The organism is Clostridium minihomine (genome assembly GCF_900240385.1).
GTDB lineage: Bacteria > Bacillota > Clostridia > Oscillospirales > Acutalibacteraceae > Faecalispora > Faecalispora minihomine.
The window spans coordinates 1-115,343 of record NZ_OEQH01000003.1 but is presented as its reverse complement, the minus strand read 5'-3'; the positions used below and the strand labels follow the sequence as shown (position 1 = coordinate 115,343).

At 45.0% G+C, this 115,343-nt stretch carries 96 protein-coding genes, 3 tRNA genes and 2 pseudogenes (1 of these 101 running past the window's edge); 42 read left to right on the top strand and 59 right to left on the bottom strand.

What is annotated here, in order from left to right; translation table 11 throughout:
* The 3 genes from C1A02_RS07500 to C1A02_RS07490 form a co-directional block, all read right to left on the bottom strand.
* Positions 1-586, bottom strand: the beginning of a protein-coding gene (locus C1A02_RS07500; RefSeq protein WP_101697602.1) for a valine--tRNA ligase. 2,048 nt of this gene lie to the left of the window's left edge; 586 of the gene's 2,634 nt are visible here — the first part of the coding sequence; its start codon is at positions 584-586; its stop codon lies off the left edge, out of view.
* Between the two features lie 119 nt (positions 587-705).
* Positions 706-1,197 carry an LURP-one-related family protein gene (locus tag C1A02_RS07495; RefSeq protein ID WP_101697601.1) on the bottom strand — a complete coding sequence of 164 codons (492 nt, stop codon included), beginning with the start codon at positions 1,195-1,197 and terminating at the stop codon, positions 706-708.
* A 43-nt stretch (positions 1,198-1,240) separates the two neighbouring features.
* Positions 1,241-3,025 carry a hypothetical protein gene (locus C1A02_RS07490; protein WP_101697600.1) on the bottom strand — a complete coding sequence of 595 codons (1,785 nt, stop codon included), beginning with the start codon at positions 3,023-3,025 and terminating at the stop codon, positions 1,241-1,243.
* Between the two features lie 354 nt (positions 3,026-3,379).
* On the opposite strand from C1A02_RS07490, the gene C1A02_RS07485 reads away from it, so the two are divergent.
* A complete protein-coding gene (locus tag C1A02_RS07485) occupies positions 3,380-4,480 on the top strand; it encodes a DUF3810 domain-containing protein (protein ID WP_101697599.1) in 1,101 nt (366 codons plus the stop codon).
* A gap of 168 nt (positions 4,481-4,648) precedes the next feature.
* Here the strand turns inward: C1A02_RS07485 and C1A02_RS07480 are convergent, their stop codons facing one another.
* From C1A02_RS07480 to C1A02_RS07470, 3 genes are all read right to left on the bottom strand, one after another.
* Positions 4,649-5,650 carry a polysaccharide deacetylase family protein gene (locus C1A02_RS07480; protein ID WP_243577956.1) on the bottom strand — a complete coding sequence of 334 codons (1,002 nt, stop codon included), beginning with the start codon at positions 5,648-5,650 and terminating at the stop codon, positions 4,649-4,651.
* 217 nt (positions 5,651-5,867) lie between these two features.
* Entirely contained in the window at positions 5,868-6,800 is a 933-nt protein-coding gene (cysK, locus tag C1A02_RS07475; protein WP_101697598.1) for a cysteine synthase A, read from the bottom strand.
* Positions 6,801-7,186: 386 nt separating this feature from the next.
* Positions 7,187-7,366, bottom strand: a complete 180-nt coding sequence (locus tag C1A02_RS07470) for a hypothetical protein (RefSeq protein ID WP_101697597.1) — start codon at positions 7,364-7,366, stop codon at positions 7,187-7,189.
* A gap of 632 nt (positions 7,367-7,998) precedes the next feature.
* Here C1A02_RS07470 and C1A02_RS13480 point away from each other — a divergent pair.
* Positions 7,999-8,160 (top strand): hypothetical protein, encoded by a 162-nt coding sequence (locus tag C1A02_RS13480; RefSeq protein WP_164997165.1) that lies wholly within the window; start codon positions 7,999-8,001, stop codon positions 8,158-8,160.
* A 257-nt stretch (positions 8,161-8,417) separates the two neighbouring features.
* Positions 8,418-9,488 (top strand): hypothetical protein, encoded by a 1,071-nt coding sequence (locus C1A02_RS07465; protein WP_101697596.1) that lies wholly within the window; start codon positions 8,418-8,420, stop codon positions 9,486-9,488.
* Between the two features lie 132 nt (positions 9,489-9,620).
* Here the strand turns inward: C1A02_RS07465 and C1A02_RS07460 are convergent, their stop codons facing one another.
* From C1A02_RS07460 to C1A02_RS07430, 6 genes are all read right to left on the bottom strand, one after another.
* The gene (locus C1A02_RS07460) at positions 9,621-9,830 is read right to left on the bottom strand and encodes a heavy-metal-associated domain-containing protein (RefSeq protein ID WP_101697595.1); all 210 of its coding nucleotides are present in this window, start codon (positions 9,828-9,830) and stop codon (positions 9,621-9,623) included.
* Between the two features lie 291 nt (positions 9,831-10,121).
* Entirely contained in the window at positions 10,122-11,132 is a 1,011-nt protein-coding gene (locus C1A02_RS07455) for a zinc-ribbon domain-containing protein (RefSeq protein WP_101697594.1), read from the bottom strand.
* 621 nt (positions 11,133-11,753) lie between these two features.
* Positions 11,754-11,957, bottom strand: coding sequence for a hypothetical protein (locus tag C1A02_RS07450; RefSeq protein ID WP_101697593.1), 204 nt, complete (start codon positions 11,955-11,957; stop codon positions 11,754-11,756).
* Positions 11,958-12,677: 720 nt separating this feature from the next.
* On the bottom strand, positions 12,678-13,496 hold the full coding sequence (locus C1A02_RS07445) for a hypothetical protein (RefSeq protein WP_243577955.1): 819 nt from the start codon (positions 13,494-13,496) through the stop codon (positions 12,678-12,680).
* Positions 13,497-13,699: 203 nt separating this feature from the next.
* Positions 13,700-15,934, bottom strand: coding sequence for an ATP-dependent helicase (locus C1A02_RS07440; RefSeq protein WP_243577979.1), 2,235 nt, complete (start codon positions 15,932-15,934; stop codon positions 13,700-13,702).
* A 287-nt stretch (positions 15,935-16,221) separates the two neighbouring features.
* Positions 16,222-16,746 carry a hypothetical protein gene (locus C1A02_RS07430; protein WP_101697590.1) on the bottom strand — a complete coding sequence of 175 codons (525 nt, stop codon included), beginning with the start codon at positions 16,744-16,746 and terminating at the stop codon, positions 16,222-16,224.
* A gap of 417 nt (positions 16,747-17,163) precedes the next feature.
* Between C1A02_RS07430 and C1A02_RS07425 the strand changes: the two genes are divergently transcribed.
* From C1A02_RS07425 to C1A02_RS07400, 6 genes are all read left to right on the top strand, one after another.
* On the top strand, positions 17,164-18,012 hold the full coding sequence (locus C1A02_RS07425) for an AraC family transcriptional regulator (protein WP_101697589.1): 849 nt from the start codon (positions 17,164-17,166) through the stop codon (positions 18,010-18,012).
* A 4-nt stretch (positions 18,013-18,016) separates the two neighbouring features.
* Positions 18,017-18,571, top strand: coding sequence for a DUF1836 domain-containing protein (locus C1A02_RS07420; protein WP_101697588.1), 555 nt, complete (start codon positions 18,017-18,019; stop codon positions 18,569-18,571).
* Positions 18,568-18,864, top strand: a complete 297-nt coding sequence (locus tag C1A02_RS07415) for a hypothetical protein (protein ID WP_101697587.1) — start codon at positions 18,568-18,570, stop codon at positions 18,862-18,864. Before C1A02_RS07420 ends, C1A02_RS07415 begins: the two co-directional genes overlap by 4 nt.
* A gap of 167 nt (positions 18,865-19,031) precedes the next feature.
* Complete coding sequence (gene asnB, locus C1A02_RS07410; protein ID WP_101697586.1) at positions 19,032-20,885, top strand: asparagine synthase (glutamine-hydrolyzing); 1,854 nt, start codon at positions 19,032-19,034, stop codon at positions 20,883-20,885.
* A 170-nt stretch (positions 20,886-21,055) separates the two neighbouring features.
* Positions 21,056-21,673, top strand: a complete 618-nt coding sequence (locus tag C1A02_RS07405) for a DUF421 domain-containing protein (protein ID WP_243577954.1) — start codon at positions 21,056-21,058, stop codon at positions 21,671-21,673.
* Entirely contained in the window at positions 21,670-22,050 is a 381-nt protein-coding gene (locus C1A02_RS07400; protein ID WP_101697584.1) for a DUF4363 family protein, read from the top strand. Before C1A02_RS07405 ends, C1A02_RS07400 begins: the two co-directional genes overlap by 4 nt.
* Positions 22,051-22,253: 203 nt before the next feature.
* Here C1A02_RS07400 and nrdR read toward each other — a convergent pair whose 3' ends face one another.
* Entirely contained in the window at positions 22,254-22,712 is a 459-nt protein-coding gene (nrdR, locus tag C1A02_RS07395; RefSeq protein WP_101697583.1) for a transcriptional regulator NrdR, read from the bottom strand.
* An 82-nt stretch (positions 22,713-22,794) separates the two neighbouring features.
* Positions 22,795-23,658, bottom strand: a complete 864-nt coding sequence (locus C1A02_RS07390; protein ID WP_243577953.1) for a sugar phosphate isomerase/epimerase family protein — start codon at positions 23,656-23,658, stop codon at positions 22,795-22,797.
* Positions 23,659-24,044: 386 nt separating this feature from the next.
* Here C1A02_RS07390 and C1A02_RS07385 point away from each other — a divergent pair, with 386 nt between their 5' ends.
* Positions 24,045-25,955: an ABC-F family ATP-binding cassette domain-containing protein gene (locus C1A02_RS07385; RefSeq protein WP_101697582.1), complete on the top strand. Its 1,911-nt coding sequence runs from the start codon at positions 24,045-24,047 to the stop codon at positions 25,953-25,955.
* A gap of 62 nt (positions 25,956-26,017) precedes the next feature.
* Here the strand turns inward: C1A02_RS07385 and C1A02_RS07380 are convergent, their stop codons facing one another.
* Entirely contained in the window at positions 26,018-26,254 is a 237-nt protein-coding gene (locus C1A02_RS07380; RefSeq protein WP_101697581.1) for an HPr family phosphocarrier protein, read from the bottom strand.
* A gap of 176 nt (positions 26,255-26,430) precedes the next feature.
* Here C1A02_RS07380 and mtaB point away from each other — a divergent pair, with 176 nt between their 5' ends.
* Complete coding sequence (gene mtaB, locus C1A02_RS07375; RefSeq protein WP_101697580.1) at positions 26,431-27,738, top strand: tRNA (N(6)-L-threonylcarbamoyladenosine(37)-C(2))-methylthiotransferase MtaB; 1,308 nt, start codon at positions 26,431-26,433, stop codon at positions 27,736-27,738.
* Positions 27,739-27,817: 79 nt separating this feature from the next.
* On the opposite strand, the gene C1A02_RS07370 is transcribed toward mtaB, so the two are convergent.
* Positions 27,818-29,101, bottom strand: a complete 1,284-nt coding sequence (locus C1A02_RS07370) for a glycoside hydrolase family 10-like protein (protein ID WP_101697579.1) — start codon at positions 29,099-29,101, stop codon at positions 27,818-27,820.
* 119 nt (positions 29,102-29,220) lie between these two features.
* On the opposite strand from C1A02_RS07370, the gene C1A02_RS07365 reads away from it, so the two are divergent.
* On the top strand, positions 29,221-29,505 hold the full coding sequence (locus C1A02_RS07365) for a DUF1294 domain-containing protein (RefSeq protein ID WP_101697578.1): 285 nt from the start codon (positions 29,221-29,223) through the stop codon (positions 29,503-29,505).
* A gap of 230 nt (positions 29,506-29,735) precedes the next feature.
* Entirely contained in the window at positions 29,736-30,494 is a 759-nt protein-coding gene (locus C1A02_RS07360) for a tRNA threonylcarbamoyladenosine dehydratase (RefSeq protein ID WP_101697577.1), read from the top strand.
* A gap of 239 nt (positions 30,495-30,733) precedes the next feature.
* On the opposite strand, the gene C1A02_RS07355 is transcribed toward C1A02_RS07360, so the two are convergent.
* The 3 genes from C1A02_RS07355 to C1A02_RS07345 form a co-directional block, all read right to left on the bottom strand.
* The gene (locus C1A02_RS07355; RefSeq protein ID WP_101697576.1) at positions 30,734-31,339 is read right to left on the bottom strand and encodes a YgaN family protein; all 606 of its coding nucleotides are present in this window, start codon (positions 31,337-31,339) and stop codon (positions 30,734-30,736) included.
* 172 nt (positions 31,340-31,511) lie between these two features.
* Positions 31,512-32,111, bottom strand: coding sequence for a YgaN family protein (locus tag C1A02_RS07350; protein ID WP_503089923.1), 600 nt, complete (start codon positions 32,109-32,111; stop codon positions 31,512-31,514).
* A gap of 416 nt (positions 32,112-32,527) precedes the next feature.
* A complete protein-coding gene (locus C1A02_RS07345; protein WP_101697574.1) occupies positions 32,528-33,619 on the bottom strand; it encodes an LCP family protein in 1,092 nt (363 codons plus the stop codon).
* 189 nt (positions 33,620-33,808) lie between these two features.
* Here C1A02_RS07345 and C1A02_RS13850 point away from each other — a divergent pair, with 189 nt between their 5' ends.
* Both C1A02_RS13850 and C1A02_RS07340 read left to right on the top strand, forming a co-directional pair.
* Complete coding sequence (locus C1A02_RS13850; protein WP_279385504.1) at positions 33,809-33,931, top strand: hypothetical protein; 123 nt, start codon at positions 33,809-33,811, stop codon at positions 33,929-33,931.
* 111 nt (positions 33,932-34,042) lie between these two features.
* Positions 34,043-35,482, top strand: a complete 1,440-nt coding sequence (locus C1A02_RS07340; protein ID WP_101697573.1) for an NAD(P)/FAD-dependent oxidoreductase — start codon at positions 34,043-34,045, stop codon at positions 35,480-35,482.
* A gap of 229 nt (positions 35,483-35,711) precedes the next feature.
* Here the strand turns inward: C1A02_RS07340 and C1A02_RS07335 are convergent, their stop codons facing one another.
* The gene (locus C1A02_RS07335) at positions 35,712-36,134 is read right to left on the bottom strand and encodes a metal-dependent transcriptional regulator (RefSeq protein WP_164997164.1); all 423 of its coding nucleotides are present in this window, start codon (positions 36,132-36,134) and stop codon (positions 35,712-35,714) included.
* A gap of 883 nt (positions 36,135-37,017) precedes the next feature.
* On the opposite strand from C1A02_RS07335, the gene C1A02_RS07325 reads away from it, so the two are divergent.
* Together C1A02_RS07325 and C1A02_RS07320 are read left to right on the top strand one after the other, a co-directional pair.
* On the top strand, positions 37,018-37,953 hold the full coding sequence (locus tag C1A02_RS07325) for a LysR family transcriptional regulator (protein ID WP_101697570.1): 936 nt from the start codon (positions 37,018-37,020) through the stop codon (positions 37,951-37,953).
* A gap of 94 nt (positions 37,954-38,047) precedes the next feature.
* Positions 38,048-39,187 carry a 5-methyltetrahydropteroyltriglutamate--homocysteine S-methyltransferase gene (locus tag C1A02_RS07320; RefSeq protein ID WP_101697569.1) on the top strand — a complete coding sequence of 380 codons (1,140 nt, stop codon included), beginning with the start codon at positions 38,048-38,050 and terminating at the stop codon, positions 39,185-39,187.
* Between the two features lie 166 nt (positions 39,188-39,353).
* On the opposite strand, the gene C1A02_RS07315 is transcribed toward C1A02_RS07320, so the two are convergent.
* The 9 genes from C1A02_RS07315 to C1A02_RS07275 all read right to left on the bottom strand — a co-directional run bounded on the left by C1A02_RS07315 (position 39,354) and on the right by C1A02_RS07275 (position 48,753).
* Positions 39,354-40,379, bottom strand: a complete 1,026-nt coding sequence (locus C1A02_RS07315; protein WP_101697568.1) for a LacI family DNA-binding transcriptional regulator — start codon at positions 40,377-40,379, stop codon at positions 39,354-39,356.
* Positions 40,380-41,111: 732 nt separating this feature from the next.
* Entirely contained in the window at positions 41,112-42,254 is a 1,143-nt protein-coding gene (locus C1A02_RS07310; protein WP_101697567.1) for a glycerate kinase family protein, read from the bottom strand.
* A gap of 88 nt (positions 42,255-42,342) precedes the next feature.
* Positions 42,343-43,224 carry a 2-hydroxy-3-oxopropionate reductase gene (gene garR / locus C1A02_RS07305; protein ID WP_101697566.1) on the bottom strand — a complete coding sequence of 294 codons (882 nt, stop codon included), beginning with the start codon at positions 43,222-43,224 and terminating at the stop codon, positions 42,343-42,345.
* A 59-nt stretch (positions 43,225-43,283) separates the two neighbouring features.
* Positions 43,284-44,225 carry a transketolase family protein gene (locus C1A02_RS07300; protein WP_101697565.1) on the bottom strand — a complete coding sequence of 314 codons (942 nt, stop codon included), beginning with the start codon at positions 44,223-44,225 and terminating at the stop codon, positions 43,284-43,286.
* A 5-nt stretch (positions 44,226-44,230) separates the two neighbouring features.
* Positions 44,231-45,097 carry a transketolase gene (locus C1A02_RS07295; protein ID WP_101697564.1) on the bottom strand — a complete coding sequence of 289 codons (867 nt, stop codon included), beginning with the start codon at positions 45,095-45,097 and terminating at the stop codon, positions 44,231-44,233.
* A 23-nt stretch (positions 45,098-45,120) separates the two neighbouring features.
* Entirely contained in the window at positions 45,121-45,927 is an 807-nt protein-coding gene (locus C1A02_RS07290; RefSeq protein WP_101697563.1) for a sugar phosphate isomerase/epimerase family protein, read from the bottom strand.
* Complete coding sequence (locus tag C1A02_RS07285) at positions 45,924-46,988, bottom strand: zinc-dependent alcohol dehydrogenase (protein WP_101697562.1); 1,065 nt, start codon at positions 46,986-46,988, stop codon at positions 45,924-45,926. The genes C1A02_RS07290 and C1A02_RS07285 overlap by 4 nt, the downstream gene beginning before the upstream one ends.
* Before the next feature lie 103 nt (positions 46,989-47,091).
* Entirely contained in the window at positions 47,092-47,793 is a 702-nt protein-coding gene (locus C1A02_RS07280) for a FadR/GntR family transcriptional regulator (protein WP_101697561.1), read from the bottom strand.
* A 144-nt stretch (positions 47,794-47,937) separates the two neighbouring features.
* On the bottom strand, positions 47,938-48,753 hold the full coding sequence (locus tag C1A02_RS07275) for an SDR family NAD(P)-dependent oxidoreductase (protein WP_101697560.1): 816 nt from the start codon (positions 48,751-48,753) through the stop codon (positions 47,938-47,940).
* A gap of 416 nt (positions 48,754-49,169) precedes the next feature.
* Between C1A02_RS07275 and C1A02_RS07270 the strand changes: the two genes are divergently transcribed.
* From C1A02_RS07270 to C1A02_RS07230, 9 genes are all read left to right on the top strand, one after another.
* Positions 49,170-50,708, top strand: coding sequence for a sugar ABC transporter ATP-binding protein (locus C1A02_RS07270; RefSeq protein WP_101697559.1), 1,539 nt, complete (start codon positions 49,170-49,172; stop codon positions 50,706-50,708).
* Positions 50,709-51,716, top strand: a complete 1,008-nt coding sequence (locus C1A02_RS07265; RefSeq protein WP_101697558.1) for an ABC transporter permease — start codon at positions 50,709-50,711, stop codon at positions 51,714-51,716.
* Between the two features lie 124 nt (positions 51,717-51,840).
* Entirely contained in the window at positions 51,841-52,830 is a 990-nt protein-coding gene (locus C1A02_RS07260) for a substrate-binding domain-containing protein (protein WP_207204885.1), read from the top strand.
* 48 nt (positions 52,831-52,878) lie between these two features.
* Entirely contained in the window at positions 52,879-53,577 is a 699-nt protein-coding gene (locus C1A02_RS07255) for a cyclase family protein (protein ID WP_243577952.1), read from the top strand.
* Positions 53,578-54,030: 453 nt separating this feature from the next.
* Positions 54,031-55,407, top strand: a complete 1,377-nt coding sequence (locus C1A02_RS07250) for a sigma-54 interaction domain-containing protein (protein WP_101697556.1) — start codon at positions 54,031-54,033, stop codon at positions 55,405-55,407.
* Between the two features lie 245 nt (positions 55,408-55,652).
* Positions 55,653-56,411 carry a CoA transferase subunit A gene (locus C1A02_RS07245; RefSeq protein WP_207204884.1) on the top strand — a complete coding sequence of 253 codons (759 nt, stop codon included), beginning with the start codon at positions 55,653-55,655 and terminating at the stop codon, positions 56,409-56,411.
* Positions 56,412-56,452: 41 nt separating this feature from the next.
* The gene (locus C1A02_RS07240) at positions 56,453-57,112 is read left to right on the top strand and encodes a 3-oxoacid CoA-transferase subunit B (RefSeq protein ID WP_101697554.1); all 660 of its coding nucleotides are present in this window, start codon (positions 56,453-56,455) and stop codon (positions 57,110-57,112) included.
* A gap of 10 nt (positions 57,113-57,122) precedes the next feature.
* The gene (locus C1A02_RS07235) at positions 57,123-58,265 is read left to right on the top strand and encodes an acyl-CoA dehydrogenase family protein (RefSeq protein ID WP_101697553.1); all 1,143 of its coding nucleotides are present in this window, start codon (positions 57,123-57,125) and stop codon (positions 58,263-58,265) included.
* Positions 58,266-58,397: 132 nt separating this feature from the next.
* Positions 58,398-59,642 carry a hypothetical protein gene (locus C1A02_RS07230; RefSeq protein WP_101697552.1) on the top strand — a complete coding sequence of 415 codons (1,245 nt, stop codon included), beginning with the start codon at positions 58,398-58,400 and terminating at the stop codon, positions 59,640-59,642.
* A gap of 184 nt (positions 59,643-59,826) precedes the next feature.
* Here the strand turns inward: C1A02_RS07230 and C1A02_RS07225 are convergent, their stop codons facing one another.
* From C1A02_RS07225 to C1A02_RS13845, 9 genes are all read right to left on the bottom strand, one after another.
* Positions 59,827-60,525: a D-lyxose/D-mannose family sugar isomerase gene (locus C1A02_RS07225; RefSeq protein WP_101697551.1), complete on the bottom strand. Its 699-nt coding sequence runs from the start codon at positions 60,523-60,525 to the stop codon at positions 59,827-59,829.
* Positions 60,526-60,539: 14 nt separating this feature from the next.
* Entirely contained in the window at positions 60,540-61,490 is a 951-nt protein-coding gene (locus C1A02_RS07220) for a carbohydrate kinase family protein (protein WP_101697550.1), read from the bottom strand.
* 436 nt (positions 61,491-61,926) lie between these two features.
* Positions 61,927-63,033: a substrate-binding domain-containing protein gene (locus tag C1A02_RS07215; RefSeq protein WP_243577951.1), complete on the bottom strand. Its 1,107-nt coding sequence runs from the start codon at positions 63,031-63,033 to the stop codon at positions 61,927-61,929.
* Between the two features lie 62 nt (positions 63,034-63,095).
* Complete coding sequence (locus tag C1A02_RS07210; protein ID WP_101697548.1) at positions 63,096-64,343, bottom strand: sugar ABC transporter permease; 1,248 nt, start codon at positions 64,341-64,343, stop codon at positions 63,096-63,098.
* Positions 64,340-65,908: an ATP-binding cassette domain-containing protein gene (locus C1A02_RS07205; protein WP_101697547.1), complete on the bottom strand. Its 1,569-nt coding sequence runs from the start codon at positions 65,906-65,908 to the stop codon at positions 64,340-64,342. The genes C1A02_RS07210 and C1A02_RS07205 overlap by 4 nt, the downstream gene beginning before the upstream one ends.
* Before the next feature lie 265 nt (positions 65,909-66,173).
* The gene (locus C1A02_RS07200) at positions 66,174-67,400 is read right to left on the bottom strand and encodes an ROK family transcriptional regulator (protein WP_101697546.1); all 1,227 of its coding nucleotides are present in this window, start codon (positions 67,398-67,400) and stop codon (positions 66,174-66,176) included.
* A gap of 330 nt (positions 67,401-67,730) precedes the next feature.
* Entirely contained in the window at positions 67,731-70,430 is a 2,700-nt protein-coding gene (locus C1A02_RS07195; protein ID WP_101697545.1) for a cation-translocating P-type ATPase, read from the bottom strand.
* Between the two features lie 67 nt (positions 70,431-70,497).
* Positions 70,498-71,064 (bottom strand): HdeD family acid-resistance protein, encoded by a 567-nt coding sequence (locus C1A02_RS07190; RefSeq protein WP_101697544.1) that lies wholly within the window; start codon positions 71,062-71,064, stop codon positions 70,498-70,500.
* 372 nt (positions 71,065-71,436) lie between these two features.
* Positions 71,437-71,571, bottom strand: a complete 135-nt coding sequence (locus C1A02_RS13845) for a hypothetical protein (protein WP_279385503.1) — start codon at positions 71,569-71,571, stop codon at positions 71,437-71,439.
* Between the two features lie 155 nt (positions 71,572-71,726).
* Between C1A02_RS13845 and C1A02_RS07185 the strand changes: the two genes are divergently transcribed.
* Entirely contained in the window at positions 71,727-72,407 is a 681-nt protein-coding gene (locus tag C1A02_RS07185; RefSeq protein ID WP_101697543.1) for a response regulator transcription factor, read from the top strand.
* Positions 72,397-73,461 (top strand): HAMP domain-containing sensor histidine kinase, encoded by a 1,065-nt coding sequence (locus C1A02_RS07180; RefSeq protein ID WP_101697542.1) that lies wholly within the window; start codon positions 72,397-72,399, stop codon positions 73,459-73,461. Before C1A02_RS07185 ends, C1A02_RS07180 begins: the two co-directional genes overlap by 11 nt.
* Positions 73,462-73,795: 334 nt before the next feature.
* On the opposite strand, the pseudogene C1A02_RS07175 reads toward C1A02_RS07180, so the two are convergent.
* The 5 genes and pseudogenes from C1A02_RS07175 to C1A02_RS07155 form a co-directional block, all read right to left on the bottom strand.
* A pseudogene (locus C1A02_RS07175) lies at positions 73,796-75,156 on the bottom strand (8-oxoguanine deaminase).
* A 535-nt stretch (positions 75,157-75,691) separates the two neighbouring features.
* Positions 75,692-76,046 (bottom strand): annotated as a pseudogene (locus C1A02_RS07170) (response regulator); the annotation flags it as partial.
* Between the two features lie 413 nt (positions 76,047-76,459).
* Positions 76,460-76,891 carry a PaaI family thioesterase gene (locus tag C1A02_RS07165; RefSeq protein ID WP_101697541.1) on the bottom strand — a complete coding sequence of 144 codons (432 nt, stop codon included), beginning with the start codon at positions 76,889-76,891 and terminating at the stop codon, positions 76,460-76,462.
* Between the two features lie 83 nt (positions 76,892-76,974).
* Positions 76,975-77,050, bottom strand: a tRNA-Ala gene (locus C1A02_RS07160).
* 164 nt (positions 77,051-77,214) lie between these two features.
* Positions 77,215-78,045 carry an EFR1 family ferrodoxin gene (locus tag C1A02_RS07155; protein ID WP_101697540.1) on the bottom strand — a complete coding sequence of 277 codons (831 nt, stop codon included), beginning with the start codon at positions 78,043-78,045 and terminating at the stop codon, positions 77,215-77,217.
* A 249-nt stretch (positions 78,046-78,294) separates the two neighbouring features.
* On the opposite strand from C1A02_RS07155, the gene C1A02_RS07150 reads away from it, so the two are divergent.
* The gene (locus C1A02_RS07150; RefSeq protein WP_101697539.1) at positions 78,295-78,546 is read left to right on the top strand and encodes a GlsB/YeaQ/YmgE family stress response membrane protein; all 252 of its coding nucleotides are present in this window, start codon (positions 78,295-78,297) and stop codon (positions 78,544-78,546) included.
* A gap of 88 nt (positions 78,547-78,634) precedes the next feature.
* On the opposite strand, the gene C1A02_RS07145 is transcribed toward C1A02_RS07150, so the two are convergent.
* From C1A02_RS07145 to C1A02_RS07130, 4 genes are all read right to left on the bottom strand, one after another.
* Complete coding sequence (locus C1A02_RS07145) at positions 78,635-79,519, bottom strand: SseB family protein (RefSeq protein WP_101697538.1); 885 nt, start codon at positions 79,517-79,519, stop codon at positions 78,635-78,637.
* 654 nt (positions 79,520-80,173) lie between these two features.
* Entirely contained in the window at positions 80,174-81,175 is a 1,002-nt protein-coding gene (locus C1A02_RS07140; RefSeq protein ID WP_370737794.1) for a DUF5692 family protein, read from the bottom strand.
* Positions 81,176-81,375: 200 nt separating this feature from the next.
* On the bottom strand, positions 81,376-82,026 hold the full coding sequence (locus C1A02_RS07135) for a TetR/AcrR family transcriptional regulator (RefSeq protein ID WP_243577950.1): 651 nt from the start codon (positions 82,024-82,026) through the stop codon (positions 81,376-81,378).
* 1,120 nt (positions 82,027-83,146) lie between these two features.
* Positions 83,147-84,547: an MFS transporter gene (locus tag C1A02_RS07130; protein WP_101697536.1), complete on the bottom strand. Its 1,401-nt coding sequence runs from the start codon at positions 84,545-84,547 to the stop codon at positions 83,147-83,149.
* A gap of 809 nt (positions 84,548-85,356) precedes the next feature.
* Between C1A02_RS07130 and C1A02_RS07125 the strand changes: the two genes are divergently transcribed.
* The 10 genes from C1A02_RS07125 (at position 85,357) to C1A02_RS07080 (ending at position 96,627) form a co-directional block, all read left to right on the top strand.
* Complete coding sequence (locus tag C1A02_RS07125) at positions 85,357-86,775, top strand: sigma-54 interaction domain-containing protein (protein WP_101697535.1); 1,419 nt, start codon at positions 85,357-85,359, stop codon at positions 86,773-86,775.
* Between the two features lie 751 nt (positions 86,776-87,526).
* The gene (locus tag C1A02_RS07120) at positions 87,527-88,789 is read left to right on the top strand and encodes a solute carrier family 23 protein (RefSeq protein WP_243577949.1); all 1,263 of its coding nucleotides are present in this window, start codon (positions 87,527-87,529) and stop codon (positions 88,787-88,789) included.
* A gap of 220 nt (positions 88,790-89,009) precedes the next feature.
* Positions 89,010-90,461 carry a 4-hydroxyphenylacetate 3-hydroxylase family protein gene (locus tag C1A02_RS07115; protein ID WP_101697533.1) on the top strand — a complete coding sequence of 484 codons (1,452 nt, stop codon included), beginning with the start codon at positions 89,010-89,012 and terminating at the stop codon, positions 90,459-90,461.
* A gap of 74 nt (positions 90,462-90,535) precedes the next feature.
* Positions 90,536-90,817, top strand: a complete 282-nt coding sequence (locus tag C1A02_RS07110) for a NifU family protein (RefSeq protein WP_101697532.1) — start codon at positions 90,536-90,538, stop codon at positions 90,815-90,817.
* Positions 90,818-90,874: 57 nt separating this feature from the next.
* Complete coding sequence (locus C1A02_RS07105) at positions 90,875-92,176, top strand: acetyl-CoA hydrolase/transferase family protein (protein ID WP_101697531.1); 1,302 nt, start codon at positions 90,875-90,877, stop codon at positions 92,174-92,176.
* A gap of 93 nt (positions 92,177-92,269) precedes the next feature.
* Positions 92,270-92,503, top strand: coding sequence for an acyl carrier protein (locus tag C1A02_RS07100; RefSeq protein ID WP_101697530.1), 234 nt, complete (start codon positions 92,270-92,272; stop codon positions 92,501-92,503).
* Between the two features lies 1 nt (position 92,504).
* Complete coding sequence (locus C1A02_RS07095; RefSeq protein WP_101697529.1) at positions 92,505-93,917, top strand: AMP-binding protein; 1,413 nt, start codon at positions 92,505-92,507, stop codon at positions 93,915-93,917.
* A 2-nt stretch (positions 93,918-93,919) separates the two neighbouring features.
* On the top strand, positions 93,920-94,996 hold the full coding sequence (locus C1A02_RS07090; protein ID WP_243577948.1) for a LuxE/PaaK family acyltransferase: 1,077 nt from the start codon (positions 93,920-93,922) through the stop codon (positions 94,994-94,996).
* A complete protein-coding gene (locus C1A02_RS07085; RefSeq protein ID WP_101697527.1) occupies positions 94,980-96,179 on the top strand; it encodes an acyl-CoA reductase in 1,200 nt (399 codons plus the stop codon). The genes C1A02_RS07090 and C1A02_RS07085 overlap by 17 nt, the downstream gene beginning before the upstream one ends.
* A 58-nt stretch (positions 96,180-96,237) precedes the next feature.
* Positions 96,238-96,627: a MaoC family dehydratase gene (locus tag C1A02_RS07080; RefSeq protein ID WP_101697526.1), complete on the top strand. Its 390-nt coding sequence runs from the start codon at positions 96,238-96,240 to the stop codon at positions 96,625-96,627.
* Positions 96,628-96,948: 321 nt separating this feature from the next.
* On the opposite strand, the gene C1A02_RS07070 is transcribed toward C1A02_RS07080, so the two are convergent.
* Entirely contained in the window at positions 96,949-98,151 is a 1,203-nt protein-coding gene (locus C1A02_RS07070) for an iron-containing alcohol dehydrogenase (protein ID WP_101697524.1), read from the bottom strand.
* 344 nt (positions 98,152-98,495) lie between these two features.
* Here C1A02_RS07070 and C1A02_RS07065 point away from each other — a divergent pair, with 344 nt between their 5' ends.
* Positions 98,496-99,491: an SPL family radical SAM protein gene (locus C1A02_RS07065; RefSeq protein ID WP_101697990.1), complete on the top strand. Its 996-nt coding sequence runs from the start codon at positions 98,496-98,498 to the stop codon at positions 99,489-99,491.
* A 67-nt stretch (positions 99,492-99,558) separates the two neighbouring features.
* Here C1A02_RS07065 and C1A02_RS13475 read toward each other — a convergent pair whose 3' ends face one another.
* From C1A02_RS13475 to C1A02_RS07020, 8 genes are all read right to left on the bottom strand, one after another.
* Entirely contained in the window at positions 99,559-99,726 is a 168-nt protein-coding gene (locus C1A02_RS13475) for a hypothetical protein (RefSeq protein ID WP_164997163.1), read from the bottom strand.
* A 41-nt stretch (positions 99,727-99,767) separates the two neighbouring features.
* Positions 99,768-99,986: a GNAT family N-acetyltransferase gene (locus C1A02_RS07060; RefSeq protein ID WP_207204883.1), complete on the bottom strand. Its 219-nt coding sequence runs from the start codon at positions 99,984-99,986 to the stop codon at positions 99,768-99,770.
* 103 nt (positions 99,987-100,089) lie between these two features.
* Complete coding sequence (locus C1A02_RS13315) at positions 100,090-100,404, bottom strand: hypothetical protein (RefSeq protein ID WP_129588150.1); 315 nt, start codon at positions 100,402-100,404, stop codon at positions 100,090-100,092.
* Positions 100,405-100,971: 567 nt separating this feature from the next.
* A complete protein-coding gene (locus C1A02_RS07045) occupies positions 100,972-105,774 on the bottom strand; it encodes a P-loop NTPase (protein ID WP_101697521.1) in 4,803 nt (1,600 codons plus the stop codon).
* 110 nt (positions 105,775-105,884) lie between these two features.
* Complete coding sequence (locus C1A02_RS07040) at positions 105,885-107,450, bottom strand: recombinase family protein (RefSeq protein ID WP_101697520.1); 1,566 nt, start codon at positions 107,448-107,450, stop codon at positions 105,885-105,887.
* A gap of 457 nt (positions 107,451-107,907) precedes the next feature.
* Complete coding sequence (locus tag C1A02_RS07030; protein WP_101697518.1) at positions 107,908-108,270, bottom strand: recombinase family protein; 363 nt, start codon at positions 108,268-108,270, stop codon at positions 107,908-107,910.
* Positions 108,271-108,527: 257 nt separating this feature from the next.
* Positions 108,528-108,614 (bottom strand) — tRNA-Leu (locus tag C1A02_RS07025).
* A 114-nt stretch (positions 108,615-108,728) separates the two neighbouring features.
* Complete coding sequence (locus tag C1A02_RS07020) at positions 108,729-109,409, bottom strand: sugar transferase (RefSeq protein ID WP_442338926.1); 681 nt, start codon at positions 109,407-109,409, stop codon at positions 108,729-108,731.
* Positions 109,410-109,638: 229 nt separating this feature from the next.
* On the opposite strand from C1A02_RS07020, the gene C1A02_RS07015 reads away from it, so the two are divergent.
* Positions 109,639-110,610 carry an ROK family protein gene (locus tag C1A02_RS07015; protein WP_101697516.1) on the top strand — a complete coding sequence of 324 codons (972 nt, stop codon included), beginning with the start codon at positions 109,639-109,641 and terminating at the stop codon, positions 110,608-110,610.
* Positions 110,611-110,724: 114 nt separating this feature from the next.
* Here the strand turns inward: C1A02_RS07015 and C1A02_RS07010 are convergent, their stop codons facing one another.
* Both C1A02_RS07010 and C1A02_RS07005 read right to left on the bottom strand, forming a co-directional pair.
* Positions 110,725-112,470, bottom strand: coding sequence for an ABC transporter ATP-binding protein (locus C1A02_RS07010; RefSeq protein WP_101697515.1), 1,746 nt, complete (start codon positions 112,468-112,470; stop codon positions 110,725-110,727).
* Positions 112,467-114,239, bottom strand: coding sequence for an ABC transporter ATP-binding protein (locus tag C1A02_RS07005; RefSeq protein ID WP_370737793.1), 1,773 nt, complete (start codon positions 114,237-114,239; stop codon positions 112,467-112,469). Before C1A02_RS07005 ends, C1A02_RS07010 begins: the two co-directional genes overlap by 4 nt.
* Positions 114,240-114,532: 293 nt before the next feature.
* Between C1A02_RS07005 and C1A02_RS07000 the strand changes: the two genes are divergently transcribed.
* Positions 114,533-114,832: a DUF3892 domain-containing protein gene (locus tag C1A02_RS07000; RefSeq protein WP_101697514.1), complete on the top strand. Its 300-nt coding sequence runs from the start codon at positions 114,533-114,535 to the stop codon at positions 114,830-114,832.
* Between the two features lie 387 nt (positions 114,833-115,219).
* On the opposite strand, the gene C1A02_RS06995 is transcribed toward C1A02_RS07000, so the two are convergent.
* Positions 115,220-115,295: transfer RNA gene (locus C1A02_RS06995), tRNA-Asn, on the bottom strand.
* Positions 115,296-115,343 lie beyond the last annotated feature (48 nt).

Here is a 115,343-nt window from a genome sequence, read left to right as displayed (position 1 = left end):
GCTCGCTGAATTCCACCTCTGCGTCCGAAATGGAGGTGCGGCAGTAAGGGCACCAGTTGATAATGCGCTCTCCCCGGTAAATCAATCCTTTTTCATACAGGCGGACAAACACTTCATTCACAGCTTTGGAACAGCCTTCGTCCAGCGTAAAGCGTTCCCGCTCCCAATCGCAAGAGCAGCCCAGCTTTTTCAGCTGGCCGATAATCGTGCCACCGTATTTTTCTTTCCATTCCCAGGCACGCTCTAAGAATCCTTCGCGCCCAATCTCTTCTTTGGTCACGCCTTCTTTACGCATTGCTTCTACAATTTTCGCCTCTGTGGCGATGGAAGCATGGTCGGTTCCCGGCAGCCACAGCGCGGAATAACCCTGCATTCTGCGCCAACGGATCAAAATATCCTGAAGGGTTTCATCCAGCGCATGTCCCATGTGAAGCTGGCCTGTAATATTCGGCGGCGGAATCACAATTGTATAAGGCTTTTTCTCCGGATCTACCTCCGCGTGAAAATAGCCGCCGGAAAGCCAGAACTGATAAATTCTGTCTTCAACCTCCTGCGGCTCATAGGTCTTTGCAAGCTCCTTGCCCATTCTCTTTCCTCCTGTATCTCCAAAACCAAATTGCCGCCTGATGCAGATAACTGCCCAGGCAGCGCGTTTGGATTTTATCTTCCTAATATTATCCCATTGAGCTTTGCCTTTGTCAATCCTTAATTGGCCGGTACAACGCACCCCGGGCCGCACAAAGCAGCGCTGTCCACAATCACAGAAAGGCTCAGGCAAACCGGCACATCTTCCGGCCGTTCCACTTGAATTCCATAGCTGTCACCCCGGGCTGTCCAACAAGGCGCATGGGTCATGCGCACCTGCTCTTCCCCATCCACCACATCAAAGCAGCGGGTTAATAAATCCCCCCGCAAGCTCCATTCGGTTTTGCTCAGGCGGATGCTGTGCTCAGATGCCATGTTCTGAGTCACGCGCAAGCACTCTTTTTCTTCGATATGCACACTGTATTTACAAAGCCCGTGAATTCCCACACAAGTAATTTTGGCACATTCTGTTCCGGAGCTGTCGCGCAGATACAGCTTGCCCCCAAAAGAGCCCCATTCGCCCTCTACTGTATAGAGCAGCGTTCCAGCCGTATCAAACACATCAAACAAGATTTCGCCAGCTCCGGTATGCCTGTTCAGATAAAAGTCCATCCGGATTTCTCCTCTGATTCTCCATCGATGTCCTGTTTCTTCTTTATTTTCTGGTAAATTGGTAAGAATATTCCGTTTCTTTCAGAACAACCGGCCCGCCCAGAATTCGCTCGGCAGTTCGCTGAGTCACCGGCTGGGTTCCGTTGTTCAGTCCATAGGGTGCTTTTACCACATATAAAAGCGCCGGGCGGTTTTGCGGATTTTTTTCAAAATAGTCGTCGATCCGCCGGGACGGCAGTTCCGAACGCCAAAGAGAAGGCGGCGCCGGCCTTTGCTGCCCGCACAAATAGCCAAAAGGCAGCAGTTCGTTAAACATCACCCGTTCTTCACCCCGAGGCATGGCCTGCTCAATATCTGCCACAATTCCCGCATACCGCGCCGCAGCAGCCGGCGTGGTATAAAGGCCTTTGGCCGGGCCGCTGGTCAGCTGTGTGCGCAAATAGACAATGGGCTCATCCCGATACACCGCCTGAGCCCGCATGGCTGTGTTGCACAAAACCAACAGCACCAAAGAACTGGCAAAAGAAGCCCAAAGGGTTTTGAGCACTTTTTGCCTCATGACGGGCGCATCCGGTTCTGCCGTATAAAAATCATAGGCGGTCAAAACCAAAGACAGCACGGAAAGATTCAAAATAAACGAAGCCCCGGTGATTCCGTTATTGCTGGCGGTATAAATCGCCCAACTCATCAGCAAAGACGGAAGATACAACACCATAATCACAATCCGGCTGCGCCGGCTGGGTCGGTAAGCCGTCAGAATCAACGGCCAAAGCCCTGCACAGGCCTGAATATAATTCACCTTGGATGTAAAAGGCAAATCGGCCTCTGATTGAATCAGCACCATCCCCACATTGATAATCACACTCAGCGGCATACAGATCCAAATCATAACCTCTAACACCGGGGCCAGATCCAATCCTGTTTTCAGCTGCCGGGAAAGGACAATCAAAATCAAAAGCGTAATTTCCAAAAGAGAAAGAAGCGCCATCATTTGATAGTCTTGAAGGAATAGGGATGTTTTTACCCATACACTTTGATAGGGATGTTCCGGATCTTGAAATAGATAGAAGATATTATCCACCACACCCCAAAAACCCGATGTAGCTAACACATATCCGGCGGCCAAAATGAGGGTGGCCGCTCCTCCGCAAAAAAGCCCCAATAAAGGAACCCGCGACTCCTCTTCCTGTTCCGCCTTCTTCACACAGGGGCGAAGCACAAACAGCGTCATTAAAAAAAGCGGTGCGATAATGATGAAAAACGGATAGGCAATGCAGGAAAAAGCCAAAAGCACCCCAGCTGCTATGCTCAGGCAAAAAGCACCCCGCACGGAAAAGGTGGTACCGTACAGGAAAAGGAGCAGCATGGCAGCCGCGGCAGTAAATAAATATGCCATACTATTATAAGAAAGATTGTTGATTCCAAAGGGCGTAAAGGAAAAAAACAATCCGGCACACAAAAGCGCCGGCATCCTGCGCTGAAAAAGCCGAAGCAAAGCCCGATAGATTAAAAGAGAAATCAAGGCATCCACGCAGATATATAAGATCCGCATAAACAGAATGATGCCGGTCATATCCCCCGCCACAAGGCGGTACATCCACAAAACAGGGGCAATTAAAAGCGCCCCGGTCTGATGAATATCCCACGAATCGGCAAACAGATGATCCCCCAAAGAGAAGCGATAGGGCAAAGCAAGATAATAGGTTTCATCGGACCAATCGAACCCAAACACGGAACGCACCAAAAACAAAACGGTCATTCCCGCAATGACCAGATAAGGCAACACGCTCAGAAATTTAAAACGAGGTTTAAAAAAAGATTTTAGCATAGCCGGCTCCCGTATTTTTTTATCCCAGATCAATGAAAAAATTTAGTTTTATTGTATCACAAACATCCAGCATTTGCCAAGCACAGAACGCACAGATTAAAGATAGGGCAAAAGAGTGATTTCCCCTGATTGTCTGTTTGTGGTGCAGGACAAAAAACGATGAAAATTTATATAACCAAGAAGAATTCTGTGTTATAATTACGAAATCAGGATAATTATCTGCTGAGAGAGCACCGAATCATTGCACAAGCGTACATAAAAACACTCAGGCAATGTTGGTGCAATTTGCGTTTCTCAAAACCAAGGACAGTATGGCATTTGTTTATGATATTTTTAGGAAGGAGGAAATCTTGATTGAAACAGCTGATTCACCAAAAGCGAGCCTGGCTTTTTCTTTTGCTGCCCATTTCCCTTTTCGTATCTTCTGTGGCCTCACAAAACTCCGGATGGGCAGAATGGTATGCCATGACCATTTACCCCGTCCTTTCTAAAATAATCAACCGCATTTCTTCCCTTTTCCCTTTTTCGCTCATGGAGATCATTTTGATTGCCGGTATTGTTGGAGTGTTGTTCTTTATTATTCGGCTGGCGGTACGTCTGAAACAAAAACCACAGGAACGAAAAACAAATTTAGTGCGGGCTGCGGCCAGCCTGCTTTGTGCCCTTGGACTAATTTCTTTTCTGTTCACCTTAACCTGCGGAATCAATTATTCCCGCCACACCTTTGCACAGGTTTCCGGCCTGCCGATACAACCTTCTTCCCGGGAGGAACTGAAGGACCTTTGTACAGAACTGGTGCAGCAGGCGAATCGCCTGCGCCCAAAGGTTACAACAGACCATCAGGGAATTACCCATTTGGAAGATTGGACGCAGGCTGCACAAACCGCACAAACTACAATGAACGCGATGGAGCAGAAATACCCCACTTTGAAAAGCGGCTATGGAACACCAAAGCCCGTTGCACTTTCCCGCCTGATGTCTTACTGCAACATTACCGGCGTTTATTTCCCCTTTACGATGGAAGCCAACGTAAACAAAGATGCGCCGGATTACGGTATTCCGGCCACCATGCTGCATGAGCTGAGCCATTTGCGCGGATATATGCGCGAAGACGAAGCCAATTTTATTGCTTATTTGGCTTGCCGCAGCAGTGACAGTCCCTTATTTCAATATTCGGGAACTGTACTGGCTTTTTCGTATGCAAATAACGCACTGTATTCTGTCGACGCTGACTCCAGCCGTGAAATTTACTCTTTACTGAGTGAGGATGTACAGCGTGATTTTGCCGCCGAAAAAGCCTATTGGAAGCAATTCGAAGGCCCTGTGGCAAACACCGCCAGCAAGGTAAATGACAGCTATTTAAAATCCAACCGGCAAGAGGACGGGGTGAAAAGTTACGGCAGGATGGTCGATTTACTGCTGGCAGAATTTCGTCAGCAGCACACAGAACCCTAAAAGACTCTTAGCTCTTTTATTTTTCACTGCAATCATCCTTTCCCCTGTTTTATAAAAAAGAAGCGTTGCCTGGGCAACGCTTCTTTTATTCTACTGAAACTTTCCGGTTTTAAAATCATTGTTTTATTTCAGTTCCAAGTGCCACCACAAGAATCGGAGAAAACCCGATTATTGTGCAGGCAATTTAAACTGAATCGGCTTGACAGAGCTATCCAGCTTATCAAAACGGTAGCCCTTGCTTTTTAACTCCTGAATGATTTTCGGCAATTCTTCTACGGTATCATGTTTTTTACCGGAATCATGGAATAAAATAACCGCCTTTTCAAACTGCACCGTTTGATTGATGGTGTCCTGATAAATGGACTGCTTGGTTGCTCCCCGCTCTGCGTCACCTGCACTGACATTCCAGTCATAATAGGTATATCCGCGCCGGGTCAAATCATTCGCCAGCTGACGAGCAATCGCTTTGTTATAGCTGTTTACACTTCCGCCGGCAAACCGCAGAAGTTCCGGCTTTACCCCGGTAGCTTCCTCAATTAGATCACTGACCTTCGACATATCGTCTAGAAACGCAGTGGGGGATGCATAAATTTTTTCGTAATCATGGGTATAGGTATGCATGGCAATCGTGTGCCCTTGATCCACAATATCCTTCATGATATTTTTGGACTGCGGGTCGCTGCGCCCCACCACAAAAAAAGTAGCCTTGATATCGTTTTGTTTTAAGATATCCAATACCTTGGGCGTCAAAACCGATGGGCCGTCGTCAAAGGTAAGATAGGCAACCTTATCCCCCTTTTGATGCTCGATGATTTCCTTCGGCTGCACATACAGATCCGGATACAGCTTACTCAGATCAGTTAAAGGATGAGAAGAAGTTCCTTTAGAAGACGAAGCAGAAGAGGAAACCGGCGGCTTGTTTGAGGATGCAGGATTAGACGAAACCGGTGGGACAGAAGAAATAGCTATCGTGGAAGATTCCTTCTCTTCAGAAGAAACCTGTGAAAGGTTCCAATCAGAAGGCAGCGTACTGCTCATCGATTCAGAAACAGTTTTGGGAGCAGAACGAAGCGAAAGATATCCGGCAAGAGAGCCGATTAAAACGCCGATGCCGATCGCAATGGCAATTAGAACGGATACAATAATGATACGATTTTTTCTGGTTGACAACTTGAGCACTTCCCTTTTTCTTTGGCTTTTGCTATTATAGCACACCCCCCAAAATAAAAAACGGGGATAACAGGATTGTAACCTTACAGTATTGTAACCTATATTTTGTTCTAAATTAAAACAAAACCACAACATTATGCGTCGCCATTCCAATTAAAGAAAAATAAAAATGAGCGGAACATCAAAAGATGCCCGCCCATTTTTATTTAGGAGGAATTTATTCACTGAACAAAGCGGTGGACAAATACCGCTCGCCGGTATCTGGCAAAAGAACCACAATGGTTTTCCCTTGATTTTCGGGGCGGCGGGCAATTTGCTCGGCTGCCCAAATGGCCGCACCAGAAGAAATTCCCACCAAAAGGCCTTCGGTTTTGGCAATCTCTTTGCCTTTGGCAAAAGCATCTTCATTTTCTACCGGAATAATCTCGTCATAAACCTTAGTATTTAAAACATCGGGAACAAAACCCGCACCAATTCCCTGAATTTTATGGGGACCGGGTACGCCCTTGGAAAGCACCGGAGAATCCGCCGGTTCCACCGCAACAATCTTTACATTTGGATTCTGGCTTCTTAAATATTCACCCACACCGGTAATCGTGCCACCGGTGCCGATTCCCGCAACAAAGAAATCCACTTTTCCATCTGTGTCCTGCCAAATTTCAGGGCCGGTGGTTTCTCTGTGAACCGCCGGGTTTGCGGGATTGATAAACTGACCCGGAATAAAGGAATCCGGAATCTCTTTTGCCAGCTCATCGGCCTTGGCAATTGCCCCTTTCATTCCCTTGGCCCCTTCGGTAAGCACCACTTCTGCCCCGTATGCCTTTAACAGGTTTCTTCTTTCCACGCTCATGGTTTCCGGCATTGTGAGAATCACGCGGTAACCCCTGGCAGAAGCTACAGACGCCAAACCAATTCCGGTATTCCCGCTGGTGGGCTCGATGAGAACAGAACCTTTCTTCAAAAGCCCCTTTTGTTCCGCGTCATCCACCATTGCTTTGGCAATGCGGTCTTTAACGCTGCCGGCGGGGTTAAAATATTCCAGTTTTGCTAAAAGGGTTGCCTTCAGGTTATGCTTTTCTTCAAAGTTTGTCAGCTCTAATAAAGGGGTTTTTCCTATCAAATCGGTTAAATTCTTCGCTATCTTTGCCATGATAACAATCTCCTTTTCGTCATTTCAGTCATTTATTCAGAGAATAGAATCATCCGCAGGAACAGCCTTTAAACCCTTTTTGTTCTGCGCCTTTTGATGCGAAGAAACCGTTCAGCCGTTCTTAAAAATAATTCATATCTATTTTCTATGGTTTCATTATATCATCGATTTTTGTTCTGTCAATAGGTTTTCTTAAATAAATTTATATTATATATATGTTAAGTATGATATATGTGTTACTCGGTAAAAAAACATGATGTTAGCAACCGGAAAATCTGCTTTGTTTTCCGTTAAAGCTACCAAAAAAACGACAGCCCCCGCAACAGGAGTTTTTCTGTGTTTCTCCTTTTGCCAGTGCTGCCGAAACTAGAACAAGCTTTTTAAAATTATTGCTTCATTTTATGCCTTGCAATACATTCATATAGATCCTGAGCCGAGTGCATCTCTTCCCGCAGCAGAGCCTGTTGATCCTCTTCGGGAAGACCCAAAAAATAATCCTTTAAAACTCTGTCACTTTCAAAGAACTGTAAAAATCCAACGGGAAAAGCGGATAAACCATCTTCCATACCAAATCACCTCAGCTCTAGTTTATCCAAAACCGGGCAATTTAAAAGAAGCCTGATTTTCTAAATAATCGAAGGAATCCGCCCCGATTGGGACGGATTCCTTTTAGCATTTTGGTATTTTTTGCACAACCCTATCGTAAAATTCTCCATAGGATGTGCATCCTTGCAAAAGATGCAGCTGGTCCTGCTCCGGCAGAGAATCAAAAAAAGCTTTCAGCTTTTGATCCTCTTCTAATGATTGCGCAAAAGGAAAATCGGTAAAATCCATTTCATCACCTCACGCTTAGTGTGTGAAGATTCCTTTCGTTCATACCAGCCAAAGCAAAGCCATAACTGCGTTTTTTAATCAGCTTAGAAAGCAATATCAATTCATTTACCTGCACCAGGGAATGCAGTGTCCATTATAGCAAAACCACCAGCGACAACGATGCCAACACCACATAATCGAACCCTCCTTTCTGAATCTTTTACATAATATGTAAAAAGGACAAGGCGGGTCAATACGGGAACAAGGAATTCCTTATGGGATTTCTTTGCTGGATTTTGTATGACTGGTTCCCGAATATGGATCGAATTTGAAGAGATATGGTGGGAAAACTAAAAAATACATTGAATTTACAGGAGGAAAATTTATGGCAAAAGCAGGCATGAAACGGCCCGATCCCAAAGAGCCCCACGGAACCGAAAGCAACCACAAACTGCACCAAAAGAAAAACGATGTGGAGCCCGTGCCCGAATTACAGGGAAAGGCCAAGCACACCAAACAAAAAGCAAATCCTATTATACGGCCATAGCCAAAAGCCCCTCGGGGCTTTTTACATAAACGAATCCGAAAGAATATAGGATTCGTTTTTCTTGTTTGCATTAATTCTTATAGATTGTTGATAAAAACAAAAAAACGGAGTAATATTGAGGTACAAATGGTAAAATTTGATTGTTTTTGCTGCATTTTAATAAAGACAGATTAGAGGAGGATATTGGCTTGTATTGTAAACACTGCGGACAACAAGTTCCTGAAAAAAGCAAGTTTTGTTGGAGGTGCGGTCAAACAGTGCCAACCCAACCGGCCCCCAGTCAAAATGATCCCGGCACTCCACAAGCACCCCCTGTGCAGACAGAACCTGTAAAGGCAGAACCTGTAAAAACAGAACCCTTGCAAACAACAAACCCGATTTATAACAGTGATCCCCCTGCCAGAGCCCGCTGCACAGACTGCGGAATCATTTTAGAAGACGGAGAACAGGGATGCTGCGCAAACTGTCTGGCAAGGCGTAGTTCCCCGGCACAAACCCCCGCCCCTGCGGTTTCTGCCAGCAGAGAAATCACTGAAAGTTCGTCAGATGACGAAACAGACCGGGGCGGATCCAAAAAAGCTGCTATCATTATGATCAGTATTTTTGCTTTGATTGTCATCGCTTGCTTTGCCTGCAATGGGAATAAGGATTCTAATACATATGACGATGTTGCTGTAGCAGATTCCGTAGCGTATTCTATGCCCAAAGAATATCAAAAAGTTTTTACAGAAGATATTTGCTGGAGCATAGAGCATGCAGTTAAGAAAAAAATTGCCAACCCGGACACTGCTACTTTTAAACATGATTACGCCGCATTTACCGGAAAAAACGCAAAATTTACCGGCAGCGGAATTGTCTCTTATCAGGAAGAATCCGGCAGACAAACCGAAAAAACATTTGCCTTAACAGTCATGTCAGCAGAGAAGTGTTATTATATTTTATCTCTCCAGCTGGGAGATACTGTTTTGTTTGATCATTCAAATGGTGTCAATAGCTTGGGTATCATTACAGCGGAAGGCGAAGCGATTTATGAAAAGCCGGAAGGAACCTCTTTGTTTGAGATCGACGATGGAAATTTAGTTACAATAGCGGATTCTAAAAGCGAACAGGTGACGCTGGATGAGTATAGAAGAATCCAAATGGGAACGAAATATTCCGACGTGACAGAACTCATCGGCTCCTTGGGCGAAGAAATCAGCCAAACCTCTGTATTAGGGGTTGAAACCGCCATTATCAAGTGGAAAGGCAACGGCGATTCCGATTCTAACGCAACCATCACTTTTAGTGATGGAAAAGTGATTGCAAAAGTACAATTGGGATTAAAATAACAAAAAGTCCGGTCCTGTGGGATCGGACTTTTTTATGGTATCACAGCAACAAAACACAGCCCCAAATTCACTTAAAACGTTCGATGTGACTTATTGTGTTTTCAAATAGAAATACGATAGGCGGGCAATCGATTAAGCGTAATCAATTTTAAATCCGGAACGTTCAATGCAGCTTTTAATTTCCAGATCAGTTGCGGGGGAATTGTACTCCACCAAAATATCTCCGGTTTGCAGATTAACCCCCACCTGTGAAACACCGTCTATCTTTTTCAGCGCATTTTTAATCTGTGTTTTTCCTTCTTTGTTTTGCAGTCCCGACACATTACAAGTTAACGATTCCATGGTTTTTCCTCCTTTTCTTTACAGGGCGGCTGTGGTGTTCCCAACAGTAAATTCACTTTGATGATTTGTCAGAAAACTGCCGCCATTTTTTACCCATAGGATGCCCAATTTTCTTCCCTATCATCAATAAAAAATTAACACCTGGGAAGCATTTCCCGTACAGACTAAAACAGAAAAGGACTGTAACAAATGAAAGACCCGCAAAATAGCAAAACAAAACAGAGACTAAACCCCATTGGTCTGCACAAAAACCGCCCTCCCCCTGACAACGCAGGGAAAGGGCGGTTTTGTTTATTCTAAGCCAATCTGTGATTTTGCAAATACTTTTCCGTTGCTGAACGTAATCGTTGCACCAGAGGCTATGCCGCCATTTCCATCCCAAAAAATCATAGCGGTCTCATAACCGGCCACAGTACTGCGCCCCAATTCAGTTCCATACGAACCAATAATTTCACTGACTTGCGCATATTCCATGCCGTCTTTGATCTGATTGTATTCTTCCATCGTAACCACTTCACTATCCGGATCCCTTAATAAGACGGCATATCCATCTTCTGAAGTATCAAAAATGAATAAACCGGACCCTTTTCCAAACATGTCTTCGCCGGCCTTTGTAATGATACCCAAACTGTTTACTCCATTCAAACAATTCACAGAAACGGTATCTCCCAGCTTTAAATACAAAACATAATAACTTTTTTCACCCAGAAGAATACTCACGCTAAAAGGAGACTGAGCTGCGCCCCCATTTGCAGAGGTATAATTTACCGTACCGCTTCCGGTATAAATAGCATTCTTCCCTTTCCAGCTGGTTTGATCATGAGTGAATTTTGCCGTATCGGGATTCTTCAATTGCTCTTTCACACTTTGCTCAATATTTGCTAATGCCATCTCTTCAAAAATCTGTTTGATTTGTTTCTGCATGGGAGTCAGCGCAGGAGCAGAAGACACCGCCGGAGCACTGGATGCAGGTGATGCGGAAGATACAACGGTTCCAGCGGTAATCGTCTCTGGAGAGTCACCGTTTCTACCTGTTAGAGAAAACACAACGCAAAAAAACAGAAGTGCGCCCATCAACCACATGAATATTTGGCCAGCACAGCCCTCTTTTTCTTCCTCCTCTTCTTCTGGTGGGGTTATCGGCGCTGCCGGCTCTGGGGTGAAATTTGTTGCCGGCGGCACATATGCTTCCGGTGGCGCATCCGCAAATCCCGCCGAAGGATTGCTTTCTACCTTTTGCCCGCAATGAAAACAAAATTTGCTATCATCTGAAATTTGGTTCCCACACTTATTACAAAACACTCAATACACTCCTTTTACAAAATATAGCCCTATCCCTCATTTTGAATATAGTATCATAAAAATGGCAATCCATTTTTACTTCATCTTGGTTTTCGCTTACGCCGTGAGGTGATTCAATCATAAAGAGAACAGCAAACTGTTCTCTCAGGCATCGAAAGCTTCGCTTTCGCCTATGCCGTGAGGTTATTATACCATATTAACAATATCTGGTAAAACAATTAAGCAATTAGAATACAAATAAGACAAAAATCCCACATTTTGATTTCACAATGTGGATTGTGCTGCTGATTTCACGACCTTTCCTGCAATACAGCTGAAAAACCCTTCTGGCAATGCATGTGAATAGATAAAAAAAGAAGATTATCCTTTCAATAACCGCCAAAACAGAAGATGTTTTGGTATTATGTTAATCTTCTTTATTTGCCAAACTATTCTTTTTCCGCTAATCTGCTTCACTTCTTAAAATAGAATCAAACAAAGAAATGCGAATAAAAAATTACCGCCCTTGAGCTTTCACTCAAAGACGGCAATTTCAAAGCATTTTTATTCCAGTAGAAATCTTTTGATTTTAGGGAGTTCCATTCCCTATAACAAAAATGATAGAGCAGGCAGCACAACATATTATTGCAGCGATGCAATGTCACCACCGCGAGCAATGAAGTCATTTTTCACTTTCTCCATCAAAGGCTGAAGTGCCCTAATTTCCCCTTCGATTTGATTAATTTCCTCTGCACTCCTTGGCTTTTTTAAGTACCCAATGCATTGGTTTTTATATGCTTGTAACGCTGAATATAAAACAGCAGTTTCAGAATTTGTAAAACTCATTTGGTATCCCTCCTTTCTATTCTAATTCTACATCAGACAGCAATTTTTGACAACATTAAAAATTGCTGAAAAATTATTTTTGTTAAAACAAACAGAAGAAAACCAAGAATAAATTGGGTAATTTGTTAGGTTTTAGAGACTTTTCCTTCTGATTTTTATGCGGTATCGAATTAATCTGATAAAGCAAACCAAGCACTTCATGCGCAAGAAATGAAACTTTTATCTCAATTGTCCTTGGGATAATTTCTTTCGAAAAACAAGCCAGAAAGACTATGAAACCAACAGGTGAAAAAACAAGGCTTGAGAAATTAAAATACAAATTCAGAAACTTTGTAGGAGGACCATAGAATAAGTCCTCTACTGCATTTTTGAAACTGTTATAAAAAATCAGATTCAGATTGGCATCATTCAAAAAAGAACCGTTCTATTTGCATTTTTAACGAATACCAATGCATTTTCATAACCATTAAAAAGTCCAGCCAGGATTTATCCTGGCTGGACTTTTAAGAGAATGGAACGCGTATTAATCTAAATTCCCAGGTTGGAAACGCAATAAAAATACAGCGGAAAAGAGCGCCTTTCTTCAAAAGAAAAACTGCTATAAATACAAAAAATCAGGGTGACCCCGCAGAACTATAGGAACCCACCCTGAAGTTTGTATCATTGTATTATCGATACGAAGTTCCCCTGCTTTCTACGGCGATGCCATTTAAAATTTTGTTATCTTTGACGGCAGCCTCGGTCTTCACAACCGCAGTCCCCAGCTTTGGGCGGGAAGAATTCGTCAGTGGGGAATTCGATCCGGCGGAACAACTCGCAGGGATCGTCAGAGGTTGCCACACATTCCTTCTCTGGGATACAGAAATCATAAGCGGGAATCAGCATTTGGACATTGCGAACGATTTGTACAATGGTAAAAATACCGATGGTGACATAAACAGTCCGATTAACGCCATCCATTAAGAAATCACTGCCATATCTTCTGCAAATGCAGTCAGGAATGCGGCAGCAAATATCGCAGGAATGAACTGGGCAATCACAAACTTTGGCAGAAAGCCCAACCGGTTCTGCTACCTGAACCGTCGCCTTAGGCAGCGCACGGCAAGACCAGGGCTGAACTTCCAGATCATCCAGTCCGCAATCGGAACTGAACATCTTTACATTGCCTTCACTGCCGTACAGAATCACCTTTTTATTAAATACGGATATGCCGTTCACCTGAACCGGTCCCGAGGTAGGTGAGCAATAAACATCCAGTGCCACGTCGAAGAAGAAGGTCATGTCAACAGAATAGAATCCCTTGTTGAAAGGGACTGCTTCCAAATCCAGATATACTGTAATGACCTCGATGTTTTTAATCCTGACAGTTGCTGCTTCGTTAATCATTTGCTGTCTATCCGGTGTGAAATACACTCTCAAATCCTCTAAACAGTCTTTATCACTGCAGGAATCATAGATACGCATTGCGTCAATGCAAACAGCCTCTTTAAAGCATCCTGTCCCGCGCTCTTCAGACGCGATATTAAAATCTTGAGCCATAAAATGTTCCTCCTAACAGGTTAATTTCCCATGTTCTCAATAACATTTTATGGCTCAAATTTAATTTTGTTACAGGGTAATTATCAGAAAGAACTCAAATCGGACAAAAAGAAGCGCAAGAATTTGCGCCACTTTCTCTATCCGAACATTCCCATGTCAAAAGGCACACCCGACCAGGCCGCTTCTGGCTGTTCCCTCTTGGATTAAAGCTTTTTCAAACGAGCAAAATTAGACATTAATTTTTTAGTTCCGACCTGCTGAAAATTAATTTCTAACAGCTTGTCATTTCCCATGGGAGTAACCGAAAGAATGGTTCCTGCCCCAAAGGTTTTATGCTCCACAGAATCACCCACATCAAAACTTAAGCTTGTTTTGCGGGGAGGAAGATCCACCGGGCCAAAATTCCGCGCTGCATTAATGGAAATTGCCCGCGCTTCAAAAGACGACGTGGGGAGTTCCGTTCCCGGCTCGGGCTTCTTCCAGGATCTGGAACGGGTGCGCACCACCAATTCTTCCGGCACCTCACTTAAAAATCGGGAGGGCTTATTGCGCGAAGTGGAACCAAAAATCATGCGGCTTTCCGCGTTGGTCAGGTACAATTCCTCTCTTGCCCGGGTAATCGCCACATAAGCCAGCCGACGCTCTTCTTCCACTTCAGCAGGATTGTAAATCGCCTGCATGCCGGGGAACAGCCCCTCTTCCATGCCGGGCAGGAACACCACAGGGAATTCCAGTCCCTTAGCAGAATGTATGGTCATTAAGATCACGCGGTCGGCCTGAGTGTCAAAATTATCGATGTCGGTAAACAAAGACACCTCTTCCAAGAAACCGGAAAGAGTTGCCTCGGAATTTTCTTCTTGATATTTGATCAGGCTGGATGCCAATTCGTTAATATTGTCTACCCGATCCTGCGCATCATCCTCGTCTGTTTTCAAAGAAGCAATATATTCTGTTTTGGCTAAAACCAACTGATATAAACCGTTTAATGAAATATCCGGATCATTGGCTGCCGCAATCAATTCCTGAATCAGCTGTGCAAAAGCCATCAGCTTGGGCGCTGTTCTTTTCAACGGCTCAAATTCATCCGCACGGCAAATCACATCAAATAAAGGCTCGCCCAGCGTGCGGGAAATTTCGACTGCCTGAGCAATGGTTTTATCCCCGATGGAACGTTTGGGCTGATTAATGATGCGGCGCAGGCGAACTTCATCTGTCGGATTGTTAATCACACTGAGATAGGCCAGCATATCTCGAATTTCTTTTCGATCATAAAAACGGACACCGCCGATAATACGATAAGGAATTCCGGATTTCACCATGACCTTTTCCAGTGTGTTTGACTGAGAGTTCATGCGGTACAAAATAGCAAAATCAGAATATTTGCGGCCTGCTGCCACCCCTTCTAAAATATGCGTGGAAATAAAATCTGCTTCATCCTGCTCACTGAATGCAGTGTGCAGTGACAGCTGATTTCCCTCTGCGTTATCGGTCCAAAGGGATTTCCCCTTCCGCTGGGTGTTATTTTCGATTACCGCATTGGCTGCATCCAAAATATTTTTGGTGGAGCGGTAATTCTGTTCCAGGCGAATGACTTTAGCACCGGGGAACGTATTTTCAAAGCTCAAAATATTTTCTATGGTTGCTCCCCGGAATTTATAGATACTCTGATCGTCATCGCCCACGACACACAGATTTTTTTCCCGCTGAGCCAAAAGGGATACAAAAACATACTGGGCATGGTTGGTATCCTGATATTCGTCTACCATAAAATAGCGGAATCGATTTTGATAAAACTCCAGCACCTGCGGATGATTTTGCAGCAATACAACCGTATTGAAAATCAGATCATCAAAATCCATGGCATCTGATTCGCGAAGCTGCTTTTGATACATCTGATAGGCCTGTGCAATCTGTTCCAACCGAAAGTCTCCTCCGGTCTGGCGAGAAAATGCATCGGCATTCATCAAAGCATCCTTTGCGCGGCCAATCTCTCCCAATACCGATTTAGAAGGCAGTGTCTTTTCATCTATTTGCAGCGATTTCAGACAGTCTTTCATGACGCGGCGAGAATCATCCGTATCGTAAATGGTAAAATGAGAGGTATACCCCAAACGTTCCGCGTTGCGGCGCAGCATTCTGGCGCAGGTGGAATGAAAGGTAGAAGCCCACACCTGACTGCCCTGATCTCCCAACATAGAAATCAGGCGTTCTTTCAGCTCACCGGCCGCCTTATTGGTGAATGTAATCGCCATGATCTGATCGGGCCTGCAGCCCCCCTGAATTAAATGTGCAATGCGGTTTACCAAAACCGTTGTCTTTCCGCTTCCGGCACCGGCCAAAATCAAAAGAGGGCCATCTGTATGCTGGATGGCCTCCTGTTGCCTGGAATTCATTTTAGAAAAGTTCTTTTGGATTAAAGCTTCATTCTGTACGGACATTTCCAATACCATCCTCCTATTTCACGCCTGTGTTGCCGGCTGCACCGCCCTATTTAAAAAGGGCATGAAAGCGGTCGGCTCCACCTCTCCGATCTTCTCTCCCCCATAAACCGGAACCCGTTGCCTTTCGCATTCTTCCTGCTGAAACAACAAAAGATACAAAAGAAGGCAATCAACTTTATTTATTTTATTATACTCTATTTTCGGCCATATGGCAAATCGCAGAAGAAAGAAAAGAACACCCGGGCACAAGTGCACGGGTGTTTTCTTGCAAAATCAAAATGGGTTTAGAATGAACGGGTATTCTCTAATACACCGGCCGACGCCCAAGCCGAACGGGTGCGGGAAGGCCGAACCGATGCAGATGCAGCAGGAACCGCAGCGACTGCCGGAACCGAACTGTTTTCCAGAACGGTGACCGAACGGATCGCGGACTCTTGAATCCCATAAACGGTATAAGCCGCAGCAGCAATCACTGCCAAAATCTCACCCGAAATCCCCTGAGAAACCGGAGCCACCGGTGCAACGGGAGCTGCAACAACCGGGGCCGAACCCCCTGGAGCCGCTGCCACAGGAGCCGGAGCTTTCGGAACTGCCGGAGCAGAGGAAGCCAAAACGGGTGCAGGCTTTGAAACTTGATTTAAAACCGGAGCCACCGCCGGAGCGGGGGCCGGAGCCGGAACCTGGTGCTGTTCCTGCTTTAATGCTGTCAATTTTTTTAATACATTCACCAAAACGATAAGCGCTATAAATACCGCAGCAAGCGCAATTGCCATCACTGTAATCGCCAGCTGAAGCTGTTGATCCGCCATTAATAACATCCCCATTTCTGTTAATTCTTGCTGAAAAGGAAATAATAGTGAAATCCCTTCGCATTCGTGTCTGAATTCATACCCCTCCCGCCATTTGTTTTCTGCGTTTAAATGACCTTGCTAGTATGAATTTCCATTTGGATTTATTATACCCGATCTTTAAACCGATTTCAATTCTTTTTCTACAGAAAACACTGCCCAATCCTTTTTCCTTACTTTATGATTGCATCCATCCTCTACAGGCTTTATAATAAATAATAGAATTCCTTTTTAGTGCCTGTAAATCGTGTGAAATCATATAACGGCACCCGCCAATCAGGGCGGTTATGCCGCCCAATTTATTTTGCCGCTGTTATGATATCATGAAATAAACCAGAAAACAGGCCGTCACATTTTACCGGAAAAGGAGGACGGACTGTGACAAGCGAAAAATTTAAGCGTTCCTTTCATACCCCATTTCAAAGCAGTCTGGGACTGGCCGTTTACCGTTCCGGACTTCAACGCTGCGGCTCCGACCATTCTTGGGGGCCGGGGATTCGAGATCACTATCTGATTCACTACATCCTTTCGGGCAAAGGAACCTTTGATAGCGGACAAACGAAATATACCCTTTCAGCCGGAGATGGATTTTTGGTAGTCCCCGGGGTGTTATCCTCTTATCAGGCGGATCACGAAGAACCTTGGGAATACTGCTGGGTCGGATTTAACGGGGCAGATGCCGGGCGTCTGGTGAAAGAAACCGGATTATCCGAGGAAGCCCCCCTCTTTCATTATGACAAAGACAGCTCAATCGAAGGGCTGCTGATGGATATTTACCGGGCTACCGGCCCGAACCCAAGCAACGAAGCAAAAATGACGGCGGCTCTGCTGCAATTTTTAGCTGCTCTAATGATGCTTTACGGCAAAAAAGACTGTGAAAAGAACACCGGGCTTGCCTATGTGCAGCGCTCGATTCAATTTATTGATTTTAACTATTCGAGAGAAGATTTGGACATCACCCAAATCGCTGCCAATGCCGGAATCAGCCGCAGCCACCTTTACCGGCTGTTTTTAAAGCACACCGCCATGACACCGAATGAATACCTGACAAAATACCGCGTCAACAAAGCGGCAGAGCTGCTGAAAAATGAAACTCTTTCCGTAGGCGAAGCGGCATATTCCACCGGGTTTTCGGATCAATTATACTTTTCAAGAGTTTTTAAGAAACACATGGGGGTTCCGCCCAGCAAATACGCGGACTTTTCCGCAGAAGCAGACAAGGAGTAACTACATGAACAACGCTTCTTATAAAATGCAGCAATGGGTAAAACAGGTGCAAGAGCATCAAACAGTTAGCTGGGATGCCTTGCCTGAAATTTATCTTTATATGGATCAGGTCATTACCTATATGGAAAAACAGCTCCATTTATTCGGCCGCGATGACGAAAGCGTACTTTTAACCTCCAGCATGATCAACAATTATGTAAAAGACGGCGTTCTGCCCCGCCCCGACAAGAAAAAATACAGCCGGGAACATTTGGCCATGCTGACGGTGGTTTGCTTGCTCAAGCAGGTCTTATCCATTCAGGATATCTCCTCTTTGCTCAACTCCGGTTCGGGGGAAAATCACCAGAAAGACATTTACGAAGGGTTTCGCCGTGCACAGGAACAAGAATTGGCTCAGGTTTGTGACCGGGTGTTGCAGGCAGCGGAACAAGGGGAAGCCGAGTTGCGCCTGTTGGCCTCTTCTCTCTCTGTGGAAGCTTCTGCCCGGCGGATTGCCGCCGAACGAATTCTCAGCGAGCTTGCGCTGAGCGAAAACGAACGAGAGGAAGATCTGTCTTGAAAGAACTGACACGATTGACCCGGATCTCTAGCGGGCTGAATTTTGCGGTAATTGCCCTGGCGATTTTTTCTTATCTGGCCAGCGGCTGGAACAATCCTTTCGTAATGACAATTTCCTTTGTCCTGATGACGGTTTGTTTTTGGGCATCCACCATACTGCTGATTACAGACAGTGTACAAAACAAAAGCTACCGCAATAAAAAGCTGCGAACCTCCAGCATCGTTCGGGATTTGTTCTGCCTGATTGCGGCTTTGCTGCTGACTCTTTATACCGTAGTGAATTATTTTGTCTGACTTCAGCTCTATTTTCATGCTTTTGGGGAACCGCTAATCCTTTTGCGGTTCCTTTATTTTTTGAAATTGATGGAAAAGAGCCGCTATCTGCAGTTAACCAGAATGCTTATTTCTCATATTATAACAAAAGACCACTTTTGATGTTGTAAAAGAAATGAGGGAATGCTATGTGTGGAATTGCGGGATTTTGCGATTATCATGATAATTTAACCGAAGAAGCCCCTTTATGGGGTGCGCTGGCCAAACGAATGGGAAACCGGCTGAAACACCGGGGCCCGGATGAAGCCGGAGTACATGTATCCAGACACGCCGCTTTTGCCCACGCTCGGCTTGCAGTTGTGGACATTGAAGGCGGAAAACAGCCGATGACTCGGATGCAGGATGGTTTCCGCTATACCATCACCTATAACGGAGAACTATATAATACAGAAGAACTTCGCCAGGAACTGAACCTTTTGGGCTGCCGGTTTACCACCCGCAGCGATACTGAGGTACTGCTCAATTGTTACATTCAATTCGGGCCTTTCTGCGCAGAAAAACTCAATGGAATTTTTGCCTTTGCCATTGATGATGAACGGCGTGGATGCACCTTCCTTTGCCGGGATCGCTTCGGCATAAAGCCGCTGTTCTATTCTACAGTAAACGGTCGGCTGGTATTTGGTTCGGAAATCAAATCACTGTTTGAATATCCGGGACTAAACCCGATTCTGGATCAAACCAGTCTGTGTGAATTGTTTGGCCTTGGGCCGGCCAGAACTGCCGGCTGTGGCGTGTTTCAAAACATTCAGGAAATCAAACCGGGCTATTCAGCCGTATTTAACCGGGAAGGGCTTCGGGCCTATCCCTATTTTGAGTTGGAAAGCTATGAGCATCCGGACAGCTATGAAGACACGGTGCTTCATGTCCGGCAGCTTTTGGAAGACACGGTGCATCGTCAACTCATTTCTGACGTTCCCCTTTGCACTTTTCTTTCCGGCGGATTGGACTCGAGTATTATCACGGCTTTAGCCGCCGTGGAATACAAAAAGCAGGGAAAGGTGTTAGATACCTATTCATTTGACTACAAGGGCAACGATAAATACTTTAAACCCAACGCATTTCAGCCCGATGCAGATCGCCCCTGGGCAGAGCGTATGATAAGCGAATTCGGCACCAACCACCGCTTCTTAGAATGTGACACCGAAACGCTGGTCGATCGCCTGTACGACGCAGTCATCGCCAAAGATCTTCCGGGTATGGCTGATGTGGATTCTTCGCTTCTGCACTTTTGTTCTTTGGTAAAAGCGAACCATGTGGTAGCACTGTCCGGTGAATGTGCCGACGAAATTTTCGGGGGATACCCCTGGTTTCACACCCCAGAAGCTTTTGAAGGAAAAACCTTCCCCTGGTCGCCGGATTTAAAGCTTCGCACTTCCCTTTTAAAGCCTGAAATTCTTCATGCTTTGTCGTTAGAAGACTATGTCAACCAGCGCTATACCGAATCGGTGGAAGCTACACCCCGGCTTCCGGGAGAAAGCGCCGAAGAACGCCGCCGCCGGGAAATCAGCTTTTTAAATATCAATTGGTTTATGTCTACATTGCTGGATCGCAAAGACCGCAACAGTATGGCGGCAGGGCTGGAAGTCCGTGTTCCCTATGCAGATCACCGGCTGGTTCAATATGTATTTAATACCCCTTGGGAATTTAAAAACCGCAACGGTGTCGCAAAGGGTTTGCTGCGCGATGCGGCAAAAGAATGGCTGCCTGAAGATGTTTTGATGCGCAAAAAAAGCCCTTATCCCAAAACCCACAATCCGGCTTACGAAGCTTTGGTGCGCCACCGTTTGTCTCGTATTTTGGCCGATCCTCTGGAACCCATTCACATGCTAATCAGCGGTACGGCGGCAAAAGAGCTGCTCAGCGAAAAATCCGATTACGGAAAACCCTGGTTTGGCCAGCTGATGGCAGGGCCGCAGCTGATGGCTTATTTGCTTCAAATCAACTTTTGGCTCAAACGTTATGACATCAGCATTCAACTGTAAAATCACACAATTATTTTGTAAAAAAGCGCGGCTTTTCCACATGGGACGAAGCTGCGCTTTCGTATAAATTCCTGACCAAAGGCCACAATAGACGTCAGGTGATAAAAATGATTATTTCCGTAATTCGGACAGTTCTCCTGTATTTAGTCATCATATTTGCTGTTAGGCTAATGGGAAAAAGGCAAATCAGCGAGCTTCAAACCACAGAACTGGTGGTTACCCTTTTGATTTCAGATATTGCCGCAATTCCCATGCAAAACACCGGACAACCTCTGGTCAGTGGACTTATTCCCATTATGATCCTGATTGCAATTGAAATTCTTTTCTCCATTTTTATGCTGAAAAGCGGCAAGTTTCGCCGGATTATTACCGGCCGCCCCATAGTCGTTATCAATGATGGAAAAATCCAGCCTCAAGAACTGCGCCGCCTGCGCATGACCATCGAAGATCTGTTTGAAGATCTTCGTCAAAGCAACGTTACCTCTTTGTCTGATATTGCCTATGCCATTGTCGAAACCAATGGCAAGCTGAGTGTGATTAAAAAACCCGGAAAAGACTCTGTCACACCCGATATGCTGCAGCTGACGGTTCCCGATAACGGAATTGAAACGGTCGTCATCAGCGACGGTGTAATCTCAGCGCCTTCTGCCCAGCTGTGCCGAAAATCCGTTGCTTGGGTAGAGGGGGTTCTCAAATCCAAAAATCTGACCGCCGATCAGGTGTTTTTAATGACCGCCAACACCGCGGGTGACTTTCAAATCATAAAAAAGGAAGGAAAAACAAGATGAATCGTATTTGGGCCGCGATCGCGATTCTGGTAATCCTTTTTGCGGCTTGTGTGTGGGAAGTAAATAAAACAAATGATATCACTGTTGATATGACAACAACACTGACGGAGATTCAGGACGCAATTGGCAGCAATGATACCGAAAAAGCGGCGGACCTGTGCAAAAGTGCCATAGACTCTTGGAAAAAATATCATTACACCTTATCCTTCTTTGTCCCCCACGAACGCCTGGAGGAAATCAGCGAAACGTTATCCACCATGTATTCTTTCCTGCAAAGCGGCACAGAAGACGAAGCGCGGGCAGAGTGTAACCGAGCGATAGATCAGCTTCGCACACTGAGGGATACCGAAATGCCTTTTTGGAATAATATTTTCTAAAAGTCTTACCGTACCGCCACACTGTGTTCTAAAAAAACAAAACAGCACAGCCATCCTTTTCTTTGGTGAAAAAGGTTCTGCTTTTTCCAATTCTAATTCATATGTCCAAACGGCCGCGGTTCTGCGGCTGGGGCTTCACAAAAAAATCCGGCCGCAATTTTCAGCGGCCGGATTTTTATGAAGTGAAATAATAATACGGAGATTTAGTTCTTGCTTTTTACCAGCTTATTTAGCTCTTCCATAAAGGTGTTAATATCCTTAAACTGCCGGTATACCGAAGCGAATCGTACATATGCTACTTCGTCGATGGTTTTCAGCTTTTCCATGGCATAGGTTCCAATCAGGCTGGAGGGCACTTCTCTGTCCAAAGAGTTCTGAAGCATCCCTTCAATCTCATCCACAATACGTTCCAGTGTGTCAATGGACACAGGCCGCTTTTCACACGCACGCAAAAAGCCATTTAAAAGCTTGTTGCGGTCAAATGTCTGGCGTGACTTATCCTTTTTAATTACCACAATCGGAACTGTTTCGATCACCTCATAGGTGGTAAAGCGTTTGGCGCACTTCAGGCACTCTCGGCGCCTGCGGATTCTGGTTCCCTCATCCGTTGGGCGGGAATCGATAACTTTGCTTTCTTCAAAACCGCAATACGGGCACTTCACGGAATATTACCCTCCCTTTATTTTACACTTGTTGCTAAAATTATAGCATTTTTCACCAAGGATTTGCAAGTTTTCCCCCTATTTATTCCACTAAGCTTTTGACAAAGTGTTTACTTTGCAGCAATTGATCAAAATCCAAAAAGCTGCTTCGATAAACTTCAATGATAAAATCCCCATCATAACCGGATTTTTGCAGAATTTGCTTGAGTTTCTCGTAATCCATCTCACCTTGTCCGGGCAGAAGGCAGTCCGATTTTCGGTTGTTATCATTCAGATGAACATGAATCAGCTGATCCCCCATAGCGCGGCACATGTCATACGGATCTTTTCCGGCGCGCACTGCCTGTTTGATATCCAGCACAAAGCAGCAACCCGCACCCAGATATTCCCGCATCCGGCGGATAAAATCCGGGTCTTCGCTGCGGAATCGGTTCACATTTTCCTGTGCAACCAGTATGCCTGAACGACGCCCAGCCTCATGCAAAAGTGCATACCGCTCAAAATACTCCTCTTCGCTCAGGGAACTGTGGTGGTAATCTCGCTGGCCATGCAGCACTAAAATTCGAGCACCCAAATAACCGGCGGCATCAAAATATCTTCGGTAAAAATCCAGAGAATCGGTAAAGCGGCTGTCATAATCTGAAAAGAACATCATGCTTTCAAAAGCCGAAGTAAACGGATGAATGGATTTGACAGACGCTCCCGAAGAATCCAAGATAGATTTCAATTTTTTCAGATAGTCTTGCCGAATTTCTCCATAAGTGTTAAAAAATATCTCAAACAGCTGAAACCCCGTCTCTGTCAGCTTTGACAGGGACTGTGCGGTTTCCAGCGGATACAGGCATGCTGTAGATATACCGTATCGAATAACAGACCCTCCTTTGCTGTTTTCAGTGTCTGATACTTGTATTATATAAACAGAACAGCAAAACTGTTCTTGCGGCACAGCCGCTCTTGTGTGAAAGCACGAGCTGTGATTCCATGTTCTCTCAGGCAGCACAAGCTTCGCTTTCGGTTATACAGTAAGGTTTTACTTAAAAAGTTAAAGTTGTGCCGAAAGCTCCGCAATGTTCTTTTATCAAAGCGGTATTGCTGTTAGTACTGTAAAAATTATTATAGCACCGCATCTGCCAAAATGTCCACAGGGTATCCCGCATTTTCCCTTAAAAAGCCAAGGTTTCGCATTTTTCTTGATTTCATCCCGGAATTAAATTATAATATCTAAAGAAGAAGCGGCGGCAGCCGACGGAAAAGGGCGGTTAAACACCGCCTTTTCCATTGCGTACAGAGCATACTTTGCCGCCCGCACAGGAAAAAGGAGCTGGCAATATTATGGCCTTGCTTAGCGCAAGTAATTTAAAAAAGGCATTCGACGCGGAAGATCTGTTCAGCGGCGTATCCTTTGAAATACAGTCCGGCGACCGAATTGGTTTGGTGGGAGTAAACGGTTCCGGAAAAACCACTTTATTTAAACTGCTGACTGGGGAGCTTTCTCCCGATGGCGGTGATGTTCATCAGGCCAAAGAAACGGTGGCCGGGTATATGGAACAGCACGTCTGCAAGGATTTGGACAAAAGTGCCTATGCAGAAGTACTTACCGTTTTTGAACCGCTTTTAAAGCTGGAACAAGAACTGGAAAGCATCAATTTAGCCCTGCAAGGGAAGCCCCAGAATCAGACCGAACTGATTGAACGGCAAATGCATTTAAATGATACTTTTGTCCGCGATGGCGGCCTGACCTGCCGGGCCAGGGCTCGCTCTGCGCTGTTAGGGCTTGGGTTTGACGACGAACAAATTGCCATGCCGGTGGGTGTTTTAAGCGGCGGGCAAAAAGCCAAACTGCAGCTGGCAAAGCTGTTGCTTTCGGGCGCAAATCTGCTCCTTCTGGACGAACCCACCAACCATTTGGACATCACTTCAGTAGAATGGCTGGAAGACTTTTTAAAAGGATATGTGGGGGCATTTGTGGTCATTTCTCATGACCGTTTCTTTTTGGATCGGGTCACCGGGCGGACATTCGAGCTTTCTAACAAAAGGCTCACCTGCTATAAGGGAAATTACACCACCTATCTGGCGCAAAAAGAAGAAAATGATCTGACCGCCCAGCGCAAATACGACAACACCCGCCGCGAAATTTCCCGGCTGGAGGGGGTTGTGGCTCAACAGCGCCAATGGAACCGGGAGCGAAATATCCGGATGGCAGAAAGCAAAATGAAGGTCATCGATCGTTTGGAGGGTACACTGGTAAAACCCGATGAAAAAGAGGAAAGCATTCGTTTTCGGTTTGAACCGGCACAAAGAGGCGGCAACGACGTGCTAAAAGCCACAGATTTGTCCCTTAGCTTTGACGGAGCGCCGCTATTCCACAATGTGGATTTGGAAATTCAGCGGGGAGAACGTATTTTTTTAATCGGCCCCAACGGCTGTGGCAAAACCTCGCTTCTAAAAACTCTTTTGTCCATCTATGAAGCAGAGCAGGGAAAAATCCGCTTTGGAGCCGGGATCGACATCGGCTACTATGACCAGATTCAGTCAGATTTAAGCCCGGAAAAAACAGTGCTCGATGAAATATGGGACAGCTATCCGCAAATGACCCAAACAGAAATCCGCAATGCCCTTGCGGTATTCCTGTTTCAAAACGACGATGTGTTTAAACCTGTTTCTGCCCTAAGCGGCGGTGAACGAGCCCGGGTTCTGCTGCTTCGACTGATGCTTTCGCGCGCTAATTTTCTTTTGCTGGACGAACCAACCAACCATTTGGATATTGGTTCTTGTGAAGCTTTGGAAAACGCTTTGCAGAACTATGAAGGCACTTTGCTGGTCGTTTCTCATGACCGATATCTCATCAATAAACTGGCCGACCGAATTTATTATCTGGACAAAGACGGAACCAAAGAATACGCCGGTAATTATGATTTTTATCTGGAGCAAGCAAAAGCCCAGGCGAAAGAAATTACCGATGCGGTAAAAGAGCCGGATAAAGTCAACCAGTATAAACTTCGGAAAGAGCAGGAATCTCAACTTCGCAAAAAGCGCACCGCCGTAAAAAAGGCCGAAGAAGAAATGGAACGGCTGGAAACAGAAATGCAAACCGTGCAGGAAAAACTGCATCACCCGGAAATTTCCACCGATTATGAAGCGGTGCTGAACCTGACACAAGAGTTGGCCACGCTGAAAGAGCAGGCCGACGCCGTATTCCTTTCCTGGAGCGAGTTGTCGGAACAGCTGGAAGATTCCGAATAAAAAATCCCCCGGATTCCTCCGGGGGAAAGAAAAAGATTCCCGGGTAAACCCGGGAATCTGTTTTATGCTTTTTGAAGTTGGAACTCAGCAATCTCTTGCATAAAGCGATCTGCCTGTGGACTTTCCATCTGAACGGTAACCGGCTTAGATAAGTCCAGACTGAATACACCCATAATTGATTTCGCATCAATCGTATATTTGTCCGTTTTCAGATTGATTGCAAAATCATACTGATTAGCAAGGGTGACAAACTTTTTCACCGCTTCTATGCTGGACAATAGAATATCAGTCGTATACATGGTCGACATCTCCCTATCCTTTGAAATAATCAAATTATGTACCATCCCTATCATAACTCACAGGGAACGGTTGGTCAATATGTAAAAGTTGATTCTTTTACGGTTATTCGCCTTTTTTCTAGTAAATTTTCCATATATGAATCGAAAATCTTCAAGATTCCAGAAAGGATATTCCCATGAAAGTACATGTGATTACTCTGGGCTGCAAAGTCAATCAATACGAATCCCAAGCGATGCTGCAGCAGCTCATGCGAGCCGGTTTTTCTTCTTGCCCCGGGGGACAGGCCGCCGACGTGGTGCTGATTAACTCCTGCACCGTAACCGCCACCAGCGACCACAAGGTGCGCCAAACTCTGCACCGGGCAAGGCGGCAGAATCCCGGCGCGGTGATTGTGCTGACCGGCTGTATGCCCCAGGCATTCCCAGAGGAGGCTGAGGCACTGACAGAAGCAGACATTATCCTTGGGAATTCCAACCGTGCCGCTCTTCTGCCGGATATATTAAACTATCTGTCCTCGCACCAACGCATTGTAGACATTGTCCCCCATGAAAAGGACAATGCCTTTGAGCAAATGCAAATTGAGGAATTTCACGAGCGCACCCGGGCTTTTATAAAAATTCAGGATGGATGCAATCGTTTCTGTTCTTTCTGTATCATCCCCTATGCCCGGGGCCGGGTTCGCTCGAAACCTTTGGCAGATTTAGAACCGGAACTTGCGCTTTTGGGAGAAAAGGGTTACCGGGAAGTCGTGCTGACCGGCATCAATTTGTCTGCCTATGGGCAGGATTTTGGTCTGCATCTTTGTGATGCGGTAGAAGCCGCCTGCAACACCCCGGGAATCGAACGGGTACGCCTTGGCTCTTTGGAACCGGAACAGCTCAGTCTGCCGGTCATTCAGCGCCTGGCCTTGCAGCCAAAACTGTGTCCTCAATTTCACCTGTCACTGCAAAGCGGCTGTGACCGAACTTTGCGGCGCATGAACCGGCACTATTCCATTGGGGAGTACCGTGAAATTGTGCACAACCTGTGGGCCGCCTTCCCCAACGCCGCTATCACCACCGATATCATGGTGGGCTTTGCAGGAGAAACCGAAGAAGAATTTGCCGAATCTTTGGCATTTGCCGAAGAAATCGGCTTTGCTAAGGTGCATGTGTTCGCTTATTCCCGCCGCCCTGGAACCCGGGCCTATGACGCGCCCGATCAACTGACGAAAGATCAAAAGGAAAAACGCAGCAAAGCTATGATCGCCGTAACCCAGCGCACCATGCGGGAATTTCTGGAACAGCAGGTGGGCCGAACCGCCCGGGTGCTGTTTGAACGGGAATGTTCCCCGGGAATTCACGAGGGCTACACAGAAAACTATACCCCTGTGACGGTGGCCTCCCCCGTTTCGTTAAGCGGACAAATCCACACGGTAAAAATTCTTTCTGCCGGTTCAGAAAACTGCACCGGCCAATTGGCGGAAGAAGTATCTGCCGAATAAATCACAGGATTGTTGCATCTTTCCCCTATGAAGGGATTTTTTAGATAAGGGGATTGGTATCCTTGCTCTTTGAAGCAGTTCAATTCAGCAGCTTGATGACATTTGCCACCTCTTCTTTGCTTTGCTCTGCAAACAGATGATCATAGGCATAGAACATAAAGCCATCACTGCCGATTTGCCTGCCCAATTCTACCTGCTTTTGCAAAATATTCCCGGATTTTTTCCAGGTTCCTTCATCTACGTCAGAGCCGGCTTTATAGACTGCCAAACCGTAATACAGCTTAACACCGTTTGCAGTTACCATCTGCCGCCACTGCTTTGCGCCAGTGTCAAAAGGTAGAATTGGATTTTCAAAATTCACATACAGCTGAGGGCAAATATAATCCACATACCCGGCCGTAGAGCACCATGCAACCACATCTGCCCCCATCTTTAAATCATTTTGAACATTGCCCTGCGGGGAAATTCCGAACACCACATCCGGCTTGGTTTTTTTAATCTCACTGTATACCATGGACACCATTTTATTGATATTGGCGCGCCGCCATTCAAACAAGTCCATGGCATTGCCGGACTTTTTGGCTTCTGCCAGATAAGCGCCATAAGAACCAGTATCAAAAATACTGCTTTCTGTGGGATAAAAATAATCGTCGAACTGGATGCCGTCCACATCATAGTTGCGAACGATTTCCCCCACGCCGTCGGCAACCAGACGAAGCACCTCTGGATATGCCGGATTATAATAAATTCCCGTATCCAGAACGACTGTCCGTCCGGACAAGCCGTCCAGCTTCCAGCGGTTATGCGGGTTGCTTTGAGCCAAAAGTTCCGGCGAATTGTTTGTCCGGATTCGCAGCGGATTGACCCAAGCGTGAATTTTCATCCCGGCTTTGTGGGTGGCCTCTACCATATACTCCAGCGGATCGTACCCGGGATTGACCCCCTGAGTCCCCGTTAACAGGTGGGACCAGGGGAAATATTCCGACGGATACAGCGCATCCCCGAAGGGGCGCACATGAACGATCAGCGTATTCATTCCTTTGCCTTTGGCGTTTGCCACGATTGCGTCAAATTTTTTCTGGAACGCGGCCTTGCTCTGATCCGCCTGCCCGCTCATAGTCAGGCTCATATAGGGAACCCAAACCGCCCTCATTTCATCCTGCGGGGTAGTATTTGCAGCCGAAGCATCCGGTTCGCCAGAGCTTTGTCCGGCCTGCGGCGAAGATACGGCAGGGCCGGTTGGGGCTGTGGGCATCAGGCTGAGCCCTCCCTGCATCACCATAGTCAGCACAATTGAGGCGATAAGCAAGAACACCGCCACCACCGAGGCCCCGCGCCCCTGCCAAAGACGCTCGTATTTCATTTTCACAATCCCCCTTCTTGATTTTAACCCGTCCTTGATCGTTTCCCTATATTTATAGTCCCTTTCCGTGCGAAAAAGACCTGTACAGAAAAAATATTGGACAAGAAAGAGAGCCGACTATGCTGAATCTGTTTCTAACTTACCCCCAGCTGATTTCCGTCTATATCGGCGGCATCAATCTGGCCGCCGCTTTGGTGACGGTTTTTGATAAAAAAAGAGCCCGCCTGAACAAAAGAAGAGTTCCGGAAAAAACACTTTGGACATTAGCGGTGCTTGGGGGTTCCCCTGCCATGCTGGTCACCATGCACCTGATTCGCCACAAAACCCAGCACAAAAGCTTTATGCTGGGCTTGCCTGCCATGATTTTGATTCAGTTACTTTTGGTTTATCTTTCCATACAGTAACTTAGATCTTTACGGCATCCGAAAAAAACAGTATAATAACCCAGAAGAATCTTCACAGAGCTTTTATTGTGGGTATTTTATTCCCACTTTCGATTTTTAATCAATAAAAAAGCATTCACGCAGGACTGCAAAGAATTGCTTTACCGCTAAAAACACAATATTATGGTTCATACCGCAGGAATACACACGCCCGGTTTCAAACCGGCAAACAGTTAAAAGGGGAACAAGCAATGCTCAATGAATTTTCAAGAACCCAGCTTTTGCTGGGTGAACCGGCAATGGAACGGTTAAAGCAGGCAAAGGTAGCCGTGTTTGGAATTGGCGGCGTAGGCGGTTTTACCGTAGAAGCCTTGGCACGATCGGGCGTGGGGCACTTTGCGCTGTTTGATGATGACCGGGTTTGCCTGACCAACATCAACCGGCAAATCATCGCCACCCGGAAAACCGTGGGGAAAAAGAAAGTAGATGTGATGAAAGAACGGATTCTGGACATCAATCCCAAGGCGCAGGTGGAAGCCTATGAAACCTTTTACGGCAAAGACAACGCGGATGAGTTTGACCTGAGCGCCTATGACTATTTGGTAGACGCCATTGACACCATTTCTTCCAAGCTGATTTTAATTGAACGGGCCAAAGCGGCCAATGTGCCGATCATCAGCTGCATGGGTGCAGGAAACAAACTGGATCCCACCCGGTTTGAAGTGGCGGATATTTACGAAACCTCAGTATGTCCGCTTGCCCGGGTCATGCGCAACGAACTGAGAAAACGCGGCATTGATTCTTTAAAAGTGGTGTACTCAAAAGAAGTGGCTCTGACCCCCATTGATGACGACGCAAACAGCTGCAAGCACAATTGCATCTGCCCGCCGGACACCAAACGAAAATGCACCATTCGCCGGCAAGTGCCGGGCAGCATTTCTTTTGTTCCTTCCGTAGCCGGCCTGATTTTGGCGGGGGAAGTGGTAAAGGATTTGACTGGAATCCGATAGGCCCTTATGCTCTCATCTTATACCGCAGGAAAAAATGAATCAAAATCCTAAATGGATGTATTAGCATATAACACAAAAGCCCCATCGGTTTGACCGGTGGGGCTTTTGTGTTATTAAACCCCTTTTGCAATTGCAAAAGGGGTTTTCTGTGTCCGCATATGCAGGTTAATTTATATTTCAGCTTCTTTACAGGCAGCTTCTCCGTTTATAGAATCGGTCTGTTTCCTTTTTTCTGTCAATCAATCGATCGGGTGATTTGAAAAACAGCACTTGACCAGATGAGCATAAGAATATTCTTTTAATAACTCGGGATGATCCAGATATTCCTGTTCCATATAATAGGTAACTGTGGATTTTTCCGGATCACCGAACAAAGTGCTGTACAACAGCATGACCTGATCTTCCACAATTTTATGCGTTTCATTGCTGACGCCGCTATACCCTGATCCTTCGTGATAAAGCTTGCTGACACCGGTTCCCCCCCTTGCCAAAACCCCATCGCTGGAATCATCAGTAAAAGTCCAGTGGTAATCTGGATCACGACGAATATGTAATGCCACTTTTCCCTTTTGTCCAATCGAAGAATCTGACATCGACTCCATCTTAGCCAACTCGGGTTCTACCAATTCCCCATTTTGATACACGTCTACCCAAAACTTCACATACTGATATGGTGTTTCGGTTGCATACTCAAATATTAACAGCTCATCTCGTGATTCTAAATAATTTAAAACCTCTTTCTGAGCTTCATTAAGAGGTTTTAATGTTATCTCATCCTGAGGCGAGCCCAACCTGCACCCGGTAAGAAGAATCAACGCTGCCACACACGCCAAAATTCGCTTCAACTCGTTTCCTCCTTTTCATATCCCTTACACTCTTTTATTTGATTTCTAACGGAATTAATCCCTCAAAATACGGGAAATCTTTCTTTCTCCTATTATTCACCGGGACTTATTCGTTCCAAAATAGACAACTGTTTTTTTACAAAGAATCACAAAATGAATATTAGAAATAGTTTCAAACATCCGGTTTCTCATCATAGAAACAACATTTGATGACATGCGCATAGGAATACTCTTTTAAAAGCTCTGGATTTTCCAGATACTGTTTTCCCCCATAAAACCGCAAACCTTTATTTCCATCGGAAAACATCCGGCCACATAAAAATATTTCTTTGCCTGCTACGATCTCTTCCGATTGATTGAGAGAACCTTCAATATAAGCACTTTTTTCGGAATAAATCTCTACGGGGATTAAAATACTGCTGATTCCGGAATCGGAATCTGAAATTGAAAACATCCACTGATAACTGGGTGTGGTACGAATCGAAATAGAAAATTGCCCTTTCCGGCCTTTGGCAGTTTCTACCGGCAGCTCAATTTCAGCAGCCCCAGGTTCCACTAACTGGCCATCCTGATAGATATCGGCCCATATCTTAGCATATCGATACGATTTTTTCGTATGATAATCAAACAGAAATACTTTATCCTGTCCAGATATCATTTTGACGATCTGCTGCTGATCTTCTCTCAGCGGTGTCAATCTTATTTCATCCCGAAACGGCATCGAATTGCATCCGGAAAAAAGCAATAGCACAGCGGTCAGGCACCCCAGCATTTTTTTCACATGGTTTCCCTCCCTATTTCAAAAAAATTTCACCCCAAAACCTCTTTTATTGATTGGATGCAGATGTATTTCTTATGGCCCATTACTATCGTTCAAAGCAAAACACTTTGCTTTGAAACAATAAATTTTTTCTTTCCAACAGCAGACTTTTCATCTCCAATTTTGAACATTAATTTGGAAAACAGATCCAATTAAAATTCTTCTGTCTTTGTTATAACATAGATAATTTTTTTAAAATAAACAAAAAGCAAATAAACAAAAATTTATTTTTATAAATCATGGAACATTATCGCTGCAATAACTGCTTTTGTGGAACTATCCATCCGCTTGCTATCATCATCTCTATTTTTTCCTGCTGTGCAGAAAGAAAAGCCCTTTCGCTGTGCGAAAGGGCTTTTTGAATCATTTTATTGCATTGTCTGGTCTTTCCCATAAAGAAACTCACGCAGTTCTTTGCTGTTTCCTTCCAAGTCCGGCACCAACACCTTCGCCCCTGAAATATCCCGATCCTCATACATTCCGCCTTGCGGGATATGCATAGTTTCAATCGGATAATTCATCAGGCCGATTGCATTGGCAGCCAGCCCCAGCATTTCCCCGTCGGTCAGGTTGGTGGTCACATATCCCATGTAATCGTGCAGCAATGACGAAAGTTCAATGGGATTTTTGGTCTTTAGCTTGTCCACCATGCAGCCAACGACTTTTCGCTGCCGGTTGGTGCGCGCAAAATCACTGTCAATCATCCGGATTCTGGAATAATACAGCGCCAGTGTTCCGCGCATGTGATTTTTTCCTGCGCTCATCTGCGCATCCATCACCCGGTTCATCTCGTCAGCCTCAGGCTGACTGACATTGACTTCAATGCCACCCATTTTATCAATAATTTCAGCAAAGCTGTCTACATCAATGGTCACAAACTGATCGATATTAACCCGAAAATTATTTTCTATAGTCTGCATGGCAAGCGCTGCGCCGCCATTGCTATAAGCCGCATTCAGCCTGGTTTTTCCAACGGTGGGAATTTCTACATACAAATCTCGAAGAAAAGAAGTCAGCTTAATGACTTTGTTTTTGTTATCAATTGACACCAGCATCATTGTGTCAGACCGCTGCAATCCGTCTTTCTCACGATCCGTGCCCAAAAGCAAAATGTTCGTGACCTTCTTGTCCGACATCACATCCCACTGGGGGGCATCTGACGGCTGCTGAATATAACTGTCCGCATTTGTGGTGTCCCGATTAATTTGTGAAAGTAACGAGCTGGCATAGACAAAAATACCTGCACCCAGTAAAAACAGCAGACACAAAGCCAATGTTAATGCCTTTTTGCCCTTTTTCTTCTTTTTTGTCCTGCGTCGTTTGGCAGGGCTCGAAGAACTGGAGACCTCCCGTTCACTGCTGCTGTACAGATCCCGATCAATATAATTATACCGGTCTATTTCCCCGCTTGGCGGACGGTTAGAGCCACGGCCGCGGCGGTAATCATCTTTTTTTGCCATACTATACTCCTGTTCTGCTTCCCTGCCTGTTATTGAAACTAATTCTATTGCAAATAAAAACGCTTGTCAAGCATCGGGGCCTACCCCTCCCCCTTCTCTCTGCTTCTGAATCATTTGTTTACAGCACGGTAACATATTTTCTCTTTGTTTTGTGTACAATAAAATAGGTTATGAACAGGAGGCGCTATTATGCCGGACAAGAAAAAGAAAAAAGAAAAAGTAAGTAACCACACATTAATTGTGCGCATTGTAGCTTTGGTTTGCGCTGTTTTAATGGCTGGTTCTGTTTTGACCGCCGCGTTCTACCTGTAACGCCGATCATTTTTCTTTATTCTGGGTGCATGTGTGCCATGAAGCAAAACTTGCCGGATTTCTCCGTCAGGTTCTTTTTTGTTGTGTGATTTTGATTTGGGAGGTCAACTGATGTTTGAGTATGACGTAATTATTGTCGGCGCAGGTCCTGCTGGAATTTTCGCGGCACTGGAACTGGAAAAAGTCGCCCCCCGAGCACGAATTCTGATGTTAGACAGCGGCAGCACCATTCAGCGGCGCGCCTGCCCCGCCAGAACCCGGGGAATTTGTGCCCATTGCCAGCCCTGTCACATTATGAACGGCTGGGCGGGTGCCGGAGCCTTTTCCGACGGCAAGCTGTCGCTTTCTTATGAAGTGGGCGGAAATGTTACGGATTATCTTCCCACAGAAGAAGTGCAGCAGCTGATTGAGTATGCCGATCAGCTGTATCTGCATTTTGGCGCACCGGAAACCGTGTATGGTTTGAGCGATAAATTTGCTGAAAAAATCGCTTATGATGCCAGAAAAAACAATATTCAGCTGATCCCCTGTCCCGTGCGCCATATGGGGACGGAATATTCCTTTCAGGTGCTCAGCCAGATGTATGAGTATCTGAGCGCAAAAGAAACCTTTACTTTTTTAGAGTATACCTCTGCGGAACGTATCCAAACCGAAAACGGAAAAGCCACCGGAGTTTGGACGCGGAACAAAAAAGGGGAGCAGAAATGCTACACCGCCCCTTATATCATTGTGGCTCCCGGGAGAGGCGGAGCCGATTGGCTGAACCGAATCGCACAGGAAAATCAGATTTCCACCACCAACAATGCCGTGGACATCGGCGTGCGGGTAGAAGTTCCCAACGCGGTGATGGATCCCCTGACCAAACACTTATACGAAGCCAAACTGGTCTATTATTCCGACACCTTTGAAAACAAGGTACGCACCTTTTGCATGAACCCCGGCGGAATTGTCAGTGAAGAACATTACGATGGCGGTGTGGGCAACAGCGGAATTGCCGTGGTAAACGGACACAGCTATGCCGATGAAGAGAAGCGAACCGATAATACCAATTTTGCCATGCTGGTTTCCACGCACTTTACAGAACCCTTCCGCCAGCCCATTGAGTATGGACGCTATATCGCCCAGCTGGGCAATATGCTGACCGGGGGAGGAATTATGGTGCAGCGCTTGGGCGATCTTCTGTTGGGGCGCCGCACCGATCTATCCCGGCTCAAACGCTCCACCACCATTCCCACTTTAAAAAACGCAGTGCCCGGCGATTTGTCTTTCGTTCTTCCCCATCGCCATTTGACCAGCGTGGTGGAAGGCTTGCGAGCCTTTGATAAAATTGCCCCCGGACTTTACTCTAAAAACACATTACTGTATGGTGTTGAAGTCAAATTCTATTCCTCGAAGGTAAAAGTGAAAAACAACTTTGAAACCTCTGTGGATCATCTTTATGCCATCGGTGACGGCGCGGGCATTACACGCGGACTGATGCAGGCCTCTGTCACCGGGGTGGTCGTGGCAAGGGATATCGGCCAAAAACTCAATTCGGGGATATCTGATTAGACAATGTTGGGATTCCTGTGAATCTGCATTTGTTCTCTTTTGCACACAGTTTTTGTTTGGCGTTTGTTTCATTCTTTTTATGTGACACCTGACAAATGAATGTTGATACTGTTGTTCCAACCAAAAAAGGTTCTGCGAATTTAACTTTTCGCAGAACCTTTTGACTCTTGATTTGCAGAAGCAAACTTCTTTTAAAAAAAGCTTTTCAGCTTTGTTACACTAAGAGGATTTAACCAGAAACACAATGCATTCCCTTGTGGCACCCCACCCGGCACGAAGCCTGTTTTCCCTGGTTCACCAGCCGGCACAGGGCACATAAGGTATCGTAGCTAATCAGATGCTCAATTTCACTGGCGTCAGATGCCGCCGTTGCCGGGCTTACCCCCAGCTCATCCAATAAAAATTGTTGCAAAATCGCAAATTTATCATATGCCATAACTGCCTCTCGCTCTCCGGCAGAAGTTAGATAAATCAGGCGCTCTGCATCCCGAGTGACTAAATCATGCTTTTGCAGCTTTTGCACCGCCAGGCAGACGCTGGATTTGGAAACGTTTAATTTTGCTGCGATATCCGACACCCGCACGCCCTTGCCTGTGGCAGAAAGCTCGTACGTCATCTTCAAATAATTCTGCAAAGAAGATGTCAAATTCATTGTTTTCCTCCTTTCACTAAAAAACAAAGCGATTCTTATGCTTTTGGGGATTTGATAAAATATCATGAAATTACATGACAAAACGATTGGTAAAACAGCAAATGGAAATTGGCGGGAAAAAGCTTTCTAAGGTTCCTTCTCCTTCCCGTCGTGCAGAAAAAGAGGTATCCTTCCATTTTTCTGCACGAACCCCAACCGCCTCACATGTCTTTATTTTTTGTAGAATAAAAAGATGTTTGCCAAGAACAGTACGTTATTCTTTTGGGTTAGAAAAATCTCTCCTTTCGCTAAGTTAGCTAAGTCTAACTACCGGGTAAAAGATAAGGTGAAATTCAGCATCTGAATATCACCCTGCCATCAAAACATTCTTCCGATTCCAGTTTGGCACAATACTGCTTCGGGATCACAGAACGATCGCTCCCACAACAAACCAGTGAAGCTTTTAAGATAAAAGCCAACAGCTTCGTTATTGTTAGCGCCACTAAAAATCCGGCTGTGCCAGCCAAGCCAAACTTTGAGCTTGACTGATATAATGTCTTTAGTATAAAAGAAGCCAGTCCGGTTGTCAAGGTAATCCGAACGCGAAAGCCGGAAAGAACCACAAATAAACCGTTTCGCACCTGTTCAAACACAAAAGAAACAGAACGAAACAGAAGAAGCCTTTCCCTTTTGCTGGTCAAATCAAAACAAAACATTCCTCAAAAGGTTTGCCGTTTGAGATTATAATTGTGGTATAATAACCTCACACCGCAGCCGCAATCGCATTACAAAAGTGAAAATTGCTTTCTGCTGCTGCATTCGTTTATTTCAAATCGTTTTAATGAACTGGTTTTTTCTTTGAGAATCGGTATACAATCCACCCAATGAAAGTGAGGGAATTGCCATGACGCTGCAGCAATTAAAATATATTATCGAAATCGTAAACTGCGGCTCAATTAATGAAGCCGCCAAACGGCTATACATTACCCAACCAAGCCTTTCCAGTGCCGTAAAGGAACTGGAAACCGAAATGGGAATTGAACTGTTTTTGCGAACACCAAAGGGAATTACCCTGACTTCGAATGGAGCGGAATTTTTAGGATATGCCCGCCAGGTGGTGGAACAAGCCGGCCTGCTGGAACAACGATATCTAAACAAAAAACCAGCCCGTCAACTTTGCTCTATTTCCACCCAACATTATGCCTTTGCGGTGAATGCCTTTGTAAATCTGATTCAAAAAAGCGGTGCCGAAGAGTATAAATTCACGCTGAGGGAGACCAGAACCTATGAAATCATTGAGGACGTGAAAACACTGCGCAGCGAAATCGGAATTCTGTATCAGAATCCCTTTAACCGAAAGGTGATTGAAAAGCTGCTGCGCGAAAATCGTTTGGATTTTCATCCTCTTTTTACAGCAAAGCCTCATATTTTTGTCAACATTTTAAATCCGCTGGCAAAAAAAGAATCTGTCACATTGGAGGACTTGCAAGAATACCCCTATCTTTCTTTTGAACAGGGGGAATTTAATTCTTTTTATTTTTCAGAAGAAATTTTAAGTACGGTATTTCACAAAAAAAGCATTCAAGTCAGCGACCGGGCCACTTTATTTAACCTGTTAATTGGCCTGAACGGCTATACCATTTCCACCGGTATTGTCAGCGCCGATTTAAACGGCGACAACATCATTTCAGTTCCACTTTTAGTGGATGACCATATTCAGGTGGGGTGGATCTCCAATCATCAAATTCAGCTAAGCAAACAGGCTGAAGCTTATCTGACAGAGCTTCAAAATGTATTGTGTGAATACGGTTTGGATCTAGAAGATCAAGATATAGGGTAAAGCTATATCTAACTATAAAATCTATATGTTACCCTATATACACTTCTTCGTGTTATACTGAGAAAAATTTCGAGAACAGCAAGGAGAATCCGGTATGGGAACATTGTTTAAGAACACAGGGAAAAGAACAACCGCTCCGTTCCGCTATGATGTAGTTGGCAGCTTTTTGCGCCCGGATGCCTTGAAAGAGGCAAGGGAAAAGTTTGCATCCGGCAGCATTACAAGAGAAGAATTGACTCAGATAGAGGATACAGAAATCAAAAAACTGGTGGCAAAACAAAAAGAAGTCGGATTAAAAGCGGTTACCGACGGCGAATTCCGCCGCAGCTATTGGCATCTGGATTTCTTCTGGGGATTTGACGGGGTAAAGCACGTCATTCTGGATCGCGGCTATCAGTTTCACGGTGAAGAAACCCGGGCAGATTCCGCACGGCTTTGCGGGAAATTCAGTTTTTCGGGTCATCCGTTCCTGGCGCATTACCGCTTTTTGAAAGAAATTGCCGGAGACAACGTCATTGCCCGGCAGACTATTCCGGCCCCTGCCCAATTGTATGCAGAGCTGGTTCGCGGTGAAAATCAAAAGGCTGTTGAAGAGTATTATCCGAATCAGGAAGAACTGTTCCGCGATATTTCTTCCGCTTATCGTCAGGCGATTTTGGCTTTTTATGAGCTGGGCTGCCGTAACATTCAGTTGGACGACTGCACCTGGGGAATGCTTTGCGATAAAAACTTCTGGACAACAATGGCCGGAGAAGGATATGATGTTCAGGCACTGCAAGACCTGTATCTTCGCCTGAATAACGATGCAATTGCAGATCTTCCCTCCGATTTAACCGTTACCACCCATGTGTGCCGTGGAAATTATCACTCCACTTGGGCTACTTCGGGCGGGTATGATCCCGTTGCCAAAACCCTTTTGGGAAAAGAAAACGTATCTGCCTATTACTTGGAATACGATACCGATCGTGCCGGTGATTTTGCTCCGCTAAAAGAGGTTTCCGGCGATAAGCTGGTGGTATTAGGTTTGGTATCTTCCAAAACAGGTGAATTGGAAGATGAAAATCAAATCATTGCCCGAATTCAAGAAGCCACACAATATGTGCCGGCAGATCGCTTGTGCCTGAGCCCGCAGTGCGGCTTTGCTTCTACCGAAGAGGGCAACATTCTGACCGAAGAGCAGCAATGGCAAAAGCTGATTTTTATTCGGAATATTGCAGAAAAAGTCTGGGGATAAAAGATATCTTGGGCACTGAGTTTCAACACATTTTTACATCGCGCGCGATGATTGTCAAATTCTTTTAAAACACCAATGTTTACATCGACTCTTTACAATATATGCAACAACCCTTATGAAAAAAGAGCAGGCCGGACCAAAATCCGGAATGCTCTTTTTTCCTTTTTCAGTCCAGCTTAACAGCACTTTTTCTTTCAATCACTTCAGGCTCGATATAAACACTGGAACCCGACTGTTGATTCCTGAGTTCCTGAAGAAGGTTTTGAGCAGCCATGGTACCGATCCGCTCAGACGGAACCCGAACGGTCGTCAGCATTGGGCTGCACATTTGGGCATAAATACAATCATCGAACCCCACAATAGAGAAATCTTCCGGAACCCGAATTCTATGTTCCGCCAACCCGGCAAGCAGCCCAACTCCCACCGAATCGTTCATCGCCATAGCAGCTGTGTAATCTTTTCCGCTTGCAATGATTCGGTTGGCCAAAGTAACGCCAGCCTTAAATTCCGTTTCCTCTTCGCAAATATAACAGTCTTCTTCCACATTTTTGCCCCGAAGAGCTTCATAGGCAAATTTAAATCCTGCCAAACGGATGCGGCGGGTTTCGCGATCTACCGGCCCCGACACAAACGCAATGTTGGTATGTCCCAGACGAATTAAGTAATCCGTAGCCATTCGCGCCCCGGAAAAATAATCAAAATACACCCCCGGGAACGTACAACCCCCAATATGATGATCCACCACCATTATTTTTGTATTTAAAATTCGTCTTAAATGTTGCAGCTTCTTTTCCAAAAAATCATCCATGCTGTCTGCCGCAACAATCACACCTGCCACCATTTTTCCTTGCAGGCTTTCGACTAAATGACGCGTGTTTTCTTCATGAATTTCGGTCAGGTACAACAGCATGCTATAACCGGAGCCATGAAGGGTTGTTTCAATTCCTTTCACCAAAGAAGCGTAAAACGAGTTTTGAACAGAGGGCAAAATTACCGCAATTTCATTCCCTTTATTGATTTTCAGTCCACGCGCCAGCATATTGGGAACATAACCACATTCCTGAGCCACATCCATAATCAATTTACGGGTTTCCAGCCGAACCGGATAGCTGCTGCCGCTCAGCACACGAGAAACGGTGGCGATGGACAGACCACACTTTTGAGCAATATCGCGGATTGTAACTTTGGACATTCCTTCACCTCATCATTTCTATTTTGATTGGAATAACAGAAAGCACAACATAGAAAACGTTTACTATTAATAAAAGTAAAAACTACTTTTTTTATAAACTCATTTGTACCCCGAACTTTGATAAACAGCATTGGTAATTTGCCTCCAAATTTTTAAAAAATCAAAAACCTTGTATCTTATTCCTGTTTCTGGCCTAAAAGCACAGTAAAACCTTCCATAAAATCAAATATCCCTCATTTAGGAATTGATTTCTAAAATAAAATATAAAGTTTAGATCGGTTCATCATTCGCATAATGCACAAATTTTATAAAGCTTTTTCACAGAAAGCGTTTACTATCAATATCAGTATAATTCCAAGTACAAATTTCTGTCAATCAATCTTTTTCATAAAATAGAACCCATTCCCTTATGGAACATGCTATGTGTTTCCCTTTTTTGGAAAAGCCCGAAACAAGCAGCCGAAACATCACAGATGCACTCTACAAAGTCGTACAAAGGCTTCTTGCTGCTGAACCTTACCCCAAAGAATAAAAGGATCTCAAAAACGGTTGTTTTTGAGATCCTTTTTGTGGGAAAGCCAGCATCAGCAAGCCGCTGAAATTTTAAATACCGTGCACTTTATTCAAACACTTTGCCGAAAAAAATCATCACTTTCTAAACGCTTCCCCAGCAAAAGGCATCTCTCACCAGATGTTAGCACTCCAAGTTTGGTGTTTCATCCGCTTCAGATACTATAAGCGGAGCATTATATTACCGGTTAAAAGACGCAGAATAGTATCCATGGTCAGCTCCAGGTCACTTTCAGAACGCAACTTTGCCTGTGAGAACGGAACTGCAACGCGATTGATACTGAACACTGCCTGAACACCCTGCTCATAAATCGCTTCCATTTGATCGCCAATGTCACCGACCACCGCAATCACCGGTACATTTTTCTCTTTGGCCCGCCGGGCTACTCCGCTGATGACCTTTCCACGCAAAGACTGTGTATCCAGCTTTCCTTCCCCGGTGAACACCAACTGAGCTTCTTGCAGTAGCGTGTCAAAATGCACGGTATCCAGCACTGTTTCGATCCCCATCTGAAGGTGGCCGTTGAAAAAAGCCACCATGCCGCCCCCCATGCCGCCCGCTGCTCCGGCTCCCGGCAAACACTCAATATCCACCTTCAAATCCCGGCGGATTACCGCTGCCAGATGTGCCAAATTTTGATCCAGCCGCTCTACCATTTCGGGATCCGCCCCCTTTTGCGGGGCAAATACATAAGCCGCCCCCTGCGGACCGCAGAATGGATTGTCAATGTCGCACATCACTGTCAAATCCACTGATTTCATCTGTGGGTCAAGCTGACTGATATCAATAGAACCGATATTGCAAAGGGTTTCGCCCACCGGAAGAAACGGGCGCCCCTGTTTGTCTTTAAACTGAACACCCAAAGCGGCTGCCGCTCCGGTTCCGCCGTCGTTGGTGGCGCTGCCGCCCAACCCAAGAATAATTTTGCGGCACCCGCTATCAACGACATGCTTTAAAATCTGTCCGACACCAAATGTACTGGTTTTTTCCGCGCGTTTATTCTCCCCCACCAAAGGAAGTCCGGCGGCGGCGGCCATTTCTACAACCGCGGTTTTATCCGGGAGGATGCCGTAAAACCCGGTAATCGGCTCACCATAAGGCCCGGTCACCGGCAGCTCATGCTTTTCTCCCCCGGCTGCGGCCAAAAACGAATCTACTGTTCCCTCGCCGCCATCGGCAACCGGAATGGAAACCACCTGCGCTTGAGGCAGATGAATTCGAATTGCTTTTTCCATGATTTCGCATACCTTTGCAGAGGACATGGTTCCCTTAAAGGAATCCGGAATCAAAAGAATCTTTTTCATGGAATCCTCCCTTCCTCATTCTGGATGAAAAGAAGCCGGCATCGCCTTTCGCCGGCTTTCTTTATTCTGCCGGGTATTCTGCGCTGAATCAGCGAATGGTGGAACCGGTCAGCTTTTCATAATATTTTGAAATCGCGCTGTGATCTTCCTGTCCCAATCCATCGGCACGCAGATTTATCATCATTTCCATCACCGCCGCAGTCAGCGGCAAGGGCGAACCCACGGTATGGCCGGTTTCAATGGCATTGTTCAGATCCTTAATGTGCAGATCAATTTTAAAACCGGGCTGATAGTTTCCGGAAAGCATCATCGGTGCCTTTGCATTCATGACAGTAGAACCCGCAAGGCCGCCCTGAATGGCGTCAAATACCAAATTGGGATCCACACCCGATTTTTTCGCCAGCATCAATGCTTCGGAAAGCGCCGCAATATTGGCCGCCACAATAACCTGGTTTGCCAGTTTGGTGGTGTTGCCTGCCCCCACTTTTCCGCAGTAAACCGCACTGGAACCCATCGTTAACAGGATATCTTTAACGCGTTCAAACAAATCTTTATCGCCGCCCACCATAATGGACAAAGTGCCGTCCACCGCTTTGGGTTCGCCGCCGGATACCGGAGCATCTAACATTTTTACCCTTTTCTCTGCACAGGCCTTTGCAATCTCTTGCGATGCCTGCGGAGCGATGGAGCTCATGTCGATTAAAATCATTCCTTCTTTAGCGCCTTCCAGCACACCGTTTTCCCCCAGCACCACGGTTTTGACATGGGGAGAATTCGGCAGCATGGTGATTACCAGGCCGCATTCCTTTGCCACTTCTGCCGGGGAACTTGCTTCTTTGGCACCAAATTCCAAAACAGAATCCACATGACTTTGTACAATGTCAAACACAAGAATTTCATGCCCGGCTTTCAAAAGATTCTTTACCATTGGTTTGCCCATAATTCCCAGTCCGATAAATCCGATTTTCATATTTCATTCCTCCATCTGTTATTGTAACGTGTTACACGTAAGATTTCCAGAGAATGGATCTATAAAATTGATTCGTTTCGCAAAGCATCTGCCTTTTGGATAATATGTTCTTTTGTCAGTCCGTAATGTTCCATCAGTTCCTGCGCACTGTGAGCGGATTGGCCAAAGCAGTCTTCCACCGCCACATAATCCATGGGAATGCTGGATTGACGCAAGGCCAAAGCGATTTGAGAAGCAAGTCCGCCAAGATAGCTATGCTCTTCAGCAGTGATAACTGCCTTTGCCCCTTGCACCAGCTGCAATACACCTTCATAATTAAAAGGTTTCATCGTGGAAACCGAAACGACCTTCACGCTAACGTTCTTTTTCTCCAGTTCCTCTGCGGCTTTCATCGAAACATCCACCATGCTGCCATGAGCAAACAGAACCAGATCAGCGCCTTCACGCAATACACGCATCTTGCCGATTTCCAGTTCCCCTTCGGGAATATAATCCGGCAGGTTATTTCGCACCACACGAATGTAAACCGGCCCCGGAATCTTTGCCGCCGCGCACACAGCCTGACGCGTTTCTTCCGCGTCACAAGGCGTGAGCACCGTCATATTCGGGATTGCGCTCATAATCGCCACATCTTCAATGGCTTGATGGGTGGAACCGTCGCCAAAGTCAGACAAGCCGGAGGATGAACCGCAGATTTTTACATTCAGCTTGCCAATGCAGATTGTCTGGCGAATCTGATCATAAGCGCGTCCCGATGCAAACACGGCAAAGGTGCTGGCAAAGGCGATTTTTCCGGAAAGTGCCAGTCCCGCAGCAGTGGAAAGCATATTCTGCTCGGCAATTCCCATTTCAAAATACCGTTCGGGAAACGCCTGCTGGAACAGGTTTGACATTGTGGATTTCCCCAAATCCGCCTCTAAAGCGACCACATTGGGATTCTGCCTGCCCAGTTCTACCAATTCTTCTCCATACGCAACGCGCTGGCTTTGTGTTTTACTCATTTTTGTCACCTCACTGTTCCCGTTGTTTCATTCAGCGAATCCAGCACCGCCTGAATTTCTGCTAAAGCAATCTGATACTGTTCCCGATTCAGCGCTCCGTTATGGAAGCTGACATTATTTTCTGCAAAGGACACACCTTTCCCTTTGATGGTCTGCGCCAAAAGAACGGTTGGCTTTCCTTTTACAGAATCCGCCTCTTCCAATGCGGCCAAAATCTCCGGCACATTGTGACCATCCAGCACGATCACATGCCAGCCAAAACTTTCCCATTTTTCTTTTAACGGATTGGTATTAAAACGTTCTGAAACTGCACCAGTCGCCTGCAGGCGGTTTTGATCCACAATTCCCACAATATTGTCAATTTTAAAATTGCTGGCGGCCATCGCCGCTTCCCAAATCTGGCCTTCTGCCATTTCGCCGTCGCCCATAATGCAGTAAACCTGATTGTCTTTTTGATCCAATCGCAGCGCCAGCGCAATGCCGTTCGCAATGGAAAGCCCCTGACCAAGCGATCCGGTGTTTGCTTCAACACCCGGGGTCTTTGTGACATCCGGATGTCCCTGTAACATAGAGCCCAGTGATTTTAGGGTCAAAAGCTCTTCCCGGGGGAAAAATCCCAGTTCTGCCAAGGCTGCATACTGGGCGATGCACGCGTGGCCCTTACTGTACAAAAAGCGATCGCGGCCTTCCCATTTGGGATTTTGTGGATCCAGCTTCATCCGGTGACCATAAAGGGCAGCCACAATATCCGCACTGGAGCAGGAACCGCCCAAATGGCCCACATGGCCTTCATCCCCAATCATAAGAACCACATCCTTGCGGATTTGAGCAGCAAACTTTTTGATTTTTCGTTCCGTTTCCTGATTGATCATACGTTATCCCTCCATTATTACGGTTATAAGAAGCTATCTTGTAACAATTTTAAGGCAAGCGGGGCACAGCGCTCAAAATCTTTTGTATAAGCTTCCACGCTGATGCGGCTGTGATACTTGACCGCTTTCAAAGCATCCAGAAAGGGTTGATAGTTATCTTCGTGCAGCTGCTCCGGATAGCGCCGCCCATGACTGCATGCAAAATGCACATGGCGCAGATATTCCTCCCCTTGAAGCAAAAGATTCTGCACCGGTTCTTGTTCTTCCGACAAATGGTAAAAATCCACAAGAACACGAATATTCTCATATTCCTTTCCCACGTCTTGCGCAAGCCGGCAGCCCTGTGCAAAGGTATTGATCAGATTGCATTCCGCCTTTCGCAGCGGCTCAATTACAATGGTGATGCCATGCTTTTGGGCAATGGGAGAAAGATGGCGCAGCAGCGTTACAACCTGCTGATACCCCTCTTCCATTGAAAATCCATCCGGCACATTTTTTGCGCCACCGCTGCCAAACACCACAATTTTTGCCCCCAGTGATTCTGCACGGCTCAAAGCACGCTCCGCATACTCCAAAATGGCTGGCAAATCCACATTCTCACCGGTCAGGCGTGCGGTTTTTGGGAAAAAGTTATTGCAGGTTTCACAGGGAATTCCGCTTTTTTTTAGCTTTTCGAAAAAAGTTTGGAACTCTTTTTCAGGCAAAGCCATCATTTCCGCCAGGGGAAGTTCCACATAGTCATATCCAAATCCGGCCAAACGCTCCACAAATTCAATTCCGGTTCCATCCGGCTGTGTGGCTATCATATTAACACAGCATCCAATTTTCATATGTCGGCGCCCCCTCTGGGCGGTTCGCCCTCTTTCATGGTGGGGTCAAGAATAATTTTAATGTATTGATCCGGATACTCTATCAAACGCTGAATTGCCTCAGGCCCCTCTTCCAGCGGAACAATCTGAGAAATAAGCGCCGAAGTTTCCATTTTTTCAGTTCCCATTAGCCCGACTACCTCTCCGAATTCTTCGTGCGTATAGTTAAAGGAACCGATCACCCGCCGCGCAGAGCAGACAATTTCCTGCATATTAATCTGCATTTCCTTTTGGGACATCCCGACCCAAACGGCGGTTCCTCCGATTTTCAGCGCACGGATGGACTGGTTGGCAGTTGCTTCTACCCCCACCGCTTCAAAGGAAGTATCAATCATTTCTCCATCAGTGCAGTCCGAAACTGCCTGTAAGTACTCTTCTTTGCCGGGGTTGATTGTCACGTGGGCTCCCAGCCGTTTCGCAGTTTTCAGTCTGGCATCACTGAGATCACAAACAATGATTTTCTTTGGCTGCTGCAAACGAACCACCTGTAAAATGCACAGTCCAATGGTTCCCGCACCGACAATCATAACATTCTGGCCTTTTAGTGCTCCTGCTTTTTTCACGCAGCCATACGCCACCGCATAAGGCTCTGTCAAAGCGCCCTGCTCGTAAGAGAGTGTCGGCGGAAGCGGATATAAAAGCTTTTCCGGCACGGCCACATATTCCGCCATGGCTCCGTCTACAGTTAAAACACCAAAAAACTTTTTGTTCAGGCACATATTGGTCAAGCCTTGACGGCAGTTGACACAGGTGCCGCAGAAATGTATCGGCTGAACAATGACTCCATCGCCAACCCTAACAGATGTAACCCCAGTTCCCAACCCCGCCACCTCGGCAGAAAATTCATGCCCCATGGTCACCGGTGCAATTCTTCTTCCGGTTAACCCCAGGGAGCCATGTACATCACTGCCGCAGATGCCGCATGCGCGCACCTTTAATAACACTTCGTTTGCTTGGGGGGTGGGGGTTGGCTGCTCCTGCATCTTCATGATGCCGGGGCCCAGATAACGCAAAGCCCTCATAATAACCCCTCCTTTCTTTCCTGATTCAGTACTGTTTCGTAAATTAAATGTTTATTGTAGGATGATAGATATCATACAAGTTAAAGCCATTTTTTGCGCATTATCATTCGGATAATGCGCTGGTTGCTTTAAAATTTTTTAAAGCAATCTCCACATGCTCTCTCATAACCGTTTTGGCCATATCGTAATTGTGGATTTTAATGGCTTCTAACAGAAGATTATGATACTTTAGGCCGCTGTCTTCACCAATTGTGCGGGTGACATTCTGAATGGCTGCTTCTAACACATCTGTGAGCAAACCCATGAGATGAATGACAAGAGAATTTCCTGAAATCTCAGCTAAAATCATATGAAAATGAAAATCTTCTTTGGTATAGGCGTTAATATCCCCACGAATATCAGTCATTCGTTTCAGGCTTTGTGAAAGGCGTTCAATGTCCGCATCCGTGGCCTTTCTGGCGGCAATACCGGCAACCTCAACCTCCATAATCACACGAAATTCAAAGATTTCTTCCACCGAAGAAGCACCCAGATACATGGCGGGAATCATCTCATTCATATAGTGGCCGGGGGTGAATTCACGCACGAAAGAACCTTCGCCCAGCCGGGTTTCAAGCAGACCCAAAACCGTTAGCTTCTGAAGCGCCTGCCGCACCGTAATTCGACTGACACCGAACGCCGCACACAGTTCGTTTTCAGACGGCAGCTTTTGCCCCGGTGTCCACGTTCCATCCAGCAGCTGCTGCTTTAATTGATTAAATACCTGTTCGCTGATATTGGTCTTTTTAATTGCCTGTAAAGCCAAAACCGTCACCCCTATTATCAATTGCTTTATTGCAATTATACTTTTGGATCTATTGTGATTAAGTTGTCATACAATTATACAGCTAAATATTCTTTAAGTCAATATACGCTGATTTTGGGGTGAGTAAAACAGTGACGTTCCCAACTAATATTTTGTGTCATAATGCCAGGGCTTGCCGCCGGCCAGACAACCGCCATCGACCACATACAGCTGGCCGCTCATATAGGCAGATGCATCAGATGCCAGCAAAATAACCATCCCCAGCAAATCCTGAGGGGTACCCGACCGCTCCATCGCAATTCTTTGCAAAAGGAACGAAGAGCGTTCCGGATCATTCCACAGCGGAGCCGTTAGCGGAGTGCTGATATGCCCTGGTGCCAATGCATTGGAACGAATGCCATATTGGGCCCATTCAATGGCCTGTGCACGCATCATTGCCGCCACACCACTTTTCGACGCACCGTAAACGCCGCAGCCGCCCAGCATCATAACGGCATTGTACGATGCCACGTTGATAATACTGCCTGTTTTAACAGCCATCATCTGTTTGGCAACCTCTTGACTTAGAAAAAAGGCCCCCTTTAAATTGACACCCATAATTCTGTCATAGGTTTCTTCATCTGCGTCCAGGCAGCCATCTCTTTTATTGATTCCCGCACAATTAATCAAGACATCGATTTTGCCAAACTTCTCAACAACGGCCTGTACACACTGTTTTATGGAATCCATCTTCAACAGATCCAGTGAAAAACACTCCGCTGAATCCCCTTGCGCAGCAATTTCAGCTTTTACGGCTGCCAATCCTGTTTCGTCCCGGTCGCACAAGGCCATATCCGCGCCAATCTCTGCCAGCCCTTTGGCAAGCTCACTGCCAATTCCTCCGGCCGCTCCCGTCAAAAGAATCACCTTGTCCTCCAGCGAAAACAGCTTTGCCAACTTCTCTTTCACTTTTTGAGACATGATTACCCCCCTTATCTGTTTCCAACACCAACAACATGATGTATGATGTATTACAAGCTACAAGTGAATTATACAAACATCACATCTTTCTGTCAATATAAAATTAAAATTTTAAGCATTTTTCTATTGATTTATAAACTATAAAAAATCAACAATTTACTATAGCAAAATCGATTAAACCGATATTTTTCTGACATTATAAATTAAAATTATGATGCGAAATATGAAAAATTAACTAGAAACATCCCTGATTTTTACAAAAATTTATATTTTTTATCCGTTTTCTATTGACAGCAAAATAGTGAGAGAATATAATAGGCGCATAATATGTTGTAATACAGATATACAAGACATCGGTTTTCACACCGTATTTTACGGAAAAAATACATAACAGATTGCAAGCGGGGGGGGCTTATATGGCAACAGATACCACTTTGCTGGTTGCAAAAGGAATCACCAAACATTTTCCCGGGGTTCTTGCCTTATCAAATGTGGATTTTGAATGTGAAAAGGGAGAAGTTCATGCGTTGATGGGAGAAAACGGTGCCGGAAAATCTACCTTGTCTAAAATAATTGCCGGGGTATATCCCCCGAACGAAGGAACGATTTCTCTGGATGGACAACCAGTTCATTTCCAAAACACAAAGCAGGCGATCGCCAGCGGAATTTCACTGGTGTCACAGGAATTTAACCTTCTTCCCCATTTGTCAGTATCAGAAAATGTATTTCTAACCGACGATTCTTACTATCATCAAAGGCTGAGCATCAGCAACCGAAAAAAAATGGTGGCGGATTCTCGCAAGCTTTTGGCCGATTTTGGGATGGAAGAATTCATCGATCCTTACCAAAAGGTAGAAAGTCTTTCGGTGGCTCAAAAACAAATTGTTGAAATCATTAAAGCAGTTTCTACCAAAGCAAAACTGGTGATACTGGATGAACCCACTGCAACACTTTCTAACAAAGAAGTCAGCAGTCTGTTCCGTGTCATTCGTCAGCTCAAGGCAGACGGAATGAGTTTTATCATGGTTTCTCACCGGATCAACGAGGTTTATGAAATTTCGGACCGAATTACTGTTTTACGGGATGGCCGTCTGATATTATTGGGGGCAAAAACGGCAGAATTAGACCAGAATGACTTGATCAAAAATATGGTCGGCCGTGAAATTAACGACTTGTATTGCTGCGGAACCTATCAAAAACAAGACTTGACGAATCAGCCCGTTGTCATGGAAGTTCGGAACATGACCGACAAGCGCCAATATGTGAAAAACGTCTCTTTTGATTTACGCAAGGGAGAAATCCTTGGAATTGCAGGCTTGGTAGGTGCGGGCCGAACCGAACTGATTCGGTGTGTCTTTGGCATTGACCCCCGTTTTTCCGGCACAGTAACGGTTATGGGGAAAACAGTTCCCCCCAACAGTATTTTTTCCAGTATGCGTCATTGCATGGGATTTGTTCCCGATGACCGGCATCAAGTGCTTTTGCAGCAGGTCAGTGTTGTAAAAAACATCTGCCTTGCCCACCATGTACTGAGTCCCGGATTATTCATCAATAAAAATAAAGAAGACAAGCAGGCCGAAGAACAGGTGAAAAAACTGTACATAAAAATTGCGAATCTGGATCACCTGGTCTGCAATCTGAGCGGCGGCAACCAACAGAAGGTTCTGCTGGGCAAATGGCTGATGCTCAATCCAAAAATCCTGTTTGTAGATGAACCCACCCGCGGAATTGACATTGCCGCAAAATGTGAAATCTATTCCATCATGAAACAATTGGCTGCCTCCGGTATTTCTATCGTTATGGTTTCTTCTGAAATCCCGGAAATTTTAGGTGTATGCGATCGCACCCTGATTATGAGGGACGGTCAGCTCACCGCGAATCTGGATATTGAGGATACCACCGAAGAAAAAATCGGTTACTATGCGACACTTGGAACTGTTGAGGAGGCGGTCTAAATGAACCCAAAAGATCGAAATGCCCCACCACGGCTGCTGCGTACTTATAAAGATTATAAAACAGAGATTTCGATGTTAGGGATTTTCATCATCAGTTTTCTCATTATGAATTTTTTATCCCCCTATTTCGCTACATCGAAGAACATGATGAATGTCATGACGCAAATTTCTACGAACTCGCTGATTTCCATCGGCATGACCTTGGTCATTTTAACCGGAGGGATCGATCTTTCGGTGGGTGCTGTTCTTGGAATTTCTGCCATGTCGGCAGGGATTGTACTCAAATCCACCGGCAGCATCGCGCTTGGCGTTATAGCAGCACTGATAGTGGGTTTGTCCGTCGGCCTTGTCAACGGATACCTGATAGGATACCTGAATATGCCGGCGTTCATTGTCACCTTGGGTATGATGCAGATTTGCAGAAGCCTTACCTATGTGATATCAGACGGCAACACGGCCAGTAATTTCCCCCAAGGATTTTCTCTGTTGGGCAAAGGAAAGTTATTTGGCAACCTGCCGATGTATATTCTTTTGATTCTGCTTTTGTATATTCTTTTTCTATTTATCATGTCAAAAACCAAGTTTGGACGCTTTATTTATGCCACCGGATCCAATCCGGAAGCCGCGCGCCTGTCCGGCATCAATATTAAATTTCACACAATGATGACCTATGTAATTTCAGGGCTTTTATCTGCGACAGCAGGCCTTGTTATGATTTCACGCATGATGGCCGTAGACCCCACCTATGGCAAGGATGCCGAAATGGACGCCATTGCTGCAGTGGTCATTGGCGGCACCAGCATGATGGGCGGTAAAGGATCTTTGTGGGGAACTTTAATCGGCGTTCTTCTGGTCGGATTTTTGCGCAATGCACTGAATCTGGCAGGGATTAACCCCTTCTGGCAGGGCAGTGCTGTCGGTGCCGTAATTATTTTTGCAGTTTTAATGGAGCGTCTTTCCAACAAAAGAGTTTCTCGAAAAAAGAGCAAGTCACAACCCGGTAAATAAAGATTTTGAAAATTCCCTTCTTCTGTATTTTAAAAGAAAAATACTTACTGTCTGCAGTTTTCAAAGGAACCTCAGCCCGGCTGATTTCCTTTGAAAATTTAGCAATAGATTTAGGAGGATATGTATGAAAAAGTTCGCATCAGTTCTACTGTCCGCGATGATGATCGCATCTGTTTTTACCGGCTGCGGTGGCAGCCAGCCCAACAGCACAGACCCGCAAAACAGTGAGACTCAGGCTACGGCAAAGAAAATTGCATATCTCACCCCATCCATGGATGTGCCATTCTGGCGCTACATAGCCAATGGCATTGAAAGCACCGCACAAGAAAACTCGCTGGAAGTTCAGGTATATGATTCGAAAGACAGTGCCGAAACACAGCTGAAAAATGCACAGGATGCCGTTGTAAAGCAAGTTGACGCCATTGTCATTTCTCCTGTAGACAGCGCTTCTTGCCCCACCGTTTTGTCTTTGGCAGAAGAAAATCAAATTCCGGTGGTTATCTGTGACATTGGCACCAACTCGGGCACCTATGCTTCGTTTATTTCTACCGATAATGAAAAAGGCGCTAAGGTAATCGGCGATTATCTGGCCGAATTGCTTCAGGATGGCGATAAAGTTGCCCAGATCACCCTGAACCAGGCCAGAATTAACGGTCAGCTTCGCAAAAAAGGCTTTGAAGAAGGAATCGCCGCCAAAAATCTGGCACAGGTTGGCTTTAAACAAATGGAAAAAGTAAATCGTCAGGAAGGCGAAACCTTTGCTCAGGATCTGATTACTGCCAACCCTGAACTGAAAGGCTTGTTTGTTCACGCAGAAGATCCCACCATGGGCGCCGTGACCGCAGCTGCTTCTGCAAACCGCAGCGACCTGAAGATTGTCGGATTCGATTGCTCCCCCGAAATGCTGCAAGGCATTGAGGCTGGAACAGTAGCGGCAACCTCAGCTCAGCAGCCGATTTTGATGGGTAAAACTTCTGTGGAACAGGTTGTAAAAATTCTGAATGGTGAAACCCCCGAACAAGAAATCAAAATGGATACCCTTTTGATTACAAAAGATAACCTGAAAGAACTGGAAAACAGCATTTTATATGAAACTGTTTTGACCAAGGATTAATTTTTTCACTGTTACAATCTCTGTCTCACGGAAAGGAGGAAAATCCTTTTGCTGCAAATTAAAAAGGTTTTTGATTTGTCCCAACCGGTTTATGACAAATGCCCCGGCTGGCAAACATACGAAATGACCAGCATGCGGTATGAGGCCATTTATCCCAAAGACGGCTTTAACGCAGAAAGAATCAGCATGAATGCTCACACCGGCACCCACTTGGATGCTCCGTTCCACTTTAACCCCGAAGGAATTACTATCGATCAAATTCCGGTGGAGCGCTTTCAAGGTCAAGCGGTTCTGGTCAATCTGGATGGAAAAACACAGGACAAAGAGGGAATCAGCGCTGAGCATTTAAAGCCCTATGAGAATTTGATTGAGAAGGATTCGATTGTGGTTCTTTACACTGGCTGGTGCCGTTTGCGCGGCTTTACCGAACGGTATTATCATGACTGGCCCTATTTGTCACAAGATGGTGCCCAGTGGCTGCGTGACAAACAGGTAAAAGGCGTGGGAATCGATGCTCTTAGCATGGGCGGCTGGTACGAAGGCACCGGAAGGCCCTGCCACGAAACGCTTCTTCCGGCTGGCATCTGGCTTTTAGAAGAACTGGATATCCCTTCGGAGCTGCTGGAATATCAAACCTTTTATCTAAGCGCATACCCCATCAAGCTGCAGGGATTTTCCGGTGCACCGGCCCGTGCGGTGGGAATGATACTAGAAAATCGGCCCCTCAAGAGCGATGCTTTTCCATGAACAAAATGAATGAATATCCCCTATTCTTTCATCTTTCCCTTGTAATCAAACACCCTTCGGAAGAGCATGTTTTCTTTTAATTTAAAAGCACCGCTCTTGTTTTATAGCAGTCTTTGTTCTCGTCAAACACGGCTGCATAAATCGCAGCAAAACACCTCCAATCAAAAATTGGAGGTGTTTTGTTTTTTATTCCAAAGAACAAAAACAGATCGTTCCCTCTGCTGTTGTAACTGGATATCTTTAGGATTGCAAATTATTCTCTTCCATGATACATTGTTTGAAAGAAGGTCAATGTATCAAATCAGGACACACAGTGTCCCAATTGTGAAACAGTGTCCCAACTTTATGAACATACAATCCCCGTATTATGGGGGTTAAGCAGATGGCATCAAAATTGCTGATCATTAATGGTAGCGAGAAAATATTCAGACTTCGTTCAGGAGGTGTTACGTTATGAAGTCAAAATTCATTTCCGGCTCAGATATCACACTGGATGAGCGCATCTATGCGATGCTAAACACTCCGTTTGAAGGGGTTCTGGCCATCGACACAGACTGCCGTATTTTCTTTGTGAATCAGTTCTTTCAAGACTTCTTTCAAATGACTGAGCAAGAGATGCTTGGCAAGGATATCCGCGTTTTTCTGCCAAAGTGCCTTCTTCCCGAAACACTGGGCCGCGGCTATTCAGAATGGGGAGATACGCTTGTCGCAAAAGGGAAAGAATCTCTTGTGGCACGTTTTCCCATCAAAAAAGACGGTATTGTCATCGGAGCATTGGTAAAGACGATCTTTCCGGATATGGTGGTCGGAAAAAGTATTGCTGAAAAATTAGGTAGCCCGGTTAAGGTGTCGCCCAGTACAACGCCGATTCATTTATACACCTGTATGGATCTGGTGGGAGAAACAGAGTCTATGCTCTATGTAAAAAAATTAGCTCGCCGCGCCTCCCGCACCAATTCAACGGTTTTGATTTCTGGGGAAAGCGGAACCGGAAAAGAAGTGGTGGCTCAGGCCATTCACACCCGATCCGTTCGGCGGGATGCCCCATTTATCAGTGTGAACTGCGGTGCCATCCCCACAAATCTGATTGAGGCGGAACTCTTCGGCTATGTTTCCGGCGCTTTTACCGGTGCTCTGCGAGGCGGAAATCCCGGTAAATTTGAGTTGGCAAACGGCGGAACAATCCTTCTGGATGAAATTGGAGATATGCCGCTGGACGTACAGGTTAAACTGCTTCGTGTTCTGCAAGAAAGAGAAGTTTGGCGCATCGGAGCACGCGCCCCCGTTACATTGGATGTTCGGGTCATTGCTTCTACCAACCGGGATCTGCGAGAAATGATTCGGCAGGGCACCTTTCGGGAAGATCTGTATTACCGCATCAATATTCTGGCCATTAACATTCCTCCCCTGCGTGAGCGGAAAGCCGACTTACAGGACTTGGTTCGTTTTCTGCTGCGCCGCATCAACGCCCGCATCGGCTCACACGCCGAGCGTGTCACACCAGAAGCTATGGCGGAATTTATGGGATACGACTGGCCCGGCAACGTTCGGGAACTGGAGAACATATTGGAACAGGCGGTTAACTGGAGCGAAGGCGAACTGGTCAGCCTTGAAAAGGTCCCCAATAAACCGTGGGAAGGGTGCCCCTCGATACCACCAGAGGACACGATAGAACAACCCTATTATCATGATGCGATGACAGAGAAGGAAAAACAGCTGATTCTGGATGCTCTGGCGCGAAACAACGGAAACCGTGTTCATACTGCATTGGATTTGGGAATTTCCCGTTCTGTGCTCTATCGCAAGATGGACAAATATAAAATTAAATAATTTAGAAAAACAGGGAGCCCAAACCGCATGGGTTCCCTGTTTTTTTATGCTTCAAAAGTGTCCTGTTTCAGGACACTGTCCTCTTCACAGTGTCTCTTTCGGACAGTGTTTTCACAAATCACATGGTAAAAAGCCCTGTATTCCTGCAATTTTCAGTTGGCACGCAACTTGCTACTATAATAAAGCAACTGATGGCCATCAGTCCAACTAGCCCGATGCGGAACATCATAAAGGAGGGACTAACATTGTCTAAACTTGGAAATAAAGTCATGAGTATTGACGAGGCACTTGCCCCGATTCCCCAGAAGGGTGCAAAAATCTTAATGGGTGGTTTCGTGGGAGCATCTGAACCCACCTGCTGCATTGAGTGGCTGATCAAAAATCAGATTTCTGAGATCACCCTCATTACCAACGAGCCCGGCCTAAGCGGTTTTGGGCGCGCTATGCTTTACAAAAACGGACTTGTTCGCGAGATTATCTCTTCTCACGTTGGCACCACAGAGGAATCTACCATTGAATACCTCAAAGACTCTTTGAAAGTGGAGCAGTACTATCCCATGGGTACACTTGCAGAAAAGGTTCGCGCAGGTGCAATGGGATTAGGCGGCGCTTTGGTGCCTGTCGGCGTGGGAATTCTGAATGAACCCGGGCTCTTCCCGGATCTTGCCGAACCGAAGCAGGTTATTAACGTCAATGGTATGGATTGCTTTGTCGAGCCGGCCATCCGCGCCCCCTATTCCATCATCAAAGCTTGGCGTGCAGACGAAATCGGCAATCTGGAATTCCGTTACACCGGACTCAACTGCAATGCCATTTATGGAATGGCAGGCGATTACACCATCGCCGAGGTCGAGGAAATCGTCCCCGTGGGCACCATTCCGCCCGAGCGCGTAGGGTGCGCGGCGCCGTTTGTCAATGCCGTGGTCAAGGGACTGAGCCTTGAAGAACATAATGAAATCTATCGCCAGCACTGGCTTAAAATCGGAAAATTAAAAGCCGAGTGAGCAATGAAAAATTGCTACAGTTTATAAAGGAGGCATTATCTATGGATCCCAGAGAATTAATTGCGCGGCGTGCCGCGAAAGAATTAAAGGACGGCCAGCTTGTGAACCTCGGCTTTGGAATGCCAACCCAAGCTTCCAACTACCTGCCGAAGGACGTACATCTCATGTTTCACGGGGAAAACGGCGTGATTGGCGTTGGCCCCCGCCCCAAGGCATCAGAAGCTCAGGCAGACATCACCAACGCCGGCAGCGAGCCGGTAACCCTTGTCCCCGGTGCGGCGATTATGGATCTGGCCACCTCGCTGGGTGCAATGCGCAGCGGACTTTTGGATGTGACCATTCTCGGCGCACTCGAGGTGGATCAAAACGGAAACATTGCCAACTGGGCGGCCAAACGCGAAGGCAAATGGTGGCCCGGCATGGGCGGCGCAATGGAACTTTGCTATGGCACAGAAAAATGCATCGCTACCCTGATGCACGCGGATAAGAAGGGCAACTCTAAAATCATGAAGAAGTGCGTACTTCCCCTCACTGGCAAAGGCTGTGTTAAAACCATTATTACAGACAAGGCAGTCTTTGATGTTGGGAACGGGCATCTCATTCTTAAAGAACATGCCCCCGGTGTCACCCTGGAAGAAATTAAGAGCCTGACTGATGCAGAATTCGTTGTAGCCGACGACTTCCGCGAAATGGAAATCTGAGAGGTAGAAAATGGATAGATACACAATTGATGAGCAGGAGCTCATTGACCGGGCAAAACAATTCTCGGATGAAAAGCTTCGCCCCATTGCCCGCGCGCTGGATGAAGAAAACCGCTTTCCGTCAGAACTCCTCCCTGAGATGGCGCAGGCAGGCTTTTTCGGTGCACGCTATCCTTGCCAATATGGCGGCCTTGGGTTTTCTACTGCCGCTGCCGAGCGCATTGCCACAGAACTTGCCCGGGGCAGCGCCGGTGTGGCACTGACCTTTCATGTTCACTGGATGGCAGCAGATGCAATTTTAAAATTTGGCACTGACGAGCAAAAGCAGCGCTGGCTGCCTGATTTGATTTCCGGAAAGCGCGTCGCTGCTTATACCATCAGCGAAGTCGGCGCCGGTTCCGACGCGGCATCCATGCAGGCAACCGCCACAGCCTGCGACGGCGGCTATCAGCTCAATGGAATCAAATACTTTTCCACCAACGGCAGTCTTTCGGATCTTTTGGTTCTAGCGCTTAAAACAGCGCCGGAGCAGGGTTCCAAAGGAATCAGTGTCTTTGTGGTGGAAAAAACCTCTGAAGGGTTAGCGGTTGGTCCAAACCTAAGTAAGATGGGGTGCCGCAGCTCAAATACCACCAGCATCATTCTCAAAGATTGCTTTGTGCCGGCTGAGAACCTTCTTGGCAAAGAAAACGGCGGGTTTAAGGTGGCCATGTATGGTCTGGTGGGCGGACGGCTTGGCATGTGCTCTATGGGCATCGGCATCGCCGAAGCTTGCTTGGCCGAGGCCGCCTCTTATGCGAACCGGCGAATCGCTTTCGGAAAACCGATCGCTGCGCTTTACTCGGTTCAGGAGATGGTTGCCGAAATGCATGTAAAGCTTGAGGCAGCGCGCCTTCTGGTCACCCATGTGGCAACACGGATGGATACCGGCGCAGACTGCGCGGTAGACACCTCAATCGCCAAGCTTTTTGTGGCAGAAACAGTCGATGAGGTGTGCCATAAGGCACTTCAGATTTTTGGTGGTCATGGCTATATTAAAAGCTGCAATGTGGAACGCTATGCCCGTGACGGCCGCCTGATGGACATTGGTGTAGGAACCTCAGAAGTACTTAAAATGGTGGTTGGCGGCGCAGTTTTGCGCGCAAACTCCTGACCGATTCGGTTATAGCACACAGACTCAATTCTGAGCAAAGCAGGCCGTGCCGCCAACATACCATTTTTCGGCCCGGCCTCCGAATCGAAATTTTTCCACCCAAGCAAAATAAGAAAGGATGGATATTCACTCATGACGGAGACTAAGATCCGGCGTGTTTTTCCCGGTCAGCTTTCAACGGGTGTGGCAGCAGTAGCCCTTTGTTTTTTCATCACCCTGATTTACTGGCCGATTTACGGAACCATCACAAAGGCTCTCGCCACCGCCTGTGCCGGTTCCACACTCGCTTTGGTAGAGCCCGCGTTAGCTACCAAATATATCGGAGTTTTCACCGAAGGTGTTTTCTTTTGGACCTGCATCAATGCATGGACATGGCAGATTCTCATTTTTGGCGGACACGGAAAATACACCAAAACAAAAAAACAGCCCGTTGCCGGCCTGCGCTATACACTGTTTAGCCTTCTCATCGGCATAATCGGCTTTTTAGCACTCATCGGTTTTGTGGGCCTGTTCTGGAAACCATTTTCTTTTGGTATTCTCTTTACCCCCTCTAATGCTGCCGAGGTTGCGCTGGCTATCGAGGGATGGGAAGCCTCTAACTTCTTCTGCCTGGCGGTGCTCATCGGCCAGATTCCCTTTTCCTCACTGTTTCAGAGAAAACCGTTCGCCGGCCGTATTCAGTCACCCTATGACGGCATGGGAGTCATGGGCATGAGCCTGGCTGTAGCGGTTACTGTATGGATTGCCATCTTCATTCCCAGTTTCCTCAAATTTGAGCTGGGCGGGGCGGCTATGATCAATGCACCCTTTGGTTCCTGGCCGAATACGCTGGCGTTTTGCCAGGGCTTCATTTTCTGGTTCTTAATCCCCGCCGAGGGCGGCGAACTGTTCCCCATGAAGGCGATTACCAAAAAACAGCCCTGGATGGGGCTAAGCGGACTTGTGATTGCACTGGTTTGCGGCGGGTGGCTTATGCCCAAGCTGCTAAGCGCCGTTGTCGTCGCACTGAACATAATGCCCGGCACACCCACCGGCACTGTGGTCGCTTCTTTGGAATTGTCAATGGTTGTCTTTATGCTTACCTGGCATCACCTGTTTGACGATTATCCAAACGCCGAAAAAGTGCCGCAGGATGGAAAACGGTTTTTCTGCCGGTTCGCTATCTGGGTGGTTGGCGGCCTGATCTACGGATTCATTTGGTTAAAGGCATTCCCCTTCTTGCCCTATGGAGCCAACAATTTTGGTCTTGGATATCCGACCATGGGGATTCTCGCCGGACAGTTTGCCTTTTTGATGGCCGTACTTTACATGAATACTGTGTTTGATAAATTTCCTCTTGTTCGAAAAGAAGAAGTTGAAATTTCCTCCTCTAAGTAACCCCACTATCTTTCCCATATATCTCCAATCCACAATGCCGGCAGATGCAACATCTGCCGGCATTGCAATTATAAGAAAACGGAATAAAAATTTGCTGTTCTATAGAGGCACAAATCGGCTGTATACAGATAAAAAACCGCAGCTATGATTCATTCGCTGCGGCAATATCGTTCTTATTAAATTTTCAGTGCTGCACGCTGTTGTTTTTTGGATATTCATTGCAAAGCAGCCGATAAGGCGGCTCATCTTCTTCAATAGCAGGGAAACGGCCAATGGGCTTTAAAAAGCGGTTATCAATATTGTCGTCGTTGCACTGACTTACCTCACCTAACAATACCGGCCCCGTGCCTTCCTCGACCGAAAAGTCGTGATATAAATAAGGCTGTATGGAGATACTCTCGCCCGGCGTTAGACGCACTTGTGTTCCGGCAGCAACAGTCAGCTCACGGCCATCCATGTGAACACGCACCTCTCCGCTCTCATCCAACTCTTCGCCGGGGGTTGAGTTATAGACACGGATCAGAACATTGCCGCCGCCGCGGTTGATAATATCTTCCATCTTACTCCAATGAAAATGCATTGGGGCGTATTGGCCTTCCCGCAGATAAAGCAGCTTTTCAGCATAAGTCTTAGCGTATTTATTCTTCATGGAAAAATTGCCATTACGAATTGTAATCAGCGAAAATCCAACCTTGCCAAAGTCGCCCAGACCATAGTCGGTAATGTCCCAGCCCAGCATATTATTGCGGATTTCATCGTATTCTGGGCCCTTCGCTCTCCATTCCTCCGGTGTAAAGTGACAGAACGGCGGTAGGGCAAAGCGATATTCCTTTATAAAAGCCTCCATCTCTGCCAGCGCCTTATTAATCTCGCTGCGTTTCATCGTCATCCCCCTTTTTAGCCAAGAAAATCCTTGACCATACTGATTGTGGGCATCGCCGGTATCCCCCCGCGCTTTTGGACACACAAAGAGGCGACCGCATTCGCAAATTCGGTAAAATCCCATAGTTGTGCTTCGCCGAGTTCATTGGGGCGAAGTCCACTTACTGCCAGCTGATACAGGAAACCACCCCAGAAAGCATCCCCGGCACCTGTGGTGTCAACCACCGGAACATCAGGAACGGGAACAAGAGCAGATGCACCTTTCACCGCGGCATAGGCCCCATTGCTTCCAAGCGTAACCACCACACAAGAAATCCCTTTTTCAAAAAGGTGCGCGGCAGCGGCCTCGGGCGAAGATTCCCCTGTTACCAACTCAATTTCTTCGTCGCTTATTTTGACAATGTCAGCAAAATGGAGGACACTTTGCATCCTTTTGGCGGCTTCCTCCTTGCTGTTCCAAAGCGGTGCACGGTAATTGGGGTCGTAAGAGATGATAGCTCCGGCCTGTTTTGCAGCTTTTACCGCTTCGATTGTGGCAGAACGGGAAGGCTCATTGGTGAGTGACAGGGAGCCAAAGTGGAAAATCTTACACCCCTGTGTCAGTTCACGCTTCACCTCATGCGCGCAAAGGGTTGTGTCTGCACCGGGTTTGCGTGCAAACGAAAAATTGCGCTCACCCGTTTCCGAAAGCTCAACAAATGCAAGTGTTGTAAACACATCTTCTGCACGAATCAGCCCGCCGGTGTTAACCCCTTTTTCTTCCAGTACCCTGCACAGATAATCGCCGTGCATATCCTTGCCTACCTTACCGATAAACGCAGTGTTTAAGCCTAAGTTTGAGGCGGCACACAGCATATTTGCAGGCGCACCACCGGGGTTTTGCTCAAACAAGCGCGTGCCATTTTCACTTCTGCCATGATATGTAAAGTCAATCAGCAGCTCACCTAATGCGACTATATCAAACATTCAATCACTCCCAAAAAATTTTATAGAAACTTCTGCATTTACTTCTTATTTGTGTGGCGTGTGAATATTTCGTCGCTGGTTTGCCCCCCGATTTCTAAATTAACGCCATGATTATTACATTCTGAATTACCAAACTGATTAAAATTCTAATTTTATTTTATCATAAAAGAAGTCCTAATTTCAATCAGGCTCATATAATTCAAAACTTTCTCAAGTACGTTCACTTTTGCATAGAAAGCAGCGCCTTCTATCCTTTGCGCTACAAATTCATATGGGTTTTTCATTCCCCCAACAATTTCTGTGGCTGCAAATCGGACGGCAGAGGAACCTCCCCCACCGTCCCCTTGCAAGAGAAAAGCTTAGAATCTGTGTTCATGGCTGAAGAGGAGAATCTTCAAAGAGTTTTTTACTTATGAATACAGGGTTTTAGGAGTTTCTATTTAAGGAGCGCCAAGCGGCTGGGATCGCTTGCAAATGCCTCTTTTGCATTTTCCTTGGTGACAATAATTGGAGCAAGCTCATAGATGCCGACTTCTTTCTTGCCATTGTTCACGCTTGTGTCAGGTTCGGGCAGGCCATTGCCGGCTTGCAGTGATTTGATAATATCAATTGTTTTGCCGACCAAAACGTCGGTGGGTTTTGCTACAGTGGAATACTGCTTGCCAGACCAAATCCACTCAACCGACTCGTTCTCGGCGTCAAGACCCGAAACAACGGGAATCTGCTGGCCGGCTTGCTCAGATGCGGTAATGATTGCGCGGGCAATGCCGTCATTGGGAGAAAGAACACCGTGGATTTCCTTGCCGGAATAGAAGCCGGAAAGCAGGGAATCCATACGGGCCTGTGCTTTGGAATTATCCCAATCCATTGTGGCACACTGTGTGAAATCGGTTTGACCCGATACGACTACCAAAGTACCGTCGTCAATCTTGGGCTGAAGAACAGACATAGCTCCCTTAAAGAAGTTTGGGGCGTTGGGGTCGGCAGGTCCGCCGCCAAACAGCTCAATGTTGTAAGGTCCTTTGCCCTTCTGAGCAGCTAATCCATCCAGCAAAGCCTGCCCTTGCAGTTCGCCGGTCTTGATGCTGCCGAACTGTACTACACCATCAACGCCCGTGGTGTTTTCAAGCAGACGGTCATAGCTGAGAATCTTGATGCCGGCCGCCTCTGCTTCTTCCAGAACCGCTCCGAGCTGAGAGCCATCGACAGGGCCGACAACGATAACCTTGGCGCCATTTTGAATCATCGACTCGATCTGCTGTTGCTGCTGAGGAACCTTGTTGTCAGCGTGCTGCACAATTGCTTTAAACCCTGCAGCCTCTAATTGAGTTCGGAACATTTCATCTGCTTCTGCCCAGTTTTGAGTGCCAAGCCAGGGCAATGCAACGCCAATCACTGCGTCTGCAGCAAACCCATCGCCGTCCGCAGCGGTTGATGCATCGGGTGCAGCTGTGCTGGTATTGGGGGTTGTGCTGCCGCAACCTGCCAGTACCATTGTCAGAATAAGTGATGCCACGAGGAACAGAGATAAACGTTTTTTCATTTTCATCTTAACCTCCTGTTTTAAGTCTTTCGACTAATATGTAAGGCCCGGCCATCAGTCTATCAGGAACCGCTGTCGGCAGGGTTACCTTCTTTGGGGTTACCTTCCTTCGTTGGGAAGAGTCTTCCGATAATGGATGGGCGGCCTTGCTGCTTATTAAACACATCAAAAGCAACTGCGGCAAGCAGAACAAGACCCTTAATCACCTGGGTGCGGTCAGCACCAACCCCCATAAGCATTAAACCAGAGTTGAGAACGGCCATCACCAGTCCACCAACCATTGTGGCAAGAACCGTGCCGACACCGCCCGAAACAGCGGCACCGCCGATAAAGACCGAGGCAATGGCATCCAATTCCCATCCGGTGCCATCCGACGGGCCGGCCGCAGTGGAGCGGCCCACAAACATAATTCCGGCCAAAGCCGCAAGCATAGACATATTCAGCATGGTCAAAAAATAGGTTCTTTGAACATTGACGCCAGACAATGCGGCGGCGCTTTTATTGCCGCCAACAGCATAGATGTGACGGCCAAATCGGGTGCGCTGGGTTATGGTGTGATAAATAATCACTAAAACCACAAGAATCACTCCCGGAACAGGGAAAGAGGTTCCGGGGCGTCCGGTGCCAAAAATCCATGTTAAGTAACCGATAACCACGCCGACTAGGGCAATTCGCACCGCCACTGGCCAAAAATCCCCCGTTTTACCAGTTTGTTGCGCTTCACGATTGTATTTGCGCAATTGAGAAAAGGCAAAGGCGACAATAGCGATGATTCCCAGAAGCAACGTCGAATTGTTCATTCCTGTAAAAGTCGGCCCCCAGTCGGGCAAATATCCGGCACCAAATAATTTAAGCTGCGGCGGTGCCGGCACCGAAATAGACTTCGAGATCCAGATAACAGCACCGCGAAAAATCATCATGCCGCCCAATGTTGTAATAAATCCGGGAATTCCGAGCTTCGCCAGCCAGAAACCCTGCCAAGCACCAATTGCAGCGCCGATTGCAAGGCTGAGAAGCACCGCAGCCCACCAGGGCAATCCAAGATCCCGCGCCGTAAGGGCCATCACCATTCCGGAAAAACCTGCCACCGAACCAACCGACAGATCGATTTGTCCAATCACAATCACCATCAGCATTCCAATAGCCAGCACCAGCACATACGCATTCCCGGATATCAGATTCTGAAAGTTAGAGGAGGTAATCATTCTTCCCCCCGAGGTGATGTTAAAGATGATGGTGAGCGCCACTAAGGCAATGATCATGCTGTACTGCCGCAGCCCGCCACCAAATACTTTCTGAATATATTTCATAGCGCCTTCTCGTCCTTTCCTGCATTGGATTCCGACTCAGAGGTATTGGTCATCATTCTCATCAGTTTTTCCTGACTGGCCTCCCCACTGTCTAACACGCCCGTTATGCTTCCCTCAAAAATAGTGTAGATTCTGTCTGATATTCCAAGCAGTTCGGGCAATTCAGAAGAGACAATGATAACTGCTTTCCCTTGATCCGCAAGCTCTTGAATCAACCGGTAAATTTCATATTTGGCGCCAACATCAATGCCGCGGGTGGGTTCGTCAAGAATCAAAATTTCTGGCTCTGTAAACATCCACTTGCCCAAAACAACCTTTTGCTGGTTTCCGCCGGACAAGGTAGACACACCGCTGTTCACATTGTGTGTCTTGATATTTAAGGAACGGCGGTACTCTTCGGCCACCTGAAACTCTCTATCCAAATTCAGAAGCCGGCCTTGCAAGATCCCCTTTAGGTTGGCCGATACTATGGTTTTGCGGATACTGTCTAACAGATTAAGACCTAAGTTCTTGCGATCTTCCGGTACATAGGCGATACCTTGACGAATCGCAGAGGCAACCGAAGTAACATGAATCTCTTTGCCCCTAACCTTGAGCGTACCGCCAAGGCAGACACCATAACTTCGGCCAAAGATAGAGCGCATCAGCTCCGTTCTTCCCGCACCCATAAGGCCGGCAAAGCCAACAATTTCCCCTGCCCTTACAAAAAAGCTGGAATTTTTACATGCCAGATGTCCCCTGAGGTTGGGGTGTTCCACAGTCCAGTTAGACACCTCAAAAATAACTTCGCCGGGATGTGATTCGTGAACGGGGTAGCGGTTTTCGATGGAACGCCCTACCATAGCACGAATGATGCGGTCTTCATCGACATGCCCCGCTTCCACTGCATAGGTTTCTACCGTTCGGCCGTCACGAATCACAGTAACCGCATCAGAGATTGCCGCAATCTCATTGAGCTTATGCGAAATCATAATACAGGTGATATCCCGGCTTTTTAATCCGCGCATCAGCTCAAACAAGTTTGCAGAGTCGGCTTCATTGAGTGCCGAAGTCGGCTCATCCAGAATTAGAAGCCTGACATTTTTAGAAAGTGCCTTCGCAATTTCTACCAATTGCTGCTGGCCTACGCCCAAGTGCTTAATCAAGGTGTCGGGTTCAACAGCCAGCCCTACCTTTTCCAGCAGTTCTAATGTGCGGTTTCTTGCAGCATGCCAGTCAATCAGCCCATGCTTTACGATCTCGTTTCCCATGAAGATGTTTTCGGTAATGGACAACTCCGGAATCATTGTGAGCTCTTGGTGAATAATTACAATTCCGGCATTCTCTGATTCTTTGATATCTTTGAAAGCAATTTCATTGCCCATGTAGACAATCTTGCCTTCATAAGAGCCATGAGGATAAACACCGGAAAGAACCTTCATCAAAGTTGATTTTCCTGCGCCATTTTCGCCGCAAATTGCGTGAATGTCGCCTCTATGTACCTCCAGAGTTACATCGTCGAGCGCCCGCACGCCCGGAAAAAGTTTGGTAATCCCTTGCATTTGCAGGATTAAAGGATGTTCCATAGCCACACTCCCCATACACTTGCATTTCTGCAAGCAAATATCATATGCAATTCTCTGCAAATTGTAACGGTTTAAGCCTCGCAATCACACTCTCGTGGCCGTGATCCAATGTCACATTCCGCACTAATTCAGCATTAGTGCACCGCTGTAGCAAATAATGGGGTTTTTCTGTTGTATCTGTTTGGTCACCGTGAAATGCGAGGCACTGAATCCACCAGCGTCCCATCACAAAAGAGCATTTTATATTTCATTGTTTCAGGAGGAATCATTTTCCGCTTCCCCATTTGCCCGCCGAAGAAAACTTGCTGGGCAGCTGCAGCACCTTATTCGTTGCTGTGGCAGCTGCACCATAAAGAGTGGGATCTATCGTTAGGGTGGATATTTTAATCTGCACCCGGTTATACAGTTCCGGAATCACACGCTGCTGCACCACTTTTTGAATAGTAGGCATCAGCAAATCCCCTCCCTGAGACATCACGTCGCCAATGATAATAATATCCGGGTTATAGGCATTGATTAGAGTAACACAGCCGTAGCCAATGTATTCCGCTGTTTCTCGCACCACATCCAGCGCTTTTTGATGCCCGGCCCAAGCTGCCTGAAAAACGGCATTGCAGGCATCGCAACTTTGCAGCGTTCCGTTGGGAAGGCATTCCGGCACATGTGTTTGTGCTTTCTTCCATAAAGCGGAAGCCGAACAATACATCTCAAGGCATCCATAGTTACCACACTCACAGCGCGGCCCATGGACATCCACGCTGACATGACCAATTTCACAGGCAGAACCCTGCATCCCCCGAAACAATGTGCCACGCTCAATAATACCGGCCCCCACGCCTTCGCCCACCAGAAAATAAGCCAGTGTGCTGGCCGACTGAGCATGCCCACCAAACAACCATTCGGCTAATGCCCCTGCATTCGCATCATGCTCTATAAAAACAGGCTTGTGGAACTCTTCTTTGAATTCTTCAATAAAATTGATGGTGTGCCAAGCAGTCATGCGAGTTACAACTGCAATGCGCCCTTCATCGCGCAGATATGGCCCCGGAACAGCAAGACCGATAGATACTACATTTTCATATTTCTTCAGCATGTCATGTATCTGCTTTTTCATGGCAGATAACACTTTTTGAGGATTTTCTTCCAGAGAATACTTTGTTTCGGTTTGGGTGTATATTTTGCCTGAAATATCAAACACACCTACTGCGAACATCTGTCTTGCAAACTTTACCCCAATGATTTGATGTTTGCCGGCATTCAGCCTTAACCCTATGGATCTCCGGTTATCGCAGCCCGTTATAATACCCGCTTCGGATACAATTCCCATTTCCATCATTGAAGCAACTATCTTGGTAATGGCCGCTTGGGTAAGCCCTGTTTGTCTGGCAATATCTGCCCTGGAACACACCTCTTGCTGCTGTAATATTTTCACAACAGCAGAGCGATTCATTTCGGGCAAATCACTATTGTTTTTTCCAATTGTGCCTCTCATTTTTGTTTGCCTACCTCTTCTCGCTTTAGAGTGTGTACACGCAGTTAATTGATTGAACCTGTTAACAGATTAATCCAATAACGTAAATATGTCAACTATTTTTTATAAAGTTTATTATTTTTGTGTTTATTTACAACAAACCCTCAGTTAAAACCAATAAAAAGCTTATCGCTCTTATAAAAATCAAACGAATCGTTACGAAATGGCGAAAGAATGAAAAAAGGAAGCAAGTGGTTTAAACCACTTGCTTCCTTTTTTTATCTGAATCTATTTCTCTTGTGATACCAATCCATTGTCAAGTGTACTTTCTTTCCGAAAATGGACTGACTCTTATTTCTCGAATACTTTTCGATTGGTTTTTGCCTTTAACAAAGCCTTTTGCTTCCGGCGACGTTCAATAACACTCGGCCGATTATCCACTATTCGCCCAAGCTCTCGCACCGTTGTAGGAATCAAAGATACTGCAATTACAATTGTCCAATGAAGAATGCTGAGAGATGACAACCCAAAAATTTGATTTACCGGTGCAATGGTCAACAGGGCTAAAACCAAGATCATAAGAGCTGCACTGACTGCCAGCGCTTTATTATTGTGTATGGGGGTTTTGAAAACAGACTTCTTGGTTCGCACATGAAAAATGTGAAGAATGGAAGTCCACCCCACTGTAAGGAAAGCCATGGTTTGACCAATTGCAGCAGAAGGCAGCAATTCATTTGAAATCAAAACAAATGCCCCAAGATAGTAAGCCAACAGCGATGCAATAGAACAAATCACCGTCTGCCTCAAGATTAAGCGCATCATTTCACTGTCAAAAAAGCTTTCTTCCCTGCTGATGGGTTTTCTTTTCATAATATCTTCTGTCGAAACTTCTTTCGGCAGCTGCAAACCGGGAATTCCGTCACCCAGCAGGTTGATAAGAAGAAGCATAACCGGGGTCAACAGAATTCCCCATCCGGCTATTTGTGCAAACAGCATAATCACAATTTCACTGAGATTGCATACCAGCAAAAAATAGATAGTTTTTTTAATGTTTTCATAAACATTTCGGCCTTCACTGACCGCGTCAACAATCGTAGCAAAGTTGTCATCGGTCAGAATCATATCAGAAGCATTCTGTGCAACTTCGGTTCCGGTTTTCCCCATTGCAACCCCTACGTCTGCTACATTCAAGGCCGGCGCATCATTGACACCGTCGCCTGTCATGGCTACAACTTCGCCGTTTGCCTGCCATGCCTTCACAATTCTGATTTTATCTTCCGGCGATACCCTTGCATAAACCGAGTAGCTTCTTACCGTATCATGCAGTTCCCGCTCAGACATTTGAGCCAGCTGGGTGCCTGTCAAAACCTTTTGCCCTTCGGTCAGGATTCCTATTTCCTTTGCAATGGCCCCGGCGGTTGCCGCGTGGTCACCGGTGATCATAATCGTGCGGATTCCGGCCGTTTTCGCCCGTTGAATCGCTTCTGCTGCCTCAGGACGCGGCGGATCAATCAACCCGATTAACCCCATGAATGTCATGTCGCTCTCAAGTTCCTCTAAATGGTCAGCGTCAGGCAAGCTGTCAATATGTTTATACGCGATAGCGATAACCCGCAGTGCCTGTGCTGCAAAATCATCATGTATGCACTGTATCTCATTTTGCTTTTCTTTGGGTATATTTTGAAGCGGCAGCCGATCCAAAGCACCTTTTGTCAGAACCATATAGCCGCCCTGCTTATCTTTTAATGCCACTGTCATTCGCTTACGCTCTGAAGAAAAGGGAATTTCAACTGCCTTGGAATACTTCTGATCTGCTACGTCTTTGCGAAATCCCTTTTGATGTAAAAGCCGCATGATTCCTACTTCTGTCGCATTGCCAAGATAGTGTTCCGTGCCCTGCTCATCCGTTTCCACTGTGGCGTTGCTTGCCATAGCCAGCAGCATCAAAAATTGTATCTGCTTCTCTGAAAACGTATCATCCGCATAAAACGAATCCTCTCCGTCACGCCATAAGCGTTTTACCGTCATTTGATTTTGGGTCAACGTTCCTGTTTTATCCGAGCAGATCACAGAAGTACTGCCCAGTGTCTCCACCGCCGGCAATTTCCGAATCAAAGCATTTTTTGCTACCATTTTCTGAACGCCATTGGTTAGAGACAGCGTAACAATCAGTGAAAGAGTTTCGGGTACTGCTGCCACGGCAAGAGAGATAGCAATTAAAATCATGCTTCCAAAATCGGTGCCGCCCCGCAGGCCGATAGCCAACAGAAAAAAGGCAGAAGCAATTGCGATCCAGCTTATCATTTTCCCCAATTTATCCAGCCTGATTTGCAGCGGTGTTTTTACCGGTTTATTGTCATCAAGATACGCAGCAATCTGACCCATTTGTGTATTCATACCCGTTTCTGTCACAACGGCAACCCCATGGCCTCCGGTTACTACACAACCGCTAAACACCATATTTTGCTGATCACCGACCACAACATCCCCGGTTAATATTACGGATGCATCTTTTTCTGCCGGCTCACTTTCCCCTGTTAAAGCCGATTCATCGGAATATAATCCCACAGATTTTAAAAGCCTTGCATCCGTAGGAACCACGCTTCCCGTCTCTAAAATAATGATGTCACCCGGCACAAGTTCCGCTGTATCAATGCTCTTTCTTGTGCCTTCGCGCAGCACAATACAGCTTGGCGCGTTGATATTGGCCAACGCTTCTAATGCCTTTTCTGCCTTGCCCTCTTGGGTAATTGCCAGAACGACGTTAATTATTACGACTGCAAGAATCACCATTGGCTCAATCAATCCTGAACCATGCTTTAGCGCAAGCAGAAATGAAAGCACTGTTGCGACGAGAAGAACAATAATGGATACATCCTTTAGCTGATGGACAATTCTTCTAATCAGGCTGGTTTTCTTGCGGGATGCAAACATGTTCTTTCCATAATCGATCTGCAATTGATTGACTTGAGCCTGTGTAAGGCCTATCTCAGGATCAACTTTCATTTCATTCAATATTGTTTGAGTATCTTTTTCATACCATTTCTGCATATATCCGTTTCCTTTCTTGATTGAGCAGGAACCCTTTCCCTAAAAAACTCAACTTTTTTGATCCCTTTTACCATTCAATCTGTTTTCGTACCCAACCCCCTATATTTTTGATACAGAAGAAAATCATGATATTGTTTAAGCCGTGTACAATCAACATGGCAGCAATGGCATAAGCCACGATTATGGAAGACAGAAGCGGTGAAAACAATAGCATAAACCCCAAAGCCGTTCCAATGATGCCAAAAGTCAGAATCCAACCCCATTGTCCGTACCCTTGCGACCTTAAAGAAATGGCTCCGACAATTCTGGTTACCCCGGAAGACATCACCCACACAGCAAAAACAAATGGCATAATTGCCGCTAACACAGCACTTCCTCGCCCAAAAATTGTCCAAATACCAAACAGCGTTGTCAAGATACCCCCGATTAACATCCAGCTAGAGCGAAAATATTTTTCCTCACCGCAAAAAGCAAAAATTTCAGAGATTCCTGAGATCAGCATAGATACCCCTATAAAAATCGCAAGCGCAATTAAGTTCTTTAATGGGGTAAACAGCATTGTAACGCCCAGAATCACAATCGGTATGCCCGAAAGAAGCATAAACCATTTTGTTGAACTCAATAATTTTCTCACAAAAAATCCCTCCAGTTAAACGTTATATTCATCTATCCACTGCCGTCATATAAAGTAACCTAAGCGTCCAAACAGGTCATCACTGCCACTGGCAGCACTTCTTTTACACTTTGACACTCCCCATTCAGAAAATTCCAAAACAGATAAAAGAATAATAGAAATCACCTCAGGGTATCAGCAAAACGTTCGATGCCGAAAAAATTATGAAAACATCGCTCGCGGTAGCGCACAAGAGCGGCTGAGCCGCAAAAACAGTTTCGCTGTTTTATTTATGATATAATCATCTTACACTTCTAACATAAATTAAAGTTCAACGCATATCTCTATTTTGTTGAAATTCAGTTGAAGTTTCTTTCTGTTTTTTCAAAATATTTACCAGAAAGAAGTATTGAGGAACTCTTCCCCGCAGAACCGCTGCCGTTCCTGCATCCACTCTGTGTGGTTCCCGCCCAGTAAAATTGTCATTCGTTTAAAAGGCTTCTTCTGTTCTGCTTTTCTTTCCGCCATACTTTACGATTCCAAGGTGATAGTCCACTTGCTAAACGCTTATGCAACAATATCATAAACGAAGTTTCAACAACAAAATCATATTAGTTGAAGTTCAGTTTAAATTAGGATATTATAATGAAACAAAAGCCAACGATACGAGGGGGAAATCACGAATGTTTAAAATCCTTGTGGTGGAAGACGATATCAACGCAGGCAAATTAATGGAAGCGATTTTGACCGAGCAGCATTTTGTCCCCATTTTAGCAAAAAACGCACAAGAAGCTCTTTCTATATTAGACCAGGAACACATCGATTTAATGATAACCGATATTATGATGCCCGGTATGGATGGATATTCCTTAACGGAGCAGCTAAGAGATACCGGCTACGACTTTCCGATTCTGATGGTAACAGCGAAAGATACCATCAAAGATAAACGCAAGGGTTTTATCGTAGGAACAGATGATTATTTAGTCAAACCCGTTGATGAAGAAGAATTGATTCTTCGGGTAAAAGCGCTTTTGCGCCGCGCCAAAATAGTCAGTGAAAGAAAGATAACCATTGGCAATGTGACTTTAAACTATGACTCACTGACCGTAAGCCGTGGAACCGAACGGGTTACCCTTCCTCAAAAAGAGTTCATGCTTCTATATAAGCTGTTAAGTTACCCCAATACGATTTTCACCCGCCTACAGTTAATGGATGAAATATGGGGCTATGATTCACAAACTGGCGAGCACACGGTCAGCGTGCACATAGGCAGGCTTCGGGAACGATTTGGTGCATGGCCGGAATTTGATATTATAACAGTTCGTGGTTTGGGATATAAGGCGGTGAAAAACGATGAACAGTAAACACAAGAAAACCCATATCGTTCGAAAGTTTTCAGCCCTTATTTTCCTTGTGCTGTTTGTGTTTGTCATTTTGTTTATCAGCATTACCATATCCGGGGCAATTTCCTATTTTCTGATCAATCTAAATATCCTGCCTTCCCTATCGGCCCATAAGTACCCGACGGTTTTAATTTTCATACTGATTGTCAGCCTATTAATCGGTACGATTATGGCCGTAATTGGGGGGGATTATTTTCTGCGCCCTCTTCGTGCATTAAGTGATGCCACCGTGGAAATAGCCTCTGGCAATTTTGATGTACAAGTGGAAACCAAAGGCCTTCGAGAAATAAATTGCCTTGCAAAAAGCTTTAATGAAATGGCCAAAGAACTCTCTAGTATAGAAAAGCTTCGCGATGATTTCGTCAGCAATATTTCTCATGAATTCAAAACACCGGTGGCATCCATTCGCGGGTTTGCACGACGTCTGAAAAAAAACGATTTAACAGAAGAGCAGCAAAAAGAGTATCTGGATATCATCATATCTGAAACAGAAAGGCTGGCCCAGCTGTCTGGTAATATTCTGCTTTTGTCAAAATTAGAAAACACCTATAGAGCTCCTGAAAAAACTACGTTTTCATTAGACGAGCAGATTCGAAAATCCATTCTTCTTCTGGATCCGCAAATTTCAAAAAAACAGTTGGAGCTTATCATCCATCTAAAACAAACAGAAGTGACGGCGAACGAAGAAATGCTTCAGCATGTCTGGCTGAATCTGCTGGGGAATGCGATAAAATTCACCCCTAAGGGGGGAAGCATTTCCGTGTCGCTTACCAGTGATGAAGATGTGACAATGATGTCTGTTTCCGACACCGGACCCGGAATCAGTGAAGAAGAAAAACAATATCTGTTTGACGAATTTTATCAGGGAGATCCATCCAGGTCCACGGAAGGCAACGGACTCGGATTATCCCTTGTTAAGAAAATTTTAGAGCTGAATCATGGGCAGATAGCCGTAGACAGCATCCCCGGGCAAGGGGCCTGTTTTACCGTAACACTGCCAAAAGTTTCAGCATAATCTTATCCTGCCCTTTATCAGACTTTCACATCCTTGACAGGCGATTCCAATGCATTGAACAGTGTTGTTCTCACTTCAAACTTACCTGTTTTCACTGACAATGAGCAAATAAAAAAAGACGGGCGTATTTCTACATAAAAATACGTCCGTCTTTTTCTAATGTTTGTTTTTCAGTTCCTATCACGATAAATAAAAATATAGCCATAGGATCAAAACCCTATGGCTATTGTTTCTGGTGAAAAAAAGCGAGCTCGAGCCGCTAACCTTTTCTATCTTCCCAATGGACAGAAGAGCGGCATCTTCAGCCACTCTGTTCCGTGATACAGAGAATGGTTCAGTGATTCAAATAGTCAGTTACGACCTCATTTGCTTTCTCAACCAAATTTTCTTCGTCCATTCGCACCAGCCGGCCTTCTTTCACAACAATATGGCCGTTTACAACCGTATAGTCCACGCTGCCCTTCCATCCCACGGTACACAAAACCGACATTGGGTCAAACTGGGCACCTACCATATCAATACGGTTGAAATTAACCAGAAAGAAATCCGCTGCTTTTCCTACAGAAATTTCTCCTAAATCTTCCCGGCCCAGCACCTTTGCACTGCCCTTAGTGGCGATTTTCAGCATGTCATATCCGGTAGGCGCCTTCCGGCTGTCATTTAGCCTGTGCAGAAGGTAGCCTACTCTCATTTCTTCCAGAAGATTAGAGCCGTCGTTGCTGGCGGATCCATCCACCGCCAAACCGACAGGCACATTCAGATCAAGCATTTCCGGGATGGAAGCAATGCCCGAAGACAGCTTCATGTTAGAAATAGGGCAATGGGCTACACCAGTCTGAGTCCTGGCCAAAAGCCTTAGTTCCTCTTCATTAAAATGAATCCCGTGGGCAAACCATACATCAGGGCCTAACCAATCAAGACTTTCCAGATATGCTAAAGGACGCATACCGAAGTGGGAAAGGGTAAATCGCTCCTCATCCTCTTTGTCTCTGCCAGATGAGTATGAAGCCTTACCCCCAGTTTTCTGGCCAGTTTTGCCGATTCCTGCAAAAGTTCCCCGGTCACATTGAAGGGAGCGCAAGGAGCCAATGCCACCTGACGCATGGAATACCGGCTGTCGTCATGGAATTTCTTCACAGTTGCTTCAGAGTCCTTTAAAATCTCATCGATGGTCTGAACAACAGAATCCGGCGGCAAACCGCCGTCCTTCACACTTAAATCCATACTTCCTCTTGTAGCGTGAAAACGGATGCCAAGCGCCTCCGCTGCACCAAATTGGGCATCCAAAAATCCTGTCCCGGCATGTTTTGGGAACAGGTAATGGTGGTCTAAACAGGTGGTACACCCTGTTTTTAACAGCTCCCCCAACCCGGTAAGGGCACTGTAATAAACCACGTTCTCGTCTATGTACTTCCAGATTTCATATAAAGTTTTTAACCATGGGAATAACTCCATCTTTTGAACTTGGGGCAAATTACGGCTGAACGTTTGATATAAATGATGGTGAGTATTAATAAGCCCTGGATACATCACCATATCCGATGCGTCAATCACATCATCCGCTGTTTGCGCATCGCTTCCCACTTCGGCTATTACGCCGTTCTTTATCAGCACATTCACTCCTTCCAGCAGTCTGTCATCCGCGTCACATGTCACAAGATGTTTTACATTCTTTACAAGCAGGGTTCTTTTCATAATTACCTCCTAGTATTAAATACATAACAATCTTTGTTTCATAGACTATATGACTGGTGTACTGCCGGCGGTTTGGTTGGCCACAAAACACCCGCATACGCTAATCGGTATCGATGATACCAGCAGTATGCTGCGTGTTTCCAGCTACGTTTTAAACAGCAATATAGATATGATTTTTCAAAGAACAATTAATGCCCTGTCATTATATTGATTTTCTTTTTCTTATTCAATATAAATTATGTATCAATTATCATAATTATTCTGTACAAATTCACCATTCTTTTCTTTTTTAAGAGATGGAACCAGAGCCGACTTTCTCTCCCTACTGATGATCTCTGCGCCACTGCGTTATAGTGCCCAAAAACCCACTCTGGAATCAATAGCCATTAGCGTGTCAAAAAGACAATCATGGCAAAGATAAGCCGAACTGCAACGATTCCCCACGCCATTTGAAACTTCGTGTGTTTTTATCTCATATTATCCTGTCACCGTTTCACTTTGTCATATTCTTCAAACACATCCGCTAGACTTCCCGTCGTCTCCTACCCGAAGCCGTGCCAACACTGAATGGTTTTGTCAGACAATCGTCTGCGCCTGCATCAAGTGCATTCATCTTATCTCAATCTTCGCTGCGTGCGCTTAATACAATAATAGGCATATTCGACCATGCCCGAACTTTTTTAATAATATCTACCCCCATCCATGTCTGAAAGGCGTAAGTCTAAGATCATAATATCCAGCTGTTTTGTAACAACTTCAAGAATAGAAGCTTCCCCGGTTTCGGCAGTGTGGTACTGATAATTTTGTGTTTCCAATGTGGTAGTGATCCATTTTTGAACAGCTTTATCGTCTTCTACCACCAAAATCAATGGCCTATTCTTGTAGCCAATTGAAAAATCCACGATAAAAAATATAAATGCATAGAAAAAAGAAGCCTGTAACCGTTAAGTTACAGGCTTCTTAGTCTGGTGGAGATAAGCGGGATCGAACCGCTGACCTCTTGAATGCCATAAATAAGCATTATTTGATTGTATTCCTACTCCTTTTTATGAAAGCATATCAAAAATTTTTCAATGTATAATCTATTATAATGAATGCTTTCAAACCACTTTTAAAAAAGAAATTCACAATGTAGCCAACTTTGTAGCCATTATATCAAAACTAGGAAAGCTTTGATATGCTTCCTCAACACAAAATGATGTATATTGGCTTACAAGGTTGAAATATTTCAGAACCTGTATTCAAGCACAAAAGAAAAGTCTGCGGCCGCTGTGCTTCTTTTCATGCCGCTGCCGACAAACATTCACAGCGGCTCTTTTAGAAAGAAGGTGAAGGATCCAGCTGCTACCTCCCGCCCGTTGTCATCCGTCAGAGAAACCCCGTACAGACAGAGGGTATGTCCGATTTTTTGGGGAACTGCCCGACAATAAATTTTGTGGCCGTCCCCAAAGGCAGGGCTTAAAAAGTGGAAGGAATAATTCACAGTGACGCACATGTGTCCGGTGGCGCTGGCAACACCATTGCCCGCTACCGTATCGGCCAGCGTGGCAAGGCAGCCGCCGTGAACAATCCCCCCAGAGTTCAGGGATTGGGGTGTGATGATCAGCTCCCCCTCGGCCACATCCTTTTCCAGCTTTGTAATGGTGATCCCATTGTAAGCGGAGAAGCTCTGCACAGAATCTTCTCTCTTTCGCAATGTGTCCCGTGTGTTGATCTTGTTATTGATTGAATTCATCTAAACTCTCTCATTTCTCTTAACAGGGTGATAGAAAAGAGACCGTTGAAATCTTCCGGATTTCAACGATCTCTTTTACGATATGGTGGAGATAAGCGGGATCGAACCGCTGACCTCTTGAATGCCATTCAAGCGCTCTCCCAGCTGAGCTATACCCCCATAGGCAAAATCCGGCAAAATTCAAGTTGTTTTCCGCCGAACTGCCTGACTATAATATCATGCAATTGCATAATTTTCAAGTATTATTTTGAAAAAAAGCATTTTTTGTTATATTATCTATTTTAAAATTTATTTTTTATAAACTTTAACAAAAATTCAAAGACTTATATAAAAAGCTCTGGTTCTGCACGACGAGTGAAACCTTCTTCCAGCTCATGCTGATGATATAAATAACCCTCATCGGTATAGTATTTTGCTTTTTGCGGACACTGTTTAATACAAGCCCCGCACTTGATGCAAATCCCCACATATTCACTGACATTTTCATAGCTAATGGAACCCATAGGACAGATTTTCGCACACAGCTTACAGTCAACACAAGCATCACTGGTCACCGGTTTTACCTTTCGAATATCCACCGAATTCCCCTTGCGATCTCTGGGTTGGTAATATCCCCGATATGGATAAGGCACGCCTTCCACTTCAATCAGCGGATAGTTTTCTGCATTTTGGAATCCCTGAACTTTTTTTGCTACTTCTTGTCCAAAATGGGTCGCAATAGAAAAATCCAAATCATCGGGTCTGTTTTTTGCCAAAATATAAGAAAAAGAATGTTCCCCCACAAAAGCAGCGGCCGCCATCGGCTGAAATCCTTTGTTATGTAAAATATCCCGCAGTTCCATCAATGCATCATCATAATTCCGGTTGCCAAACAATACTACCGGAACTGCTGCGGCTCCATTACCCTGTAAAGTATCCAAAAATTTCAGCAGAACATTCGGCACTCTTCCTGCAATAACTGGGGTTCCGAAAACAACCAGATCCTCAGGCTGAAACACTAACGGTTCCTGTCTGTTCTGGGGAAGCGTAAAATCGATATCCTGACAAGGCAAACCCAATTGATCTGCCACCGTTTTGCCAATCCACGTCACTGTTTTTTTTGTTGTGCCTGTGGCACTGAAAAATACACACTTCACCTTTTGTATTTTTGTCATTTTACTTCTCCTTTTTCCTTGTTTTTCTATTGATCCCACACTCACTTTGTCATGCTAACATGAGCGCGTATACAAGTCAACCACACCTAAATTTGAAAATTGAAAAAATATCTTTATTTTATGAGTATCTCATTTATAAAAACAGATAATAGTGCTGGGGGTTGTAAAAAGATTTGTATTAGGATGATTTGTTTTTATTGAGTAATAAATCATCTGATAAACCATACGAAAACGAAAGGAGGTTGTTGTATGGGAATCGTCTCTTGGCTGATCGTCGGTGCTTTAGCCGGTTGGATCTCCAGCAAAATAATGAATACCGATGAATCCATGGGTGCCTTCGCAAATATTATCGTAGGTATCATCGGTGCCTTTATCGGCGGATTTGTCGTAAATCTTTTGGGAGGAACCGGCATTACCGGTTTCAATGTATGGAGCGTTCTGGTCGCCATTTTAGGTTCTGTTATCTTGCTGTGGATTATGAAGGCCGTGAAACGAAAATAAATGATGAAAACCGGGACACCACTGTGCCCCGGTTTTTTGCCTTTCAAACAGAAAAATCTTCTGTTTCCTTTCTCACAGGAATTAGGCATTATTTTTCTGTTTCGAGTGTTTCCATTTCATCCAGCATGTTTTTATTTAAAACGATGTTGGCACCAAAAGGATTGATGACGGCGCCGTCTGCTTCGGCTATAAATTCTTTGATATCTTCTAAAGTGACTTCAAGAATTTTGTACTGCCTTTTTGTGTCATATTTTACATATTCGTGCAAATCAGAAAAAATCGGAAAATAATGCTGCGCTTCTGTATTGCGAATCAGCGGCAAAGACAGTTCGCTGTTCTTTTTCATCACTGTTTTGCCGGTGCTTCTTCTTTTGACCTGTCCCACATCTTTCCCCTTGGATTCCATGGGAAGCAAATACGAAGCGGAAAAAATCTCTTCCAGCAAATCGTTTTTCAGTCCGTCAGTTACTTGATCCCATTCGGTTGCCTGCAGAAACGCGTTGGCAGCTCTCATGAAAGAAGGATTCATAATCGGGCGCTTATTTTCCGGCAGGTTTGAAAAATCGGGCTTCTCAATTACGGTAAACAGGCTCATACGAATCGCAACTTGGCCTTTATCAATCTCAATGCCTTCAAATCCACTGCGGTATAAATCACTGAACAGCCGCAGTCTTTGCGGCACAGTTGTTTCTTCGCACTCTACCGCAACATTTTTCTCTTTGCAGGCTTTTTCAAACAACTCATAATAGGTTTTGTCAGAAAACAGATAAGCAGTGGGCACAGAATCCACATAGTTCAGTAAATAGTTCTTTGTGGTGGGGGACTTGGCCACCCACAGCTTGCCGGCTGTTCTAAATTGCTCCATCATTTCTCTATAGCTTTGCTTATCCTGATCGGCATGATATTTAGCAATCAATTGCTGAAGCTTACTGGTTATTTTAGGTTGAGTTTGCTCCAAGTTAATATCTGTCATATGTTCCTCCTAAGACGCTTTTATTCTTCTTTTTATTGTTTCAAGTTTCCGGTAACTATACCGGGTTTTCTGTCTGATAAAACATTTTCATTCCGAAGCATCCCCTGCAATGCTCTTCTATTTTATTCTCACGGAATGTTCTACCCACAAAATCAATCACAATTATTGATACATCCATTATACATCTAGAGTGAGGGGAAATACAACCATAGATTGACTACATACAATATTTGGCTGATAAATTAACAATTTAGTAATGATTTATAGCCGGAAAATAGGCATATTTTACTAGCACAGGAAAAAAATTATATGAAACATAGAAAAATTAGTCTATGCAAATTTAGCACCCGATCATTAAAAATCCGCAGGCATTTCTGCCTTATCTTCTCTAAAAAATATTTCCCCTGCGGCTTATATCTGCCACAGGGGAAATTGTGTAAAATGATATTTTAATCTTGATTAAAATAGAGAACAATTCAGAGCACTGGTTTTACCGAGAACCCGATGTCCGTTTTATACCGCTTTTTCGTTTCTTTACTGCGGTTAAAAAGCAGCCCCCATTATGAAATTGGTTCCATAAAAAGTGAAGAGGCACCAGAAAGAAGATCTGACTAATCTAAAACGGCCCTTCTTGCTGCTTTCGTGATTCAGAAACTATTCTGCCAGTGATTTCACCTGACGATATGCTTTCAGATCAGTATACAGCTCGCCCAGATAAGGATTTCTCTTGCTTTTTACTGCTTTATAGACCATATAAATCAATACCGCCACATTTACTGCCAACGCCAGAAAGCTGAACGCAAACAGCATGCCCGTATCATAAGAAGAAGAAACGGCAAAGGCACCTTGATCGATAAAGGCCGGGAAGGTTTGAGCAAACATACACCAAATGGCCAGTGTCTGCGCACGGTGCTGGAGCCAGGCTCCCTTTCCCACGGTGAAAGCGCAAACAGTGGGAGCCAAAAGCAGCGCAAAGCCGCAATACCAGGCGTGACCCGGCAGGCAGTTGTATGTATACGCAAAATTCCACAAATCATAGGCAATAATCCAAAACCAAAGCATATCGGGCCAAAGCATATCTTTGCTTGTGTCCTGAGACGTCTTTTTGCGGATGCAAATTCCGAACCACCCGGTAATGGTGATAATGTTTAAAATACCAGCGATGGCATTCATATAGTTCCAGCTGCCGCCAAGCACATACATAGCGTCATCTGCTAAAATTCCTCCGCCCCGGTATTGGGAACCAACCTGAAAATCTCGTGCCACAGCTTCTAAAATATTAATGGCAAGAATCAAGGGAGGAAAGCACAGCGCCCATCGTTTTTCAGACAGCTTCCATTCTTTTCCGGTTGCTTTGTCTTTCCCGTGCAGATGCCGAATACACCAAAAACCGATACATCCGGCCGTGGCGGAATACACTTTAGCCAAATGGAACCAATCCGTATAAGTGGTGTCTCGAAATACAGTAAACCATAAGATTGACAGGAAAATGGGAAGGATGACAAAGCTGAAAAATCCAAAATATTTGGATCTGCGCGCCGCTTCATTAAAGAGAAACAGCGCTGCGAAAACAACAATCCATACACCCCATACACTGAACGCAGACACTCCTTCGGCAAATTGAAAAATTGACACGTTACATCCTCCTTTGATCATAAAAAATAGAAACCCCTTGCTCAAATCTCTTTTTCTCAAAATCTGATGATTTTGATTGATTTGGCTTTCTGTTTCTAAGATGGAGCCGCTTGTCAAGGATGAATCTGAAAACAAATTGTAACAAATCCATGACGATCCGTTAAATTCATGATACAAGTTTGTCAATCATTCTTCAATAGACAAAAAAATGAAAGTGTCGATTATGTGACACTTTCATTCCAATGGTGATTCGGTTTGAGCGAAGCTTTTTGAAAAGATTCAATGGAACGCGGAATACTTCCGGTAATCATAATCAAAAGCCGTTCTAAAAGAAGATTCGGTTCTTCCTCCATCCCCTCTTTAATCCAATCAATAATAAATCCTTCAAACAGATATCGGTAAAATTGAATAATAAAATTTCGATCCCGATGTGCCAGCTCCACATCCATAGAAACCACACATTCTTCTATGACGCCATCCAGCAAAGCCTTTGAAAAATCTGAAACATATAAATGGATCTGCGGCCAATAAGAAGAATGATACACATGAAAAATTTGTTTCGCATTTTTCTTCAGATATCCCATAGTAGCCAAAAAACCGCTTTGCCATGTGCCCACCGTTCTGTTTTGTGCAATTTCGGCAGACACTTCTTCCCGAAACACTGTGATGAACACATCCAGAATATCTTCAAAATGATTATAGAATGTCTGGCGGTTTACATTGCTGTGCTCACAAATTTCTTTTACCGTAATTTTATCCATTGTTTTTTGGGACAAAATTTTTTTAAAGGAATGGATGATAGCCGCTTTTCCGTTCTTTTTCATAAAACCATCCTCTGTTTCCAATCCCACTTTAATAAATGAACCTGACATATTCAGGCTCACCCATTCAGCGCAATCCCCTAATCCCCTGCTGTTCCTGAGAAAAGCCTTTCTATTAGTGTATGCGGTATCCATGCGTGAAATCACGCAAAATTCACATAGAATTTATCGCTTTGCAACACATCTTCCCACGGTTCTAAGAGAAGCGAAAGGTGCGCAACTTCATTGACTTTTACACGATACCTCATACCAATACATTTCTTTTATTATAGCATAAAAAGACAAATTCTTTTGCATCTCAGCCGCCAAAAGCCTTTGCTTTTGCCTGCGGCGTGAGGTTATTTAAACCATGGCTTTCATTTTGCCAACTCATAAAACTGCCAAACCGATAATCACAGCCTAACTATGGTGCAATGTTCTCTCAGCCGCCAAAAGCTCTGCTTTTGCCTGCGGCGTGAGGTTATTTAAACCATGGCTTTCATTTTGCCAACTCATAAAACTGCCAAACCGATAATCACAGCCTAACTATGGTGCAATGTTCTCTCAGCCGCCAAAAGCTCTGCTTTTGCCTGCGGCGTGAGGTTATTTAAACCATGGCTTTCATTTTGCCAACTCATAAAACTGCCAAACCAGCAATAACAGCTTAACTATGGTGCAATATTCTCTCAGCCGCCAAAAGCCTTGGCTTTTGCCTGTGGCGTGAGGTTATTTAAACCATGGCTTTCATTTTGCCAACTCATAAAACTGCCAAACCGATAATCACAGCCTAACTATGGTGCAATGTTCTCTCAGCCGCCAAAAGCCTTGGCTTTTGCCTGCGGCGTGAGGTTATTATAACACATCCATTCCAGTATGGTTTTGATAAAAGCATATTAGGAATTTCCCTGCCAAGTATACCTAAAAAAACATCCATATAAAATCAAGAAAATCGTTTCAATCAGATGATATTTCACACCCAATTCAAACGATTTCATGGATAAAGTCTCTAAGCTTCTAAAAAGCGAAACACCGGAGCGGATACTGCATGAAATCAGGTGAATCTCTGCAAACCTTTTAGCTTACAGCCCTTTTTATTCCAGCAAATGTATTCTTGGATTTTATCAAAAATATGTTATTGCATTACACCGGATCGCAGGCTGGATTTTCACTCCAGCCTATCAACGGATATGCCTCATTTATGTGCATCGCAAAGGGGGTTATCTGTTGCACTGAGAGTCACTCTTTTTTTATGCAATGTAACAAAAGCACAAAATATGCTGGCCACCAATAAGAAGAAGAAAATAAAAAGTACTGCCGTTGCTCCGGATGCAGTTCCGTGTTCAAACCCATCTTTTTGCTGGAAGAAAGAGAATACCGCAGCCACGGATGCCGTAGAAACGGCTCCAACAAACTGCTGCAAAGTATTGACGATGGCATTGCCGTCTGAAAGCTGATCCTGCGTTAACAAATTCAAACTGCTGGTCATCAAATTGCTGTAAGAAAACCCTAAACCAATCATCAGAACCAAATGAGAACCTATCAGTAATACAATGGAATTGGTATGCAGCAGCAGTGCCAGAAGCATAACGCCGATAAAGGCCGTGAACAAACCGGCCAAAATGGGCTTGTTTGCTCCCACTTTGTCTAACAATCTGCCTGAAACAGGGGCCAGCAAGGCACCTGCCAGGGCACCCGGAAACATAAACATTCCGGCAACCGAAGCATTAAATCCAGCGGCAATCTGCAAATAATTGGGCAATACAAAAGACAGTCCCAATAACAGTGCCTGATACACCAAAAGGCTAAATAATAAGAATGAAAATTGGCGGTTTTTGAGCACTGACAACTGCAGTAAAGTGGAATGCTGATTGGAACGCAAAAACAGCAGTCCGCCCACGATTCCCACGGCTAAAAACAGCCCAAAAGTAACGGCCGATCCGGCACTTAACGCCATGATAAAAAAGGTAAACGTAACGGCCAGGAAAAAAACGCCGGGAAAATGGATCGGTTGTTTCTCTTTTCGCGGTTCTTTGGGAATGGAGTAGAGCCCCAGAATCAGAGAAAACACCAGAAACGGCATTAAAATGATATAGATATAACGCCAGTTCAGTAAATTGGACAGCAATCCGCCATATGTGGGCCCAACGGCAGGGGCTATCGATGTTGTAAATGTACCAAGCCCCATCATCATCCCCCGTGTTTCAATCGGCGCTTTTGTCAGGATAATATGGAACATAAGAGGCAGTCCAATACCGGTTCCTATTCCCTGAAGAAAACGGCCGAGCAACAAAAGAAAAAATGTGGGAGAATAACAATTAATCAAGATGCCCAGTGAAAAAAGCAAATTGGCTGTAATGAACAAAGTGCGTGCAGAAAAGTTACGATTTAAATAAGAAGACAGCGGCACAATAATCGAAATCATCAGCAGATAGATGGTCGTTACCCATTGAATCTCAACTGTACTGACACCAAATTCCTGTATAAGTGACGGAAAGGTCACATTCATTGCCGTTTCAATTAACACGCCGGAAAATGATAGAAGTCCGGTGGCAATAACTGCACCGAACAGATGGAAGGGTTTGTTTTGCTTCATGTTTTCACCTCAAAATTATCTAAAACAGTTCTTTTCCGGCTTTGCCGAAAAAGTTCCAGAAAACAACAAAGGCGAAAGTTATTATTTTAAAAATAATAACTTTCGCCTCTATATCAGCACGAACCGTGCTCTCTGTACGAAATATATCTCAGCAATTTTATCATGTCTATTTTAGATTGTCAAGACAGAAACAGCAGATTATGAACACTCATTTTAAATCAATTTTCCCCATGAATTCGTTCCTCTTCCCCAGCCCTTAAACAGTTTTTGCCGGCATTGCTTCATTGACTTGGAAAATAGTTCCTGTTACAATATTTCTTAAAGTGAAAATAACAATACGAAATAGAATTCGCTTTCTTAACAGAATAAGCAAAATAAAATCTGGTTTTCATCACTTGGCTGTGATCTTTTTTCACCAATTCAAATCCGCTATTTTTCAATTTTATAGTAAATGCTATCTTAATATTTTTCAAAACGGAGAAAATACAGCTAAAAAGGGATAGAAATCATCCAATATGCAGCTGCTTTGAGAATCTGTGACAAATACCGCAAAACCGATTTTTTTAAAAACAATGAATAAAAGCTACAAAATCTGGTTTGATTTTAATTTTCTTTTTGATATAATAGTAAAAATGAATGATCTTTAAGAGAAACAAAGGTCAAGCATCAGATGTAAGTGAAAAAACCGTATGAAAGACACAGGCTCTGGGCTCCAATCCCACCACAAAAGATTGGCAGCAAAAGAGAATCTGCCTTGATCGATTGCCTGAAAAATGCACCAGAGCTGTTTTGCTGACAAAGGAGGAAGTATGGAACGAAATCCCGTATATATGCATGACAGAACCGATTTCCCGAATGCCTATAATACGACCGACGCGTTAATCGCTATTCTGGAAAGCTCTTTTGATGGCATTTATATTACGGACGGAGAGGCCAATACCATATGGATTAACCATTCGTATGAGGTGATCTCCGGCCTAAAAGGCAGCGAGGTAATCGGTAAAAACATGATAAAACTCGAGCAAAGCGGCCTTATTTCCCGCTCGGCTTCGCTTCTTGCCTTAAAAGGCCGAACGACGGTCACAATAGACCAGACTTTCCGCACCGGAAAGCGTGCTGTTGTCACCAGTGCACCGATTTTTAACGAGCAAAATGAAGTTGTAATGGTCGTTACCAACGTGCGTGATATCTCAGAGCTTTACTGTCTGAAACAGCAGCTGGCAAAAAAGCGCGAAGAGACCCAGCGCCATACCGATGAAATAGAGGTTATTCGCAAACAGCTGCTGCAAATGAAAAACATGGTGGTCGGTGACAAAAAAATGCTTAATCTGCTTCGTATGGTGGGGCGAGTTGCGCAGCTGGACACACCGGTTCTGCTTCTTGGGGAAACAGGCGTGGGCAAAGAACTAATCGCCACCTATATCCACCAAAAAAGCAGCCGCAAAAATGGCCCCTTTATTAAAGTAAATTGCGGAGCCATTGCGGAAAATCTGGCCGAAAGTGAGCTGTTCGGCTATATGCCGGGTGCTTTTACCGGGGCCAGCCGAGAGGGCCGTATCGGCCTGTTTGAGGTAGCCAATAAAGGCACGATCTTTTTAGATGAAGTCGGCGAACTACCGCCCAACCTGCAAGTCAAGCTCCTTCGTGTTTTGCAGGAACAAGAAATTCTTCGCGTGGGTTCCAGCACGGCCATTAAGGTCGATGTACGCATTGTGGCCGCCACCAACCGGGACATGGAAGAAATGGTGAAAAAGGGAAAGTTTCGGCAGGATCTTTATTATCGGCTGAATGTATTCCCCGTGAACGTGCCGCCACTTCGAGAACGAACCGAAGATATTCCAAAATTGGTGCAGCATATGCTGGATCACCTGAATAAAAAGTATTCCGAGAAAAAATTCGTAAATCAAACCGCACTGATTAGCCTGATGGAATACGAATGGCCCGGAAACGTTCGTGAGTTGAAAAACGTTATAGAACGCTCTTTTATTATCAGCGACGGTGACGAAATTGACAGCAGCGATCTGATGCTGAAAAAGAACTTGATCGACTGGGAATCCGAACAAAAGAATGAACCATTCGATTTAAAGGTGTTTTTAGAAAAAATTGAAAAAGAATACATAGATAAAGCTTATCAAAACCAGCCCAGCATCCGCGCTGCCGCGCAAAGCCTGCATATGGATCCGGCAACCTATTTGCGCAAGCGTCAGAAATATATGGAAAAGGCTTGAGGCTTTTCCAAAACTTTTTTCCATAAAACAAAATACAAAATACGTCATAATTCGGCTGATATCGCCGTTTTATGACGTATTTTTTTGTAAGCAAATTTATATTATTCTTTCATTGCAAAATCAATTAACCATAGTCTGATTTCGTTTCAAAACTGCAATTTTGTTTTAAAACTGAAACACGGCTTTTTGAAATATAGTGATATTGTATTAAAAATTTTCTATTATTCCTTTTATTTAATATTTTTTATTTATAAATTTCTCTAAAAACCAGCATGTCCCTTTAGTCAGTCTGTAATTCTTGTTGTGAAATTGCTAGAATTTTTTTGTCGAAATTGTTCGATTTGGAAAATGTAAAAAATAAGCCATGTGTTTTATGCTGACTGGCACCGTTATTGCTTCATTATTTTACCAGACAGAATTTTTTGCAGCACGCTCCAAAATTAAGGGGGGAGGTTCAAGGGCGCGGGTAAAATATGATATGAGGAGAGAAAAACTTGATGGAAAAAATAGTATCAGGATTTCAAAAAGAAGGGAGAGCGGAGACCTGCGGGTCCTTTCATTTAACTTTACCATCCAAAGAATAAGTAAAGGAGAATAATGCATGGCACATAAAAGAGAGTATGGGAAAGAATGTCCTTACATACCAGCAGGTCCATTCAAAATACGTCTTCCCGGAGTGCACTACAAATTTGAAATTGCAGATTATATTCAAGGACTTTTGATGTGTGCAGTCTGTCTTGGAGCTGTCCCAATGCTTCAACAGTATTTGGGAATGCCATTTGAAGTTGCTTTGGCCATTGTCGTACTGAATGGAATTCTTTATTGCACCCATGTTTTGCTGGGTGATCCGGTTGTACCTGGTTGGGTCACACCCGCTATACCGCTTTTGATGTTATATATCAGCGAATTTCCCATGGGGCCTGAAAGGGTTCAGGCACTGATTGCATTTGAATTGAGTTTGGGTGTTTTTGCTGCAGTTCTTGGTATTACCGGACTCGGCAAGAAAATCATTACACTGATACCGAATTGTATGCAGGCCGGTATCATCGTGGGTGCCGGAATTGCGGCTGTAAATACGGTGTTCGGCCAAACCGGATATTTTCAAAAATATCCTTGGTCAATTGCAATCTGTATCGGCCTGGCATTTTGGCTGTTATTTTCAAACTATTTTAAAAGCATAAGAAACAAGAACAAATTTCTTCAGGCTATTTCAAATTTAGGTATTTTGCCTTGCGTATTGTTAGCGGTAATCGTCGCTCCGCTGGTAGGAGAAACTGTGTGGCCAAGTATTAAATGGGGATTTTCAGCCCCCGCATTTGGTGAACTGTGGAGCCATTGGACATTTTGGTCCATCGGCTTTCCGCCCGCAATGATGTTTATTAAGGCTATCCCAATGGTTTTTTCCGCTTATGTAATATTGTTTGGTGAAATGATTCAGGCACAAGCATTGTTGCAAGACGCAGCAAAAGCTCGTCCGGATGAACTGATAGACTATAATCCGAACCGGTCACATTTAATATTTGGACTGCGAAATTGTTTAATGTCACTGATAGGCCCGGATATCACGATGTGCGGCCCTCTGTGGGCAGCCATGCAGGTTGTGGTATGTGATAGATACAAGCATGGTAAAAAGTCCATGGATTCCATATACGGAGGGGCCGGTTCCTTCCGATTTGGTACTTTGACAGGCTATTTCTTGCTGCCTATCGTCACTTTGGTTACTCCTATTTTAAACATAGCACTGGCTTTGACCATGATGGTTCAAGGATATGTTTCTGTGAGAATCGGAATACTCAAAGCACGTACTTTAAATGATTTGGGCATTGCAGGTGTAATGGCCGCTGTAATCGTTGCAAGAGGTGCGGCTTGGGGCCTTGGCGTAGGTGTCGTATTAAGTTTATTGGTGTTACTTGGCAATAAAAAAGAATTGGATCAAAACATTTTTGTCAGAGAAGACCCCAAAGCAGAGCCTGAGCCAGAGCCTGAACTCTGTGCAGTTAGCGTAAAAGAATAATCAACAGCCAAATTATGAGTAAAAATTTTTGTTTGCTTCCGGCAGGCGGATAAATGGCACATTGCACGTTTGCTGATTCTTCTTGCTCAAAAGGTTCGAAGAAAAACCACCACAACAGAATCCGTCCAGGTTCCGTCTGCCCTTTCAGCGGCTGAAACCAAATAAGACGGCTTTTATTTCCATTGTCTAATCAAAATTAACATACAGGAGGAATTTTATCATGGCACTTATGACTGGAGAACAGTACATTGAAAGCATCCGCAAGCTGAACCTGCAGATCTACATGTTCGGCAAAAAAATCGAAACTCCGGTGGATGATCCTATCCTGCGCCCGTCCCTGAATTCGGTGCGTATGACATACGATTTGGCACAGATGCCGGAATATCAGGATGTGATGACCGCGACCTCTGCCCTAACCGGCAATCGTATCAACCGCTTCTGTCATATTCATCAAAGCACAGACGACTTGATTAAAAAGGTGAAAATGCAGCGTCTGCTGGGTCAGCAAACCGCTTCGTGTTTTCAGCGCTGCGTGGGAATGGACGCTTTTAACGCCTTGTACTCCACCACATATGAAACAGATCAGGAATACAAAACCGATTATTTTGAGAACTTCAAACGCTTTGCTACATATGTAGAAGAAAACGATTTGACCGTTGACGGCGCTATGACAGACCCCAAGGGTGACCGCGGTCTGGCCCCCCACGCACAGGCAGACGCCGACATGTATCTTCACGTTGTTGAGCGCCGTCCCGACGGCGTGGTAGTGCGCGGAGCCAAAGCGCATCAAACCGGAATCATCAATTCTCACGAAGTCATCGTCATGCCCACCATCGCAATGGGTCCCGACGACAAAGACTATGCAATTTCCTTTGCAGTTCCCACCGATTCCGAAGGCATCTTCATGATCATCGGCAGACAAAGCTGTGATACCAGAAAGCTGGAAGGCTCTGACATGGACGTTGGAAACAGCGAATTTGGCGGAGTAGAAGCTCTTGTGGTGTTTGATAATGTATTCGTGCCCAATGACCGCATCTTCCTCAACGGCGAAGCAGAATTTGCCGGAATGATGGTAGAGCGCTTTGCCGGATATCACAGACAAAGCTATGGCGGCTGTAAGGTGGGCGTGGGCGATGTGCTCATCGGAGCCGCAGCCGTTGCCGCCGAATATAACGGTGCAGACAAAGCTTCTCACGTAAAAGATAAACTGATTGAAATGGTTCATTTGAACGAAACCCTGTTTGCCTGCGGGATTGCCTGTTCCGCAGAAGGCACAAAAACCAAATCCGGAAACTACATCATCGATCTTCTGCTGGCAAACGTCTGTAAGCAGAATGTCACCCGTTTCCCGTACGAGATCGTTCGTCTGGCCGAAGACATTGCCGGCGGTCTGATGGTAACGGCTCCCTCTGAAAAGGATTTGCGTGACGAGAAAGTCGGGCCGTATATCGAGAAATACCTGAAGGGTGTATCCCGCGTATCCACCGAAAACCGCCTGAGAATCCTTCGCCTGATTGAAAACCTTTCTCTTGGAACAGCTGCGGTCGGTTACCGTACCGAATCCATGCATGGTGCCGGTTCGCCGCAGGCACAGCGCATCATGATCGCCCGTCAGGGTAACTTGGGTGCCAAGAAGAAGCTGGCGAAGAAAATCGCTCATATTTCCGAATAACACAACAAAGACAGGCGGCTTTTGCCAACAGGAAAAGCCGCCTGCAAAATCTAAGATAAACGGGGACTGCAGCTATGCTTTCAACCATTGAAACGGTACTTCAACAGTATGTTCGTCCACAACTGGTGCTGCATCACGGCGACATACAGCTTTTGGACTATTCGAACGGTACGATACGGGTTCGCCTTCTGGGCGCATGCTCCAATTGCCCGGCAGCTCTGCAAACCGTTCAAGAAATCGTGCTTGAAACGGTTCAGGCACACGTTCCGCAAGTACGGGCCGTTTCGCTGGAAACCGGCGTCAGCGACGAGCTTATGGAAGCTGCCCGAGCGCTTATGCGCAGCCGCGGAGCTTAAAATCCACAGTAAAACTGAAAGGTTCCCGTTGATGGAACCACAAAGGAGTGATCTTGCTTGTCTTGGCAGGAACTTTATGAAAAAAAACGCATGACCGCAGACGAAGCGGTCAAACAAATCAAATCCGGCGACCGGGTGGTAATCGCCCACGCCACCGGAGAGCCCACCGCTTTGGTTGAGGCTATGGTAAAAAACGCAGCAGCGTATCAAAATGTAGAGATTGTACACATGGTCGCCATGGGAAAAGGAGAATACTGCAAACCGGAATATCAAGATAATTTTCGGCATAACAGCCTTTTCTTAGGCGCTTCTACCCGAGCTGCAATTGCAGAGGGACGGGGCGATTTTACCCCCGTATATTTCTCCCAGATTCCGGATCTGTTCCGGAACACTTTGCACCCCAACGTGGTACTGCTTCACCTGTCCCCTCCTGATGATCACGGTTATTGCAGTTACGGCGTTTCTGTTGACTACACGAAACCGGCCGCGGAATGTGCCGATCTTCTCATTGCCCAGATTAACCCCAACATGCCCCGCACTTTGGGGGATAGCTTTATCCACATCAGTGAACTGGACTGCATTGTAGAAGAAGACGTTCCGCTTCTGGAACTGGGCAAACCCACCATCGGAGACGTGGAAAAAGCCATCGGCGAACACTGTGCCTCTTTGATTCAGGACGGTGATTGCCTGCAGCTGGGAATCGGTGCCATTCCGGATGCCGTGCTTCTATTTTTGAAAGAAAAACAAGATTTGGGCATCCATTCTGAAATGTTTTCAGATGGTGTCGTTGAGTTGGTAGAGTCCGGAGTAATCACCAACCGCTGCAAAACACTGCACAAAGGATGCTGTGTGGCCACTTTCCTGATGGGCAGCCGCCGCCTGTACGACTTTGTAAATAACAATCCTTCCGTAGCCATGTATCCCGTGGATTACGTCAATGACCCTGCTATCATTGCGAAAAACGATAATTTGGTTTCTATCAACTCTTGTGTACAAGTGGATCTGCTGGGTCAGGTTGTGTCTGACTCCATTGGAAAAAAACAATTTTCTGGTGTAGGCGGTCAGGTCGATTTTGTGCGCGGCGCAAATCTAAGCCGTGGCGGACGCACCATTATGGCGATGCCCTCTTCTCTAGTACGCAAAGACGGAACCAGAATCTCGAAAATTGTAACACTCATTGATGAAGGCGCAGCCGTCACCACTTCTCGTTATGATGTAGATTATGTCGTGACAGAATTCGGCGTGGCTCAGCTCAAAGGAAAGACTCTGAAAGAAAGAGCGCTGGCACTGATTGCCGTCGCACATCCAGACTTCCATGAAGAACTGATGAAAGAATACCACAGCCGTTTCCACTGCTAATAGAACCGTGAAGTACGCTTGGCAGAATGTGGAATATCCCATTCTGTCAGGCGCACAATCGGCAGCATGCATTCGTTGCAAAGGAGGGATTGGATGACTGATTTAGAAAAATATGAGAACGTGTTTTTATCTTTATTTGATGTAACGCGTGAAGATCTCAGCACACTGACTTATCTGCGCGGACGTTGGGATTCTTTACAGCACGTGGATATGATTACCATGCTGGAAGAAACCTTTGATATTTCCATCAACTCAACCGATGTTGTTCTGTTTAATAGTTTTGAAAAAGGGAAAAAAATCCTGCGCGGCTACGGCGTGGAGGTTTGATATGTTTTTGTCCATCGAAAAACACGCACCCAATCAATGCGCCCTGCTGGATTCCAAAGGGCAAAGCGTCAGCTACGGCCAACTTGTGGAATCCTGCAAAAAAATAGAGCTACCCCAACAGGAGCGCTCGTTGGTCTTTTGCCTGTGCCGTAATACCATTGGCTGTATTTTGGGCTATGTAGGACTGTTATCGCAGCAAGCCGTTCCGCTGATGCTGGACAGCAGCTTGGAACCGGCAATGGCTCGGGAGCTGATACAGCAATACCACCCCAGCGCCCTTTGGCTGCCGCAAGAGCTGATAAAAGATTACCCTGAGTTTTGTGTCCGTCTTCAGCTCCAAGGATATGCATTGCTGGATACCGGGTATGAATCGCCCCCCATGTTCCAAAAGCTTGCGCTGCTCCTTACCACCTCTGGTTCCACAGGAAGCCCCAAGCTCGTTCGTCAAAGTATGGAGAATTTACGCTCGAATGCTCAGGCCATTGCAGAGTATTTAGAACTAACCCCATCAGAACGAGCCATCACCGTTCTTCCGCTGCACTATACTTATGGCCTGTCTATCTTGCACAGTCATCTTCTGGCCGGGGCAACCCTTCTTCTGACAGAGCACAGCGTGGTACAGCAGGAATTCTGGGACTTTTTTGATCAGGCACAAGCAACCAGCCTGAGCGGTGTGCCTATCACCTATACCCTGTTGGAACGGGCCGGATTTTTCGATCGTCCCCTTCCTTCCCTTCGTTACTTTACTCAGGCCGGCGGCAAACTGCCCCACACCATGCACAGTCAGTGCGCCGCTTTTGCCGCAAAGCGAAACATTCGCTTTTATGCCATGTATGGCCAAACGGAAGCAACGGCTCGAATGAGCTATTTGCCGTGGGATATGGCCGCGAAAAAGTGCGGGAGCATCGGCATCGCAATCCCCGGCGGTACCTTTCAGCTGATCGCCGAAGACGGACAGGAAATCACCGAAACAAACCGGGAAGGGGAACTGATTTATCGAGGAGCCAACGTAACCTTGGGTTATGCGGAAAATGCACTGAACCTATGGAACGAAGACGACTGGGCCGGTGTTTTAGCCACCGGAGATCTGGCTTACCGGGACGAGGACGGCTACTATTATATTACCGGAAGAAAAAAGCGATTTCTGAAATTATATGGGAACCGGGTCAGTTTGGATGAATGTGAGCGTTTGATTCGCGAGACATTCCCCCAGCTGGACTGTGCCTGTGTTGGAACAGACGATCATTTAAAAGTCTATCTAACCGCACAAACACAAGAGCAGGCAAAAGAAGTGACCCTTCATCTTGCCCGAACGCTGCGCTTTCCGGCAAAGGCTTTTTCTGCCGTTTTATGTTCCCAAATTCCCAGAAATCCGGCTGGGAAAATTCAGTATACCCAACTGGAGGTGCAGTGACGGTGGAATTTCTTGCCCATTGCTTTGAATCGCCGCCTTTTGCGTGGGAACAGCCCCAAAAAGACGCATTGTTTTTGCCTGCGATTACCGAACTGACACAATGGCACGACCGCAGCTGCCCGCAATATCATTCCATCCTTCGCACGCTGGGATGCCATGATTTGCAGTTTTCTAACGTCAGTGAGATCCCCTTTCTTCCCTCCAGTATTTTTCGAACACTGCGCCTGACCAGCCAAACAACCAATGACTATCAAAGAACGCTCACCTCGTCCGGCACCACCGGCACTTCTGCGGTTCGCGTGGAATTGGATCGGGAAACTTCGGCGCTTCAGCAAAGGGCCTTAGCGCACATTGCCGGGGATTTTTTGGGCCAAAAGCGTTTGCCCATGCTGATTTTAGATTCCCCATCTGTTCTGCGGGATTCCAACCGCTATTCTGCCAAAGGAGCCGGAATTCTAGGGTTTTCCATCTTTGGAAGAGGCAGAACCTTTGCACTGAAAGAGGATATGACACTGGATGTCAATGCTCTGGAAAGTTTCTTAGAAAATGCAGGCAATTCGCCTTTTTTGATATTTGGATTCACCTTTATTGTATGGCAATATTTTTATCAGGCACTGTGCCGCCTGCCCAAGCATCTGGATTTTTCCAATGGGATTCTGGTTCACGGCGGCGGGTGGAAAAAGCTTCAGGATCAGGCAGTGCCGCCTGAAGAGTTTCGTGCACGCATCCAAGCAATATGCGGTTTAAAAAGAATCCACAACTATTATGGAATGGCGGAGCAAACCGGCTCTATCTTCATGCAGTGCGAACACGGCCGATATCATGCCAGCAGTTTTTCTGAGGTCTTTGTCCGGCGTGCAGAAGATTTCTCGCTGTGCTCCCCAGGGGAGCCGGGAATTCTTCAGGTACTGTCTCTTCTTCCTCGTTCGTATCCGGGGCACAGCTTGCTGACAGAGGATGAAGGAATCCTTTTGGGGGAAGATGACTGTCCCTGCGGGCGGCATGGCCGCAGCTTTGCCGTAACGGGCCGATTGGCACAGGCAGAAGTCAGGGGGTGCAGCGATGCCTATTCCGTTTAAGGAACTTTCTGTTGAAATTGGAAATCCCGACTTTTTAGAGTCTCAGGATGCCCTTCCGGCTTTGCCGGTGTGTTCCCAGCCTGTGATCGATCTTTTGGATGCATTGTCCTGCCGCTTGCGTCAGTGCAGTGAAATCCGTATGTTTCCAGATTTAGCATCTTTGGCATTTTGGTTTCGGCGCAGTCACATTCGCCAGTTAGCAAAACAGTATGAAGGGGAGCTTCGCCTTGGCAGGGGGCTGGCGTTTCACATTGCCCCATCTAATGTTCCTTTGAATTTTGCCTATACTCTGGCCATGGGGCTGTTATCCGGCTGTGCAAACGCGGTTCGTTTGCCGAGCCGGGACTTTCCGCAGTCCGCCCTGCTTTGCCGGGAATGGAACACCCTGCTGCACAGGGATTTCTCCTCGCTTTTGCCCTATGTGCTGTGCTTTCGGTGTCCTCACGATCATTTGCTTTTGCCCCATCTGTCAGCGCACTGCGACATTCGCGTTCTGTGGGGCGGTAACGAAACCATTCAAAAAATCCGCCAGTTGCCGCTGAAACCCCGCGCCCTAGAGCTTCCCTTTGCAGACCGGTATTCCCTTTGTGTGCTTCATGCCAACGCTTTTTTGCAATATGACGCCCCACAGGAACTGGCCGAGCGTTTTTGCCAGGATGCGTATTTTGGCGGACAGTGGGCATGCACTTCGCCCCGGGTTGTTTTGTGGCTGGGGGAACCGGAAGAGTGTGATGCCGCACGGGACATTTTCTGGAAGTTAACCGACACCATCACAAAGGCCCGCTATGAGCTGGCTCCCATTCAAGCGGTAAAAAAACGGGAACAGATTTGCCTGCTGGCATCTGCCTATCCAGAAACACGCCTTTGCCCCGGCAGCAATCATGCCGTCCGGGCTGAAGTGCCGGAACTATCCCTTGGCATGATGGACTTTTGGACGGGCGAAGGCATGTTTCTGGAGTGTTGCGCGCGGCAGTTGGATGCGCTGCTCCCCATTTTAACCGACCGCTGTCAAACAGTGGCCAGTTTTGGCATAAAGGATTCGGAATGGAAAGCCTTTCTGCTGCGCACCCGTCCAAAGGGAATCGACAGAATCACTCCTTTGGGCAGCACAATGCAATTTTCACCCCATTGGGATGGTGTGGACTTGATTCAAAGCATGAGCCGAAACATTTCAATCGGATAGCTGTCCCAAAAACACTTTTTCCACACAAATTTAAGTATTGTTTGAAGGGAGAGCAATCATGGAAAAGATACGGTTGGGCGATACTGCACAGCGGACAATTACGATTTCAGAAGACGATGTGGAGCGTTACCGCCAATTGACCGGCGATCAAAACCCGCTTCATACTCTATCCTCGGGTGCAACCCGTTTTGACAAACCGGTCGTGCATGGAATGCTGTTGGCAAGCTATGTATCGGCTGTTATTGGAATGCAGCTTCCCGGCCCGGGAAGCGTCTATGTTTCTCAGGAAATCCGATTTGCCCGTCCGGTATATTTTAATGATACCATTACCATCACTTGTAAGGTGACTCGATTTGATCCCGAAACACGGCTGACCCGCCTTAGAACTGTGATACACAAATCAGATAGCCTGATTTTATCCGGCTATGCGGATGTACTGGCCCCTTAGATTTTATTTTTCCGTATCACGGCGTCCGGTTCAAAATGCAAAAAGCCACCGGCGCCGAGGATAGGAAACTTCACAAGGGCATTCGGAAAAACCGAGGTACAAAAGGCTTGTGTGCTGTTGCAGACATTAGGCTGTAATCTCCTCTTTTTTTACTTCTCCTAAAAAAACACAACCGCACATTCTTTGAAAAACTTCTTTTTTCCGTTACCTCCTGTTAAAAGCCTTTGACGGCTGCCTCTAAAAACACAAACACCCAAAAGAGTATACAACAAAAGAAACAAAAACCCCGCTGCCTGAGTTTCGGCAGCGGGGTTTTTGTTTTCAAAAGGATTCCCGATATATTTGTTCGACAATTTCTTTACTAAGCTCAACCGGAGCACTGTTCAGCAAACCGGCTAATCCAGGTGTTTCAAACGCAAGCTGTACCAACTGGGGAACATCCGACTCTTTAAAGCCTACATCCCCTAATTTCTCGGTAATTCCCACAGATTTCAGCCAGGCTCGAACCCCTTCGGCCGCTTTTTCTGCTTCCGCAGCATCGCCGGTAAGCCCAGGGGCAACTGCGCTCAGCAAATCGGCCAGAATTGCCCCGCAAGCCGGATAAATCGCCCGAATGACAGCCGGCAGCAAAACAGCCAAACCAAGGCCGTGGGTCAATTCCGGCTTCATGCCGCTCAAGGGATGTTCCAGTGCATGGGTAAAATGAAGCAGTCCATTATCAAAACTGGTGCCTGCAATCATAGCGGCATAGGCAAGAAAATACCGTGCCGTCAAATTTTTGGGTTCTCGAATGGCAACCGGCAAATATTCTGCGACCAGCTGCACCACTTCTTTGCCCAAAGTAATGGCAAAAGGATTATTTAAAACCGTTGTGGCGGCCTCTACCACATGGTTCACTGCATCAACACTAACATAGCGGGTCTGGTTTGCAGGCAAACCGATCATCAAAGCAGGATCATCAATGGAATACAGCGGGTAGATACAATCATAGGCAATGGCGGGTTTGTATCCCTTCTCTGGAATCGTAACCACCGCAAACCGGTTGGCCTCGCTGCCTGTGCCATGAGTTAAGTTAATCGCAACCAGCGGAACCGCTTTCTCGGCAGGGAACTTCAACTCATACAAATCCTGACAAGTTTTATCGGGATATTCCAAAAGAATTGCCACGCTTTTTCCTGCATCAATCGGGCTTCCGCCGCCGATACTGATTACCGCTTTGGCCCCCGCATCCCTGGCAATTTTGACTGCTTCATCCACTTGGTGTGTTTCTGGATTGGGCTGAACTTTATTATACAGCGTATAGCGGATTTTCTGCTGATCCAAGGCTTTGGTCACATAGTCCCATGCACCGGTTTTCGCATAAGCTCCTTTTCCCGTCATGACAATCACACTGTCAATTCCGCGGGACTTTAGCTGCTCTGCAATAAACTCCATCTTTTGAATGGCTCCAACCCCTAGAAAAACATGGCTTCCACAAATAATCGTACTCACGTTGTTCACATTAATTCCTTGCCTCCAAGACATCCAAAAACCTCCTTTAATAAGATTGATATAATTATAACATAACGTTATTTAAATAACAATCAAAAATGTAAATTTTTTCATGTTTCTAAGATAAATTATGGATAACATAAACATTTTTCTTTTCAGTCAAAACGAAAAAATAAAATGATATAGTTATTCTGTCACTGCTTTTATTCAGATTCTATCCAAAATCAGTATAAAAATGATTCGGCAAACACTTGACAAAATAAAGGTACAAAATCTTCTATTTCTTCCTTGTTTCTTTCTTTCCTATGCGAATTTTGCCCCAAATAGTACTCGCTGTTTGTGACACACTATAGTATCAGGAGGGCCGAAAAATGAATATGAGCTTTGATGCGGTTTATTATGAGCCGAACGCATTAGACTATGAATTGGGGCAAATGCTTCGCGAAAAATATAAACATCTGCCTTGGATAGAAATTGAAAGCCACAACCGAATTCCCGAATTATCTGCGGCAGAGAACCAAGACTTTCCCAAACTAAAAAAACATTTAATCATCGGGCTGAGAAAGACACACAAATATGTTGAAAATCATAAGGTTTCAGACTGGCTGGTTCCGTATACTTCTTCCGGCTGCCGAGCCATGTGTTTATATTGCTATTTAGTCTGCAATTACAATAAATGCGCCTATCTTCGGCTGTTCGTGAATCGGGAGCAAATGATGGACAGGCTATTGAAAAAAGACGCTGCGGCACCAGCGCCGCAAACCTTTGAAATCGGCAGCAACAGCGATTTGATTCTGGAAAACATCATCACAGATAATTTACCCTATACCATCGAACGCTTCGCACGCGAAGGCCGCGGCCATCTGACATTTCCCACGAAATTTGATATGGTAAAACCATTGCTGAATTTGGATCACCGGGGCAAAACCATCTTTCGCATGAGTGTAAATCCCCATGAAATCGTGAGCTGTGTCGAACTGGGGACCGCTCCGCTGAGCGCACGAATTCAGGCTCTGAATCAAATGGCCGAAGCTGGATATCCGGTGGGGCTCTTAATTGCACCCGTCATTTTACTTCCGGATTGGAAAGAATTATATGGGGAGTTAATTGATCAGCTGGCTGATGAGCTGAACGAAAAAGTCAAGAAAACTGGATTTATTGAAATTATCCTGATGACCTATAGTTTCGTACAAAATGCCATCAATACGGATGCATTCCCCCAGGCAGTTCCGCTTCTCAATCGAGAAACCATGACGGGGCGGGGACGCGGAAAATACTGTTACCGAAACGATGTGCGCGCCGAGGCGGAATCTTTTCTGCGGGAAAAACTGTCACAACAGTTAAAAACCATGCCAATATGGTACATCTCGTAGCAATTTTAAGTTTTCACGTCCTTTCTCTCGCCCACTTCTTCATTGGCTGTCAGAAGGCTGCCGGACATTATCGCGTGATGATTCCTTTTAAAATAGTTCCTTGCTCTGCAAATATTTTTAATCTATCTTTTTGCGCAAGAACATCTGGATAAAATGGCAGATGTTCCGCTTTCATTTGCTGAAGTAAAAGATTTAAAACGTCAAAAACAAAAAAAGACGGTAAAGTTCTGTTCATTCCAAAGAATGTTCCAGTCCCATACCGTCTTTTTTATATCTTTATAGCTTCGCCTGATAGATTCTTGAGATATCACCCGAAGGATGGTATCCTTCGGCAACATATTCAAACCCGTAACGCTCATAGTATCCCACATAGTCTGTACAAAGGTACAAATAAGGATACCCCTGTTTTATCTGCTCGATAAGCAAGAAACCATAAGAATGTCCACGATATTCTTCTTCAATATACAAAGCACACAACCAGGGCCATAAATCCATTCTGCTGCACCCTTAGCATTTTGGGGTGAGGGGTAATGTCTAATATTGCTTAAAATTGCTTGTCAGGTAATTCGCAGAGCAAACGACGAGGCTTTAAACGATATTATGAAAGACTATCTACTGATTCTTTCGCTATTAATTCAGATGAAACATCTTCTACTAAAATTGTTTTATTTTGGTTGGTTGATACTAATTTTCGCAAATCAGATGGCTCATAGCTTACCATTAGTTGAGCATCTTTTGAAAGACTATGATACCACTGTAACCACTCTTTGGTTTCATCCGATAGATAAGATAAAGAAACAGTTTTTCCATTATAATTAGCTTTAGCGTCTTTGTTTTCTTCAGTTGATACTCCTAATGATAATATACTGATCGTAAGTGCTGCCATTGTTAATAAAGAAAGTAATTTTTTCACAAAGATACACTCCCTTTTTTGCGAAGTTTCACTTAACATTAAACAATAAATTTCAGGCCCCTTTTATAATAAGTTTTATAAGATACTTAATTTAAGTATAACCTAAATATAACATTTTTGGATTATATTGTAAATAAAGGTATCAAAATTGTATTTTCATAAATTATATAGGTATCAATCTGCATGAGAAATTGGCCATTGTCAAAACTCTTCATCTTTCCATTAAACCCGTGCTACGCTAAAACAAAAGGGGTAATTGCCCAAAATGTGGATTTGATGATGCTGCTCGAACAGATTAATACTAACCTAAACACGCTTATCAAGAACCAATTGATTCTTTCAAACTGGAACAGATGGAATAAGCAATAAAAACACCCTCACCTCTGGGTGACGTATAAAATAAAATCCCCCGGCTACGATAGCCGAGGGATTTTTGCGTGCAGAATTACAAACAAATCGTAAAACTGTACGTTTATGAATGCGAGCCACGTCAATTCTGGATATCATCCTATTCTCAGAGGAGGATTTGAACTATCATCACATGTAGATTATAAACTAAATCTTCTGTCACTTCATTTTAATTGAAAACTGGCCTGATTGAGCTTTGCCTTGAACTGTTGCTGATATTTTCCCTCCATAGCCTCTAGCTTTCTTCTTATCTTTGGGTGACCTAACATTTATTAGTTTACCTATATATGCTCTCCCATCAACAATGAATGTACCACTCAATTTGCAAAAGCTATTGTCATCCGGTATAAACAAAACAGTTTTCCCTGAAAAATTAGGTGATTCTTCTTCTTGCTCAATTTGAGTAAACTTAGAAATAGATGGCTGTTCGATTGGCTGAATACCGTGTAGGAGTTCAGAAAGAGATTTCATTGTTTGATACAGCGAAATTGTATACTTTACTCCTCCGTCTGCATCCTGCTTACGACTAAGAACAACGCTCTCCGTTTCACCTACAGAGATTAATTGGTTAAGCACGGCAAGCATTCCTCCGTGTTTTTCTATCTCCGAAGAACCAAAATTCTCTAAATCTTTCACGGAAACTCCAGCCAAATTATCACCTATATAACCGTTAAGATACTCTGGTAATAAACTATATCTGTTACTCCAGATTTTATTCGGATGAAAGACCTGATGGGAGCCGATCTCGCCGTTGTTTTCTTGTGATAGCCCGCTCGGCTGATAATTTTCCTGATTTCTGCTGCCTTTTCTAGATCCGTGAAAACTGCTTGTAGAAGTACCACTGCTTTGCGAAGCAACTGTACACATTGATTCGATTATTTTAGATGAATCGAACAACTCACCGGTAGTCTGATCTTTGAGGGAGTCATTTATCGCATATATTCCTCGAGTACTAAGCCCAGCAAAAAATCTAACGACGTGATTTAACTGTTGTTCCGATAGCGAATTCTTAGCCATTCTTCCGATTTCTGATCTTGCTTTTTCCCCGTTCCAATTAATTGGATTAAAGATTGTAAATTCGGCTCCTGTGTAATTGTAAGAAGAAAAGTGACCATCAAGAACCATTGGTGTAGACTTCGAACTAATAACTCTCTTCGATATCTCTTCAGCATTCTTGCAGTCCGAAATATCAAGCAACCTTCCCATGCCGGTTCCAACGACTAACAAGTCCCTCCTTTTCGTTAGTTTGCTGCGTTTTTGATCAAATTGTTGATTTTTATCAGCCCTAGATATTGCTAAACGAATTTCTCGCATATCATCTAAGCGCCTACCACCATCCAAAGTGTCAAGATACAAAAGGGCTTGTTTGTAGTAAAATGGTTCAGGGTTCTTTTTCCAACTAATAGCATTTTCTGCATCAATCCAGTAGTTTATCTGGATAAGCGCTTCCTCTATGGGGCGATGCAATAGCTTGGCCAATTGTAACCAGTGATGATATAAGGAACATCTCTTCTGGTAGACAGAATAACTTTTCCTATCATATGGTTGTGAAAGTAATGCGGTAATATTGTCAAATAAAGTCATGGGATCCGAAACCATCTGATATAATGAATTGAAATCAGAATTTGAGCTAGCATACTCTTCGCGTGCTTTTCTAATTCTTGCGGACACTAATCCATTCAGCGCAGATTCCCAAAGCTCAATATCTTCACTATTCTTCAACCTGTCAACTTGGTTCTGATAGTACTCTACGGTCTTCCCATAATCACCCATTAGAACTTCAGAGCGGAGTTGGTCTTCCTTAATCTGAATTAACCTAATGGTTTTTTCATTAAAGCCATCAAATTCTTTCGCCATCTCCAAAGTATCTGCGAATAAAGTCTGAAATGTAATTTGTTTTGCAGACAACTTTTTCAAGTCATCCTTACATTTGATGCCAAGTATTTTATATAGGAATCGCAGATACTCGTACAGGAGGTTCAATTGTCCTGACACGCCAAACTGTGGGCTACCATATTCACAAGTATTTGCGAACAACTCGTATGCTTTTTCAACATTATCTTCATACTCAGACAACGGAATTTCGTTGGTTAGAATTTCATATGTCAAAATAGTATTCCACTCATCGCACATTTTATGGTATAGTGCATTTCCGTACATATGATAAATGATCGAATCGGGATAGGGCATATATTTGAGAGCCAAATCCAGATACTGCGCTGCTTTATCATAGTTAACGGGAGTTCTGGTGTAAAGCTTACCAAGGTGAGCATAAGCATGTGACATAACACGTAAAAGCTTTTGGTCGGTCTCGCTCATTTCAATTATGGCTTTTTCACTAAGAGTTTTATCTGCACTAGAGCGAAATTGTTCAGCAAGGTATTGAATTAGGTCACGTTGACTTTCCGGCATCCCTATATCAGTCAACAATAGCGACAGGTTTCCAGCATATTCATAATCATCAAAATCCTTGTTTTGAATAATTACCTTAAGTAGGACATCAAGCATATAGTCAGATTTTTGTTCTTTGATATATTTTGCAACTGCACTGATTAAATATTTTGCTAGTTTCACAAGCACGGCTCGGGAATCTGCTTCCTTGGTATACATTTTTAGATATTGGTTGCTTAATATCGGATGCTTGAAGTAATATACGCTGATATTATCTTTCATCCCTTGGCAAATCAAACTTTCTACACCAGGGCATGATTGAATAAGGCTGCTTCTTTTCCTTAAATCAAATCCTAAGGTTTTGTTTACGAAAGCTGCTGAGATCTCTTTACAGTTGTACTTGTCGCAAAATGCAAGAAGAGCAATCATATCAGCATGCTGTTGGGGGCGATCTCCATCGGCAACCTTTTTAACATATGATTCAACATTGAATTCCTTGTCGATGAAATATAACCCGATGATAAAAGGGGTTCTCAAGTCGCCAAAGACCGTACTATCAAATTGAGCTACCTTTTCAGCCGACTCTATTTTATTGAGCGGACTAATGGTGCTGAATCTGCTTTTCAGGGAATTAATCGATACATCTGGTAATTGCTGAATCGTTTTGAAATGAGACCTTGGATATTTTTTGTATAAGCCATTGCTTTCTCTGCAAGCTATCAACAAAGCGCAGCGGCGGCGATTCATTGTTGTCAAAAATTCATCGCACATAGTATCAATATTAAGCATAGTATCTTCAGCAACTATAAGAATTGGATTTGTTCCGATTATATTGTCATAAAGATTCTGCAGCAAAGGAAACGTTTTCCGGTCGTCGTAACGCTTAACCTCTAATACAGCTATTTCATTATGCAACTTCCATGCTAATTGTTTAGCAATTGTAGTCCCGCCGATACCCGCTCGGTGCTTAATGAAAAACAAATTTTGTTGAGGATTCTCTTCTTGAATCCTGCCTATTGTTGACTTGATCTCGTTGTATAAGTCTTCAAGATCAACTAATGGTAGCGCATCGCCACTCGCAATATCACGCCATGTTGCAGGCCCCCCGCGCAAAAATCTATCAACTTGAGTATCAATTTCTGGATAATCAATAGTTTCGCAGTCTTGGTATAGAACATCAAAACAAGGTACAAGGTTGTTTCGGTCATTTTCTGAAAGCGGAACAAAGCGAGCATTTTTGCCTGGCAAAGCAAAGTTCAGCTTTATCGATTCCCTCGGATTCCAGTAAGATTTATAATCGTAAAAAGTTTCAAAGAAGGCGCTCACAGGGCAAAAGTGATAGTGAAAATGTGTCTCGCAGTATTCTAGTCCTTCATTATTATCGTAATCATCATTTATCCTGTACGCTACATCAGACAGGCCAATCCAAGATAAATAATAATCATCACACTCAAGGTCCCTAAGGCCACCAATTGCGCTCTGAACAATTCTTACATCATCTGACAATACTACGATATTAATGAATTTCTGAAGTTTATTGACCTTATCCAACACATTCTTTATCGTTGCAGTTGTCATTTTGATAAACTGTCTTTTGGCTTCTTTTTCCTCCGAAACAAACGTTGTGTACTCAGGTATTTCAAAACTTTGCAGCAGATAGTAACTCGGCAATAAATACTCTCCACAGCGACACCACAGTGTATGTGCTGGATTTGGCTCTGGCAAACTGTTTGAGTTTAGTGTTCTCAATATCTCTCGTTGGATTCGATTGTGAGAGACTGAAGACAGCAGCCCTCCGCAATTAGAGTAACCATCAAAATCAACAACCAAATCCCAAGGAAGATTTGAAATTACATCACGATAGTCTTCACGTATATCGTGAACTGAGTCAACAATCAGTACAGTAGCAGCCTCTCCGAAGCCAAACTCGCAAGGCTTTTGCAATAGTTTTTCATAATCAAACATTACGTTTGTTTTGAATAAGGGTAATTTCTCCGCACAGTCAGGATCCAACAGTACAAGCATGTTTCGAACAGAGTTATAGACTCTTGTAATAGACAAGCACTTAATTCGCGCGGCTTGGTGGTCAGCATTATTTCGTTGTTTTCTATCAGCAACTAACGCTTTAATGTCAAAGTCATATTTTACATTGAATGTTTTTAACGCTCGGGCAAGAGTTTCCGCCAAAATGGCAATATTAGACTCATCGTCAAGCCAAGACTTGCCGGGGGTAAATGTATGATTTCTTTGAATTCCGCACGTGTTATAAAAATCTATTGATGGCCCATAGGAGTATTTAGACAAAATCAATTTAAACAGTGCTTCTATCCTGTTGAACAATGATTCTTTCGCAAGCGCCTCATATGCAGTTTCATAGGCTTTACTTTGTTCAGGCAAACCAAGATCAAATTGTTGTTTGCTATTCCCGAGGTCTGCTTCCAGGCGGTCGGCATAATAAGCATGAATATCGGAATACCAAGTAACAATATCAGAAAAACGCTCAACATACTTTGTCCGCTCACTGTTCTGTCGATTACCTTTGCTTTCTATTTCCTCACAGAATTTAAGCATAAAACACCTCGTTAGTTTTCTTTGTTCGCTTTTATATCAATGATCTTTTGAAACTTTTCTAATTGCTAAAACCGGCCGTTGGACAAACTTTGCATTTTTGCATAATACATTTACATACCAATCATCAATGCAACCTGCTTACCGTTCTTAAACTTCAGCACTGCTTTATTATCGCCCTGAACAATCACTTTGCTTACTAAGTTGCGGATCATGGTTTCATCCCATTGTAAAGCAGTAGCACTATCTTGAGTTGCACTTAATTCAGAAGATGCTTGTGCAAATGATTCACTTAATGACAATTCAGCCTGCTGCAAATGGATAATCTCAGCCTCAATACGCTCCAATGAACGCAGAAAGTCTTCATTCTTCGCCTCACCCAAAACAGTAATCAACTTTTTCTTTAAGGCTTGAATTTCCTGACTGTCTTCGTATGACCACTGGCGTTGTGCGAGTTTCTGCGGGATGTCGTCTACAATCAACCAGTCTTCCAGACTAAAGTTTGCTTGAACTGCTTTTAGAATCGCATCCTGCAAAGCATACTCTTGTACCGTCGGAGAATTCTTACAATATTCCTTGCCATTCTCCAAACGATTGATACAGCGCCATACCGGCTGCTTTTCTCCACTTCGTTTTGTCCACACGGCTCGGCGATACGGCATGCCACATTCTTCGCAAATCATAATTTCAGCCAACGCGTGTTTGCTGCTGTATTTATGGTAATTGGAATGAACCTGCTCTCCGGAAGTTGTTTGGCTGGTACGTCTTTTAAATTCAGTCTGTACTTTATAAAAGATATCCCTGCTGACAATGGGCTCGTGGTAATTTTTTATCAGGTATTTCGGTAGCTGTCCGTTATTCTTTACAATTCGCCGGGTAATTAAATCTGAGACAAAAGTCTTTTGCTGTAATACATCACCACTGTATTTTTCGTTACGCAATAAAGAGCGAATCGTACTTTGTGCCCATCTGCTGTTATTGGTGAGTGTCGGAATATTTTCTTCTTCCAAGCGATTGATAATTTGTTCCACAGAAGCTCCGGCAAGATACCAATGATATATGCGACGGACGATTTCAGCTTCTTCTGGCACAATCTGAGGTATTCCATCATCATCCACTTGATAGCCATAAATGCGATTAAAGCTCATCACTTTACCGGATTGCATAGCTTGTCGCTTTCCCCAAGCTACATTTTTACTAATGTTTTCGCTTTCTGCCTGTGCCAAACTACCCAAGATAGTCAGTACAAATTCGCTGTCGGCTTCCATTGTATTTAGGTTTTCTTTCTCAAAATAGACAGCTACGCCTATTTCTCGCAGTGCTCTTGTAATGCCGATGCAATCCAATGTGTTTCGGGCAAAGCGACTAACGGATTTTGTGAGGATCAGATCAATTTTACCTTGTTTGCATTTACGCAGTATCTTTTGAAACTGCGGACGCTTCTTGGCAGAAGTTGCGCTAAGCCCTTCGTCAGCAAAAATTCCCGCCATAATCCACTGTCGGTTTTCCATGATTTTTAAAGCATAGTATTCCTTCTGCGCTTCATAACTGGTTCGCTGTTCTTCATCATCAGTAGAAACCCTGCAATATGCAGCTACTCGAATCTGGCGCTCAGACCACTCTAACTGCTCCGGTTTCTTATCAGCCTCAATTACAATCACTTCAGGTTCGTCTGTCACAGAGGGTCACCGCCCTCCTCGGATAAACGGAAAGTTTCTACAAGCATAAGTCGATAGCGGGGCGAAATCGACATCATAAATTCACATGCTATTGCCGGATGCGCATAGGTTCCACCATATCAGCCTTGTTTCGAGGTGATTCCAATTGCTTTTGTGGATTCAATCCATAACTTTGGCGTAATAGTCGCTTGGTTTCCTTTTATTCTGTTTACCAGTTCACCATAGGCCACTTTGTCAAAATCAGAATTATATTTGATTTCCCAAAGCATGAGGAGCTCAAAGTGTATTACGGTCTCTTAGCCAGCTCTGTATTGCATATCCAGGAGCTATATCGCCGACATGCCCTGCAATAGCAGAAATGTTAATATACTTATCCACTGCAATTTCACCACCTTGTTTCAATTATAATAACACGAATTTTAGTGAAATTGAAGTGAAAATTATATATTTTGTCAATTTAAATAATGCCGCCCAATTGATTTTTTGAGCTATAGTGAGTTGATTTTCGCTCCACGCCGGTTTGAGTAGTAATTATATTGCTCCTTAATGCTTTTTCAGCTTGAGCAGCATAATATAACTCTCTATCAACAATATAGTAAATATATTTCGGGTTGGAAAGCATTTTGTCAATTGCTGCTCTGCCCCATGTTTCGTTTCCAGTAGGAGAGGGGATTCCTTTTTGTTGCAGTAGTTTAGAAATACCGCCTAAGCTATGTCCCTCCAAATAGCTGTTGTAGATGAACCTTACAATTTCCGCTTCCTCTTGATTGACATAGCCAAGACCTCTAATCGTCAATGTATAACCATAAAATCTTCTCATGGATTGGTGCCTCCTTTAATTATTAGATATAAGTAGAATTAAGAAATGGAAAAAGACTGTAGCGTGCAAATGGAACACCAATTTGCAGGCACAGTCTTTTTAAATGTAGGAATGAATGGGATTAAGTTGTTCAATAGGGCAGTGGAATAGGAGTTTCGCTGAAAATAAAGGCTAATTGTAAGCAGTTTTGCTGAAAAAAAGCCTGTATATAACAAAATCCACTTATAACTATCGTTACAAGTGGATTTTGTCTACTATGGTGCTGGTGACCGGACTTGAACCGGTACGATATCGCTATCGAGGGATTTTAAGTCCCTTGTGTCTGCCGATTCCACCACACCAGCGAATGGAACGGAGTTTATTATAGCACAACATGGACATAAAATCAATTCCATTTTTATATTTTACCCCTGAAATTTAAATCTTTTCAAACTCAAAAATATCTTGCTCAGCCTCAATCAACGTTTTAGAACCGCAAAAACCGTTTGGAACATAATTTTAATATCCTGCCACACCGAAATATGGTGAAGATATTCCAGATTATAACGCATTTTTTCCGGCAAAACCTGATGAATATAAATTTCTTCCGGATCTCCGCCAGAATTCAGCAGTTCATCCTCATCTTTAAACGCAATGCTGGCTGTTGCAGTTACCCCCGGGCGCACCAGCAAAGTGGCCAGATATTCCGGCTCATAGGCATCCACATATTTGCGAACCTCCGGACGGGGTCCCACCAAACTCATGGTTCCCCCCAGTACATTCAACACTTGTGAAAATTCATCTAAACGGCATTTGCGGATGAGTTTCCCCACCTTCGTAATACGGGCATCCCCTTCCGTCGTCAAAGCCAAACCCTTTTTATCCGCATCCTGTACCATGGAACGGAATTTGAAAATTTTAAAATCTTCTCCATACTGTCCAACCCGAACCTGACGGTAAAATACCGGGCCTTTGGAATCTAATTTAATGGCGATGGCCAAAATGAGAAAAATCGGGGACAGGATAATCAGAATCAGCAGAGAAACCACAATATCAAAGATACGTTTGAAAAATAACGATATCTTTTGACGATTTAACAGCTGAACGTAATCCTGTAATTCTTCTTTTTGCATCCATACGGGTAATTCTTGAAGTTGCACGATGATTCACCATTTTCCTCTAAACTTATCTTGGAAGCTTCTACCTTACATTATGGCAGAAATTTCTCTTTTTAAACTGTAACCGCAGAAGAAGAATTTGTCAAATTCTTTTTGCTTTTGTCGCCCGTTGTGAAATCATTTACGAAAACCGGCTGCAGTGCTATAATCAGTAAAGAAACCATACACGCCATTTTTTGTGATATTCTATTTTAGAAATGGGGTAAATTCCATGTATTATTTGGGGATTGATTTGGGCGGAACAAATATAGCGGCCGGTGTTATCGACGAAAGCGGGCATCTGCTTTGCAAAATCTCGTCTCCCACCGGGTTCCCCTGCCCGCCGGAAGAATTATGCGATCGCATTGGACAAACAGCCCAAAAAGCGATTTTGGAATCTGGAAACCTGCCGATTTCCGCCGCAGGAATCGGGTGCCCGGGTTCCGTGAATCAAAAAAAAGGAATGGTGGAACTTTTACCAAACCTTTCTTTGCATCATTTCCCCATGCGGGATGAGCTTCAAAAAAGGCTTCATCTTCCCGTAGAAGTGGACAACGATGCCAACGCCGCCGCTTACGGGGAATTTCGCGCCGGAGCCTTGATGGGCACACAAAATGCTGTGGCTGTGACACTGGGGACCGGGGTTGGCTCCGGAATTATTTTGGACGGAAAAATCTATACCGGCCAAAACGGTGCCGCAGGCGAAATCGGACACACTGTCATCCAGCGCAACGGCCGTGCCTGCAACTGCGGCCGAAAAGGCTGCTGGGAGCGTTATGCTTCCGCAACCGGCCTTATCTGGACCACCCGGGAACTGCTGGAACAGGATGTGGAAAAAAGCAGTGTGATTTGGCAGATGATCGAAAATAACCTAAATCGGATTTCTGGCCGCAGTGCTTTTAATGCCATGCGGCAAGGGGATGCACTGGGCCAAAAGATTGTTGACATTTACATAGCAGATTTAAGCTGCGGAATCATCAATATTATCAACAGCCTTCAGCCGGACAAAATCTGCATCGGCGGCGGAATCAGCCACGAAGGAGAAAGTCTGCTGGCGCCCATGCGCAGGATTGTGGACAAAGAACAGTTTGTGACAAATTCACTTCTAAACACCGAACTGGTTTGCGCACAACTGGGCAACGACGCCGGAATTATCGGCGCCGCTTTACTGGGAGCAGATCAAGATCAAAAAAAGAATGTTTGATGACATTTTTACAGCAAGAATACCGCACGGCAAATGCTGTGCGGTATTTTTTTTCTAAGCTTTCCCTTTTTATCTTCATTCAAAGGCAGCAGGATTCTTTGAATCCGGGTGAAATCAACTGGCGGCAAATTGACTGTTGTAAAGCTGGGCGTAAAAACCATTTTGTGTGAGCAGCTGCCGATGAGTTCCCTGCTCAATAATTTGACCATCCTGCATCACCAAAATTACATCTGCCTCCTGAATGGTGGAAAGGCGGTGTGCCACCACAAAGCTGGTGCGCCCTTTCATCATCCTTTGAAATGCCTTTTGCACCAGCAGCTCGGTACGGGTATCGATGCTGCTGGTCGCTTCATCCAGAATCAACATGGGGGGATCCACCAGCATTACCCGGGCAATACACAATAACTGCCGCTGACCTTGAGACAGATTTCCCCCATCTTCTGCTATCACCGTATCATACCCATGGGGCAACTTTAAAATAAAGGAATGGGCCAGCGCTGATTTTGCCGCAGCTACAATTTCTTCCTCATCAGCATCGGGTTTTCCATATGCAATATTATCCCGAACCGTTCCGGAAAACAGCCAAGTATCCTGCAACACCATCCCATACAGCGAACGCAGGCTCTCTCGTTTCATTTTTCGGATGTCCACTCCATCTATCTGAATACTTCCACTGTCCACATCATAAAAGCGCATCAACAGATTGATAATTGTTGTTTTTCCACAGCCGGTAGGGCCTACAATAGCAATCCGCTGACCCTGATACGCCGTTAGATTCAAGTTTTGCAGCAACCGGGTTTCCGGACGATAGGAAAAGAATACATTTTGCAGTTCCACTTGATTGCCGCCTTCTTCTACTTTCACAGCGTCCTTTGGTTCTGCCGGCTCCTCTTCCTCATCCAAAATTTCAAAAAGCCGCCGTGCAGACGCAAACGCAGTTTGAATTTGGGTTAATACCGCAGTGACCTCGTTAAACGGCTTGGTATACTGGTTAGCATAAGCTAAAAAGCTGGTGATCTGCCCCACCGTCAGGCGGGTCGGCACACCGGTAATGGCGCAAATGGCGCCGATAACAGCCACAGACGTATACACAATACTATTGACAAATCGGGTGGAAGGGTTAGAAAGCGAAGAATAAAACTGCGCCTTTTCCCCTGCCTGGTACAACCGGGAATTAATTTCACCAAACTGTTCTTCTGCCCGGCTTTCATAATGAAATGCACGAACTGTTTTCAGACCACTGATCATTTCTTCTATATATCCGCTGAGCTGCCCTTGACTTGCCTGCTGATCAAAAAACATCTTGCGGGAGCTCTTGGAAATAAAGGCAGCCACAAACAAAGAAAGCGGAGTGACACACACCACCACTAATGTGATCACTGGGCTGATGGTCAACATGAACAGCAAAGTGCCCAAAATGGTGACAACCCCGGTAAACAGCTGAGTCAGCCCCTGCAACAGGCCGTCGGACACCTGATCCACGTCATTGACCACCCGGCTGACTAAATCGCCGTGGGAGTGACTGTCGATATATTTCAGCGGAAGAGAATTCACTTTTTCATAAGTCTGAACGCGCAAATCTCGGACTGTTCGATACGTCACCTGATTGGTGCAATAAGTCATCATCCACTGAAAAACAGCACTGCCCAGAACGGTTATTGCCAGAACCATCAGAATTTGCTGCATGGCATGATAATTCACCTGGCCAACGCCCACAATCTGATCCACTGCACGTCCAATTAAAATAGGAGCATACAGTGACAAAGAAATATGAATGACGGCACAAACCAGTGAACCAATCAAAAATCCCGTATGGGGCTTCATATAACCTATCATACGCTTTACAACAGAGTGTTTCATTGATTTGCCACCTCCTCCCGATTCATCTGGGACAGGCAAATTTCCTGATAAACAGGGCAACGTTTTACTAAATCTTCATGGGTACCGATTCCGGCAACTGTCCCATCCTCCAACACAATAATTCGGTCTGCATGGCGGATCGAACTGACCCGCTGGGATACGATTAAAACCGTCATATGCTCTGTTTCTTGTTTTAATGCATGCCGCAAAGCCGCATCTGTGGCAAAATCCAAAGCGCTGGAGCTATCATCCAAAATCAACACCTGCGGCTTTCCGGCTACTGTGCGTGCAATGGTAAGGCGCTGCCGCTGTCCGCCGGAAAAGTTTTTGCCCCCTTGGCTAACCGGAGAAGACAGTCCCTGAGGCAAAGCACGCACGAAATCTTCTGCCTGAGCTGTTTTCAGAGCTTTCCAAAGCTCTTCCTCTTTGGCGCTTTCATTGCCCCATTTCAGGTTGCTGCATATGGTTCCGCTAAATAACTCTGATTGTTGTGGAACCATCCCCACCCGGGTGCGCAGAACGGCAAAAGGATATTCTTTGACATCCACACCATCCAGCAATAACCGACCTTCCGAAACATCGTAAAAGCGGGGAATTAAATTGACCAAAGTAGATTTTCCGGATCCGGTTCCTCCAATGATTCCAATGGTATCTCCTGAAGCAATTTTTACACTGCAATCCCGCAGCGCATATTCGCCGTTTTGATGATAAGAGAAACTCACGTTGCGAAACTCAATTTTGGGTGCACCGGGAACCGGCTCAGGGACAGAATCCCCTTCTTTAATGGAACTCTCGGTTTCCAACACTTCATTGACTCTGGCCGCAGAGGCAGAAGCCTTTGTAAAAATCACCACCAGATTCGCCACAACCACCAACGCTAAAAACGTCTGATTCATATAATTGACCAAAGCCACAATCTGCCCCTGGGTAACCGCGCCGATTTCAGCCCGATATCCGCCAAACCAAACAATAGCCAAAATAGACAAGTTAACAATGACAAAGGTTACGGGGTTCAAAAGAGCCGAAAGTTTGCCCACACGAACTGCGGTTTGTGCCTGATCTTCTGCCGCCCGAACAAAACGCTGCGTTTCCTTTTTCTGGCGGGAAAAAGCCCGAATCACCCGAACACCAGACAGGCTTTCTCTGGAAATAAGCGAAATCACATCTAGACGTTTTTGAATTTCTCGAAAATAAGGAACCGATCGACTCATTACCAAATACAGTGCCAAAGCAATCAGCGGTGTTGCAACCACAAAAATCAATGCCAGTTTCACATCAATCGTCATAGCCATTACCACAGCACCGATGGCTAAAAAGGGAGCACGAACCACCAGACGAATCAGCATGGCCACCGCCAATTGCAGCTGATTAATATCGTTTGTCAGCCTAGTAATCAGCGACGGCGTTCCAAATCGATCAATTTCGGCATGAGAAAGGGTGTTTATATGCTGAAACATTTCATTTCGCAGTACAGTGCCGCTGCCCTGAGAGGCTACCGCAGCCATCTTCTGGCATACTAACGTGGAGCAAAGTCCAACAGCACCTAATAATAGCAAAACCAAACCCATTTTCCACACATAGGTCACATCGCCTCGGCGGATACCATCATCGATAATTTTTGCTGTAACGATGGGCACAATCAGTTCAAAAATGGCTTCAATTAATTTAAAAATTGGCCCCAAAATCACCTGTTTTTGATATGGTTTTAAAAATCTTATCAGTTTGCGCAATCCTACCAAGTCCTTTATTCGATTCTCAGGCGTACCCATTGGGTAAAAACATCCCGGCTTAAAAAGCATTTGATTTTAAAAGTATAAGATTTAACACAATACCCAGAGTATACTACTTTTTTGCAAAAAATACCACTTTTAATTTAGATTATTACACCATAAAATAAAGACGGAAATTGCTTTGCAGCACAGCCTCTCTTATACAAAAACACAAGCGATCGTTTACTGTTTTCTTGGATGCTAAAAGCTTCGCCTCTATCTATGCTGCTTCATTTTTCCAATCGTAATATTTTAAAAAAATTCCGGTAAACTATAATCCAAGGAGTGATAGTATGAACAATCAAGAAGTACAATACACAGGAAATCTTCCAACAAATATTAATGCCGTCACCCCAACACCAAATCCTGATGCTCAATCTATTACGCAATTGGTGAAAAACAGCGGACGTATCGAAGGCTATCAATTATCCAATGGACAAATTGTATCGAAGCAACAGGGAGTAGAATTAGCAAAAGCCGGAGGAATCCGTGGTGTGGCGGTAGCTGTAAGAAATGGAAGCGAATATTTACGTTCATTACCCGATGGACAAGAAAGCAATAACTTAGGAAATCTACCTTCTATTACACAATAAAATAAACAACAAAACTGCCGCAAACAATCATTCACTTTGACTGTTTCAGCGGCAGTTATTATTTTATTACACGATTAAAAAATTTAATAAAATAACATATTCTATGCTGTCAGTTTGATTAAAATCCCTAACCATAGACCCACAAAAAAGTATTATCATAAATAAATTTTTCTTTATCGCATTTAAATTAGATAAAACTATCAAAAATCAGACCTGAGACAGCAGCAGCCTGATTTTACACATAAAGCTTACATAGTATGATCCTCTTTGATATAAAAAAGCTCTTATTTTATCGACAATACTAAAGCTTTTTTCTCTCTATCGACTATGGCAGAGATTATTCTATATAATAAATAAAACCACCAGAACTAACTGGTGGTTTCTCTTTGGCTCCCCAAGTTGGACTCGAACCAACGACCCTGCGGTTAACAGCCGCATGCTCTACCGGCTGAGCTATTGAGGAATATCAGTGTTGGCATCTTCCTATTGTCCCGGGCCGTCTCCAGCCAAG

Coding starts and splice junctions, on each gene's coding strand:
- C1A02_RS07495 (WP_101697601.1), bottom strand. CDS start 1,197: ATGGACTTTTATCTGAACAGGCATACCGGAGCTGGCGAAATCTTGTTT.
- C1A02_RS07490 (WP_101697600.1), bottom strand. CDS start 3,025: ATGCTAAAATCTTTTTTTAAACCTCGTTTTAAATTTCTGAGCGTGTTG.
- cysK (WP_101697598.1), bottom strand. CDS start 6,800: ATGGCAAAGATAGCGAAGAATTTAACCGATTTGATAGGAAAAACCCCT.
- C1A02_RS07470 (WP_101697597.1), bottom strand. CDS start 7,366: ATGGAAGATGGTTTATCCGCTTTTCCCGTTGGATTTTTACAGTTCTTT.
- C1A02_RS13480 (WP_164997165.1), top strand. CDS start 7,999: ATGGCAAAAGCAGGCATGAAACGGCCCGATCCCAAAGAGCCCCACGGA.
- C1A02_RS07460 (WP_101697595.1), bottom strand. CDS start 9,830: ATGGAATCGTTAACTTGTAATGTGTCGGGACTGCAAAACAAAGAAGGA.
- C1A02_RS07450 (WP_101697593.1), bottom strand. CDS start 11,957: ATGAGTTTTACAAATTCTGAAACTGCTGTTTTATATTCAGCGTTACAA.
- C1A02_RS07445 (WP_243577955.1), bottom strand. CDS start 13,496: ATGGCTCAAGATTTTAATATCGCGTCTGAAGAGCGCGGGACAGGATGC.
- C1A02_RS07440 (WP_243577979.1), bottom strand. CDS start 15,934: ATGTCCGTACAGAATGAAGCTTTAATCCAAAAGAACTTTTCTAAAATG.
- C1A02_RS07430 (WP_101697590.1), bottom strand. CDS start 16,746: ATGGCGGATCAACAGCTTCAGCTGGCGATTACAGTGATGGCAATTGCG.
- C1A02_RS07420 (WP_101697588.1), top strand. CDS start 18,017: ATGAACAACGCTTCTTATAAAATGCAGCAATGGGTAAAACAGGTGCAA.
- asnB (WP_101697586.1), top strand. CDS start 19,032: ATGTGTGGAATTGCGGGATTTTGCGATTATCATGATAATTTAACCGAA.
- C1A02_RS07405 (WP_243577954.1), top strand. CDS start 21,056: ATGGGAAAAAGGCAAATCAGCGAGCTTCAAACCACAGAACTGGTGGTT.
- C1A02_RS07400 (WP_101697584.1), top strand. CDS start 21,670: ATGAATCGTATTTGGGCCGCGATCGCGATTCTGGTAATCCTTTTTGCG.
- C1A02_RS07385 (WP_101697582.1), top strand. CDS start 24,045: ATGGCCTTGCTTAGCGCAAGTAATTTAAAAAAGGCATTCGACGCGGAA.
- C1A02_RS07380 (WP_101697581.1), bottom strand. CDS start 26,254: ATGTATACGACTGATATTCTATTGTCCAGCATAGAAGCGGTGAAAAAG.
- mtaB (WP_101697580.1), top strand. CDS start 26,431: ATGAAAGTACATGTGATTACTCTGGGCTGCAAAGTCAATCAATACGAA.
- C1A02_RS07370 (WP_101697579.1), bottom strand. CDS start 29,101: ATGAAATACGAGCGTCTTTGGCAGGGGCGCGGGGCCTCGGTGGTGGCG.
- C1A02_RS07365 (WP_101697578.1), top strand. CDS start 29,221: ATGCTGAATCTGTTTCTAACTTACCCCCAGCTGATTTCCGTCTATATC.
- C1A02_RS07360 (WP_101697577.1), top strand. CDS start 29,736: ATGCTCAATGAATTTTCAAGAACCCAGCTTTTGCTGGGTGAACCGGCA.
- C1A02_RS07350 (WP_503089923.1), bottom strand. CDS start 32,111: ATGCTGGGGTGCCTGACCGCTGTGCTATTGCTTTTTTCCGGATGCAAT.
- C1A02_RS07345 (WP_101697574.1), bottom strand. CDS start 33,619: ATGGCAAAAAAAGATGATTACCGCCGCGGCCGTGGCTCTAACCGTCCG.
- C1A02_RS13850 (WP_279385504.1), top strand. CDS start 33,809: ATGCCGGACAAGAAAAAGAAAAAAGAAAAAGTAAGTAACCACACATTA.
- C1A02_RS07340 (WP_101697573.1), top strand. CDS start 34,043: ATGTTTGAGTATGACGTAATTATTGTCGGCGCAGGTCCTGCTGGAATT.
- C1A02_RS07335 (WP_164997164.1), bottom strand. CDS start 36,134: ATGAATTTGACATCTTCTTTGCAGAATTATTTGAAGATGACGTACGAG.
- C1A02_RS07325 (WP_101697570.1), top strand. CDS start 37,018: ATGACGCTGCAGCAATTAAAATATATTATCGAAATCGTAAACTGCGGC.
- C1A02_RS07320 (WP_101697569.1), top strand. CDS start 38,048: ATGGGAACATTGTTTAAGAACACAGGGAAAAGAACAACCGCTCCGTTC.
- C1A02_RS07315 (WP_101697568.1), bottom strand. CDS start 40,379: ATGTCCAAAGTTACAATCCGCGATATTGCTCAAAAGTGTGGTCTGTCC.
- C1A02_RS07310 (WP_101697567.1), bottom strand. CDS start 42,254: ATGAAAAAGATTCTTTTGATTCCGGATTCCTTTAAGGGAACCATGTCC.
- garR (WP_101697566.1), bottom strand. CDS start 43,224: ATGAAAATCGGATTTATCGGACTGGGAATTATGGGCAAACCAATGGTA.
- C1A02_RS07300 (WP_101697565.1), bottom strand. CDS start 44,225: ATGAGTAAAACACAAAGCCAGCGCGTTGCGTATGGAGAAGAATTGGTA.
- C1A02_RS07295 (WP_101697564.1), bottom strand. CDS start 45,097: ATGATCAATCAGGAAACGGAACGAAAAATCAAAAAGTTTGCTGCTCAA.
- C1A02_RS07290 (WP_101697563.1), bottom strand. CDS start 45,927: ATGAAAATTGGATGCTGTGTTAATATGATAGCCACACAGCCGGATGGA.
- C1A02_RS07285 (WP_101697562.1), bottom strand. CDS start 46,988: ATGAGGGCTTTGCGTTATCTGGGCCCCGGCATCATGAAGATGCAGGAG.
- C1A02_RS07275 (WP_101697560.1), bottom strand. CDS start 48,753: ATGTCTCAAAAAGTGAAAGAGAAGTTGGCAAAGCTGTTTTCGCTGGAG.
- C1A02_RS07270 (WP_101697559.1), top strand. CDS start 49,170: ATGGCAACAGATACCACTTTGCTGGTTGCAAAAGGAATCACCAAACAT.
- C1A02_RS07265 (WP_101697558.1), top strand. CDS start 50,709: ATGAACCCAAAAGATCGAAATGCCCCACCACGGCTGCTGCGTACTTAT.
- C1A02_RS07260 (WP_207204885.1), top strand. CDS start 51,841: ATGAAAAAGTTCGCATCAGTTCTACTGTCCGCGATGATGATCGCATCT.
- C1A02_RS07250 (WP_101697556.1), top strand. CDS start 54,031: ATGAAGTCAAAATTCATTTCCGGCTCAGATATCACACTGGATGAGCGC.
- C1A02_RS07240 (WP_101697554.1), top strand. CDS start 56,453: ATGGATCCCAGAGAATTAATTGCGCGGCGTGCCGCGAAAGAATTAAAG.
- C1A02_RS07235 (WP_101697553.1), top strand. CDS start 57,123: ATGGATAGATACACAATTGATGAGCAGGAGCTCATTGACCGGGCAAAA.
- C1A02_RS07230 (WP_101697552.1), top strand. CDS start 58,398: ATGACGGAGACTAAGATCCGGCGTGTTTTTCCCGGTCAGCTTTCAACG.
- C1A02_RS07225 (WP_101697551.1), bottom strand. CDS start 60,525: ATGAAACGCAGCGAGATTAATAAGGCGCTGGCAGAGATGGAGGCTTTT.
- C1A02_RS07220 (WP_101697550.1), bottom strand. CDS start 61,490: ATGTTTGATATAGTCGCATTAGGTGAGCTGCTGATTGACTTTACATAT.
- C1A02_RS07215 (WP_243577951.1), bottom strand. CDS start 63,033: ATGAAAAAACGTTTATCTCTGTTCCTCGTGGCATCACTTATTCTGACA.
- C1A02_RS07210 (WP_101697548.1), bottom strand. CDS start 64,343: ATGAAATATATTCAGAAAGTATTTGGTGGCGGGCTGCGGCAGTACAGC.
- C1A02_RS07205 (WP_101697547.1), bottom strand. CDS start 65,908: ATGGAACATCCTTTAATCCTGCAAATGCAAGGGATTACCAAACTTTTT.
- C1A02_RS07200 (WP_101697546.1), bottom strand. CDS start 67,400: ATGAGAGGCACAATTGGAAAAAACAATAGTGATTTGCCCGAAATGAAT.
- C1A02_RS07195 (WP_101697545.1), bottom strand. CDS start 70,430: ATGCAGAAATGGTATGAAAAAGATACTCAAACAATATTGAATGAAATG.
- C1A02_RS13845 (WP_279385503.1), bottom strand. CDS start 71,571: ATGGCGGAAAGAAAAGCAGAACAGAAGAAGCCTTTTAAACGAATGACA.
- C1A02_RS07185 (WP_101697543.1), top strand. CDS start 71,727: ATGTTTAAAATCCTTGTGGTGGAAGACGATATCAACGCAGGCAAATTA.
- C1A02_RS07180 (WP_101697542.1), top strand. CDS start 72,397: ATGAACAGTAAACACAAGAAAACCCATATCGTTCGAAAGTTTTCAGCC.
- C1A02_RS07165 (WP_101697541.1), bottom strand. CDS start 76,891: ATGAATTCAATCAATAACAAGATCAACACACGGGACACATTGCGAAAG.
- C1A02_RS07155 (WP_101697540.1), bottom strand. CDS start 78,045: ATGACAAAAATACAAAAGGTGAAGTGTGTATTTTTCAGTGCCACAGGC.
- C1A02_RS07150 (WP_101697539.1), top strand. CDS start 78,295: ATGGGAATCGTCTCTTGGCTGATCGTCGGTGCTTTAGCCGGTTGGATC.
- C1A02_RS07145 (WP_101697538.1), bottom strand. CDS start 79,519: ATGACAGATATTAACTTGGAGCAAACTCAACCTAAAATAACCAGTAAG.
- C1A02_RS07140 (WP_370737794.1), bottom strand. CDS start 81,175: ATGATCAAAGGAGGATGTAACGTGTCAATTTTTCAATTTGCCGAAGGA.
- C1A02_RS07135 (WP_243577950.1), bottom strand. CDS start 82,026: ATGTCAGGTTCATTTATTAAAGTGGGATTGGAAACAGAGGATGGTTTT.
- C1A02_RS07130 (WP_101697536.1), bottom strand. CDS start 84,547: ATGAAGCAAAACAAACCCTTCCATCTGTTCGGTGCAGTTATTGCCACC.
- C1A02_RS07125 (WP_101697535.1), top strand. CDS start 85,357: ATGGAACGAAATCCCGTATATATGCATGACAGAACCGATTTCCCGAAT.
- C1A02_RS07120 (WP_243577949.1), top strand. CDS start 87,527: ATGCTTCAACAGTATTTGGGAATGCCATTTGAAGTTGCTTTGGCCATT.
- C1A02_RS07115 (WP_101697533.1), top strand. CDS start 89,010: ATGGCACTTATGACTGGAGAACAGTACATTGAAAGCATCCGCAAGCTG.
- C1A02_RS07110 (WP_101697532.1), top strand. CDS start 90,536: ATGCTTTCAACCATTGAAACGGTACTTCAACAGTATGTTCGTCCACAA.
- C1A02_RS07100 (WP_101697530.1), top strand. CDS start 92,270: ATGACTGATTTAGAAAAATATGAGAACGTGTTTTTATCTTTATTTGAT.
- C1A02_RS07095 (WP_101697529.1), top strand. CDS start 92,505: ATGTTTTTGTCCATCGAAAAACACGCACCCAATCAATGCGCCCTGCTG.
- C1A02_RS07085 (WP_101697527.1), top strand. CDS start 94,980: ATGCCTATTCCGTTTAAGGAACTTTCTGTTGAAATTGGAAATCCCGAC.
- C1A02_RS07080 (WP_101697526.1), top strand. CDS start 96,238: ATGGAAAAGATACGGTTGGGCGATACTGCACAGCGGACAATTACGATT.
- C1A02_RS07070 (WP_101697524.1), bottom strand. CDS start 98,151: ATGTCTTGGAGGCAAGGAATTAATGTGAACAACGTGAGTACGATTATT.
- C1A02_RS07065 (WP_101697990.1), top strand. CDS start 98,496: ATGAGCTTTGATGCGGTTTATTATGAGCCGAACGCATTAGACTATGAA.
- C1A02_RS13475 (WP_164997163.1), bottom strand. CDS start 99,726: ATGAACAGAACTTTACCGTCTTTTTTTGTTTTTGACGTTTTAAATCTT.
- C1A02_RS07060 (WP_207204883.1), bottom strand. CDS start 99,986: ATGGATTTATGGCCCTGGTTGTGTGCTTTGTATATTGAAGAAGAATAT.
- C1A02_RS07045 (WP_101697521.1), bottom strand. CDS start 105,774: ATGCTTAAATTCTGTGAGGAAATAGAAAGCAAAGGTAATCGACAGAAC.
- C1A02_RS07030 (WP_101697518.1), bottom strand. CDS start 108,270: ATGAGAAGATTTTATGGTTATACATTGACGATTAGAGGTCTTGGCTAT.
- C1A02_RS07015 (WP_101697516.1), top strand. CDS start 109,639: ATGTATTATTTGGGGATTGATTTGGGCGGAACAAATATAGCGGCCGGT.
- C1A02_RS07010 (WP_101697515.1), bottom strand. CDS start 112,470: ATGAAACACTCTGTTGTAAAGCGTATGATAGGTTATATGAAGCCCCAT.
- C1A02_RS07005 (WP_370737793.1), bottom strand. CDS start 114,239: ATGGGTACGCCTGAGAATCGAATAAAGGACTTGGTAGGATTGCGCAAA.
- C1A02_RS07000 (WP_101697514.1), top strand. CDS start 114,533: ATGAACAATCAAGAAGTACAATACACAGGAAATCTTCCAACAAATATT.